This is a genomic window from Amycolatopsis sp. NPDC058986, from assembly GCF_042741125.1.
In the GTDB taxonomy this organism is placed as follows: Bacteria; Actinomycetota; Actinomycetes; order Mycobacteriales; family Pseudonocardiaceae; genus Amycolatopsis.
Genome location: NZ_JBHYJW010000030.1, coordinates 1 through 108,703, shown reverse-complemented (window position 1 = coordinate 108,703; position 108,703 = coordinate 1). Strand labels below are relative to the sequence as shown.

At 69.6% G+C, this 108,703-nt stretch carries 102 protein-coding genes and 2 tRNA genes; 64 read left to right on the top strand and 40 right to left on the bottom strand.

Going from position 1 to position 108,703, the window contains the following annotated elements; translation table 11 throughout:
• Positions 1-99 precede the first annotated feature (99 nt).
• Positions 100-492, top strand: a complete 393-nt coding sequence (locus ACFW0G_RS25570) for a hypothetical protein (protein WP_378327911.1) — start codon at positions 100-102, stop codon at positions 490-492.
• A 7-nt stretch (positions 493-499) separates the two neighbouring features.
• Here the strand turns inward: ACFW0G_RS25570 and ACFW0G_RS25565 are convergent, their stop codons facing one another.
• The gene (locus ACFW0G_RS25565; RefSeq protein WP_378327915.1) at positions 500-1,648 is read right to left on the bottom strand and encodes an MFS transporter; all 1,149 of its coding nucleotides are present in this window, start codon (positions 1,646-1,648) and stop codon (positions 500-502) included.
• A 230-nt stretch (positions 1,649-1,878) separates the two neighbouring features.
• Between ACFW0G_RS25565 and ACFW0G_RS25560 the strand changes: the two genes are divergently transcribed.
• The 3 genes from ACFW0G_RS25560 to ACFW0G_RS25550 all read left to right on the top strand — a co-directional run bounded on the left by ACFW0G_RS25560 (position 1,879) and on the right by ACFW0G_RS25550 (position 4,734).
• Positions 1,879-2,313 carry a Fur family transcriptional regulator gene (locus ACFW0G_RS25560; RefSeq protein WP_378327910.1) on the top strand — a complete coding sequence of 145 codons (435 nt, stop codon included), beginning with the start codon at positions 1,879-1,881 and terminating at the stop codon, positions 2,311-2,313.
• 11 nt (positions 2,314-2,324) lie between these two features.
• On the top strand, positions 2,325-3,767 hold the full coding sequence (locus ACFW0G_RS25555) for a catalase (RefSeq protein WP_378327909.1): 1,443 nt from the start codon (positions 2,325-2,327) through the stop codon (positions 3,765-3,767).
• 436 nt (positions 3,768-4,203) lie between these two features.
• Positions 4,204-4,734 (top strand): hypothetical protein, encoded by a 531-nt coding sequence (locus ACFW0G_RS25550; protein WP_378327908.1) that lies wholly within the window; start codon positions 4,204-4,206, stop codon positions 4,732-4,734.
• A 156-nt stretch (positions 4,735-4,890) separates the two neighbouring features.
• Here ACFW0G_RS25550 and ACFW0G_RS25545 read toward each other — a convergent pair whose 3' ends face one another.
• Positions 4,891-5,937 (bottom strand): alpha/beta hydrolase, encoded by a 1,047-nt coding sequence (locus tag ACFW0G_RS25545; RefSeq protein ID WP_378327907.1) that lies wholly within the window; start codon positions 5,935-5,937, stop codon positions 4,891-4,893.
• A gap of 140 nt (positions 5,938-6,077) precedes the next feature.
• Here ACFW0G_RS25545 and ACFW0G_RS25540 point away from each other — a divergent pair, with 140 nt between their 5' ends.
• From ACFW0G_RS25540 to ACFW0G_RS25520, 5 genes are all read left to right on the top strand, one after another.
• Positions 6,078-6,650, top strand: a complete 573-nt coding sequence (locus ACFW0G_RS25540) for an NADPH-dependent FMN reductase (protein ID WP_378327906.1) — start codon at positions 6,078-6,080, stop codon at positions 6,648-6,650.
• Positions 6,651-6,790: 140 nt separating this feature from the next.
• On the top strand, positions 6,791-7,213 hold the full coding sequence (locus tag ACFW0G_RS25535; protein ID WP_378327905.1) for an organic hydroperoxide resistance protein: 423 nt from the start codon (positions 6,791-6,793) through the stop codon (positions 7,211-7,213).
• Between the two features lie 54 nt (positions 7,214-7,267).
• Positions 7,268-7,744: a Dps family protein gene (locus tag ACFW0G_RS25530; protein WP_378327904.1), complete on the top strand. Its 477-nt coding sequence runs from the start codon at positions 7,268-7,270 to the stop codon at positions 7,742-7,744.
• Between the two features lie 62 nt (positions 7,745-7,806).
• The gene (locus ACFW0G_RS25525; protein ID WP_378327903.1) at positions 7,807-9,192 is read left to right on the top strand and encodes a glutamate decarboxylase; all 1,386 of its coding nucleotides are present in this window, start codon (positions 7,807-7,809) and stop codon (positions 9,190-9,192) included.
• Between the two features lie 37 nt (positions 9,193-9,229).
• Positions 9,230-9,856 carry a TIGR03085 family metal-binding protein gene (locus ACFW0G_RS25520; RefSeq protein WP_378327902.1) on the top strand — a complete coding sequence of 209 codons (627 nt, stop codon included), beginning with the start codon at positions 9,230-9,232 and terminating at the stop codon, positions 9,854-9,856.
• A gap of 72 nt (positions 9,857-9,928) precedes the next feature.
• Here ACFW0G_RS25520 and ACFW0G_RS25515 read toward each other — a convergent pair whose 3' ends face one another.
• Positions 9,929-11,782 carry a prolyl oligopeptidase family serine peptidase gene (locus tag ACFW0G_RS25515; protein ID WP_378327901.1) on the bottom strand — a complete coding sequence of 618 codons (1,854 nt, stop codon included), beginning with the start codon at positions 11,780-11,782 and terminating at the stop codon, positions 9,929-9,931.
• Between the two features lie 39 nt (positions 11,783-11,821).
• On the opposite strand from ACFW0G_RS25515, the gene ACFW0G_RS25510 reads away from it, so the two are divergent.
• Positions 11,822-12,592 carry a methyltransferase domain-containing protein gene (locus tag ACFW0G_RS25510; protein ID WP_378327900.1) on the top strand — a complete coding sequence of 257 codons (771 nt, stop codon included), beginning with the start codon at positions 11,822-11,824 and terminating at the stop codon, positions 12,590-12,592.
• Positions 12,593-12,939: 347 nt separating this feature from the next.
• Here ACFW0G_RS25510 and ACFW0G_RS25505 read toward each other — a convergent pair.
• The 3 genes from ACFW0G_RS25505 to ACFW0G_RS25495 form a co-directional block, all read right to left on the bottom strand.
• A tRNA-Pro gene (locus ACFW0G_RS25505) sits at positions 12,940-13,013 on the bottom strand.
• Positions 13,014-13,049: 36 nt separating this feature from the next.
• The gene (locus tag ACFW0G_RS25500; RefSeq protein ID WP_378327914.1) at positions 13,050-13,991 is read right to left on the bottom strand and encodes a metallophosphoesterase; all 942 of its coding nucleotides are present in this window, start codon (positions 13,989-13,991) and stop codon (positions 13,050-13,052) included.
• Between the two features lie 346 nt (positions 13,992-14,337).
• On the bottom strand, positions 14,338-16,512 hold the full coding sequence (locus tag ACFW0G_RS25495; protein ID WP_378327899.1) for a transglycosylase domain-containing protein: 2,175 nt from the start codon (positions 16,510-16,512) through the stop codon (positions 14,338-14,340).
• A 338-nt stretch (positions 16,513-16,850) separates the two neighbouring features.
• Between ACFW0G_RS25495 and ACFW0G_RS25490 the strand changes: the two genes are divergently transcribed.
• Positions 16,851-17,150, top strand: a complete 300-nt coding sequence (locus ACFW0G_RS25490) for a WhiB family transcriptional regulator (protein ID WP_378327898.1) — start codon at positions 16,851-16,853, stop codon at positions 17,148-17,150.
• 187 nt (positions 17,151-17,337) lie between these two features.
• Here the strand turns inward: ACFW0G_RS25490 and ACFW0G_RS25485 are convergent, their stop codons facing one another.
• The 4 genes from ACFW0G_RS25485 to ACFW0G_RS25470 form a co-directional block, all read right to left on the bottom strand.
• The gene (locus tag ACFW0G_RS25485; RefSeq protein ID WP_378327897.1) at positions 17,338-18,459 is read right to left on the bottom strand and encodes an ArsA family ATPase; all 1,122 of its coding nucleotides are present in this window, start codon (positions 18,457-18,459) and stop codon (positions 17,338-17,340) included.
• 76 nt (positions 18,460-18,535) lie between these two features.
• Positions 18,536-19,543: an ArsA-related P-loop ATPase gene (locus ACFW0G_RS25480; RefSeq protein WP_378327896.1), complete on the bottom strand. Its 1,008-nt coding sequence runs from the start codon at positions 19,541-19,543 to the stop codon at positions 18,536-18,538.
• Positions 19,544-19,564: 21 nt separating this feature from the next.
• Entirely contained in the window at positions 19,565-19,813 is a 249-nt protein-coding gene (locus ACFW0G_RS25475; protein ID WP_378327895.1) for a hypothetical protein, read from the bottom strand.
• A gap of 72 nt (positions 19,814-19,885) precedes the next feature.
• On the bottom strand, positions 19,886-20,830 hold the full coding sequence (locus ACFW0G_RS25470; protein WP_378327894.1) for an esterase/lipase family protein: 945 nt from the start codon (positions 20,828-20,830) through the stop codon (positions 19,886-19,888).
• A 140-nt stretch (positions 20,831-20,970) separates the two neighbouring features.
• On the opposite strand from ACFW0G_RS25470, the gene ACFW0G_RS25465 reads away from it, so the two are divergent.
• The 7 genes from ACFW0G_RS25465 (at position 20,971) to ACFW0G_RS25435 (ending at position 25,362) form a co-directional block, all read left to right on the top strand.
• A complete protein-coding gene (locus ACFW0G_RS25465) occupies positions 20,971-21,129 on the top strand; it encodes a hypothetical protein (RefSeq protein ID WP_378327893.1) in 159 nt (52 codons plus the stop codon).
• A 74-nt stretch (positions 21,130-21,203) separates the two neighbouring features.
• Entirely contained in the window at positions 21,204-21,659 is a 456-nt protein-coding gene (locus ACFW0G_RS25460) for a RidA family protein (protein WP_378327892.1), read from the top strand.
• Positions 21,659-22,288: a hypothetical protein gene (locus ACFW0G_RS25455; RefSeq protein WP_378327891.1), complete on the top strand. Its 630-nt coding sequence runs from the start codon at positions 21,659-21,661 to the stop codon at positions 22,286-22,288. Before ACFW0G_RS25460 ends, ACFW0G_RS25455 begins: the two co-directional genes overlap by 1 nt.
• A gap of 37 nt (positions 22,289-22,325) precedes the next feature.
• Positions 22,326-23,471 carry a hypothetical protein gene (locus ACFW0G_RS25450; protein WP_378327890.1) on the top strand — a complete coding sequence of 382 codons (1,146 nt, stop codon included), beginning with the start codon at positions 22,326-22,328 and terminating at the stop codon, positions 23,469-23,471.
• Positions 23,472-23,504: 33 nt separating this feature from the next.
• On the top strand, positions 23,505-24,326 hold the full coding sequence (locus ACFW0G_RS25445; protein ID WP_378327889.1) for an NUDIX hydrolase: 822 nt from the start codon (positions 23,505-23,507) through the stop codon (positions 24,324-24,326).
• Positions 24,323-25,096: an MBL fold metallo-hydrolase gene (locus ACFW0G_RS25440; protein ID WP_378327888.1), complete on the top strand. Its 774-nt coding sequence runs from the start codon at positions 24,323-24,325 to the stop codon at positions 25,094-25,096. Before ACFW0G_RS25445 ends, ACFW0G_RS25440 begins: the two co-directional genes overlap by 4 nt.
• The gene (locus ACFW0G_RS25435; protein WP_378327887.1) at positions 25,093-25,362 is read left to right on the top strand and encodes a glutaredoxin family protein; all 270 of its coding nucleotides are present in this window, start codon (positions 25,093-25,095) and stop codon (positions 25,360-25,362) included. Before ACFW0G_RS25440 ends, ACFW0G_RS25435 begins: the two co-directional genes overlap by 4 nt.
• 185 nt (positions 25,363-25,547) lie before the next feature.
• Here ACFW0G_RS25435 and ACFW0G_RS25430 read toward each other — a convergent pair whose 3' ends face one another.
• The 3 genes from ACFW0G_RS25430 to ACFW0G_RS25420 form a co-directional block, all read right to left on the bottom strand.
• Complete coding sequence (locus tag ACFW0G_RS25430; protein WP_378327886.1) at positions 25,548-26,822, bottom strand: MFS transporter; 1,275 nt, start codon at positions 26,820-26,822, stop codon at positions 25,548-25,550.
• A gap of 649 nt (positions 26,823-27,471) precedes the next feature.
• Positions 27,472-28,146: a Crp/Fnr family transcriptional regulator gene (locus ACFW0G_RS25425; RefSeq protein ID WP_003081747.1), complete on the bottom strand. Its 675-nt coding sequence runs from the start codon at positions 28,144-28,146 to the stop codon at positions 27,472-27,474.
• Positions 28,147-28,305: 159 nt separating this feature from the next.
• Positions 28,306-28,557, bottom strand: coding sequence for a hypothetical protein (locus tag ACFW0G_RS25420; protein ID WP_013230551.1), 252 nt, complete (start codon positions 28,555-28,557; stop codon positions 28,306-28,308).
• A 257-nt stretch (positions 28,558-28,814) separates the two neighbouring features.
• Between ACFW0G_RS25420 and nth the strand changes: the two genes are divergently transcribed.
• The 6 genes from nth (at position 28,815) to ACFW0G_RS25390 (ending at position 33,186) form a co-directional block, all read left to right on the top strand.
• Positions 28,815-29,498 carry an endonuclease III gene (gene nth / locus ACFW0G_RS25415; RefSeq protein ID WP_378327885.1) on the top strand — a complete coding sequence of 228 codons (684 nt, stop codon included), beginning with the start codon at positions 28,815-28,817 and terminating at the stop codon, positions 29,496-29,498.
• Positions 29,495-30,103 carry a TlpA family protein disulfide reductase gene (locus ACFW0G_RS25410; protein WP_378327884.1) on the top strand — a complete coding sequence of 203 codons (609 nt, stop codon included), beginning with the start codon at positions 29,495-29,497 and terminating at the stop codon, positions 30,101-30,103. The genes nth and ACFW0G_RS25410 overlap by 4 nt, the downstream gene beginning before the upstream one ends.
• On the top strand, positions 30,100-30,816 hold the full coding sequence (locus ACFW0G_RS25405) for an NUDIX hydrolase (RefSeq protein WP_378327883.1): 717 nt from the start codon (positions 30,100-30,102) through the stop codon (positions 30,814-30,816). Before ACFW0G_RS25410 ends, ACFW0G_RS25405 begins: the two co-directional genes overlap by 4 nt.
• A gap of 3 nt (positions 30,817-30,819) precedes the next feature.
• Positions 30,820-32,001, top strand: a complete 1,182-nt coding sequence (locus tag ACFW0G_RS25400) for a MarP family serine protease (RefSeq protein WP_378327882.1) — start codon at positions 30,820-30,822, stop codon at positions 31,999-32,001.
• A 43-nt stretch (positions 32,002-32,044) separates the two neighbouring features.
• Entirely contained in the window at positions 32,045-32,566 is a 522-nt protein-coding gene (locus ACFW0G_RS25395; protein WP_378327881.1) for a GNAT family N-acetyltransferase, read from the top strand.
• Positions 32,567-32,763: 197 nt separating this feature from the next.
• Positions 32,764-33,186, top strand: a complete 423-nt coding sequence (locus ACFW0G_RS25390) for an NUDIX domain-containing protein (RefSeq protein ID WP_378327880.1) — start codon at positions 32,764-32,766, stop codon at positions 33,184-33,186.
• Here ACFW0G_RS25390 and ACFW0G_RS25385 read toward each other — a convergent pair.
• The 7 genes from ACFW0G_RS25385 to ACFW0G_RS25355 all read right to left on the bottom strand — a co-directional run bounded on the left by ACFW0G_RS25385 (position 33,168) and on the right by ACFW0G_RS25355 (position 39,762).
• Entirely contained in the window at positions 33,168-34,127 is a 960-nt protein-coding gene (locus tag ACFW0G_RS25385) for an alpha/beta fold hydrolase (RefSeq protein ID WP_378327879.1), read from the bottom strand. The genes ACFW0G_RS25390 and ACFW0G_RS25385 overlap by 19 nt on opposite strands.
• A 26-nt stretch (positions 34,128-34,153) precedes the next feature.
• Positions 34,154-34,666 carry a phage holin family protein gene (locus ACFW0G_RS25380; RefSeq protein ID WP_378327878.1) on the bottom strand — a complete coding sequence of 171 codons (513 nt, stop codon included), beginning with the start codon at positions 34,664-34,666 and terminating at the stop codon, positions 34,154-34,156.
• Positions 34,667-34,718: 52 nt separating this feature from the next.
• On the bottom strand, positions 34,719-35,921 hold the full coding sequence (gene nhaA, locus ACFW0G_RS25375; protein WP_378327877.1) for a Na+/H+ antiporter NhaA: 1,203 nt from the start codon (positions 35,919-35,921) through the stop codon (positions 34,719-34,721).
• A 151-nt stretch (positions 35,922-36,072) separates the two neighbouring features.
• Positions 36,073-36,846, bottom strand: coding sequence for a class I SAM-dependent methyltransferase (locus ACFW0G_RS25370; protein WP_378327876.1), 774 nt, complete (start codon positions 36,844-36,846; stop codon positions 36,073-36,075).
• A gap of 28 nt (positions 36,847-36,874) precedes the next feature.
• Positions 36,875-37,744, bottom strand: a complete 870-nt coding sequence (locus tag ACFW0G_RS25365; RefSeq protein ID WP_378327875.1) for an LLM class F420-dependent oxidoreductase — start codon at positions 37,742-37,744, stop codon at positions 36,875-36,877.
• On the bottom strand, positions 37,741-39,090 hold the full coding sequence (locus ACFW0G_RS25360; RefSeq protein ID WP_378327874.1) for a peptide ligase PGM1-related protein: 1,350 nt from the start codon (positions 39,088-39,090) through the stop codon (positions 37,741-37,743). The genes ACFW0G_RS25365 and ACFW0G_RS25360 overlap by 4 nt, the downstream gene beginning before the upstream one ends.
• 57 nt (positions 39,091-39,147) lie before the next feature.
• Entirely contained in the window at positions 39,148-39,762 is a 615-nt protein-coding gene (locus tag ACFW0G_RS25355; RefSeq protein ID WP_378327873.1) for an LmbU family transcriptional regulator, read from the bottom strand.
• Positions 39,763-39,928: 166 nt separating this feature from the next.
• On the opposite strand from ACFW0G_RS25355, the gene ACFW0G_RS25350 reads away from it, so the two are divergent.
• Entirely contained in the window at positions 39,929-40,594 is a 666-nt protein-coding gene (locus ACFW0G_RS25350) for an isochorismatase family protein (RefSeq protein ID WP_378327872.1), read from the top strand.
• On the opposite strand, the gene ACFW0G_RS25345 is transcribed toward ACFW0G_RS25350, so the two are convergent.
• Together ACFW0G_RS25345 and ACFW0G_RS25340 are read right to left on the bottom strand one after the other, a co-directional pair.
• Positions 40,572-41,645 (bottom strand): LuxR C-terminal-related transcriptional regulator, encoded by a 1,074-nt coding sequence (locus tag ACFW0G_RS25345; protein ID WP_378327871.1) that lies wholly within the window; start codon positions 41,643-41,645, stop codon positions 40,572-40,574. The genes ACFW0G_RS25350 and ACFW0G_RS25345 overlap by 23 nt on opposite strands.
• A gap of 386 nt (positions 41,646-42,031) precedes the next feature.
• Positions 42,032-43,501 (bottom strand): SDR family NAD(P)-dependent oxidoreductase, encoded by a 1,470-nt coding sequence (locus tag ACFW0G_RS25340; RefSeq protein ID WP_378327870.1) that lies wholly within the window; start codon positions 43,499-43,501, stop codon positions 42,032-42,034.
• A 235-nt stretch (positions 43,502-43,736) separates the two neighbouring features.
• Between ACFW0G_RS25340 and ACFW0G_RS25335 the strand changes: the two genes are divergently transcribed.
• The 9 genes from ACFW0G_RS25335 (at position 43,737) to ACFW0G_RS25295 (ending at position 56,995) form a co-directional block, all read left to right on the top strand.
• A complete protein-coding gene (locus ACFW0G_RS25335) occupies positions 43,737-44,024 on the top strand; it encodes an acyl carrier protein (RefSeq protein WP_378327869.1) in 288 nt (95 codons plus the stop codon).
• A gap of 76 nt (positions 44,025-44,100) precedes the next feature.
• Positions 44,101-45,723: an HAD-IIIC family phosphatase gene (locus ACFW0G_RS25330; protein ID WP_378327868.1), complete on the top strand. Its 1,623-nt coding sequence runs from the start codon at positions 44,101-44,103 to the stop codon at positions 45,721-45,723.
• Positions 45,724-45,747: 24 nt separating this feature from the next.
• Positions 45,748-48,843 (top strand): amino acid adenylation domain-containing protein, encoded by a 3,096-nt coding sequence (locus ACFW0G_RS25325; protein ID WP_378327867.1) that lies wholly within the window; start codon positions 45,748-45,750, stop codon positions 48,841-48,843.
• Positions 48,840-49,604: a thioesterase domain-containing protein gene (locus ACFW0G_RS25320; protein WP_378327866.1), complete on the top strand. Its 765-nt coding sequence runs from the start codon at positions 48,840-48,842 to the stop codon at positions 49,602-49,604. Before ACFW0G_RS25325 ends, ACFW0G_RS25320 begins: the two co-directional genes overlap by 4 nt.
• The gene (locus tag ACFW0G_RS25315) at positions 49,588-51,498 is read left to right on the top strand and encodes an anthranilate synthase family protein (protein WP_378327865.1); all 1,911 of its coding nucleotides are present in this window, start codon (positions 49,588-49,590) and stop codon (positions 51,496-51,498) included. Before ACFW0G_RS25320 ends, ACFW0G_RS25315 begins: the two co-directional genes overlap by 17 nt.
• Positions 51,499-51,501: 3 nt before the next feature.
• Positions 51,502-52,722, top strand: a complete 1,221-nt coding sequence (locus ACFW0G_RS25310; protein ID WP_378327864.1) for a 3-deoxy-7-phosphoheptulonate synthase — start codon at positions 51,502-51,504, stop codon at positions 52,720-52,722.
• Positions 52,723-52,768: 46 nt separating this feature from the next.
• Positions 52,769-54,088, top strand: coding sequence for a peptide ligase PGM1-related protein (locus ACFW0G_RS25305; protein WP_378327863.1), 1,320 nt, complete (start codon positions 52,769-52,771; stop codon positions 54,086-54,088).
• 72 nt (positions 54,089-54,160) lie between these two features.
• A complete protein-coding gene (locus ACFW0G_RS25300) occupies positions 54,161-55,402 on the top strand; it encodes an MFS transporter (protein ID WP_378327862.1) in 1,242 nt (413 codons plus the stop codon).
• Between the two features lie 135 nt (positions 55,403-55,537).
• Positions 55,538-56,995, top strand: a complete 1,458-nt coding sequence (locus ACFW0G_RS25295) for a peptide MFS transporter (protein WP_378327861.1) — start codon at positions 55,538-55,540, stop codon at positions 56,993-56,995.
• 64 nt (positions 56,996-57,059) lie between these two features.
• On the opposite strand, the gene ACFW0G_RS25290 is transcribed toward ACFW0G_RS25295, so the two are convergent.
• From ACFW0G_RS25290 to acs, 3 genes are all read right to left on the bottom strand, one after another.
• Positions 57,060-57,791 carry a VIT family protein gene (locus ACFW0G_RS25290; RefSeq protein WP_378327860.1) on the bottom strand — a complete coding sequence of 244 codons (732 nt, stop codon included), beginning with the start codon at positions 57,789-57,791 and terminating at the stop codon, positions 57,060-57,062.
• A 229-nt stretch (positions 57,792-58,020) separates the two neighbouring features.
• Positions 58,021-58,512 (bottom strand): DUF6319 family protein, encoded by a 492-nt coding sequence (locus ACFW0G_RS25285; protein ID WP_378327859.1) that lies wholly within the window; start codon positions 58,510-58,512, stop codon positions 58,021-58,023.
• A gap of 152 nt (positions 58,513-58,664) precedes the next feature.
• Positions 58,665-60,635, bottom strand: a complete 1,971-nt coding sequence (gene acs / locus ACFW0G_RS25280; RefSeq protein WP_378327858.1) for an acetate--CoA ligase — start codon at positions 60,633-60,635, stop codon at positions 58,665-58,667.
• A gap of 227 nt (positions 60,636-60,862) precedes the next feature.
• On the opposite strand from acs, the gene ACFW0G_RS25275 reads away from it, so the two are divergent.
• Positions 60,863-61,360 carry a phosphoribosyltransferase gene (locus ACFW0G_RS25275; protein WP_378327857.1) on the top strand — a complete coding sequence of 166 codons (498 nt, stop codon included), beginning with the start codon at positions 60,863-60,865 and terminating at the stop codon, positions 61,358-61,360.
• 31 nt (positions 61,361-61,391) lie between these two features.
• Positions 61,392-62,114: an oxidoreductase gene (locus ACFW0G_RS25270; protein WP_378327856.1), complete on the top strand. Its 723-nt coding sequence runs from the start codon at positions 61,392-61,394 to the stop codon at positions 62,112-62,114.
• Positions 62,115-62,120: 6 nt separating this feature from the next.
• Here ACFW0G_RS25270 and ACFW0G_RS25265 read toward each other — a convergent pair whose 3' ends face one another.
• The gene (locus tag ACFW0G_RS25265) at positions 62,121-62,426 is read right to left on the bottom strand and encodes an ArsR/SmtB family transcription factor (RefSeq protein ID WP_378327855.1); all 306 of its coding nucleotides are present in this window, start codon (positions 62,424-62,426) and stop codon (positions 62,121-62,123) included.
• A 61-nt stretch (positions 62,427-62,487) separates the two neighbouring features.
• Here ACFW0G_RS25265 and ACFW0G_RS25260 point away from each other — a divergent pair, with 61 nt between their 5' ends.
• Positions 62,488-63,678, top strand: coding sequence for an MFS transporter (locus ACFW0G_RS25260; RefSeq protein WP_378327854.1), 1,191 nt, complete (start codon positions 62,488-62,490; stop codon positions 63,676-63,678).
• Here ACFW0G_RS25260 and ACFW0G_RS25255 read toward each other — a convergent pair.
• The 10 genes from ACFW0G_RS25255 to ACFW0G_RS25210 form a co-directional block, all read right to left on the bottom strand.
• Positions 63,665-64,132, bottom strand: a complete 468-nt coding sequence (locus ACFW0G_RS25255) for a hypothetical protein (RefSeq protein ID WP_378327853.1) — start codon at positions 64,130-64,132, stop codon at positions 63,665-63,667. The genes ACFW0G_RS25260 and ACFW0G_RS25255 overlap by 14 nt on opposite strands.
• Positions 64,132-64,650 carry an RNA polymerase sigma factor gene (locus tag ACFW0G_RS25250; protein WP_378327852.1) on the bottom strand — a complete coding sequence of 173 codons (519 nt, stop codon included), beginning with the start codon at positions 64,648-64,650 and terminating at the stop codon, positions 64,132-64,134. The genes ACFW0G_RS25255 and ACFW0G_RS25250 overlap by 1 nt, the downstream gene beginning before the upstream one ends.
• On the bottom strand, positions 64,637-64,849 hold the full coding sequence (locus ACFW0G_RS25245) for a hypothetical protein (RefSeq protein ID WP_378327851.1): 213 nt from the start codon (positions 64,847-64,849) through the stop codon (positions 64,637-64,639). Before ACFW0G_RS25245 ends, ACFW0G_RS25250 begins: the two co-directional genes overlap by 14 nt.
• A 74-nt stretch (positions 64,850-64,923) precedes the next feature.
• The gene (locus tag ACFW0G_RS25240) at positions 64,924-65,973 is read right to left on the bottom strand and encodes a HoxN/HupN/NixA family nickel/cobalt transporter (RefSeq protein WP_378327850.1); all 1,050 of its coding nucleotides are present in this window, start codon (positions 65,971-65,973) and stop codon (positions 64,924-64,926) included.
• Between the two features lie 144 nt (positions 65,974-66,117).
• Positions 66,118-67,047 carry an N-acetylmuramic acid 6-phosphate etherase gene (locus ACFW0G_RS25235; RefSeq protein ID WP_378327849.1) on the bottom strand — a complete coding sequence of 310 codons (930 nt, stop codon included), beginning with the start codon at positions 67,045-67,047 and terminating at the stop codon, positions 66,118-66,120.
• A 35-nt stretch (positions 67,048-67,082) separates the two neighbouring features.
• Positions 67,083-68,084, bottom strand: coding sequence for a MurR/RpiR family transcriptional regulator (locus ACFW0G_RS25230; protein ID WP_378327848.1), 1,002 nt, complete (start codon positions 68,082-68,084; stop codon positions 67,083-67,085).
• 210 nt (positions 68,085-68,294) lie between these two features.
• Positions 68,295-70,058 (bottom strand): serine hydrolase, encoded by a 1,764-nt coding sequence (locus ACFW0G_RS25225; protein ID WP_378327847.1) that lies wholly within the window; start codon positions 70,056-70,058, stop codon positions 68,295-68,297.
• Between the two features lie 11 nt (positions 70,059-70,069).
• Entirely contained in the window at positions 70,070-71,368 is a 1,299-nt protein-coding gene (locus ACFW0G_RS25220) for an exo-beta-N-acetylmuramidase NamZ domain-containing protein (protein WP_378327846.1), read from the bottom strand.
• On the bottom strand, positions 71,365-73,182 hold the full coding sequence (locus ACFW0G_RS25215; protein ID WP_378327845.1) for a glycoside hydrolase family 3 protein: 1,818 nt from the start codon (positions 73,180-73,182) through the stop codon (positions 71,365-71,367). Before ACFW0G_RS25215 ends, ACFW0G_RS25220 begins: the two co-directional genes overlap by 4 nt.
• A gap of 717 nt (positions 73,183-73,899) precedes the next feature.
• A complete protein-coding gene (locus ACFW0G_RS25210; RefSeq protein WP_378327844.1) occupies positions 73,900-74,733 on the bottom strand; it encodes an HAD family hydrolase in 834 nt (277 codons plus the stop codon).
• Between the two features lie 37 nt (positions 74,734-74,770).
• Between ACFW0G_RS25210 and ACFW0G_RS25205 the strand changes: the two genes are divergently transcribed.
• From ACFW0G_RS25205 to ACFW0G_RS25165, 9 genes are all read left to right on the top strand, one after another.
• Entirely contained in the window at positions 74,771-74,899 is a 129-nt protein-coding gene (locus tag ACFW0G_RS25205) for a hypothetical protein (protein WP_378327843.1), read from the top strand.
• A gap of 369 nt (positions 74,900-75,268) precedes the next feature.
• Positions 75,269-76,342, top strand: a complete 1,074-nt coding sequence (gene ssd / locus ACFW0G_RS25200) for a septum site-determining protein Ssd (RefSeq protein ID WP_378327842.1) — start codon at positions 75,269-75,271, stop codon at positions 76,340-76,342.
• Positions 76,339-77,511: a TadA family conjugal transfer-associated ATPase gene (locus ACFW0G_RS25195; RefSeq protein WP_378327841.1), complete on the top strand. Its 1,173-nt coding sequence runs from the start codon at positions 76,339-76,341 to the stop codon at positions 77,509-77,511. The genes ssd and ACFW0G_RS25195 overlap by 4 nt, the downstream gene beginning before the upstream one ends.
• A 91-nt stretch (positions 77,512-77,602) precedes the next feature.
• A complete protein-coding gene (locus ACFW0G_RS25190; RefSeq protein ID WP_378327840.1) occupies positions 77,603-78,367 on the top strand; it encodes a type II secretion system F family protein in 765 nt (254 codons plus the stop codon).
• On the top strand, positions 78,364-79,101 hold the full coding sequence (locus tag ACFW0G_RS25185) for a type II secretion system F family protein (RefSeq protein WP_378327839.1): 738 nt from the start codon (positions 78,364-78,366) through the stop codon (positions 79,099-79,101). Before ACFW0G_RS25190 ends, ACFW0G_RS25185 begins: the two co-directional genes overlap by 4 nt.
• A gap of 29 nt (positions 79,102-79,130) precedes the next feature.
• Positions 79,131-79,307, top strand: coding sequence for a DUF4244 domain-containing protein (locus ACFW0G_RS25180; RefSeq protein WP_378327838.1), 177 nt, complete (start codon positions 79,131-79,133; stop codon positions 79,305-79,307).
• Positions 79,307-79,681, top strand: a complete 375-nt coding sequence (locus ACFW0G_RS25175) for a TadE family type IV pilus minor pilin (protein WP_378327837.1) — start codon at positions 79,307-79,309, stop codon at positions 79,679-79,681. The genes ACFW0G_RS25180 and ACFW0G_RS25175 overlap by 1 nt, the downstream gene beginning before the upstream one ends.
• Positions 79,668-80,051 carry an Rv3654c family TadE-like protein gene (locus ACFW0G_RS25170; RefSeq protein WP_378327836.1) on the top strand — a complete coding sequence of 128 codons (384 nt, stop codon included), beginning with the start codon at positions 79,668-79,670 and terminating at the stop codon, positions 80,049-80,051. Before ACFW0G_RS25175 ends, ACFW0G_RS25170 begins: the two co-directional genes overlap by 14 nt.
• A gap of 406 nt (positions 80,052-80,457) precedes the next feature.
• Complete coding sequence (locus ACFW0G_RS25165) at positions 80,458-81,084, top strand: bifunctional DNA primase/polymerase (RefSeq protein WP_378327835.1); 627 nt, start codon at positions 80,458-80,460, stop codon at positions 81,082-81,084.
• A gap of 36 nt (positions 81,085-81,120) precedes the next feature.
• Here the strand turns inward: ACFW0G_RS25165 and ACFW0G_RS25160 are convergent, their stop codons facing one another.
• Positions 81,121-83,853 carry a DEAD/DEAH box helicase gene (locus tag ACFW0G_RS25160; protein ID WP_378327913.1) on the bottom strand — a complete coding sequence of 911 codons (2,733 nt, stop codon included), beginning with the start codon at positions 83,851-83,853 and terminating at the stop codon, positions 81,121-81,123.
• Positions 83,854-84,154: 301 nt separating this feature from the next.
• Between ACFW0G_RS25160 and ACFW0G_RS25155 the strand changes: the two genes are divergently transcribed.
• From ACFW0G_RS25155 to ACFW0G_RS25145, 3 genes are all read left to right on the top strand, one after another.
• Positions 84,155-86,416, top strand: a complete 2,262-nt coding sequence (locus tag ACFW0G_RS25155; protein WP_378327834.1) for a sodium-translocating pyrophosphatase — start codon at positions 84,155-84,157, stop codon at positions 86,414-86,416.
• A gap of 284 nt (positions 86,417-86,700) precedes the next feature.
• Entirely contained in the window at positions 86,701-87,180 is a 480-nt protein-coding gene (locus ACFW0G_RS25150) for a hypothetical protein (RefSeq protein ID WP_378327833.1), read from the top strand.
• A 51-nt stretch (positions 87,181-87,231) separates the two neighbouring features.
• Positions 87,232-87,858 carry a hypothetical protein gene (locus tag ACFW0G_RS25145; RefSeq protein ID WP_378327832.1) on the top strand — a complete coding sequence of 209 codons (627 nt, stop codon included), beginning with the start codon at positions 87,232-87,234 and terminating at the stop codon, positions 87,856-87,858.
• 3 nt (positions 87,859-87,861) lie between these two features.
• On the opposite strand, the gene ACFW0G_RS25140 is transcribed toward ACFW0G_RS25145, so the two are convergent.
• The gene (locus tag ACFW0G_RS25140; RefSeq protein ID WP_378327831.1) at positions 87,862-88,698 is read right to left on the bottom strand and encodes a serine protease; all 837 of its coding nucleotides are present in this window, start codon (positions 88,696-88,698) and stop codon (positions 87,862-87,864) included.
• 324 nt (positions 88,699-89,022) lie between these two features.
• On the opposite strand from ACFW0G_RS25140, the gene topA reads away from it, so the two are divergent.
• The 6 genes from topA (at position 89,023) to ACFW0G_RS25110 (ending at position 98,572) form a co-directional block, all read left to right on the top strand.
• Entirely contained in the window at positions 89,023-91,938 is a 2,916-nt protein-coding gene (topA, locus tag ACFW0G_RS25135) for a type I DNA topoisomerase (RefSeq protein WP_378327830.1), read from the top strand.
• Positions 91,939-92,633: 695 nt separating this feature from the next.
• Positions 92,634-93,425 (top strand): ESX secretion-associated protein EspG, encoded by a 792-nt coding sequence (locus ACFW0G_RS25130; RefSeq protein ID WP_378327829.1) that lies wholly within the window; start codon positions 92,634-92,636, stop codon positions 93,423-93,425.
• Entirely contained in the window at positions 93,418-94,203 is a 786-nt protein-coding gene (locus ACFW0G_RS25125; RefSeq protein WP_378327828.1) for an ESX secretion-associated protein EspG, read from the top strand. Before ACFW0G_RS25130 ends, ACFW0G_RS25125 begins: the two co-directional genes overlap by 8 nt.
• Before the next feature lie 293 nt (positions 94,204-94,496).
• Positions 94,497-95,120, top strand: coding sequence for a hypothetical protein (locus ACFW0G_RS25120; RefSeq protein WP_378327827.1), 624 nt, complete (start codon positions 94,497-94,499; stop codon positions 95,118-95,120).
• 138 nt (positions 95,121-95,258) lie between these two features.
• Positions 95,259-97,370, top strand: a complete 2,112-nt coding sequence (locus tag ACFW0G_RS25115; protein ID WP_378327826.1) for a bifunctional MFS transporter/dTMP kinase — start codon at positions 95,259-95,261, stop codon at positions 97,368-97,370.
• Positions 97,367-98,572 (top strand): DNA polymerase III subunit delta', encoded by a 1,206-nt coding sequence (locus ACFW0G_RS25110; protein ID WP_378327825.1) that lies wholly within the window; start codon positions 97,367-97,369, stop codon positions 98,570-98,572. The genes ACFW0G_RS25115 and ACFW0G_RS25110 overlap by 4 nt, the downstream gene beginning before the upstream one ends.
• An 83-nt stretch (positions 98,573-98,655) precedes the next feature.
• Here ACFW0G_RS25110 and ACFW0G_RS25105 read toward each other — a convergent pair whose 3' ends face one another.
• Positions 98,656-100,335, bottom strand: coding sequence for a hypothetical protein (locus tag ACFW0G_RS25105; protein ID WP_378327824.1), 1,680 nt, complete (start codon positions 100,333-100,335; stop codon positions 98,656-98,658).
• A 137-nt stretch (positions 100,336-100,472) separates the two neighbouring features.
• Between ACFW0G_RS25105 and ACFW0G_RS25100 the strand changes: the two genes are divergently transcribed.
• Together ACFW0G_RS25100 and ACFW0G_RS25095 are read left to right on the top strand one after the other, a co-directional pair.
• A tRNA-Thr gene (locus ACFW0G_RS25100) sits at positions 100,473-100,549 on the top strand.
• 170 nt (positions 100,550-100,719) lie between these two features.
• Positions 100,720-101,256 carry a class I SAM-dependent methyltransferase gene (locus tag ACFW0G_RS25095; RefSeq protein ID WP_378327823.1) on the top strand — a complete coding sequence of 179 codons (537 nt, stop codon included), beginning with the start codon at positions 100,720-100,722 and terminating at the stop codon, positions 101,254-101,256.
• A 19-nt stretch (positions 101,257-101,275) separates the two neighbouring features.
• On the opposite strand, the gene ACFW0G_RS25090 is transcribed toward ACFW0G_RS25095, so the two are convergent.
• Entirely contained in the window at positions 101,276-101,734 is a 459-nt protein-coding gene (locus tag ACFW0G_RS25090; RefSeq protein ID WP_378327822.1) for a GreA/GreB family elongation factor, read from the bottom strand.
• 134 nt (positions 101,735-101,868) lie between these two features.
• On the opposite strand from ACFW0G_RS25090, the gene ACFW0G_RS25085 reads away from it, so the two are divergent.
• The 7 genes from ACFW0G_RS25085 (at position 101,869) to ACFW0G_RS25055 (ending at position 108,633) form a co-directional block, all read left to right on the top strand.
• Positions 101,869-102,456, top strand: coding sequence for a TetR/AcrR family transcriptional regulator (locus ACFW0G_RS25085; protein ID WP_378327821.1), 588 nt, complete (start codon positions 101,869-101,871; stop codon positions 102,454-102,456).
• Between the two features lie 129 nt (positions 102,457-102,585).
• The gene (locus ACFW0G_RS25080) at positions 102,586-103,812 is read left to right on the top strand and encodes a M14 family metallopeptidase (protein WP_378327912.1); all 1,227 of its coding nucleotides are present in this window, start codon (positions 102,586-102,588) and stop codon (positions 103,810-103,812) included.
• A 152-nt stretch (positions 103,813-103,964) separates the two neighbouring features.
• Complete coding sequence (locus ACFW0G_RS25075) at positions 103,965-104,489, top strand: gamma carbonic anhydrase family protein (protein ID WP_378327820.1); 525 nt, start codon at positions 103,965-103,967, stop codon at positions 104,487-104,489.
• 47 nt (positions 104,490-104,536) lie between these two features.
• Positions 104,537-104,959 (top strand): 50S ribosomal protein L11, encoded by a 423-nt coding sequence (rplK, locus tag ACFW0G_RS25070; RefSeq protein WP_378327819.1) that lies wholly within the window; start codon positions 104,537-104,539, stop codon positions 104,957-104,959.
• 1 nt (position 104,960) lies between these two features.
• The gene (locus ACFW0G_RS25065; protein WP_378327818.1) at positions 104,961-105,377 is read left to right on the top strand and encodes a hypothetical protein; all 417 of its coding nucleotides are present in this window, start codon (positions 104,961-104,963) and stop codon (positions 105,375-105,377) included.
• A gap of 109 nt (positions 105,378-105,486) precedes the next feature.
• Entirely contained in the window at positions 105,487-106,755 is a 1,269-nt protein-coding gene (gene glyA / locus ACFW0G_RS25060) for a serine hydroxymethyltransferase (protein WP_378327817.1), read from the top strand.
• A gap of 216 nt (positions 106,756-106,971) precedes the next feature.
• Positions 106,972-108,633, top strand: coding sequence for an MDR family MFS transporter (locus tag ACFW0G_RS25055; RefSeq protein ID WP_378327816.1), 1,662 nt, complete (start codon positions 106,972-106,974; stop codon positions 108,631-108,633).
• Positions 108,634-108,703 lie beyond the last annotated feature (70 nt).

Genomic DNA, 108,703 nt, shown 5'->3' with positions numbered 1-108,703 from the left:
GTCTCGTGGGCTGGGATTGGTGTATAAGCGACGGGCCCACCTTCACAGCGCTCAGCGCTGTGAAGGAGGCCTTCACGGCTTTGTCGGTAGCCTGGGTGGATGAAGAGGTGGGGAATCGGTGCGGCGCTCGCCGCGGCCGCGGTACTGCTGGCCGGTTGCGACCAGGTGAACTCGGCGGCCGATCAGGTCAATTCCGCCGCCGATTCGGCGGGCCGGACCGCGGACAAGGTCAAGGCGTGCGGTGAGGCGCTCGGGCTCGCGGACCTCAACCCGGATCCGGCGAAGCTCAAGGAACGGGCGCTGGACAAGGAACGCCGCCTGCGTGAGCTGGCGGGCAATGTGCAGCAGCAGGACGTCAAGAACGCGCTGACCGGGATGGCCGACTCCTATCTCCAGGTGCAGAAGGAGCACATCGAGGACGCCGGGGTCATCGCCACGTGGACGAAACGCAACCTCGAACGCCTCGACGCGCTCCGCAAGGTCTGCGCCTGAGCGGACGTCAAGCGGACGTCGCCATCGCGGGGACGCGATCGGCGGCGCGTTTCCGGTGCCACAGCAGGCCGATCGACGCGATCATCAGCGCGCCGATGCCCGAGGCGGCGAAGCCCCAGGCGGGGCTGGAGTGGTCGATCGCGAAGCCGACGACGGGGCTGCCGATGGCGAGGCCGAGCCGGGTCGACGCGTCCTGCAGGCCCATCGCCTCGCCGCGCACGCGGGCCGGGGCCAGCCTGCCCATGGTCTCGGTGGTGGCCGCGAGCGTCGGCGCGCACAGGACGTTCGTCGGGATGAGCACGAGCGCGAGCAGCCACCACGGCTGATCGGCGAGCCCGACCGGGATCACCAGGACGGCGAGCAGGAACATGAGCGCGGCCTGCGGCAGCGACCGCTTCACCGCGCCATGGATGACGCCGCCGACCAGCGACGCCACGCACATGACCACGATCACCAGGCCGGTCCACGAGGTCTCGCCGGTGGCCCGCAACGCCGCCAGCGTGGCGACTTCGGTGCCGACGAGGCAGAACAACGCGCCCGCGGCGACGAACAGGGTGCCGACCATCTGCCCGGAAAGCCATTCGCGCAGCGGTGGCCGCGCGCCCGTCAGCTCCGGCACCTGCTCGTCCTCGTTGCGGATCGGCGGGTTGGTGATCCACAGCAGGAGCGCGGTCGCGCCGAAGAGGACACCGATGCCGCTGAGCGTCAGCGTCGCCGGCAATTTGGTGATCGCCGCGATGCCCGCAGCGGGGCCGATCATGAACGAGGCCTCGACCAGGATCGTGTCCAGTGAGTACGCCGAACGCCGTTGCGTCATCGGCACCAGCGCCGTGAGTACCTGCCTGGCCAGTGAGCCCGCGGGCACCGCGAGCAGGCCGGCCGGGAACGCGACCAGCACCAGCGCCGCGAACGAAAGGTGCGGTGCGGCGATCCAGAACGCCGTCGAGCTGACTCCGCACACCGCGACGACCGGGCGCAGCCCGAACCGGTCGATGAGCCTGCCGATCAACGGGGCGCCGAGCGCGGAGCCCAGCGTCGTCGCCGCGCCGACGAGCCCGGCGGCGCCGTACCCGCGGCCGAGCACGCTCACCACGTACATCGTCAGGGTGACGCCCATCATCGTCATCGGCAGCCGCGCGAAGAACATCAACACCATCGAGGACGGGACTCGGGGGATGGCCAGAACCTGGCGATAGGGCTTCAGCGGCACGCAATCGATGAGAACTCAAGATGGTACGACCGTGCAAATTCTTTATGCTCGTGTGGCGAGGATCATGGCCGCGGACACGCCCGGCAGGCGCGACACGCCTCGCTGACCTGCGAAATCACCCGACCTGGCGGCTTTTCTTGACTCATTCCAGAAAGCGCGGCAAGCTGGCGAGCGTCATGCCTCATCAGGAAAGCCCCGTACGGCGGCAGCTCCGATCGGCCGGTCTGCGGATCACCGCGCCGAGGGTCGCCGTGCTCGAATGGCTCGCCGGACATCCGCACGCGACGGCCGACCAGGTCGCCGCGGGGGTGCGCGACGTGCTGGGTTCGGTTTCCACGCAGGCCGTCTACGACGTGCTCGGCGCGTGTGCCGGTGCCCACCTGGTGCGGCGGATCGAACCGGCGGGACATCCGGCCCGGTTCGAAACGAGAACCGGGGACAACCACCACCACGTCGTGTGCCGCGGTTGCGGGCGCACGGAGGACGTCGACTGCGTGCACGGCTCGGCGCCCTGTCTGGAGCCCGCCGCCACGGGCGGCTTCCGGATCGACGAGGCGGAGGTCGTCTTCTGGGGACTCTGCCCGGACTGCATTCCATCCCACCCGAAGTAGGAGGTATCCCCGTGACGAAGCCGACCACCAACAACGTCGGCATCCCGGTCGCGAGCGACAACGACTCGCTGACGCTGGGCGCCAACGGCCCGATCCTGTTGCAGGACCACTACCTCATCGAGAAGAACGCGCAGTTCAACCGCGAGCGTGTGCCGGAGCGAGTGGTGCACGCCAAGGGCGGTGGCGCGTTCGGCTTTCTCGAGGTGACCGAGGACGTCAGTCAGTACACCAAGGCCGCGCTGTTCCAGCCGGGTGTCCGCACCGAGAGTCTCGTGCGTTTTTCGACGGTGGCAGGCGAGAACGGCTCGCCCGACACCTGGCGCGACCCGCGCGGTTTCGCGGTGAAGTTCTACACCACCGAGGGCAACTACGACATCGTCGGCAACAACACCCCGGTGTTCTTCATTCGCGACCCGATCAAGTTCCCGGACTTCATCCACTCGCAGAAGCGCCGCGCCGACAACCACCTGCGCGACCACAACATCCAGTGGGACTTCTGGACGTTGCGTCCCGAGTCGGCGCATCAGGTCACCTGGCTGATGGGCGACCGCGGCATCCCGTCCAGCTGGCGTGAGATGAACGGCTACTCCTCGCACACCTATCTGTGGGAGAACGCCGGCGGCGAGAAGTTCTGGGTGAAGTACCACTTCAAGACCGACCAGGGCATCGGTTACCTGTCCCAGGCCGACGCCGACCGCCTCGCGGGCGAGGACGCCGACCACCACATCCGTGACCTGTTCAAGAACATCGAGCAGGGCAACCACCCGAGCTGGACCCTGTACGTCCAGGTCATGCCCTACGCGGACGCGGCGGACTACCGGTTCAACCCGTTCGACCTGACCAAGGTGTGGCCGCACAGCGACTACCCGCTGATCAAGGTCGGCCGCTGGGTGCTCGACCGCAATCCGTCGAACTACTTCGCCGAGATCGAGCAGGCCTCCTTCGAGCCGTCGAACCTGGTTCCGGGCATCGGCCCGTCCCCGGACAAGATGTTGCAGGGCAGGCTGTTCGCCTACGCGGACGCGCACCGCTACCGCATCGGCACCAACTACACCCAGCTGCCGGTCAACGCGCCGAAGGCGCCGGTGAACAGCTACTCGCGCGACGGCGCGATGCGCTACAACAACCCGGGCGACCCGGTTTACGCGCCGAACTCCTTCGGCGGTCCGCACGCCGACGCCGCGCTGGCGTCGGAGACGGCGTCGAGCTACGGCGTCGAGGACGAGGTGATCCGTTCCGCTTACAAGCCGCACGCGGAGGACGACGACTTCGGCCAGGCGGGCACCCTGGTGCGTCAGGTGATGGACGACGCGCAGCGCGAGCGGCTGGCGAACAACATCATCGGACACGCTTCGAACGAGGTTTCCGCACCGGTTCTCGAACGCGTTTTCGAATACTGGCGCAACGTGGACAAGAACCTCGGTGACAAGGTCGCCGCGGCTTTCGGCAAGTAATACGCGAAGACAATTCCACATTGTTGCTCCCACCACGGGGTGAGCGGCCCGGCGCGCTGAAGTGTGCCGGGCCGCTGCCGTTTGGGGGCACCTACATGGTGGGCGGGGTGAGGGTGGGGGACGCCCCCATCCGGAGCAGTGGCGACACGCGGTCCGACGGAGTGATGAAGATAAACGATCACGCAATAGACCGATGTGGGTTACCCTCGCGTCCTATCGTGGCCGATGGTCACGCACAGTCAGATTCCTGATCGGTCATGATGATCATCAGGGTTAAGGGCAAGCTCACGACGTTAATCAATTGCGGGAAATTTCGCGGCTATTGGATTCGGCACGTAAGGGTTAGAAATGGGCTCTAACCGGTGATCGGGTGGTGGATCTCCGATACGGCGGGTATCGATTTACCCGTCAGGTCTCCCGAGGCCAGGAGGTACGAATGAAAGGCAAGTTCGTCCGATCCATCGCGGTGCTCGCAGCGGGCACCATGCTGGCGGTCGGTACGGCCCACATGGCCGCCGCGGCGCCCGTGGGCGGGCACGGCACATCGAGCACTCAGGCGGTGGCCGCCCGGGTTCTGCAGCTGCGTGACGACCTGACCAAGGTGGCCTACGCGGGCGATGTCAACGCCACGAAGAGCAGGCTCGACGAGCTCAATCCGGTGCTCTCCGAGCTCGCGACCGGAAAGCGCTACCAGATCCAGGCGGAGGCGCAGGACACCGCGGGCAAGGCGGAGCAGTACGGCACCGAGACCAAACGGCTGCTCAACGACCCCAAGGCGACTCCGCGTCAGCTGCCGCCGGTACCGGCGATCCCGCCCATCAAGATCCCGGATCTGCCCGGGCCGTTGAAGATCGTCAGCGACCTGCTGAACGCCCTGCTCAACCTGGTCACCGGCCTGCTCGCCAGCCTGGTGGGCGGCGGCCTCCCGGTGCCGCCGCTCCCGGTGCCGCCGGTGCCCAAGCCGTAACGGCAACCCTCGAACGGGGGCTGGAATCCGGTGTGGATATTCCTCCGCACCGGATTCCGGCATTTCCGGGTTCGGTCGTGGTGCGGGATGTGCGCGGCCGGGATTGCGACAAGGGCGTCCCTGGGTGCGTTGGGTGCACCGGGGGCGTCCCTCGGTTCACCTGCTGAGGCCGGTGCGCAGCGCGCCCGCCATTTCGGCGACCGCCTCGGTGAACCGCGAGCCGACGCCGGTGAAGTTGAGGAAGCCGTGAATGAGGTCCGGCTGCCGGCTCAACGCGACGGACACCCCGGCCTCCCGCATCTTCTGCGCGTACGTCTCGCCCTCGTCGCGCAGCGGATCGAAGCCCGCGGTCACGACGTAAGCGGGTGGCAGTCCGGAGAGATCCTTCGCGTGCAACGGCGAAAGCCGTGGATCGGTCAGGTCCGTGCCCCGGGGGACGTAATGCCCCTCGAACCAGTTCATGTGCGCGTCGGTGAGGAAGAAGCCGTCGGCGAACAGCTCCCGCGAGCGGTAGCGCTTCGTGAAGTCCGTGGCAGGGTAGATCAGCAGCTGGAACACCGGGGCGGGCCCGCCCTTCGCGACCGTCTGCTGGGCTGTGACGGCCGCGAGGTTGCCGCCCGCGCTGTCCCCGCCGACCGCGATGCGGTCCGGGTCGGCGCCGAGGTCGCTCGCCTTGGCGTGGGCGTACTCGAACGCGGCGACCGCGTCCTCGGCCGCCGCGGGGAACGGATGCTCGGGAGCCAGCCGGTATTCGATCGACAGGACGCGGACGCCGGCGTGTTTCGCGAGGTAGCGGGCGGCGTTGTCGTGCGACGCGCGGTTGCCGATCACCCAGCCGCCGCCGTGGAAGAAGACCAGCAGACCGGACGGCTCGGGCAGTCCGGCCGGTGTGTAGAGCGTGGCGGGGAGGTCCCCGTCCGGCGTCGGGATCTGGACTTCCCGCGTCGCGACGGGCTCGATCGGCCTGCCGCTCACCAGGTACCTGCCCAGTTCGAGCAGCGCGCGCGATTGCCCGACCGAGCCGTGGACCAGCTCGGCGCCGGTCAGCTTCTGCAGCCGGAGCAGCAACTGGGCGTCCAGCGCGAGCTCCTGGCCGTCTCGCCGGATGGGACGCCCGGCGAGCACGCGCCTGACCGGCCGTGGCAGCCAGTACAGCAGCTGAGCGGACGCGGCTTGGGCACGGACCAGGAGCGGGATCGCCATTGTTCCTCCTCGGACGCCGTCGAACGATCCCTGACGTTACTGCCCAGTAGGTAGCAGGTCCAGCAAGGAGCGAGATGTGACCCACGACTCCGTCCCAGATCCTGGTCCTCCAGTTAGGTAGAGGGGTTAGCCTCGTAAGAGTGACTTCAGCCAAGACGGTCAATGTGCTCGGGATCGGTGGTTCGCTGCGAGCGGGCTCGCAATCCGAACGCGCGCTGCGCATCGCGCTCGACGGCGCGGCCGAACTCGGCGTCCACACCGAGCTGCTCCCTGGCCCGGACCTTGTGCTGCCGTTCTACGACCCCGCGGCACGGGACCGGGACGAGCGGGCCGTGCACCTGATCGACGCCATCCGCCGCGCGGACGGCATCATCGTCGTCTCGCCCGGGTACCACGGTGCGCTGTCCGGGCTGGTCAAGAACGCCTTGGACTACGTCGAGGACCTGCGCGAGGACGTGCGGCCCTATCTCGACGGCCGCGCCGTCGGCCTCGCGGCGGTCGCCTACGGCTGGCAGGCCGCGGTCACCACACTGGAGCAGCTCCGCACGATCACGCACGCCCTGCGCGGCTGGACGACCCCGCTCGGCGGCTCGATCAACTCGGCGGAAACGAAGTTCGACGAGGGCGGCGGCGCCTCCGACGAGAAGTCCGTGCGCACGCTGCGCCTCATCGGCCGTCAGGTCGCGGAGTTCGCCATCACTCGCGCGGGTTGACCCACGTTTCTTCGCCCACCTTCCGGGTATTCCGTCGAGTGACGCCTGCCATGACCGGCAATGTTTCCGTACTTTCGAAACGTTGTTACTCATTGCAGGCGCTCGACGGTGAGTGCTCCGACAAGGAGGTAGGCGAAGGCATGGCTGAGGCTCTTTACACCGCTGTCGCGACGGCTCGCGGCGACGGCCGCAACGGCGAGGTCACCTCGTCCGACGGTGTCATCGACGAGTCGCTGGCGATTCCCAAGGAGATGGGCGGGCCCGGCGGTGACAAGACCAACCCCGAGCAGCTTTTCGCCGCAGGCTATTCCGCGTGCTTCCACAGTGCGCTGCAGCTGGTCGCTCGCCAGTCGAAGGTCCAGCTGTCCGATTCCACGGTGACCGCCGAAGTCAGCGTGCTCAAGAAGGACGTGGGCTTCGGGCTCGCGGTCGCGCTGAAGGCGTCGCTGCCCGGGCTGGAGCAGGGGCAGGCCGACGAGCTGGTCGCGCAGGCACACCAGGTGTGCCCGTACTCCAACGCAACGCGGGGAAACATCGAGGTCGCGCTCTCCGCGACCGTCTGATCCGGCTTTCGACTGCCAGGTCGGCCGGAACCGGCTGAAAGGAACGAGAACACCATGTCCACTTCTCCGATCAAGAGCCCGCTCGCCGAGGCCGACAAGGAGATCACCGGGAACGTCCTGCAGGCGACCCTGGTGGATCTGGTCGACTTGTCGCTGATCGCCAAGCAGGCGCACTGGAATGTCGTCGGCGCCAACTTCCGCAGCGTGCACCTCCAGCTCGACGAGCTGGTCGACACCGCGCGCACCTACGTGGACGAGGTCGCCGAGCGCGCCAACGCCATCGGCGTCTCGCCGAACGGCAAGGCACGGACGGTCGTCGAGAGCTCCGGCGCGCCCGAATACCCGGACAACTGGCAGTCCGTGGAATCGACGGTCGCCGCGATCGTCGACATCCTCGCGAAGCTGATCGAGCGGCTGCGGGCCCGTATCGACGAGACCGACAAGAGCGACCTGGTCACTCAGGACCTGCTCATCGAGATCACCCAGGCGCTGGAGAAGGCGCACTGGATGTGGCAGGCCCAGCAGGCCTGACCCCGACCCTGCCGGGTGGCGCGGGGGTGCCCTGGACGCCGGACAGCGCTACCGTGCGAATCATGGTGCTGCATCAGGGAAAACCGTCCCACCCGGCACGTCGTGGGGGAACGAATCCGCTCTTCGGCGGGGCGAATCCGGCGGAAGCCGCGCAGCTGGTCCCGCCGCGCGACAAACTCGGCGACGACCCGCTCGCGCCGGACACCGCCTATCAGCTCGTCCGCGACGAGCTGATGCTCGACGGCAACGCCCGGCTCAACCTCGCCACGTTCGTGACAACGTGGATGGAGCCGCAGGCACGGGTGCTGATGGCCGAATGCGTCGACAAGAACATGATCGACAAGGACGAGTACCCGCAGACGGCCGAGCTGGAACGCCGCTGTGTCACCATCCTCGCCGACCTGTGGCACGTGCCCGACCCGAACGACGTCATCGGCTGTTCCACGACCGGCTCGTCGGAAGCGTGCATGCTCGCCGGGATGGCGCTCAAGCGCCGGTGGTCGAAGCTGGGCCGCACCGGGCGGCCGAACCTGGTGATGGGCGCGAACGTCCAGGTGTGCTGGGAGAAGTTCTGCGAGTACTGGGAGGTCGAGCCGCGGCTGGTGCCGATGGACGGCGACCGGTACCACCTGTCCGCCGAGGAGGCGGTGGCCCGCTGCGACGAGAACACCATCGGCGTCGTCGCGATCCTCGGGTCCACTTTCGACGGTAGCTACGAGCCGGTCGCCGAGATCACCGCGGCGCTCGACGAACTCGCCGCGCGGACCGGCTGGGACATCCCCGTGCACGTCGACGGCGCCTCCGGCGCGATGATCGCGCCGTTCCTCGACCCGGACCTGGTGTGGGACTTCCGGTTGCCGCGGGTCGCTTCGATCAACACCTCCGGCCACAAGTACGGCCTCGTCTACCCCGGCGTCGGCTGGGTGGTGTGGCGGGACAAGGCGGCGTTGCCCTCGGAACTGGTGTTCAACGTGAACTACCTGGGTGGCGACATGCCGACTTTCGCGCTGAACTTCTCCCGTCCCGGCGCCGAAGTCGCCGCGCAGTACTACACCTTCGTCCGCCTGGGACGCGAAGGATTCCGTGCCGTGCAACAGGCGTCGCGTGACGTCGCGACGTACCTGGCGGAGGGCATCGAAGCGCTCGGGCATTTCGAACTGCTGACCCGCGGTGACCAGCTCCCGGTCTTCGCCTTCACCACGAAGAAGTCGGTGACCGCGTTCGACGTCTTCGACGTTTCGCGGCGGCTGCGCGAACGCGGCTGGCTCGTGCCCGCGTACACGTTCCCGGAGAACCGGACCGACCTCGCGGTGCTGCGGATCGTGGTGCGCAACGGCTTCACCCACGACCTCGCGGATCTGCTGCTGGCCGACCTGACCCGCGTCCTTCCCGAACTGGAGGCGCAGAGCGGCCCGTCGAAGAACCAGGTGTCGAGCTTTCACCACTAGCTGGCTGTCGGTGCTACCGGCGGGTAATGTCGGGTGCATGGGTGTTGCCGCGGAGGAACGTCAGGCGTTGTGCACGCTGTTCGAGCAGGTCGGGCCGGACGCGCCGACGCTGTGCGAGGGCTGGGCGGCGCGCGATCTCGCGGCGCATCTGCTCGTCCGCGAGCACCGGCCGGACGCCGCGCCCGGCATCCTGATCCCGGCGCTCGCCAAGCACACCCAGCGTGTCCAGGACTCGTACGCCGCGCGTCCGTGGAGTGAGCTGGTCCAGAAGATCCGCCAGGGCCCGGCCTGGTACTGGCCGACCTCGTTCGGTTCGCTGGACGAGGCGGCCAACACCGCCGAATTCCTGGTGCACCACGAGGACGTCCGCCGTGCCCAGCCAGACTGGGAACCGCGCGAACCGGATGCCCGGCGCGACGCGGCGGCGTGGCGCTCGGCGCGGCAGATCGCCAAGGTGAACTTGCGCAAATCGCCGGTCGGCGTCACGCTGCGCACCCCGGACGGCCAGGAGGCGGCGGTCAAGACCGGCCCGGACGTCGTGACCGTGGTCGGCGCGCCGGTGGATCTGCTGCTGTTCTGCTTCGGCCGCGACGCGGTGCGCGTGTCGTTCGAGGGCGCCGAAAACGCCGTCGGACGGCTCAAGACGCTGAGCCGCGGCTTCTAACGCTCAGTGCTCTGAAGGCCACCTTGAGGGCGTCCTAGTCTCTCAAGGTGGCCTTCAGTGCACGTGCCAACGTCAGCGAAGTCCGAGTGCGCGCAGGGCGAAGTGCACCTCGATCGACGTCTGCTTGATGGTTTCCGCGATCACCAGCGAGCCGTGCCCGGCGTCGTAGCGGTAGAACTCGTAGGGCGCGTCCCTGCCGCTGAGCCGGTCGAGGTAGTTCTCGACCTGCCGGATCGGACAGCGCGGGTCGTTGTCGCCGGCGAGCACCAGCAGCGGCGCGGCGACCGCGTCGACGTAGGTGATCGGCGAACATTCGCCGTAGAGCGCCGGAACGTCCTCGGGCGAGCCGCCGAACAGCGCCCGGTCGAACGAGCGCAGCTGCTCCATTTCGTCCTCGTAGGCCGCGATGTAGTCGGCGACCGGCACTCCGGCGATCCCCGCCGCCCATCGCGCGGGCTGGGTGCCGAGGGCGAGCAGGCTGAGGTAACCGCCCCAGGACGCCCCGTTCACGACGCACTTCGCCGGGTCGGCGAGTCCACTTTGGACAGCCCAGTCGTGCACGGCGGCGACGTCCTCCAGCTCGGTCAGCCCGGGACGGCCTTCGATCGCGTCGCGCCAGGCCGAGCCGTAGCCGGTGGAGCCCCGGTAGTTCACCTCGACCACGGCGAAACCGGCGTCGAGCCAGACCGCGCGGTATGCCGAGAATCGGTCCTCGTCGGCCGAGTGCGGGCCGCCGTGCAGGGAGAACACCGTCGGGAGCGGGCCTTCCGGGGCGTCTGCCGGCCGCGACACCAGCGCGTGGATCCGGCCGCCGACCCCCTCGACGAACGCGTCGGTGATCGGCGCCGAGCCGGGCGGGCGCTCGCCGGGAGGTTCGAGGAGTACGGCGTCGGTGCCGTCGGCCTTCCTGGCACGCACCGCCGTCGGCTCCGCGGCGCTCGACCACGAGTACTCGACCGTGCCGTCCGGACGCACGCCGGCGCCGCCGATCCGGCCGGCCGGTGTGTCCAAAGAGGACAGCTCGGTGGTTTCGAGGTCGTAGCGGTACAGCGAGCTACGGCCCTGGTGGAAGTGGACGACGAGCAGCGCCCGTGCGTCGGGGTACCAGTCCGCGACGACCTCGCCCGGCAGGCCGAGGTCGATTTCGGTCTCGGTGTCCGCGCGCACGTCCCAGACCAGCAGCTCCTCGCGCCCCCGGCGTTCGTGCAGGACCAGCAGGCGCGAGTCGCCCGCCACGGGGGAGAACTCCAGCGCGGACAGTCCCTTGCCCTCGCCGTCCCATTTCTCGGCGACGGTGGTGAACCCGTCGGTGGCGAGCACCCGCAGCGCCGGGTGCCGGGAGTCCCCGTGTTCGGAATGGGAGATGGCGATCAGTGTCTCGTCGCGGGACAGCGAGGCGATCCCGGCGTCGTCGGCGTGACTGTAGAAGCGCCGGGTCTCGCCGTCGATCCGCGCGAACAGCTCGCTGCCGTCGTCGGTCGAGACGCCGACCGCGGTGACGCGCGAGCCGATCTCCAGCCCGGCGGGGTAGCCGTCGTGGACGTCCGGCACGGCCTTCTCGGGCTTCTGCGGGGCGGCGCCGTCGGCGAACGGCTGGCGGACCCAGGACCCGAACTCGTCGCCGTCGGTGTCGTCGAACCACCAGATCCAGCGGCCGTCGGGCGAGGGGGTGGCGTGCAAGGTGCCGTTGGGCCGGTCGGTGACGCGGCGGTGGGTGTCCGTCGCGCGATCCCAGGCGTACACCTCCCAGACGCCGCTGGCGTTGGAGACGTAGACGTTGGCGTCGGGTGCGTCGCGGGCCCACTCGGGGACGGAGATGCGGGGTGCGTGGAAGCGTGCCCGCCAGCGGGTCTCGGCCGCGGCGTCGTCGAAGAGCCGGTCCGGGACCAGCGCGGACGGGTACTGCTTGGCTGACTGCGTGCTCACCCCTCGATCCTGCCACCTCGTGGCCGTACTGTGTGCGGCGTGCCAGAGGGTTACGCGCCGGGGTTCGGCGAAGACGCCATGTCCATGATGGCTGGCAGGACCGCCGGCGAACGCGCGGCCTTCGCGCTGCCGCTGTTCGCCCCGGACACCCGCGTCCTCGACCTCGGCTGCGGCCCCGGCACCATCACCGTCGACCTGGCCCCCGGCGCCCACGTCACCGGCGTCGACACCAACCTGGACCAGCTCGCCAGGGCGCGCGCGAAGGCGAGCAGGAGGCACAAGTCCACAGTGGACTTCCTGGCCGCGTCGGTCTACGCCCTACCCTTCGAAACGTCCACAATAGACGCCGCCTTCAGTCATGCCCTCTTCGAACACCTGAAAGATCCCCAAGCAGCCTTGGCGGAACTCAGAAGAGTCCTCCGCCCAGGCGCCACCCTGGCCATCTCCACCTCAGACTGGAGCAAAGCCAAACTCCGCCCACGAACCGCCAACGTAGAAGCCGCCCTCCGCGGCCACTACCTCCTACGCCGCCAAGCAGGCGGCAACCCTTTCGCGGGACGCACCATAGCCACCGAAGTAGCCACCGCAGGCTTCACCAACATCACCACAAGAACCCGCCACCGCGAAGACATGACCTACCGAGAACTGGCCGCCTACATAGAATCCAGACTGGCCGCCGCCCTCTCAAACCCCACTCCAGTCCCACACCGAGACCAACTGGCCTCCGCCGCCCGCTCCGCCCAAACCTGGCTCCACTCCAGCGATGGCTCCTTCTCCCAATCCTGGACAGAACTAACCGCCACCCGGTGACCAAACAAGGTGACCGACCAACCAACGGTGCCCACCACGGGGGCAAGGGGCGAAGCCCCAATCCACCCCCACAACGACCTCTCGCATGCTCAATCGACGATCTCACGTGATTGAACAGCGACCTCACGTGATTAAGCGGAGATCTCACGTGATCAGACGCGACACCCGTGATGGAAGGCGACACACAACGAACGGCGACAAAACAGCGGAACGCAACCACCCGCCGGGGGGTCCAGGGGGGCGAAGCCCTCCCTGGCGGGGGTCTGGGGGTTCGACCCCCAGGAGACACACGAGTAAGGCCCCGAGTTCGCGCTTTCCGCGAACACGGGGCCCTACAGACTTACTCGTCGGGGTGGCGGGATTTGAACCCACGACCTCCTCGACCCGAACGAGGCACGCTACCAAGCTGCGCCACACCCCGATTACCGCTGTACTGCTCAGTGGGTCGACAAGAAGTCTAGCGGACGCTGTTTCGGGCTTTGCGCGGGGCTTGCTTCCGGGGCTTCTGGGGCTCGGATCCGCGCGGGACCAGCGTCAACAGGCTGGCTTCCGGCGGGCAGGCGAAGCGGGCGGGTGCGTACGGTGACGTGCCGAGTCCGGCGGAGACGTGCAGCCACATGTGGGCGCCCCAGCGGGAGGCGCCGCGGGCGCGGGTGCGGTCGAGTTCACAGTTGGTGACCAGCGCGCCGTATCCGGGAATGCGGAGCTGACCACCGTGGGTGTGGCCGGCGAGGACGAGGTCGTAACCGTCGGTGGCGAAGGTGTCGAGGACGCGGGGTTCGGGTGAGTGAGTGACGCCGAGGCGGACGGCGGCGCGCCGGTCGGCGGGGCCGGAGATGTCGGTGTAGCGGTCGCGGCGGAGGTGGGGGTCGTCGACGCCTGCGGCGAAGACGGTCTGACCCGCGACGTCGACGGTGCGCCGGACGTGGGTGAGGTCGACCCAGCCGTGTTCGACGAAGGCTGCGCGGAGGTCACGCCAGGGCAGGTGGACGCCGTGGATGCGCTTCTTCTTGCCCTTGGGCATGAGATAGCGCGCGGGGTTCTTGGGTTTGGGCGCGTAGTAGTCGTTGCTGCCGAAGACGAAGACGCCCGGCCGGTCGAGCAGGGGCCCGAGGGCGCGCAGCACCGACGGCACGGCGGTGCGGTGCGAGAGGTTGTCCCCGGTGTTGACCACGAGGTCGGGGTCGAGCTCGTTCAGCGCGGCGACCCAGCGTTGTTTGCTGTGCTGCCCGGGGAGCATGTGCAGATCGGAGATGTGGAGGATGGTGAACGGCCGGGCGCCGGGTGCGAGAACGGGCAGCTCGGCGGTGCGCAGCGTCCAGTGGCGGCGTTCGATGCCGATGGCGTAACCGAGGGTCGCGGTGCCGAGCGCGAGGGTCCCCAAAGCGAGACGGCCGATGGTCGCCCCGGAAGAAGTACGTGCGTTACTGAGCGTGCTCACAATGTCCAGGATACGTGCTCATGGGTGGTTGGTGTTGGCCGGTTCCGGGAAATTCGGTGATTGATCTCCACCGGTGATTCGACTACGTCGGGTAGTCGTTTTCGTGGCGTTCGAGTTTGTCCGCCGGAACCCTTTTCGGATCTTCGCCGGTGTACTAGCGGTCCGCTGATCTTTTCGGTCTTCGGCGGAGCCGGGTTCCGCCGAATGGCCGAACCGTGGTGCGGATTACGGCAGTGAACCGGATTGGTTGTTTTTTCGTGAAGACTAAGCGGGCCCGGCCGTGGTGGCCGGGCCCGCTTCGTGCTCAGTCGTTGCCGCGCAGGTATTTCGGATCGGGTGCGGGCAGTGGCATGGCGGGCTGGTCCTTGAGGATGTTGACCATCGCGCCGAACCAGGTTCGCGCCGGGGTACCGCCACCGAACATGTTTCCCGCCTTGGGATCCCCGACCGAGACCACGTTGCCGGGGCCTCCGTCGCGTAGCCCGCCTCCGGTGCCGCCGGGGTGCTTGAAGACCATCGCCGCGCCCGCGAGCTGCGGGGTGGCGCCGACGAACGCGGCGGAGGCGCTGGTGTCGGTGGTTCCGGTCTTGCCGATCATCGGCCTGCCGTTCCAGTTCGGCGGGACGGCCTTGAACGAGGTGCCGCCGGGCTGGTCGTCCTTGCTCATCCCGACGGCGAGGGTGTTCGCGAGGCCTTCCGGAATGGCCTGTTCGCAGGCGGGTTCCTTGATGGGCTTCGGGTTCCCGTTGCGGTCGAGGACCTGGGCGATCGGCGTCGGCGGGCACCACGTCCCGCCACTCATGATCGTCGCCGCGACGTTGGCGAGTTCCAGGTTGCTGGTCGGGCTCACGCCGAGCGTGAACGAGCCTTGGCCGGGGTAGTTCGGCTTCGGGCCGAAATAGGAGAGCTGGTTCTGGTTCTCCTGGACGTTTTCGGACTTCGGGTCCACGGTGCCGCCGTTGGCCGGGGTGGAGGCCATCGTGTTCCGCATGCCGAGCCTGCTGGCCATCTCGACGACCGACTTCATGCCCGCTTTTTCTTCGAGGATCACGAAACCAGTGTTCGGCGAAGTGGCGAGCGCCTGTTGAAGCGACATCTGCGGCCCGTAGTTGCTTTCGCCGTAGTTGCTCAGGCAATACGCCCAGGTGCCGATACCGACCTTCGGACAGTTCTGGGCACCACCGGTGAAGACCTTGGACGCGTAACTCTGCGGGGTCTGGATCGTGTCGTTGATCCCGACCTTTCCTTGTTCCATCGCGGCGGCCGCGGTGAAGATCTTGTACGTCGATCCCGCGCCGGTCACGTTCGCGACGTCGTAGGGCAGGCCGTAGGTGGTCTGGCCCTGCGCCTGGTCGGTGCCGTAGTCACGGTTCGACGCCAGCGCGACGACTTCGTGGCGGTTCTTGCCCGGCCGCACCAGCGAGAGCGTGTTGGCGACGTTGTTCTGGGTCTTCTTGACCTGGGCTTCGGCGGAGTTCTTGGCCTCGTGGTTGACGTTCTTGTCCAGCGTGGACTTGATGGTGTAGCCGCCGGAGTACAGCTCGTCCTTGGACATCCCGGTCTGCTGGCGCAGGTAGTCCTCGACGTACTGGCAGAAGAACCCGTTCTCGGGCCCGGCGCCGATGCAGTTGGCGGCGGGCTTTGACGGCCCGTCGCCGCTGACGCCGAGCGGTTCGGCCTTGAAGCGGTCGGCGTCGGCCTTGGCGAGCTTCTGGTTTTCCACCATCCGGTCGAGCACGAGGTTGCGGCGCGAGGTGGCGGCGGCGGGGTGGTTCCACGGATCGTTCGCGATGGGGTTGTTCACCATGCCCGCCAGCAGCGCGGCCTGCGGCACGCTCAGCTTCTCCGGCGGGATCCCGAAGTAGGCCTGCGCGGCGGCGCCGACGCCGTAGATCTGCCGCGAGAACTCGACGATGTTCAGGTAGCCCGCGACGACCTGCTCCTTGGAGAGCTTCGTCTCCAGCTGGATCGCGATCCTGGCTTCCTTGAGCTTGCGCGCGACGGACTGCTCCTGAGCCTTCTCCTGCCCGATCTTGTCGTTCCGGTTGACCACGTTGATCAGGTAGTTCTTGACGTACTGCTGGGTCAGCGTCGAGGCGCCCTGGGTGTCCCCGCCCGCGCCGTTGCTCACCGCGGCACGCAGGGTGCCTTTCCAGTCGACGCCGTGGTGCTCGTAGAAGCGCTTGTCCTCCACCGAGATCAGCGCCCACTTCATCGCGTCGTTGATCTGGTCCGTCTTCACCGGGATCCGGTACTGGCTGTACAGCGACGCGATCGGCGCGCCCGCCGAGTCGGTGACCGTGGTGACCAGCGGTGGCGGGATGTCGGCGAGGTCGGATGAGGTCTTGTCGACTGTCTCGCTGGCCTGGTTGGACACGACGCCGGCAGCGCCGACGACCGGGAAGAGTATCCCGGCGACGAGCACCCCCGCGAGCAGACAGAGGCCGAGGAGCTTGAAAAGACCATCCGTTTTGCGCACGGGGCCAGGGTACGCGGAGCTTGTGGTGGGGCTGTGACCTCACACCCGCCAAGGTGTGATGTCGGTGACAAAACAGACCCCGTGAGGTGACATCTGGTAGCGGGAGGCAAGCTAGGGCTTGGCGGGGGGAACCGAGGGCCCCTACAGTCCGTCAACGTCTTACGAAGAATGCCGACGGATGGCCGAGCGCGAGGAACAGGTCGCTCGGCCGAACGGAGGCCCGGCGCCGGGGAGGTGCCGGAGGTCGACGTGAGCAGAGGGAGACACGCTCGTGGGGTGGAGCGAGGGGCTTCGTCCACCGCGGTGTGTCGATCACCAGGGGAGGAGCTGGGGGTCAAATGGACAGCACCAGCCAGCAGAGCTGGCGAATCAACGCGTCCTGCCGGGACGCCGATCCGGATGGCCTGTTCGTCCGGGGAGCCGAGCAGAACCGGGCCAAGGCCGTGTGCATGGGCTGCCCGGTCCGGACCGAGTGCCTCGCCGAGGCGCTCGACGGCCGCATCAACTTCGGGGTCTGGGGCGGGATGACCGAACGGGAACGGCGGGCCCTGCTGCGCCGCCGCCCGGACGTCGCCAGCTGGGCGGACCTGCTGGAGGCGGCCAAGCGCGAGGCCGAGGTCAGGGTCGGCGTGAGCTGACGGCACGGTAGCGCCGCGTTCTTCGCTCTGGACGACGCGTCCGGGACATTCGACGTCTCGTGCGCGTCGCCCAGGGCATGCTCGCGCGCGCGATCGGACGGGCATACCGCCCGGGCGTGTCGCCGACGCGTCATCGAGGACATCGGCGCCACGGTCATGGCGTTACAGCGACCGCGGAACCCGGGTTTCAGCCCGCCATCTTGGCGCCGATGTCCCGCAGGCCCTCGATGTCGTGGACGTCGCCGGCGAGCGCGGGCACCCGCACCAGCGGCACCTCGGGATGCGCCTTGGTGAAGCGTGCGAGCAGCCGGGTCTCGCGGTCGGCGAGCGCGACGCGGTCCGCGTGCAGCCGCAGCACGGCCTCCGCCAGCGGCGCGCTCGTGTTGCCCTCCTGCAGCGACTCCGCCGCGGCCAGCGCCTCCGTGCCGGACAGCGGCGCGAGCACCGGATGCGTCCGGTTCGCGACCAGCCCGGCCAACGGCATCGATTCCTCGGACAGCCGCTCCACGAAGTAGGACGCCTCGCGCAGGGCGTCCGGCTCGGGCGCGGCCACCACCAGGAACGACGTCCCGGCCGACCGCAGCAGCTCGGCCGTCTTGCGGGCCCGTTCGCGGAAACCGCCGAACATGGTGTCGAAGGCCTGCATGAACGCCGACGCGTCGGTGAGCAGCTGACCGCCGATGATCGTCGACACCGCCTTGGCGAACATCGAGAACCCGGCGTTGACCACCTTGCGCAGGCCCCACCCGCCCGCCTTCGCTGGCCCGGTGAGCAGGCGGATCATCCGCCCGTCGAGCGCGCTCGAAAGCCGCGTCGGCGCGTCAAGGAAGTCCAGCGCGGACCGGCTCGGCGGAGTGTCGACGATGATGAGGTCCCATTCGTCGGTGGCCGCGAGCTGGCCCAGTTTTTCCATCGCCATGTACTCCTGCGTGCCGGAGAACGACGTGGAAATGGTCTGGTAGAAGGGGTTCTGCAGCAGTTGCTCGGCGCGTTCCGGGCCGGCGTGCTTGCGCACCATGTCGTCGAAGGTGCGGCGCATGTCGAGCATCATCGCCCACAGCTCCCCCTTCGGCTCGAACCCCGCGACCTGCACCTGACGCGGGTGGTTGCCGAGTTCCCGCAGGCCGAGCGCCTGCGCGAGCCGTCGAGCCGGGTCGATGGTGAGCACCACGGTCTGGCGGCCGCGTTCGGCCGCGCGCAGGGCGAGCGCGGCCGCGGTGGTCGTCTTGCCGACGCCGCCCGAGCCACAGCAGACGATCACGCGGCTCTGCGGATCGTCGAGCAAGGCGTCGATGTCGATCGCGGTCATGCGATCGCCTCGCTCCGCGAGACTGTGTCGAATTCCTTTTGGCGCATGATGTCCATGATTCGCTCGCAAGCGTCGCTCATAAGCGCACCCCCTGGTCGTACAGCGCCTCGGCCAGGTCGTACAGCGCCGCGACGTCGATGCCCTCGTTGATCTCCGGCAGCTCCAGCGTCGGCAGATCTGCCTCGGCGAGCTGCTCGCGCGCGCGTTGTTCGGCGGCCACCCGTACGGCGTGCTCGACCGTCTCCTCGACCAGCGCGTCCAGCGTTTCGTCGGGCAGCTTGAGCCCGGCCGACGCGAGTCCACTGCGGACGCGGGAGGCGTCGACCCGCCCGTCGGCCGCGGCGGTGACCGAGCGCGCGGGCAGCCGCGGCGGCCGGACCCGGTTCACCAGCGCGGCGCCGGGGCGCAGGTCGGCGCCGTCGAGTTCGGCGACGGCCTCGACGGTCTCGCGGACCGGCATCTCCTCCAGCAGGGTGACCAGGTGCACCGCGGTCTCCCCGGAGTGCAGCAGCCGGACGACGCCGTCGGCCTGGCCACGGATCGGGCCGGTCTTGGCGAGATCGGTCAGTGCCTTGGTGACGTCGAGGAACTTGACGACGCGGCCGGTCGGTGGTGAGTCGACGACGACGGCGTCGTAGGTGTGGCGCCCGTCGGACTCGGTGCGGCCGACGCACTCCTTGATCTTCCCGGTGAGCAGGACGTCCCGGAGGCCCGGCGCGAGCGTCGTCGCGAACTCGATCGCGCCCATCCGGCGCAGCGTCCGTCCGGCGAAGCCCAGGTTGTAGAACATCTCGAAGTATTCGAGCAGCGCCGCTTCGACGTCGATGTGCAGCGCGCGCAGCTCGCCCCCGCCGGGGACCGCCGCGATGCGCTGCTCGGCGTACGGCAGCGGCTCGGTGTCGAAGAGCTGCGCGATGCCCTGGCGGCCTTCGACCTCGATGAGCAGGACACGCCTGCCTTCGCGGGCCAGCGCGAGACCCAGCGCGGCGGCGAGCGTGGTCTTGCCCGTCCCGCCCTTGCCGGTGACGAAGTGCAGCCGGGCGCGGGCAAGCTCGTCGGACCAGCCGGTGGTGGGAGTTGTCACCGGATCACCCTAAAACAGGCGTTAACTCGCGAGCATCATGACGCTGACCGCTGCCGCGACGACGGCGACGATCACCCAGGTCGCCACGCCGGGCAGCACCGTGAGCATCAGCACAGCCAGCACCGCGAGCACGGTCAGCGTGACGACGCCCGAGAGCGCGACCTGGCCGGAACTGTTCGTCCGGTCCCTGGCCTTCGCCATCACGGCCAGCACGAGCGGCACCCCGGCCGCGGCCAGCAACACCGCCGCGACGATCCGCCAGGTCTCCACGGCTCAACGTTAGCGGTCCGTGAAGGCCTCCTTCACAGCGCTCAACGCTGTGAAGGAGGCCTTCACGGCACGTCAGCTGCCGAAGATGGAGGCGGGGCGGCAGGGCACGGGTTCGGCGTGCGCCGGGTCGAGGGCGTTGAGGACATGGCCCGCGGCGTTGCGGTCGAAGGCCAGCCCGAGATGCTCGGAGGTGTCGAGTGCGCAGGTGTCCTGCAGGACGATGTTGCGCACGTTCGGGCCGGAGCCGAGGCCGCTCGTGTAGGGAATGACGAGCTCGTCGTAGCGCGTGACGATGTTCGTGTAGCTCACGCCGGGCTGGAAGACCCCGTTGCCGCTGTGCAGTTCCTTCAGGAAGTCCGAACCGGACAGGAACTGCGTGCACGATCCGCACGCCGGGCTGAGCACACCGCTGATGAGCTGGCTCAGCCCGATCAGCTTCCCGGCTTGGTAGAGCTGTGAGAGCCCGAGCAGCGTGGTCCCGTTCCACAGCGGGGTAAGGCTCACGTACTTGTCCACTTTGGACGCGCCGCCGAGGAACTTCACGTAGTAGGACGGCATCAGCGTGCCCTCGGAGTGGCCGAGGATGTCCACCTTGGACGCCCCGGTGGCGGCGAGCACCTTGTCGACGAACGCCGAGATCTGCCGAGCGGATTCCTCCATCGGGTTGAGGCCGCCCGGCTGGTAGATCGGCAGTCCGAGGCCGTTTTTGCCGTAGGTGAGGGAAAACACGCAGTACCCGTTGTTCTTCAGCAGCGGGCTGTAGGTGTTCCAGTTGACGGTCTGGTTGGCGCTCAGCCCGTGCAGCATCACGACCGGCCGCGGGTGTGTGGCGCTCGGCTTGCATGAGAAGTCGTTGGCGCCGGGCGGCGAACCGTCCGGGTTGCGTAGCTGGGCCGCGACGGCGTCGGCGGCGGTCCACGGCACGGGAAGCTCGCTCGACGCACTGGCGGCGGGGGCGAAGATCAGCGCGAGGGCCGCGGCCAGGATGGCGGCGGCGAGGGACTTCGTTGTCCGCATGGTCACGTCCTATCTACTCGTGAGTAGGTGTGAAGTGAACCACAAGCGGACCGGTTTCGGCGAGTCGTTACGTGATTACTCGCGGCGGTTTTCCGGACGCGCCCCCGCGGGGCTTGTCAGCTTGGCTACGCTCCCCGGCTATGAGCACGACCAAATGGGAGTACGCGACCGTCCCGCTCCTGATCCACGCGACGAAGCAGATCCTCGACCAGTGGGGCGAGGACGGCTGGGAGCTGGTCACCGTGCTGCCCAACCCGACGGGCGAGCAGCACGTCGCGTACCTCAAACGAGCCAAATAATCAGAACTGTGCAGCTCCCGCTGCTCCGTTGAGGGCGGTGGCGGGGGCATGGATGGATGAAGGGGAAACCCTCGATGACCTGGAGCGATCGGCTAGCCGAGCTCGGTATCGAACTACCAGGGGTCGCGGCGCCGCTGGCGGCCTACGTGCCCGCCGTGCGCAGCGGTTCGCACGTCTACACCTCCGGCCAGCTGCCCTTCGTCGACGGCGTCCTCGCCGCGACGGGCAAGGTCGGCGCGGAGGTCAGCCCCGAAGAGGCGAAGAAACACGCCCGCACGTCCGTGCTCAACGCGCTCGCCGCGGTGCACGCGCTCGTCGGCGTCGACGAGATCGTCCGGGTCGTCAAGGTCGTCGGCTTCGTCGCTTCCGCGGAGGGCTTCACCGGCCAGCCCGCGGTGGTCAACGGCGCGTCCGAGCTGCTGGGCGAGGTGTTCGGCGAGGCGGGTATCCACGCGCGCTCGGCCGTCGGCGTCGCGGAGCTGCCGATCGGCTCGCCGGTCGAGATCGAACTGATCGTGGAGGTGCGGTGATGGACCCCGACATCGAACAGGCCACCCACGAACTGCTGCTCCGGCTGGCCGGGCGGCTGCCCGACCAGCTGCTCTGGCGGTTCCGGGACTGGCTGGGCGAGGGCGCGATGGGCACGCTCGCCAGGACACTCCCGAGGTCTTTGCTAAAGCACAGGATTGACCTCGATCAAACCGAGTACCGCCTGCTTGTCGCGGGACTCATCCCGCACGGCGCCGACTGGCACCAGGTGAGTTCCACGCTGGGGGTAGACGACGTCACCGAGACCCGGTACACATTCACGCAGAGTGCGCCCGAATGGGTGAACTCTGTCGATTCCGTGTCCGTTTTGATGCACGCAACGTTGCGTGGTCGCCCGGACGTGGGTGAAGTGCGACAGAGCTGGCGTCACCTCGACGTGGTCGGTGAGACCGGGACCAAGCGCGTGCTGCTGGTCACGGCGTTGTCCGGCCTGCCGAGGCTGACCGGCGAGCTGCAGCGGGTGCTGCGGGTGCTGGGCGACGAAGAGCCCAGCGTCGAGGTCATCCCGCCGCGCTTCGACCTGCCCGGATACCACCGGGCAGCGCTCGCGAGTTCCGAGCTGGTGTGTCTCGGTGCCGTGGGCACCGGGAATCGTCTGGTAGCCGCATAGCGCTCGCTCCGCCAGCGAGCTGGGAGGGAGCAAGCACATGGTGGAGGTCCACGACGCCCCGCCGATGGACGGGTTTTCGGTACCGCTGCGTCTGCACAATCTGCTGCTGGCACTGGCCGGCCGGATCGACGACAGCGCGCTGACCGAAGCGCGTGAACTGATCGCCCATGCCCACATCGACGAAGCGGTCGAACTCACCACCGGCACCCTGATCGCCGGGAAGATCACGGTGAGTTCGGCCGAACAGCGCGAGCTGGCGCTCGTGCTGGAGATGAGCCGCTCGGACGCGACACTCGCGAACGACCTGCTCGTCGACGAAGCCGAACAGGTGCACAGCCACCGGTTCAGCGGGGAGAACCAGCCGGAGTTCGGGCTCGCCGAGGCGCTCGACCGGACCCTGCAGGTACTCCCGGACGTCCGCTCCGTGCACGCGGTGTGGCGCATCACCCCGGCGGGCAGTGTGCCGGGCGCGTTGCCGCAGCGTGTGGTGCTCGTGGAGCTGGGCCCCGAGGGCAACCCGCCCGCGGTGGCCTTCCGCGTCGACTCCGCGCTCCGCCGCGCGGGCCTGCGTTCGGTCGTCGAGGTCAGCGGCCCCGGTGTCGCCCGCTCGGCGTACCACCAGTCCGCGGGCGCCGCGGCCACCCCGGTCTGGGTGGCGGGCAGCACGCAGGCGCCGAGCTACCACCGGCCCGAGCCGGTCGCGCCGGCGCCGCCGCCCGCCCCGGTGCCGGCTCCCGAGCCGGTGGCGGAGACCCCGAGCAGGCACGGCATCCGCACACCGGCGCCGGAACCGGCGCCGGCCCCGGTGGTGCCGATCGTCCAGGCGCCGGCACCGCAGCCGGCGCCCGCGCCTGCCGCACCGCCCGAGCAACCGGCGCGCAAGTCGCGGTCGGAGACGCGGGCCGAGCGCACCTCGGACCTGACTTCGGCCGAGGTGGCGCAGCTGCGCCGGGCGCTGGCCGAGGATCCGGAGAAGGGCCGCGAGATCGCCGCGGGCAAGCCGAGCATGCACGAGGTCGTCGAGCTGCCCGCGCTGGATCTCGACGATCCGAGCCTGAGCGAGCGTGACCGGGCGTTGCTGCGTGAGCTGCACGCCGAACTGGCCGAGCGGGAGCGCGCCGAAGCCGCGAAGATCCGGCTCAACGGCGCGTCGCGGAGTGGCGGAGATCGCTGGAACGCTTGAGGTATCGGCGAAGTCCGGAGGTATGTTGCCGGGGTGCCTGATTCTCCTGACGAGCTGATCTTCGACATCCCGGTCGGCGCCGGGGTCGGTACCCGGGCCAACGAGGACGGTCCGCCCGTCACGCCGAAGGACGCCGCCACGGTGATCCTTCTGCGTGACGGGGGCGCCGGCCTCGAGGTCTTTCTCCAGCACCGGGTCCGGGGCATGGCCTTCGCCGGGGGCATGACCGTGTTCCCCGGCGGCGGGGTCGATCCTCGCGACGCCGACGCGTCCGTGCGCTGGGCGGGTCCCGACCCGGCCTGGTGGGGCGAGTTGTTCGGCGCCACCGAGGACGGCGCCCGCGCGCTGGTGTGTGCGGCGGTGCGAGAGACGTTCGAGGAGTGCGGCGTCCTAGTGGCTGGGATCGGCGATGTGCCGGTGACCGATGTCACGCCCTTCGCCGAAGCCCGGCAGGATCTACTGGCGCGCAGGGTTTCGCTCGCGGAGTTCCTGTCCGGTGCGGAGCTGACGCTGCGGGCCGATCTGTTCCGGCCGTGGGCGCACTGGGTCACCCCCGAGGCGGAGCCGCGTCGCTACGACACCCGGTTCTTTCTCGCGAAGCTGCCCGAGGGGCAGGAGGCGGACGGGGCGACGTCGGAGGCGACGAGTTCGGGCTGGCAGCGTCCTGCCGAAGCCCTCGAGGACGCCAGGGCGGGCAAGCGCATGTTGATGCCGCCGACCTGGGTGACGCTCAACGAGCTGACCACGTTCGACACCGCCGAGGAAGCGCTTGCGGCCGAGCGCGTCATCACCCGGATCGCCCCGACCTTGGTCCGCGAAGGCGACAAGGTCCGCGTCGTGTTGGAGGAAGTGTGAGTGCCCCCGCGTACGGCGTGCTGCGCCGGGTTTCCGAGTCGGCGTCGGTACTGCTGGAGAACAACCCCTCGTCGATGACGCTGGAGGGCACGAACAGCTGGGTGCTGCGCGCGCCGGACGCGAAGGCCGCGGTCGTCGTCGACCCCGGCTACCGGGATCTCGAGCATCTCGAACTGCTCGCGGACGTCGGGGCGGTCGAACTGGTGCTGCTCACCCACCACCATCCCGACCACGCCGAGGGCGCGCCGTGGTTCGCCGAGCGTGTCGGCGCTCCGGTGCGGGCCTTCGACCCGTCGCTGTGCCTCGGCGGAGAGTCCCTTGTGGACGGTGAGACCGTCGTGGCGGGCGGGCTGGCGATCGAGGTCGTGCACACACCGGGGCACACCGACGACTCGGTGTCGCTGCGCATGGACGGCCAGGTCCTGACCGGGGACACCGTCCTCGGCCGCGGCACGACCGTGCTGCACGACCTCGGCGACTACCTGCGCTCGCTGCGCAAACTCGTCGAGCTGCCGACGGCGACGCTGGGCCTGCCTGGGCACGGTCCCGAGCTTCCCAATCTGGCCTCGACCGCTCGTGAGTACCTTGCGCATCGGGAACAGCGGCTGGAGCAGGTGCGTTCGGCCCTGCGGGTGCTCGGTACGGACGCGACGCCGCGTCAGGTGGTCGAGGTCGTCTACGCCGACGTCGACCGCGCGCTGTGGGCGCCCGCCGAGCTGAGCGTGCAGGCGCAGCTGGACTATCTGCGTTCTACGGAGGTTGGCGAATGAGCGACGCTCGCACGAGTGACGTCGAGGTCGAGTACTACTGGCGGCCGGGGTGCCCCTTCTGCATGACGCTGGAGGGCCCGTTGCGGGCCAGTGACCTGAACATCCGCGAGTTCAACATCTGGGAGGACCCTGACGCGGCCGCCAGGGTGCGCGCGGTGGCGGACGGGAACGAGGTCGTGCCCACGGTGATCATCGGCTCGACCGCACTGGTCAACCCGAGCTTCGCCGAGATCGAAGCCGCGGTCCGCGCCGCCGAGGCCGCCTGAGGTTCGAGCTTAACGGCATACGCGCCAGGAGGGTGGCCGGGTGGAGCAAGGGACCTTTGCTCACGTTTTGCCCGTCGGCCCGCCTTCCGCACTGGCTCGCCCCCGGAGCATCGTGGCCGGGTGGGAGCGAGGGACCTTTGCTCTCGTTTCGGCGCGGGTAGGCGTGGCGAGGGCAATGCCGCAGGTCAGCGGGCGGCACCGACAAGTTCGGTGGTCGCGATCTTCGGCGAGCGTGCGCGCGGCGGGCGGACCGTGCCGCGCAGCAGCCAGAGGAGCGCGCCCATCGCGACGCCGACGCAGGCCGCCGCCACGAACGCCGCCCAGGTGCCGACGTGCTCGACCAGTGAGCCGCTGATCGACTGGCCTGCCGCGAGCCCGAGCGTCACCGAGGTGAGCACCCAGCCGAACGCCTCGGCCGCGGTGCCCTCCGGCGCGACGAGTTCGATCGTCGCGGAGTGGGTGGTCGACTGCGGGGTGATCAGGGCACCGGCCAGCAGCATCGTCACCGCAAGCCCCCACAGCGACGACGGCAGCGCCAGCAACGCGACCAGCGCGCCGAAGCCGCCGAGCAGCACCGGCAGCCGCAGGCCCAGCTTCCTCGGCCATGGCCGCAGGCTGTAGACGACACCGAAGGCGACCGAGCTCAGCGACCAGGCCGACAGCAGTACGCCGCCGATCGAGGCATGCCCCGCCTCGGTCGCAGCCGCGGGCACCGCGACCTCGACGAAGCCGATCACCGCGCCGAAGCCCAGCGCGGCCAGCGCGAGCGTGCGCATCCCCGGGCTCTCCAGCGCGCCGAGCAGCCGACCAGCCGGGTTCGCCGACGGGCCCCATGCCCGCACGACCGGGGTCAGCGCGAACGTCGTCGCGCCGATGATCATGGTGATCGTCCCGGTCACGATGCCCGTGCCCGCCCACGGCGCGGCGATCAGCAGCCCGGCGAAACCGGGGCCGAGGATGAAGAAGACCTCCATGCTGATCGCTTCGTAGGAGAACGCGGCGTTGCGGGCGCCACCGGGCGGCAGCAGCCGGGTCCACAGTGCCCGGGACGCCGAACCCACGGTCGGCTGGGTGAGGCCGGTCGCGGCGCCCAGCGCGATCAGGACCGCGGTCGGCATGTGGGCGTCGATGGCCAGGACCAGCCCGGTCGTGGCGAGCGCGAAGAGCAGTGTCGTCACCAGCAGCGGCCGGGTCGGGCCGAAACGGTCGATGAGCCTGCCCTGGCCCACCGCGCCCAGTGAGACGCCCGCCAGCAGGCTGGCCGACACGACTCCCGCCGCCGCGAACGAACCGGTCTCGCGCTGGACGTAGAGCATGGCGGAGATGCCGATCATGGCGATCGGCAGGCGCGCGAGCACGGACGCCACGGCGGCGGCGCGGGAGCCGGGCGTGGTCAGCGCGGTGCGGTAGTCGGCGAGGGAGGTGTGGTTCTCGTGGGCAGCGGACACAGACTGGGACACATGTACCAGTATGCAGTGGACTGGTACGCCAGTACCAGTTGTTTGACGGTCACCTTCGTCACTGTCAAGCTTGGAGCAGGAACTCTCGGGCGCCTCGATCAGGTCTCGATCCGGTAACGCTATGTGGATTCTCCGTGAACTCGCGCAACGAAACCGGGGAGTCAGCGTCCTTGAGAGTGAATGGCCTTGAATTCGTGGGTATGGGCCAGCGATGGTTGTACAACTCAACACAATCACCCAGCTCCCTCCGGCATATGGGTCGGGGCCTGATCCGGAGGGCGGGGAGCGCGAATCGTCGGGGGATGGTCCGCGCAAGCAAAGAGCCGGTGCGCCACGTCGGGGGTGGCGCCCGGCTCTTTGTTTTGTTCGAGCCACGCTCGTCGGGTCGCGTGGCCCCGCCAGTCTCGTGGCCTTCACCCCTGCGGGGTAGCCCTGACGTGGTGAACAGGTGACCAACATGGGCTGAACGCAGTAGCCGAAAGAGGCGCCTTCGGTGCGCGGGGGCGTCTACTCGAACAAGGTGACCACGGCTGGGGGTCCAGGGGGCGAAGCCCCCTGGCGGGGGTTTGGGGGTTCGACCCCCAAGAGACACAACGAAGAGAGCCCCGTTTGCGCTTTCCGCAAACAGGGCTCTCCCGCGAACGCAGTACTACCGGGCGCGGCGGGCGAGGCGCTCCGGGTCCAGGATCAGGACGCTCTTGCCTTCCAGTCGCAGCCAGCCGCGGTGCGCGAAGTCGGCGAGCGCCTTGTTGACGGTCTCGCGCGAGGCGCCGACGTACTGGGCGATCTCCTCCTGCGTCAGGTCGTGCGTGACCCGCAGCAGCCCCGCCTCCTGGCTGCCGAAGCGCTGCGCGAGCTGCAGCAGCGCCCGCGCCACGCGACCGGGGACGTCGGTGAAGATCAGCTCGGCGACCATGTTGTTGGTCCGGCGCAGCCGGCGCGCGACCACACGCAGCAGCTGCTCGGCGATCTCCGGCCGGGTCGAGATCCACTGGCGTAGCGCCGGGCGGTCCATCGTCACCGCGCGCACCTCGGTCACCGTCGTCGCGCTGGACGTCCGCGGGCCGGGGTCGAAAATGGACAGTTCGCCGAACATGTCCGACGGGCCGAAGATGCCGAGCAGGTTCTCGCGCCCGTCGGGCGACTTGCGGCCGATCTTCACCTTGCCGGACTGGATGATGTACAGCTTGTCGCCGGGTTCGCCCTCGTTGAAGATGACGTGGCCACGAGGGAACTCCACGGATTCCAGGGTCTGGGCCAGTGCCTCAGCGGCCGCCGGCTCCACCCCCTGGAAAATGCCCGCACGGGCCAGGGTTTCGTCCACCTCGGGTGCCTCCTCATCGAGAAACGACCCGCCTCCCGGTAGCCGGGAAACGTGTCGCCCATCACTTTCGCGTCAGTCTAGGGTGTGCTCGCGAGATCGTCTCCCGGGCGCGCCGCGCGCCGCGCGTCGGCCGGAAACGATCTCGCTCGACACTGGAGCCTAACTCCGCACGCGTCGCGCGCGTAGCCTGGCTGCCCTCCCGCCGAGCCGCCGTAGCCGAAAAAGCTCCAGCGCTCGGCCGATCCCGTGCCCGTACAGGGCCCTGACCTCGTTGGGCTGCGCCTGCTCGAGGAACTCCTCGACCTCGTTCTCCTGAACCGCGACGTGCTTGAGCCTGCTCTCCACCCGCTCCATGAACAGGGCGAAGAACATGATCACCAAGGGCACCAGGATGACGAACCAGACGGTCATGACAGACGTCCACTACGGTCGGTGACTAGGCGTGACTCGATGGCAAAGCTTGGCATTGACTCCAGATCCTCGCTCATGGCGGCCTGAACTGCGCCGAGGTGGTGTTCTGGCGTGTCGGCCGTCCACCGGGTGGGTGCTCCCATCGGCTCGTCCGACGACGCCCGTAGGCTATCGGGGTGCCTCCTGCCGCCACTAACGCACCCCGCAAGGGCCACGCCAGCGAGAGCCGGCTTGCTTTGGTGAGACGCGCGCGGCGCATGAAGCGTTGCCTCGACGACGTGTATCCGGACGCCCATTGCGAGCTGGACTTCACCACGCCGCTGGAGCTGCTGGTCGCCGTGGTGCTTTCGGCGCAGACCACCGACGTCCGGGTGAACATGGTCACTCCCGCGCTCTTCAAGCGCTACCGCACCGCGGCCGACTATGCCGGTGCCGACCGCGCCGAGCTGGAGGAGTACCTCCGCTCGACCGGCTTCTACCGGGCCAAGGCGAACTCCGTGATGGGGCTGGGCGCGGCGCTGGTGGAGCGGTTCGACGGCGAGGTGCCCGGCAAGCTAGAGGATCTCGTCACGCTGCCCGGCGTCGGCCGCAAGACCGCGAACGTCGTGCTGGGCAACGCCTTCGACGTCCCCGGCATCACGGTGGACACCCACTTCGGACGGCTCGTCCGCCGCTGGGGCTGGACGACCGAAGAGGACCCGGTCAAGGTCGAGCACGCCGTCGGCGAGCTGATCCCCCGCAAGGAGTGGACGATGCTCTCGCACCGGGTGATCTTCCACGGCCGCCGCGTGTGCCACTCCCGCAAACCGGCGTGCGGCGCGTGCCCGCTGGCCAAGGACTGCCCCTCGTACGGCACCGGGCCGACCGGGTTCGAGGAGGCCGCCAAACTCGTCAAGGGCGAGGAGCGCGAGCACATCCTGGCGCTCGCGGCGCCCCGGTGACCAAGGTCACCAAGTGGGCGCTCGTGGTGGCGGTGCTCGCCGTCGCGTTGCTGGTCGCGCTGCTGCCAAGGGGTGGCGACTCGAAGCAGACGCCTCCGTCGCCGGGGCTCGCCGACGCGCGTGCGAAGGCCGCGCTTTCGCCCTGCCCCAGCCCTTCGGCCGGCGAAGTCGAAGCCCTGCGCGGGGTCTCGGCGGAGTGTCTCGGTGACGGCGCCAAGGTCGATCTCGGGCAAGCGCTTTCCGGCGGTCCCGTGCTGGTCAACGTCTGGGCGTCGTGGTGTCAGCCGTGCCGGACGGAGCTGCCCGTGCTCCAGGACTACGCGCGTCAGCCCGGCGCGGTGAAGGTGCTCGGCGTCCAGGTGGCGAGTCCGGCGGAAGACGGACTCGGCCTGCTCGCCCAGCTCGGTGTCCACCTGCCGTCGGTCTACGACGGGCCGGGGCAGACCGGGCCGGTCCGGGAGGCGCTCAAACTGCCTTCGTCACTGCCCGCCTCCTACCTGGTGACCGCCGGTGGGCAGGTCCGGTTCATCGCGAACCCACGCGTGTTCCGGGACACTGGCGAGGTGCGTGCAGCCATCGAAGCCACAACAGCAGGGGCCCCATGATCGGCCCGCTCGTGGAGCCCGACTCGGTCCCGGAATGGCTTCGTCCCCTCGTCAAGGTGAGTGGCGAGGTCGACTCGCGGACGTTCACCCGGTTCAACCCGCCCGATGACCGCTACACCCGGTCGGCGGCCGTGCTGATCCTGTTCGGCGAGCGGGCCGAGGGGCCGGACGTCCTGTTGCTGCGCCGCGCCGACACGCTGGGCTCGCACGCCGGGCAGGTCGCCTTTCCCGGCGGCGGAGCCGAGGAAGGCGATGGCGGCCCGGTCGGGACCGCGCTGCGCGAGGCGGAGGAGGAGACCGGCGTCGTGCCGTCGGGGGTCCGTCCCATCGCGGTACTGCCCGAGTTGTACGTCCCGGTGTCGCGTTTCGCCGTGACGCCGGTGCTCGCGCATTGGGAAACCCCTTCGCCGGTCCACGCGGTCGATCCCGCGGAGACGGCATCGGTGGCCAGGGTCGCGCTGGCCGATCTCGCCGATCCGGCGAACCGGTTCATGGTGCGCAAACCGGGCGCGTCGTGGAAGGGACCCGCGTTCGAGGTCGACGGATTGTTCGTCTGGGGATTCACCGCCGGCCTGCTGTCCGTGCTGCTCGGCCTGGGCGGCTGGGAGCGGGAGTGGGATCCCGGCGATGTCCGTGACCTTGACGTAGCGTTGGCCGAATACCGGGCGCGCGTCGCCGCGGAAGACGGTCGAGGCGTGACTGGCGAGGAGTAAGCCGTGAACTGGGTCGATGTGCTGGTGCTCGTGCTGGCACTGCTGGCGGCGGTGTCCGGCGCGTTCCAGGGCGTGATCATCGCGGTGCCTTCGCTCATCGGCGTGGTGCTGGGCGCGATCGGCGGGCTCAAGCTCGCCCCGGTCATCGTCGGCCTGTTCGAGAACCCGGTGGCGAAGGTGGCGTTCGCGTTCGCCACCGTGGTCTTCCTGATCGCGCTCGGCGAGGGCATCGGGGTGTGGGTCGGCAGGAAGATCCGGCAGAAGGTCAATCCGGATCGACTGTCCGGAGTGGACAAAACGCTCGGCGCCATCGTGCAGGCCGCCGTCGTGTTCGTGGTCGCCTGGCTGATCGCGACCCCGCTGACCAGCGTGCCGATTCCCGGACTCGCCAAGGCGATCAACGGTTCCACGGTGCTCGGCGGCGTCAACGACGCCATGCCGGACGCCGCGCAGGGCCTGCCGAGCGAGCTGCGCAAGCTGCTCGACGCCTCGGGCTTCCCCGCCGCCATGGATCCGTTCCAGAAGGCCCCCGCCGCCGACACCGGCCCGCCCGACACGGCGTTGCAGGCCAGCAGGGTCGTGACGGACGTGCACGGCAGCGTCGTGAAGATCCGCGGCAACGCGCCGTCGTGCTCGCGCTCGCTGGAGGGCAGCGGGTTCGTGATCTCCCCGCAGCGCGTCATGACCAACGCGCACGTCGTCGCCGGGACCGACCAGGTCGCGATCGAGAGCACCTCGGGCGAGTTCCGGGCGCAGGTCGTGTACTTCAACCCCGAGGTCGACATCGCGGTGCTGGCGGTCCCGCGGCTGCGGGCGCCGGCACTGGAATTCGCGCCGGAGACGGCGAAGGCGGGCGACAACGCGATCATCCTCGGCTATCCGCTCGACGGTCCGTACAAGGCGACCCCGGCGCGGATCCGCGGCCGGATCAACCTGCGCGGGCCGGACATCTACGAGGCCAACACCGTGCAGCGGGACGTGTTCACCGTGCGGGCACCGGTCCGCAGCGGGAACTCCGGCGGGCCGATGATCACGCCAGGCGGTCAGGTCATCGGGGTCGTGTTCGGCGCCGCGGTGGACGACCCGGAAACCGGGTTCACGCTGACCGCCGAGCAGGTCCGGGCCGAGGTCGACGCCGCGCCCTCACAGACGGCAGGCGTGGGCACCGGCCGTTGCGCCTCCTGAATATTCGCGTGGCAGAACGTGTTTCGGTCCCTACGCTGAGCCAGTGACCGCCAGTACGGGCCTGCGACTCCGGCCGCTTCGCATCGAGGACGAGGATTCGTTCCGGGCCGCGCATCGCGCGATGCTTCCCGAAGGGTTCGAATTCGATTGGGCCTTCGACGAAGGAACGTCGTGGAGCGCGTACCTGGAGCGGCTCGGCGACGAACGGATCGGCAGGCGGCTGCCGCCGGGCATCGTCCCGGCCACGTTCCTCGTCGCCGAGGTCGGCGGCCGCGTCGTGGGGAGGACGTCGGTCCGACACGTCCTCAACGACTACCTCGAGCGGTTCGAGGGGCATATCGGCTACGGCGTGCTCGCACCGTACCGGCGCCGGGGCTACGCGACCGAAATCCTCCGGCAGAGCCTCGTCATCGCCAGGTCCGTCGGCGTGGGGCGAGTCCTCGTGACCTGCGACGAGGACAACGCCGGGTCGGCCGCGGTCATCGAGGCCAACGGCGGCAGGCTGGACAACGTCGTGCCGACGGAGCCCGGACGACCCGCCAAGCGGCGGTATTGGATCGACTGAGCGTCCCGGAGGCCTGAATCCGTCGGGGTTGTCCGGATTCTGTACCGATAACGCACCAGAACTGGGGCGGCGCGACAGGCCGCCGCGCGGGCACAATGGGGTCCCGACCCCGAAGGAGACCCGTGCCCCGTCGCAGTGATGACCCCCTACGTCGGGAGAGACCGGCCGAGGCCTGCGTGGAACAGGTGCGGAAACCCGTGTCCGCCGACGTCCTGCTCCGCGACGAGGACGGCAGGCTCCTGCTGGTCAAACCGGCGTTGAAGGCGTTCTGGGACCTCCCTGGCGGGGTGGTCGGGCCCGCGGAGTCGCCGCGTAGCGCCGCGCGGCGCAGGCTCTCCGACAAGCTGGGGCTCACCATCACGCCCGGACGCCTGCTGGTGCTGGAGTGGGTCGGCCCGCACGAGAGCTGGGCCGGTCAGCTCATGTTCGTGTTCGACGCGGGCAGCCTGGAGGCAGGACAGGCCGACACGGTGCGGCCGGTCGGCGACGGCATCGAGGACCTCGCGTTCGTCACCCTCGACGAGGCGCGGAACCTGCTGCGGTCGGACGTCATGTCGCTGCTGGAGAAGTCGCTGATCGCGCTGCTCACCGGCGGGTGCGACTACTTCGAGCTGGCCTGATTCGCCGGTGTCTTCAGGAATTCCACAAGTGCGTCGCTGGTGCGCTCCGGGGCTTCGAGCTGCGGGAAGTGCCCGACGCCCGGCCAGATCCGGGGTGCGCTGTGCGGCCCCGCCCAGCGCACCGAGGCCCGTGCGGTGTCCGGGAGGATGCACGTGTCGGCCTCGCCGTGCAGCTGCAGTACCGGAGCGGTGATCCGGGAGCCGACGGCGTCGGTGAACCGCCTGCCCTCGCCGCGGAACTGCGCGCGGAAGGCCCAGCGGTAGTACTCCAGCGCGCTGTGCGCGACGCCTGGCACGAGCATCGCCTGCCGGAACGCCCTTGCGCTGTCACGGAAATCCGCCGACTCGCGCCACGCCGGACCGGCCCACGCGCGGAACAGGTCCTCGACGGCGACGGCGTTGTCCTCGACGAGCTTGCGTTCCGGCGCCATCGGTACCTGGAAGCGGAACAGGTGCCCCAGCGCGCGGGTCTGGCTGCCGCGGCGCAGCCAGGCCATCCGGCTCACCGCGGAACGCAGCGCGAGCGGATGCGCGGCACCGATCGCCGTCACCGAGGACACCAGCCGGGGATGCAGCGCGGCCACGCTCCACGCGAGCATGCCGCCCCAGGCATGCCCGGCGAGATGGGCCTTGCGCGCGCCCAGCGCCTTGATCAGGCCGCCGACGTCGCCGGCCAGCGTCCAGGCGTCGTAACCGCGGGGCGGCTTGTCGGAATCCCCGTACCCGCGCAGATCCACCGCCACCGCGCGGAATCCGGCGTCGGCGAGCGCGACGAGCTGGTGGTGCCAGGTCCACCAGAACTCGGCGAACCCGTGCAGCAGCACCACCAGCGGACCGTCACCGAGTTCGGCGACGTGCAGCAGGATGCCGTTCGCGGAGACGTCGCGATGCGCCCACGGCCCGTCGATCCGGACGATCGAAGGATCGGGCGTCGCCTGCACCTTGTCGTCTTCGGAACGGAGTGCGCTCAGGGCCGGGGAGCGGTCGTCAGGTCGCCGTCCGCGCCTTCGGGCTCCTGACGCGGGGTGAACGCCGCCGCGGTTTCCTTGACGCTGTTGATCGTCCGCTCGGGCGCCCTGATCTTCTTCATCTTGCGATAGCCGAGGAACCCGGCGGCCACGGCGGCGAGCAGCATCAGCAGGAACACGATGCCGAACGCGGCCCACCGTTTCAGCCACTCGGAGAGCAGCTCTCCGAGGAAGAAAAAGAAGAAGAACGAGCTGTACAGCGCGACGACCAGCGCGACGAGGAAGAAGATCGCGCCCTTGAGGCCCTTCTTCGCCTCGCCTGCGATCTCCGCCTTCGCCAGCTCGACCTCGGCCCTGACCAGGGTCGAAAGGTGCTGGGTGGCGTCGCCGACGAGCTTGCCGATGGACTGTTCGCCGTCGGCCTCGTCCGCGCTGGACAGGGGGAGGTAGGGCACGGCCCCCACGCCGTCGGGGCCGGTGCGTTCGTGTTTGGGGCTGCTCACGATGGTCATCGTGCCACGTGCTCCCATCACGGGCGCGACGGACCAGCAGGAGTGTCGCCGCTCAATCCGTATTCGCGTGCACGCGGTTGCGGCGCAGGAGGAGCGCGGCGGCCGCGAGCGAGGCGATCGCGGACGCGATCAGCACCGCGGCCTTGGCCAGCTCGCTCGTCTCGCCGGGCAGGGCGAGTTCGGCGATCAGCAGGCTCACGGTGAAGCCGACACCGCCCAGCAGCGACAACGCGCCGAGGTCGCGCCAGCCCATGCCGCGGGGTTTCTCGGCGAGTCCGAACCGGACGGCGGCCATGCTCGCGCCGAGGATGCCGACGACCTTCCCGACGAGCAGCCCGCCCAGCACCGCCAGCGGCAGGGCCGTGGTGAACACCGCGCTCAGCGCGTCGGCGTTGACCGTGATCCCGGCGGCGAACAACGCGAAGACCGGGACGGCGACGGCCGCCGACCACGGCTGGAGGCGGTGTTCGAGCCGCAGCGCGGGTGCCTCCGCCTCGCCCTCGTCGGGGCGGACGCGGGTGAGCAGGCCGAGCGCGACGCCGGCGATGGTCGCGTGGATCCCGGCCGTGTGCACGGCGACCCAGGTGATCAGCGCCAGTGGGACGTACAGCCAGGCGGTGCGGACCCGCTTGTGCTGCAACCACGCGTACAACGCCAGGGCGGCGACGGCGACGGCCGCGGCGGTGAGGTTGAAGCCGGTGGTGAACAGGACGGCGATGACGACGATCGCGCCAAGGTCGTCGACCACCGCGAGCGAGAGCAGGAAGACCCGCGCGGAGCTCGGCAGGTTCGACGCGGTCAGCGCGAGCACGCCCAGCGCGAACGCGATGTCGGTGGCGACCGGGATCGCCCACGCCTTGTCCATGCCGGGGGTGCCCCAGCCGATCGTGAGCGCGACCACGGCGGGCACGACCATGCCGCCGATCGCCGCCACCACGGGAAGGACCGCCTGCTTGAACCGCGACAGCTCGCCGATGACGAGTTCGCGCTTGAGCTCGAGCCCGGCGACGAAGAAGAACAGCGCGAGCAGGCCGTCCTTGGCCCAGTCGCCGATGCTCAGGTTCAGGTGCAGGAAATCGGGACCGACCTGGAAGTCGCGGAGCGCGTGATAGCTGTCCTTGAGCGGCGAGTTCGCCCAGAGCAGGGCGATCGCGGTGGCCACGAGCAGGATGATCCCGCCGGTGGTCTCGGTGCGCAGGTAACGGGCGAACTCGCTCACGGCCTGCGCCGGACGGCGCAGTCTGGCAGCGGTCACGGACATCCTCCGGGGTCTTTCGGCAACGACTCGCACTGTTGCCGACCAGACTTCCCGGCGCACCTTGACGTTATTTTAACGCCCGGACGGGTGTGTGACAGCCCGTTCATGACCGTCACCACATGTCAGGTGCCTGCGGGAATACCCCCGTTCACGGTGCCGAAGCGGCACCGAACCGGAGAAGACGCGCGGGTTCGATGACCGGTGTGGGACTTTCCTCGGCCGCCACCGCGGCGTCGAGAGCCGCGAACCCGGCCGCTGTCTCGTCCTCCTCCAGGTACTCGAAGGTCGGGATCGCGCGGTGGCGCAGCTTGTCCGCGTACGCCGCCAGCGAAGGTGCGACCTCGCATTCGACGTGGTCCGTGCCGAGGTGGACGAGGCCCGCCGCGCCGAACACCGCGACGACCTCGTCGAACGAGGGGAACATCCGGTCCTCGATCCGGCGCGCCCTGGGGAAGTAGTGGAACCAGCGGCGATCCTCGAGCTCACCGGAGAAGCTGCTCTGGAGCAGCACGCGGCCGCCGGGACGGAGCACCCGCGCGAGTTCCGCCGTCGCCGCGGCCCGGTCGGGCACGTGGTGGAACATGAGGAACAGCAACGCGAGGTCGCAGCTGTCGTCGTCGAGCGGGATGTGCGCGGCGTCGCCGGCGAGGTAGCGCACCGCCGGGTGGCTGTTCTCGGTTTCGGCGACCGCGCGCATCTGGTCGGCGGGTTCGACGCCGTAAACGGGCCCGCCGAGCAGGTCGGCCAGCACCGGGGTGAACCGGCCGACTCCGCACCCGAGGTCGAGAACGGTGAGCGGGCGCTCCGGTTGTGCGTTGCGGGCGAAGGCCGATCGCCAGACCTCGGCCGCCGTCGCGGTCAAGGCGCGTCCTCCGGCATAGCCCTCGTGCAGGCGGTTGTCGTAGTCGACAGGGGGAAGCATGGGTCCGTCTCCGTTCCGGCCGGGTGTCCTAGTCGCCGTACTTCTCCTTGAGCGGGGTGAACCGGTCGAGTTCGGCGAGCGACTCGTCCCGTGGGGTCGTCGGGAGCTGCAGCAGCACCCGATCCACACCCGCCTCCTGTAGCTCGCCGATGACCTCGGCGTCCGGTGGCACGCCGTAGACCGTCACGGGGATGCGACCGCGTCCGGCGGCGGCAGCCCGGCCCTGGAGTTCGGCGATGCGTTCGGCCAGGACCGGTACCGATTTGGCGAGGATCGGCACCCAGCCGTCGCCGTATTCCACGACCCGGTCGAGCACACCGGGGCCGTCGCCGCCGACCAGGACGGGCGGATGCGGCCGCTGCACCGGTTTGGGCCAGGAGCGGATCGGGTCGAAATCGACGAACTCCCCGTGGAACTCCGAGGATTCCTTGCTCCAGATCTCCTTCATCGCGAGCACACGTTCGCGCACCAGCGCCATGCGTGTCGCGGGGTCGGTGCCCAGATTGCGCATCTCCTCGCGGTTCCACCCGGCGCCGACGCCCGCCAGTACCCGGCCGCCCGAAACCAGGTCGAGTGACGCGAACTGCTTGGCCAGGTTGATCGGCTCCCGTTCCACCACCAGTGCCACACCGGTGGCGAGCAGCAGCCGCCGGGTCACCGCCGCGATCGCGGTGAGCGTGACGAACGGGTCGATCGTCCGGTAGTAGATCCTCGGCAGTTCGCCGTAGGCGGGCCAGTACATCTCCCGGTTCGGGATGTACGGCGTTTCCCGCTTCACCGGGATGTGCGTGTGCTCGGCGACGAACAACGACTCGAATCCGCGTTCCTCCAGCGCGCGCCCGAGGTCGATCGGGCCGATTCCCTCGTCGGTGACGAAGGTGGACACGCCGATCTTCATACCTGCTCCTTGGTCTCGGACTCCGCTTCGGCCACCGCGCCGCCCAGGCCGCGGATCGCCGCGACGGCGTCGTTCTCCAGTAGTTCGGCGGTTTCGAGGTTTTCCGCGATGGCGCAGAATTCGCCGGTCTCGCGGCCGGTGCCGCCGTCGTGCACCGTGACGACCACACCGGACCGGCGCGTGGTGTCGAAGCCGAGTCCTTCGCCATCCAATGTGGTGAGCAGCTTTTCCAACGGGGGCAGGGTGCAGCGGCGCCGGTCCAGCATGATCCGGTCGGTTTCACCGTGGGGTTCCGCCAGCTGGCTCATGATGCAGTGGTTGTGCGTGGCGCCACCGGAACGCGCGTTGAACTCCGTGAGGAACACGTCCTCGCCGGGCGTCAGCACGCCGTCGACGCTGAGCTGCCCGCGGTATCCCATCACCCGCACCGCGTCGGCCAGCCGCTCGGCGTGGCCGAGGAACTCCGCGAAGGCGGGGGACGACGCGGCGGGGCTGGGGGTGATCAGGCCGTTGATGATGGGCGTCATCCGCATTTCGCCGTGCCCGTACGCCTCGGCTCCGTCGTCGGTCAGGTGGAAGCCCACGTAGATCGACCGTGAATCCGGGGTGTAGCGCTCCACGACGACGCGGTGTTCGTGTTCGGCGTGCCCGGCTTTCCAGTGCCGCGCGACGAATCGTGCGACGCTCTCCCGGTCGGTGCAGTGGTGCACCTGCCGGGCGCCGATCGGCCGGATCCGCTCGCCGGGGCTCGCGATCTCGTTGCCGAGTCCGCCGACGTGGAAGTCCTGTTTGACGATCACGCAGTGGCCGAGCGAAAGCGCCGCCCACACGTACTCCTCGGCTTCGGCGGCCGACGCGGGCACCACGCCCTCCGCGATCGGCACGCCGATCCCCGCGGCGAGCGCCCGGAACATCACCTTGCTGTTGAGGAGTTCCGCGCCGCCCTGGCCGGTGAATCCGGGCACCGGCAAGTCCAGTGACCGGACGAGCGCGGCCGCCGTCCGATCGAAGTAGTAGGGCCACGCCTTTTCGGCCCGCCGGTCGGCGATCGCCCGTGTGACCGTTTCGGCGAAGCCGGCCGTGTGCGCGGTGCCGGGTCCCAGCACCGTGAGGTCCGCGGGGCCGAACCCGCGGAGGCCGGTGGCGTACTCGAGGAACTGCCGGTCGATCGGGGTCGGGACGATCACGACGTCGCCGGGACGAGCCAGCCACACCGTCCGGTGCGACTGGGCCCGCAGGTATCTGTCGTACGGTGGGTCGAGCATGTTGGCGTGCCCGAGCAGCGCGCTCGCGCCGCGGGTGCCGGTGATGAGCCTGCCGAGATTGTTGATCAGCAGCGTGCCCACGCCTTTCTCCTCCCCATTGGCTTACTGTCTACAAAGGACAACCCGCTGTACCGCGGCTCAGGCGGGCACGGCGTCGTCGAGGCGGCTGATCACCCAGGCGGTGAGGCTCATCCCGGCCTCGTCCGCGGCCTGTTGCCAGCGGTCCCGGTGTTCGGCGGGGACGTCGAGGCGGATGGGGCTCGCCGCGCGCGGCTTCGCCTCGGGGAGTCCCCGCAGCTGGCGGCGCAGCGTGTTCCGGGACCACGCGCGTTCCTCCGCCATGGCCAGCCACCGGGTCTGCTGTTCACCGGGCAACCGGGCGACCTCGGCGTGGTGCTGGAAGCTCAGCGAACGCCGCCTGCGGCGGTGTTCCACTCTGCGGGCGACCCAGGCGTAGTTGCGCAACGTCTGGTAGTCCAGGGAATGCTCGGACATGCTGCGCCGGTAGCGATCCTTGTACCGGTCCTGGCCGTAGACGAGCCAGTCGCCGATCCACCACGCCGAGGCCATGCCCAGCGTCGACACGTGGGCACCCAGCCTGCACCAGGCCGGCAGCGCGATGTCCGCCCCGAAACTGAGGCCGACCGGGCTCGCCGAAATGTCGAGGCCGGGCAGTGACACCCCGGGGAATTCCTTCGGCCTGGTGACGACCCCGCCTGCGTTCAGGCTGTGCACGGACGGCTCCCGCACCATGATGTTCTCCACTCCCTTCAACGCGACGGAACCCAGCCTCGGGCAATCACGGTGCCCCGGGCAATTACTCTTGCGTGTAACCGCGCAGCTCGAATGAGTAGATGTGCCCGGCGAATCCGGGCGTTACCGTGGGGAAGGAGTTTTTGGCTGACAGGAAGGGCAAACCGTGGGATTGCCAGCCATCGCCGCGTACGCGATGCCCAGTGAGAGCGATATTCCGGAGAACACCGTCACCTGGCGGCTCGATCCGCGTCGCGCGGTACTGCTGGTGCACGACATGCAGCGCTACTTCGTCTCCGCCTTCCCCGAAGGGGCCGGGCCGAGGGACGACCTGGTGCGCAATTGTGTGGCATTACGCACCGCGTGCGCGAAACTGGGAATCCCGGTGACCTACACGGCGCAGCCCGGCGGGATGAGCGACAGCGAACGTGGTCTGCTCAAGGACTTCTGGGGCGCGGGCATGACGGTGGCGCCCGAAGAACGCAAGGTCGTCGACGAGCTGGCGCCCGGGGTGGACGACGTGGTGTTCACCAAATGGCGGTACAGCGCCTTTCATCGGACCGGGCTACTGGAGTTCCTGCGTGACGAGAATCGCGACCAGTTGATCATTTGCGGGGTGTACGCCCACGTCGGCTGCCTCATGACGGCGTGTGAAGCGTTTTCTCACGACGTCCAGCCTTTCCTGGTCGCCGACGCCGTCGCGGACTTTTCCCTCGACTACCACCGGCTCGCCCTGCGGTACGCGGCGGAGCGGTGCGCCGCGACCCCGACGACGGCGCGGCTTCTGTCCGAAGTGGACGATCACGCGGTCACGGTCCGTTCTGGTAGATGAGCCGTGCCAGATCGACGCGGGACCGGATCCGGAGTTTCCGGTAGATGCTGCGCAGGTGGTAGTTCACGGTGTGGCTGGACATGCGCGCGCTGCGCGCCACCTGGCGGTTGGTCATCCCGCCACCGACAAGACGGGCGACCCGCTGTTCGGTGTCGGTCAGCTCGGCCCAGCCTGACGTCCGCTCGTCCGGCACCGGTTCCTGGCTCGTGGCCGGTTCATCCGGTTCGTTCGGTTCGGAAGCGCTTACCCGGCTCGTGTCCGTTGACGACATTTCCGCCCTGATGGCGACGAGCACGCTGGCGGGCACGGACTCCAGGGCGCCGCGCCAGAGCAGCTGTCCCGGGAAGGCGAGCTGTCCGCCGGCCTCCACGAGCAGACCGCCCGCGATGGCCTCGTCGACGCTCAGTAGCAGGTTGCCGGGCGTCTCCTGGACCAGGCGTGCCGCGTCGACGAGCCGGAAGCGGGGGCCGAGTGCGGCACCGACCTGGACCAGTTTGCGTGTCAGTGGCGTGAGGCTTCGCACCATGTGGACAAGCGTGGTCCGGAACCGGCCGGGCAGGACGTCGGCCGACAGGTGCGCGCAGCCGTCGAAGATCTCCAGATGGTGTTCCGCGCGCAGGCCGGTGACCAGGTCGACGATCAGCCGCGGGTTGCCGCCGACGTCGCCGGCCAGCGCGATGAGCCGTTCGTCGGGGGCGGCGCCGAGGAGATCGGCCAGCAACTCCCGCACCGCCGTCCGGTCGAGCGGTCCGAGGGCCAGCCGCTCCACCTGCGTGCTGTTCCTGGTGAGCAGGCGGTTCATTTCCGGTCCGCCCATCCCGGGAATGCGGGCGAGCACGATCGCCAGCGGGCGGGTGGCGAGCACCGAGTGCAGCCAGTCCAGCTGCCGGATGGTCTCCGGGGCCGCGAGTTGCGCGTCGTCGACGAGCAACAGGAGCGGCTGCGCCTGCGGCTGCTCGTCGAACCAGGAACGGGCGGCGCAGTGGCTGTGCGCGGAACCGAAAAGGTTCATCGTACGCGGGGCGAGCCGGAATCCCATTTCGATTCCCATGATGCGGGTTTTCTGCAGAAGGCTTGACTTGCCGATGCCGGGTGATCCTTCAACGAGTATTACCTGACCGGTAACCTCGTCGATACCCGACAAAAGTCTCTTGATCTCCTGGCATTCTTTCGTGCGCCCGCGTAAGGTGACAGATCTTGACATACCCCCAAGCCCCCTAGTGCCCGTCTTGCTCAGCCGAGTACGTGCCGTTGCCCTGGCAGTGATCACGGTAAAGTTACCGAATAGCTATATTTCTCCGCCATCGTCTATGAAGTAAGGCACGGAACTTCATGCCAATGGGCTAGTTCCGCTGCACTTCCGGTCATATTTTGGGGCCGCGCGCACCAACGGTGGTTCGCCGCGTCCCGCGCGGCGGGACGCGGCGAACGCCGGGGCTACAGGGCCAGCAATTCGGGCCGCCCTGTCGCGGGCGTGGCGTCGGCGAGCCTGCGCACCAGTGCGGCGGCGACCGGTTCGGTGGCCGCCGCGCCGTCCCGCCCGGCCGGGGTGTTCATCTGCTCGGTGAGCAGCATTCCCGGCCGTGTCACGAAGAACTCCGTGGCCGGGTGCTGTGCCGCGGCCCAGTGGGTCAGGCCTTCGACGGCGTGTTTCGCGGCGACGTAGTGCGGCCAGTCCGCGGGTGGCGCGGTGATCGCGGACGAGGAGACGACGAGGCATCGGCCGCCTGCCTTGTCCACCGCGTCGAGCAGGCCCGCCATCGGTGCGCTGACCAAGGCGAACGCGTCGGCCACGAACTCCTGGACCCGGCCGAGCCCTGCCGGGTCCAGCCGGAGCGGCCGGATGGGCGGCGCGGCACTGCACACCAGGAGATCGAGCGCGTGGTCCGCGGCGTGCGCGACGTCCTGTGCCCACCGTGCCCCGGTCGCGTCGCCCGGGCAGGAAACGACTTCGCCACCCAGTTCCGCACCAAGGGCGGCCAGCTCGGCCAGGTCGCCGGGGGTGCCGCGATGGCCGACCAGCACCCGGTCGCCCTGGCTCGCCAGCGCGAGCACCAGTGCCGCGCCGAGGCCGCGGCTGCCGCCGACGACGGCGGAAACGTGCCCGCGAAGCCGGTCGGAACGCGGCAGCAGTTCGAGAATCCGCTCGGCCGAAGGCGCCGGGACCGGTCGGCGGACGAGGGTTTCCAGCGTCGTTTCGGCCACCGTGGTGCCACCGCCGTGCAGCCGGCCTTCGGTGGTCAGCAGCCCGAACCGGGGATCGAAATCGGCCACCTCCGCGGTGTAGCCCAGTTCCTGCGGCTCGGTGGCCGTCGCCGGGCGGAGACGCAGGGAGAAGCCGTTCAGCAGGCAGTCACGGCCGGGGAGTTCCATTCCCGCGAGGAAACTGCACCAGAGCAGGCAGGTCAGGGGAAACCGGCCGAGCAACCGGGCCGCGGCGGGCCAGCGCTCGCACAGGGCGTCGAGAGCGTCCCCCGGCCCGTAGGCACCGGTGACCGAGAATCCGGGAACCAATTCGCCGGTGGTCACCACGCGCGGTTCCCGCCGAGGCGTGCGCGGACGGTACCGAGTTTCCCCCGCGGAACCGCGCAGCAGGGTGATGTTCAGGCAGGGCGTCCCACCGTCGGTGACGCTGACCCGAATTCGATCGCCCACTTCCTGGGAAACCGCTGTTTCGTAGGTGATGCCCGGTTGGGTCGGCTGCCGGAATTCGACGTCGACGCCGTGAATTCCGTCCGCGTCGACCGCGCCCGCGATCTCGTCGAGCGCGGCGACCGCCGCGAGCACACCGTGGGCCACCGGTTTTCCGAACGGTGTCCGCCGGGCGTATTCCGCCGAGGTGTGCAACGGGTTGTGGTCGCCGCTGGCCTCGGCGAACAGGGTGAGATCGGCTGGGGTCAATAGCATCGAAACTCCGTCCCGAAAGGCCGCCCGACGGGGCGGGAATGTCACTTCCTATTGACAGGGAAGTCGAACGATGGCATCGCCGCTTACCTGGTGAACGCGCTTGCTGCGTCGGGGAATCGTGTCGTAGCCTCCACCTCGTTCGCAATCTTGCCGTTGCCTGACGCGCGGCCGAGCGATTTCTCACCAACGCGTCGCGGGCACGGGTCAACCAATGTCCTCAATGGAGTGTGGCCCCATGGAACAGAGCCGGGATCCCGGTGTGGTCGTGGACGCCGACAATGGTCCGGACCTCGTAGGGAAAGCTGTCGTGACGGCACTGCAGGCGGTGCTGGGTGTGTCCGAAGTGCCGTGGGAAAGCCGGTTCGGGGTGCTCGGCGGTGATTCGCTGCGCGCCGTCCGGGTCCTTTCCCGGCTGTGGCGCGAACTCGGCGTCGAAATCCCCGTGCACGCGCTGCCGCCGCACACGACCGTCGCGGAATTCACCGATGTCGTACGCGAGCACGTCGAGGCGGCGCGGGCATGAGCGACGCTTGCGGGCGAATCATGGACATCATGCGCCAAAGGGGATTGGGCGCTGTCTCGCGAAGCGAGGCGATCGCATGAGCGACGCGGTCAAGCCCGGGATCGCGGTGGCGGGCACGTTCACCCTCGAAGTGGTCACCGCCGCGATGGCGACGATCCTCGACGAGGTGGAGCCCGGCCGGTCCGTGACCGTCGCTCCCTACGGCCAGGTGCTCGAAGCCCTGCACGACCCCGCCGGCGTGCTGCTGACCAACACCGGGGTGAACGTCCTGCTGCTGCGGCCGGAGGATTTCGCCCGCGGTGACGGGCTCGGTGAGCGCGCCGACGCGATGGTCACCGAGTTCCTCGCCACCCTCGGCGGTGTTCCCGATCATTCGGTCGCCACCTGGCTCGTCGCCGTCACGCCGAGTTCGCCCGCTGTTACGGCGGACGCCGCGCTCGCCCGGTGGGTAGGGCAGACGGCCGAGCGGATCACCGCCACGGCCGAGGCGACACCGGGGATGTACCCGATCTCGCTCGACCGGGTGACGGAGCTGTACGAGGTGGCCGAGACCCACGACGAGTACGCCGACCGGATCGGGCACCTGCCCTACACCGACGAATACTGCGAAGCGGTGGCCACCTGGCTGGTCCGCCAGGCCGTGAGCAGCTGGGGGAAGCCGAAGAAGGTCATCGTGCTCGACTGCGACAACACGTTGTGGACCGGCATCTGCGGTGAGGACGGTCCGACAGGGGTGCGGATCGGCGAATCGCGCCGCTGGCTGCAGGAATTCATGCTGGCGCAGCGGTCCAGTGGAAAGCTGCTGTGCCTCTGCAGCCGGAACAACCAGGAGGACGTCGAAGAGGTCTTCACGCGCAACTCCGACATGGTGCTGTCGTGGGACGACGTCTCCGCGCACCGGATCGGCTGGAACCCGAAGGCCCAGTCGCTGGCCGAACTGGCCGACGAGCTGGACCTCGCGCTGGGCTCGTTCGTCTTCGTCGACGACGACGCCGTCGAATGCGCGTCCGTCCGCGCGCAGCTGCCCGAGGTCACGGTGGTGGAGCTTTCCCGTGCGGAGGACCGGATCCGCGGGCAGATCGAGCACACCTGGGCCTTCGACCAGTTGTCGGTCACCGAAGAGGACCGGTTGCGGGCCGACTGGTACTCGACCCGCCGCGAGCGGGTCGCGCTTCGGGACACCAGCGCCGACTACCAGGACTTCCTCGACCGGTGCGCGATCGAGGTGACCTTCACCGCGCTCACCGACGACGGCCTCGACCGCGCGGCGCAGCTCACCGCCCGGACCACCCAGTTCAACCTCGCCGGCGCCGTCTACTCGGTACCGCAGCTGCGTGCGTTGCTGGCCGGGGCGGGCCAGGGCTGGGCGGTCCGGGTGCGGGACCGTTTCGGCGACTACGGGACGGTCGGGCTGGTCGTCGCCGAGCAGCGGGGCGACGTCGTCGAACTGCCGGTCTTCCTGATGAGCTGCCGGGTGCTGAACCGGCGGGTCGAGCACGAGGTGCTCCGGTTCGTGGCCGGGCACGCGGACCGGCTGGGCGCCGAGACGCTGCTCCTCCCGTTGCGCCCGACCGCGCGCAACGCGCCCGCGCGCATGTTCGTCGAGCAGCTGACCGGGGTCCTCCCCGGCGCGAACGACGCCCCGTCGACCGTCTCCGTGCCGGTGCGCGACTGGGTGCCGCAGCTCACCCGGCGCTGAGCCCGATCCAAGGGAGAAATCGCGATGTCCAGTGAATTGAGGAGCGCGGGACCGATCGTCCTGCCGCTCACCGAAGCACAGCGAGAGCTGCTCGCTCTCGACCGCATCGTCGCGGTCCCGCACCTGTACAACATCGTCGTCGAGGCGGAGCTGGACCCGGCCCTGCCGCCGGACGAGCTCGCCGCGGCGTTCGCCGCCGTCCTCGAGGTGCAGCCCGCGCTGAGGATGGGGCTCGTCGACGGGCCGGACGGCGGCGGCCTGCTCGTCGCGCCCGGTCCGGAAACCGCCGCCGCGTTCGGCGAATGGGCCGTCCCCGCCGCGGAGTTCGACGCCTGCCGCGCCGCCGCGCTCGGCGAACTGGGCGACACGGTGTTCGCGCTCGACCGGCCGCCGCTCGTCCGCGCCTTGCACGTCCGTGCCGACGACGGCACCCGGGCCGTGCTGGTGCTGGCGGTGCACCATTCGGTGTTCGACGGCTACTCGGTCGGCATCCTGCTGAGCGAGCTGAACACCGCGCTGCGGGGCGGCCTCGATCGCGAAACCCTGCTCGCCGAGCGTGAAGCGGCGCTCGGCGAGGAACTCGGGCGGCAGCTGGCCACCGCCATGACCGAACAGGCCGACGCCGCGGCGGCCGCACTCGCCGAACGTCTCCGGCGGGCCCCGGCGACCGTGCTGTACCCGGCCCCGGCGCGTCCGGTGGAGACCGGGTTCGCCGGCGAGCGCCGGGAAATCCGGCTCACCGCCGAGGAGTCCGCCACGGTCGACCGGGTCTGCCGCGAACTGGAGATCAGTCCCTTCACCTACTTCTCCGCACTGCATTCGGCGACGCTGGCGCGGCACGCCGACGTCGAGTCCGTCGTCTTCGGGGCCACCGTGATGACCCGGCGCACACCGCGGGCCTTCGATCTGTGCGGGTACTTCGTCGCCACCGTGCCGCTGGTCGTGAATGTCCACTGGGGACAGTCGTTCGCCGATTTCGCTTGCGGGGTGGTGCTTCCGGAGGCGGAACGGGTTGTCGCCGACTCCGTCGTCCCGCTGAGCAAGGTGGCGCGGCACGTGATGCCCGATCGCACGGGCAACCGCAACCCGATCTTCACCACGCTGGTCACCATGCAGGAACCCGTGGACGGCGCGGCTGGCGCGCCGGTCCGGTCGATGCGCCAGCACGGCAACGGGACCGCGAAGTTCGATCTGCTGCTGTGGGTCCGGCCCACCCGCGAAGGCTGGGTGCTGGAGGTCGAGCACGACGTCCAGCTGCTGCCCGAACCCGTCGTGTCCGGGTACGTCGAGTCGTTGCGCTCGGCGATCGCCGGGACGGCGCACGCAGGCGTCACCCTGCGCGAGCTGTTCTCGGACGGTCCCGCCGTCCCCGCTCTCGACGGAACTCCGCGGTTCGACTGCGACTTCGCCCGGCGCGTGCTCGAAGTCGCCGACGCCGACCCGGCCGCGCTCGCCATCGAAGAGGGCCGGACCCGGGTCACCTACGGCGAACTCGCCGAGCGGGTCCGCGCGGTCACCGGCGGACTCGCCGAGCGAGGGGTGGGGCCTGGCGACATCGTCGGCGTCACGGCCGACAACCTGCCCGACAGCGTGGTCGCGGTGCTGGCCGTGCTCGCGCGCCGCGCCGTCTACCTCCCGCTCGACCTCGAACTCCCCGCCGAACGGGTGGCGGAGATGGTCGGGCGGGCGCGCTGCCGGATGGTCGTCGGGACCGGCGAGGTGCCCGGCGCGCGGGTGTTCGGCGTCGGCGAACTCCTTGGCGCCGCAACGGAACCAAGCCAGGCCGACCATCGCGAGCACGGGGTGTACGCGATGTTCACCTCGGGTTCCACCGGACGCCCCAAGGGCGTGCTCATGGCCAACGCGCCGCTGGCGAACCTCGCGGCCTGGCAGCTCGGCGCGTTGCGGATGAGCGCGGGCACCCGGTTCCTGCAGTACGCGCCGCTCGGTTTCGACGTCTCGTTCCAGGAGATCATGCCGACGCTGCTAGCCGGGGGGACGCTGGTGTCGCGGCGCCCGGTCGACCGGCAGGATCTGCCCGCGCTGGCCCGTCGCGTGGCGGTGACCGGCGTGACCCACGTCTATCTGCCCGCCGCCGCGCTCGGCGCGTTCACCAGGGCCGTACGGACGGCCGGGGACCTGCTGCCGGACGTGCGCTTCCTGTGCGTGGCGGGCGAACAGGTGGTGGCGGACGAAGGCGTGCAACGGTTCTTCGCCGAACGGCCGCACATCGCGCTGGTGAACATGTACGGGCCGACCGAAACCCACGTCACCACCGCGGCGGTCTTCGAGGCGTCCGCGCAGCCGTGGCCGGTGCACGCGCCGATCGGCCGTCCGCTGCCCGCGGTGTCGGCGCGGATCGTCGACGTGACGGGGCATCGCGCGCCCTGCGGCGTGGCCGGTGAGCTGCTGCTCGGCGGCGTCGCACCGGCGCTGGGTTACGTGAACGATCCCGAGCGCACCGCCGAACGGTTCGTCGACGGCGAGTACCGGACCGGCGACCAGGTGCTCGTCGACGCCTCGGGAACGCTCGTCTACCTGGGACGCAAGGACGGCCAGGTGAAGATCCGCGGGTACCGGGTGGAACTGGGCGAGATCGAGGCGGCTGCGAACGCGCTCGACGGCGTGCAGCGCGCCGTCGCCGCGGTCGGGCCGGAACCCGCCAGGCGTCTGCTGCTGTTCTTCGTTCCGGCCAAGGACGCGGCCGACGCCGGGGACGTGCGGGCCGCGCTGGCCCGGCGGCTGCCGGGGTACATGGTCCCCGCACAGGTCTTTCCGATCGATTCGGTACCGACCGGGTTCACCGGGAAACTCGACCGCGCCGCCCTGCTGCGCAAGGTGGGCGAGGCGGTGGCCGGTGAGCCGGTGGTGGACGACACCGGGACGCCACCCACCCCGCTCGAAGCCGAACTCCGCGCGCTGTGGGAGGACGTGCTGCGCGTGCCGGTCTCGCTCGGCGGCTCGCTCGTCGAAGCCGGGGCGCACTCGCTGAACGTCGTCACCGTGCTGAGCCAGGTGGAAGACAAGTACGGCGTTTCCGTGCCAGTGCTGGACTTCTTCCGCGAGCCGACCGTCCGTGCGCTGGCCTGCCACGTCGAGGTGGAACGGGGAAGGGCATGACGGCGGCCGGGGTTCGCGCACCCCTGATGCACAAGCTCGGCTCCGGTGCCACCGGGCGCAGGCTGGTGGCGCTCCCACCGGCGGGCGGCGGGATTCTGCCCTACCTCGGCCTGGCGGGGTCGCTGGTCCGGCACGGGGACGTCCACGCCGTGCGTGCGTCCGGACTTGTCGACGGCGAGGAACCGGACACCGACGTCCCTGCCATGGTCGCGCGTTGCCTCGACGCGGTCCTCGCGCTGCCGACGCCACCCGACGCACTCATCGGCTGGTCTCTCGGTGGCGTGCTGGCGTGGGAGGTCGCCGCGCGGCTGGCGGAACGGAGCGGGCACACCGCCGCGGTCGTCCTGCTCGACAGCTTCGTGACGTTGCCGCCCGGATCCGACCTCGACGCCTTCGCCGCGGCGATCGCGGACACCTTGCCGCCGACGGCGTCGGACGAGGAACGGGCGCGGTTCCGCCGAACCGCGGCGGCACACGTCCACGCCGCGGCGAAGCACGAGGTGACCGTCCGCCACGAGGGACCCGCGCTGCTGCTCGCCTGCGCCGACGGTCCGGTGGCCCGGCAGCACGCCGACTGGGCGCGGTTGTCCGCGCGGCTGGCCGGTCAGGTGATCGAGGGCGGCCATTTCGAGGTCCTCGGACCGGCCCGGTTGCCCGCGGCCGCCGGGTACGTCGACGAGTTCCTGCGTCAAGTGTTCGCGAGCGCCGGAAAGCCGACTGGGGAAAGCCGACTGGGGGAAAGCCATGGACAACCTGAGTGATGGCAAGCCGTTCGCGCTGTTGCACCGCCCGTCGGTCACCGGGGCGGGGACGCTCGAACTGTTCCGCGGTCCGGTGACCGAGGTGGCGGATCTCGCCGCGTTGCCGGAGGCCGGTGCGGCCACCGGGCCGTCGGTCCTCGCCGTGGTCCCGTTCCGGCAGGTCGCCGAACGCGGCTACGCGTGCCACGACGACGGCGCGCCGCTGCTGGCGATGCGCATCGAGGAACGCACGTCGCTGTCGGTCGAGGACTTCGTAGCGACCACGCCGGATCAGGACGTGCGGTTCGACGCGGCCGGGTTCGACCTCGACGACGACACCTACGCCGAAATCGTCCGTAACGTGCTGGCCGAGGAGATCGGTACCGGTGCCGGGGCCAACTTCGTGATCAAGCGGTCGTACTCGGCGCGCGTGCGCGACTTCTCGGTGGCGACGGAACTGGCGCTCTTCCGGCGTCTTCTGCTCGGCGAGGACGGGGCGCACTGGACGTTCCTGATCCACACCGGACAGCGGACGTTCGTCGGAGCCAGCCCCGAACGGCATGTGAGCCTCGACGGCGGCGTCGCCACCATGAACCCGATCAGCGGCACGCTCCGGCATTCCGGGGCCGGGGCGACGCTCGGCGGCGTGCTCGACTTCCTCGCCGACCGCAAGGAGGTCGAGGAGCTCTACATGGTCGTCGACGAGGAACTGAAGATGATGGCGGGACTCTGCCCCGACGGTGTCGAGGTGGACGGCCCGTACCTGCGGCAGATGCGGCATCTGACGCACACGGAGTACTTCGTCCGCGGCCGCACCCGGCAACCACCGCGGGAGATCCTGCGGCAGACCCTTTTGGCGCCCACGGTCACCGGAAGTCCTGTCGAGAGCGCGTGTTCGGTGCTACGCAGGCACGAGCGCGCCGGGCGCGGCTACTACAGCGGAGTGGCGGCACTGCTCGGCCGCGACGTCGCCGGTGAGTCCACAGTGGACTCGACGATTCTGATCCGCACCGCGGAGCTGTCCCCGGCCGGTGAGCTGAGCCTCGGTGTCGGCGCGACACTGGTCCGGCACTCCGATCCGGTGAGCGAGGTCGCCGAGACACACGCGAAGGCGGCGGGTTTCCTGGCGGCACTGCGTGGGGAGAAACGGGCGGCGGCAGGCGGTCCGCCGCCCGGCCTGACCGAACATCCCGAAGTGCGCGGGCGGCTGACCGCCCGCAACGACGGGCTGGCGCGGTTCTGGCTGCGCCGGAGCAGGGCGCAGGACTGGCTCGCGCCGGAACTGGCCGGGCTCCGCGCGCTGGTGGTGGACAACGAGGACACGTTCACCGCGATGCTGGCCTGTCAGCTGCGCGCGCTCGGGCTGGGTGTCACCGTCGCGCACTGGCGGGACGTCCCCGCCCACCACGGATTCGACGTCGTGGTGCCCGGGCCGGGACCGGGCGACCCGGACGACGTGCGCGAGCCGAAGATCGCCCGGCTGCACACATTGATCGGAGAACTGCTCACCACGCGCAAGCCGTTCGTGGCGGTTTGCCTTTCGCACCAGGTGCTGAGCAGGTTGCTCGGCCTCGAGATCCGCCGCAGGCCGGAACCGAACCAGGGTGTCCGGCACCGGGTCGACCTGTTCGGGGAACCGGTCGACGCGGGGTTCTACAACACGTTCGCCGCACACGCGGACACCTCGCGCCTGCTCACCGCGCGCTGCGCGGAGCCGGTGCAGGTCTGCCGGGACGAGCTCACCGGCGAGGTGCACGCGTTGAGCGGCCCGGGATTCACCTCGGTGCAGTTCCACCCGGAATCACTGCTCACCGAGCACGGTCCCACGTTGCTCCGCAATCTCGTCACCACCGTTCTGTGGCCGGGCGTGCGCATCGCCGACCGGATCAACCGAGTCTCCAGCGCGAAGGAATGAGTGATGTCTGTCGTACCCACCAGTCTCCTCGGCGTCCGGCCCTCGGCTCCAGCCCCCGACGCCGAGCTCATGGCTCTGCGAGCCCGTCCCGCCGAGCAGCAGCCCACCTGGCCCGACCACGCCGCGCTCGCCGCGGTGACCGGCGAACTGCGTGCCGCGCCCGATCTGGTCACCGGTGCGGAGATCGGGGAACTGCGCGGCCTGCTCGCGGGTGTCGCCGAGGGCAGGCTGCGCGTGCTGCAGGCGGGCGACTGCGCCGAGGACCCGGAGCACGCCACCACCGAGCACGTGGCACGCAGGGCCGGGATGCTGGTCTCGCTCGGTGACGTCATGAGCGAACGTTCGCGCCGTCCCGTCGTGCTGGCGGGCCGGATGGGCGGCCAGTTCGCGAAACCGCGCTCGCAGCCCACCGAAGTCCGGGACGGGTGCGAACTCCCGGCCTTCCGCGGTCACCTGGTGAACGGGCCCGCGTTCGACGCGCGGACGCGGGTGCCCGACCCCCGCCGCATGCTGACCGGTTACCGCGCGGCGGCCGACGTCGTCGAGGCGCTCCGCCGGGCGCGTCCGGCGGGTGGCGCGCTGAACCTGCCACGGGTCTGGACCAGTCACGAGGCGCTCGTCCTCGACTACGAACTTCCGTTGCTGCGCAAGCACGACGACGATCTGATCCTGACCTCGACGCACTGGCCGTGGGTCGGCGAGCGCACCCGGCGGCTCGACGGCGCCCACGTCCAGTTGCTGTCCCGGATCGCGAATCCGGTGGCGTGCAAGGTCGGGCCCGCCATGACCGCGAGCGAGCTGGTCGCGCTGTGCGAGCGGCTCGACCCGCGCCGCGAGCCGGGCAGGCTCACCCTGATCACCCGGCTGGGAGCGAGTCTGGTCAGCACGCGGCTGCCCGAGCTGGTCGCCGCCGTCCGGCGGGCAGGGCATCCGGTCATCTGGCTGTGCGATCCCATGCACGGCAACACTTTCCGCGGCGCCGGGGGACGGAAGAGCCGGCTGGTCGGATCGCTGATCCGCGAGGTGCTCGGGTTCCACGCGGCGGTCCGCGGGGAGCAGGGCGTGGCGGGCGGCCTGCACCTGGAGGCGACCCCGGAAGACGTCGTCGAATGCGTGCTCGACGAGACGGAACTGGCCGAACTGCCCGCGGGCACCGAACCGCTGTGCGACCCGCGGCTCAACGCCGACCAGGCACGGCTGGTGGCGACCGCCTGGCCGGGCTGAGGCAGTGCCGCGGCCGCGACCCCTATCGACAAGGAGTGAAACCGTCATGTCCACCGTATTCGTCGCCAACAACCGCACCGAGCAGATGGTCGGTGATCTCGGCGCGATGACCGCCGAGCAACGGCGGTTCGCCGGCTACACGGCGCAGCGCATGCTCTGGTACGTCGGCGAAGGAGACATCCTCGTCGTCCCCCACGCGCCCAGCGAGTCGTTCAGCCGGTACCTCACCGAGCTGATGGACGTCGATCTCGGCACCGTGCACATCCTCGCTCCGCCACCCGGGCGGTACGGGGTCGACGTCCTTTCCTCGGACCGGATCGAAAACGCCGAATTCCAGCGTGAACTGAGCGTGCACGTCGAGAAGACCGGTGCGGCCCGGGTGTTCCCGATCATTTTCGACGAGGTGATGACCCGGCTCACCCGCAATTTGGGGCTGGAGCGGTGTACGCCCGGATTCGGTTTCGTCGGGCAGGGCGGCAGCGATCTGCTGAACAGCAAGTCGGCGTTCCGGGCACTGGCAGGGGGAACCGGCTGCCCGATCGCCGAGGGCCGCGTGGTGCGCGACCGTGCGGCGGCCGAGGCGTACCTGTGGGAGCTGCTTTCGGACGGACGCTGCGCCATCGTCAAACAGGACCAGCACGTCGGCGGATTCGGCAACGAGATCATCAGCCCGCGGGAGGGGGTCGATCCGATCGGTGCGCCGCAGGTGCTGGTCATCACCGACCGGCCCGCCCTGCACGAACTGGTGACCCGGCGCTGGCCGTGGTACTCCGGCGAGGACCGCCGCCGGGTCGTGATCGAACACTACGTTCCGGACTGCACGCCGGTGTACGTCGAAATGAGCATCACCGACGAAGGCGTCGCGTTGTTCGGGCACGGCGAAATGCTGACCAAGCCGATTTTCAACGGTCTCGTGATTCCCGCGCAATCCGCTTCCCATCCGGCGTGGCCGAGCTTTCTCGGCGCTGCCGAGAATCTGTGCCAGGCCATTCACGGAATGGGTTACCGAGGCCTGATCAGCATCGACGGAATCGTGTCCCCCGGCGGGGAGATCCTGCTCAACGAGGTGAACGGCAGGGTCGGCGGTTCGACTCACGTCACCCGGCTGACCCAGCACCTGGTGGGGCCGCGCTTCCTCGCCGAACGCGTGGTGATGCAACGGCATTTCTGGCCGGTTCCGTCGTTCGACCGCGCGCTGGCGGCGTTGCGGGCGAACGATCTCGCCTTCGACCGCGACCGGCGCACCGGTGTCGTCATCACCTCCGACGACGTGACCGGGGGAACGGTCGAATACTGCCTGATCGGCGAGGACTTCGAGCACGCGACCGAAATCGAGCACCGGATCGACGAGCTCACGTTTGGTTGACAGTCGACTACTGGAAGCTATCGTCGCTGGGGGACTCTTCAGCGGAGACGCACAAGGGAGGAGCGGACAGCAATGGGCTACCGGGGGCTCGCGAAGAAGTCGATCCTGGCCTGGGCACTCGTCGCGATCGTGGCACGGTTGCCCATCGCGATGGCGCCGCTCGGGCTGGTCTTCCTCGTCCGAGATCGCGCGGGCGGCTATTCACTCGGTGCGACACTCGCCGCCGCGTACGTGGTCGGTGAGGTCGTCGGCGCGCTGTTCATCGGAACGCGCCCGTTCAGCCGTCGCCGCGGCGCGATCTCGGCAGGGCTGGGCGTGGGGGCGGTGGCCTTCGGGCTGCTCGCGCTGGTGCCCTCGGCCCCCGATCCGCTGCTGGTCGTGCTGGCCGGGCTCGCCGGTGCGGCACCGGCGGCGAGCCCTGGCGGCATGCGGACGATGCTGACGCGCCTGGTCGACGAGTCGGTCGTGGCGAGCGCGCTGAGCGCCGAATCCACGTTGACCCAGGCGATCTGGGCGGTCGCGCCGGGGCTGGCGGTGTCGCTGGCGCTGTGGACCGGCGCGAGTTCCCCGATGGCGGTGGCCGCGGTGTGCATGGCGGTCGCCGCGCTGACCCTGCTGCTGCTCCGCGGCGACGGCCGGGCCGCCGAGACGGCGGCCAAGCCGTCGGCACGGGTTTCCGGACATGGCAGGGAACTGCTTGCCGCCTGGCCGATCTACCTGACCAGTGCGGCGTCCATGGCGTTGCTGTCGGCCGCGGAACTCATCCTCACGCCGTTGCTGGAGTTCCGGCACTTCCAGACCGGCTGGGCGGGCGTGCTGCTGACGGTCTTCTCGGTGTCCAGTGCTGCCGGCGCGTTCGTCTACGGCCTCCGGAAGTGGCCGGGCAGCGTGCGTGCGCAGAGCCTGGTGCTGCTGGTCGCCATGTCCGGCTGCGTGGCGCTGATCGCCGTCGCGCCGGGCCTGGCCGGGATCGCCGTCGTGCTGGTCATCGGTGGTCTCTGTCAGGCTGCGGTCGCCGTGACCCGCAACCTGACGCTGCGCGAAAGCCTGCCCGAGCCGGCGCACACCGCCGGGTATTCGGTCATGTACGCGGTCCAAGGCATCGGGTACACCCTCACCGCGACGCTGACCGCGCTGGTGCTGGCGTCGTTCACCCCGGTCACCGCGGTGGTCGGCGCGGCGGTGCTGACCCTGCTGCTGACCGTGGCCAGCGCACTCGCCGAACTGCGGACGCGCCGCGGCACCGGGAGTGAGCGGGAAGCCGAGCTGGCGGCGGCGCGGGCCGGGACGTGCGAAGACGGCGAAACGGCCTGATCCGGTCGCCCGTTGGCAGGCACTTGGGGTTGCCGCCCGGTTTCCTGCGGTAACCTCCCGAGGTAGGTGGAGACGTCACCGAACAGCCTTCTACCATGCCATTTGACAACGATGTCTAGCACAAGGACATGAGTGGTGAGTACCTCTACCGAGGTCCAGCAGGACACCAGGTTCTTCGGGCACCCACGAGGGCTCGCGAACCTGTTCGGCGTGGAGATGTGGGAGCGCTTCTCCTTCTACGGCATGCAGGGGATCCTCGCGATCTACCTGTACTACGAGGCCGCGCGAGGTGGTCTCGGCGTCGCGCAGGAAACCGCGCTGGGCATCGTGGGTGCCTACGGCGGTCTCGTCTACCTGTCGGCGGTGGTCGGCGCGTGGGTGGCCGACCGGCTGTTCGGTTCCGAACGGACGTTGTTCTACAGCGCGATCCTGGTCATGATCGGGCACATCAGCCTGGCGCTGTTGCCGGGCTTCGCTGGGATCGGCGTCGGCCTGGTCTGTGTCGCCGTCGGGAGTGGCGGGCTGAAGTCCAACGCGACGGCGATCGTCGGGACGCTCTACAGCGCCGACGACGAGCGCCGTGACGGCGGGTTCACCCTCTTCTACATGGGCATCAACATCGGTGCCTTCGTCGGGCCGCTGCTGACCGGGCTCGCCCAGAAGGAGGTCGGGTTCCACCTCGGCTTCGGCCTGGCGGCGATCGGGATGGCGCTGGGCCTGATCCAGTACACGATCGGTCGCAAGAACCTCGGCGAAAAGGCCAGGGAGATCCCCAATCCGCTGCCCGCCTCGCAGCGTGTCCTCGTCGCCGGCGCGGTGCTCGTGGTGGCCGCGCTGATCGTCGTGCTGGTGCTCACCGGCGTGATCCGGGCCGACAACCTCGCGAACATCGTGGTGTGGCTGGTCGGCGTCATCTCGGTGATCTACTTCGTCGTGATCCTGACCAGCAAGAAGATCACCGCGGACGAACGCAGCCGGGTGTACTCGTTCATCCCGATGTTCATCGCCAGCGCCGCGTTCTTCTCGCTGTACCAGCAGCAGTTCACCGTCGTGCAGGCCTACACCGACCAGCGGCTCGACCGGGACCTGTTCGGCTGGCAGATGCCGGTGGCCTGGGTCAACTCCATCGTCGCGGTGTTCGTCATCGTCTTCGCCCCGGTCTTCGCCGCGATCTGGACCAAGCTCGGTCCGCGTCAGCCGTCTTCGCCGATGAAGTTCGTGTTCGGCACGGTGCTGATGGGCGTGGCGTTCCTGCTGTTCCTGCCGATGGTCGGGACGGGGGCGAACGGCAGCCCGCTGCTCGCGCTGGTCGGCATTCTCTTCGTGTTCACCGCCGCCGAGCTGTTCCTTTCCCCGGTGGGGCTTTCGCTGTCCACGAAGCTGGCGCCGACGGCGTTCCGCACGCAGATGGTCGCGCTGAACTTCCTGTCCATCTCGTTCGGCACGGCGATGTCCGGCAAGCTCGCGGAGTACTACGACACCAAGAACGAAACGCCGTACTTCGGTGTCATCGGCGGGGTCGCGATCGCCATCGGTGTGCTGCTGTTCCTCGGCGCCCCCTTCATCCGCAAGCTGATGAAGGGCGTTCACTGAACGCTCGACACGCTGGACGGCGGGCATCCTTCGGGGGTGCCCGCCGTTTTCGTCCGGACGGGGATCAGCCGACGGTGGTGCCGAAGAGCACGCCGACGAAGTAGGTCACCAGCATCGTGAGCGCGCCGACGCCGACGTTGCGCGCGATCGCCCGGCCCACCCTGGCGTCGCCGAGCCGCGCGCTGATCCAGCCGGTGAGGGTGAGGCCGACGAGCACCGCGACGGCGCAGGCCCCGACCCGCAGGGAGACGCCGGCCCACGCGATGGCCAGCAGCGGCAGCAGCGCGCCGACGGTGAACGCGGCCAGCGAGGCCCACGCCGCCTGCCACGGGCTCGTCAGGTTGTCCGGGTCGATGCCGAGCTCGGCCTCCGCGTGCGCCTGCAGCGCGTCCTTTTCGGACAGTTCGCGGGCGACCTTCGCGGCGAGCTCCGGGGAGAGGCCCTTCCGCTCGTAGATCTGCGCGAGTTCGGCTTCCTCGGCCTCCGGCATGGTTTTCAGCTCTTGTTTCTCGAGCTGCAACATCGCCTTCTCGGTATCGCGCTGCGTGCTCACCGAGACGTATTCCCCGCCGGCCATCGAAAAGGCGCCCGCGACCAGCCCGGCAATTCCGGCGGTGAGGATCGCTATCCGGTCCGTTGTCGCGCCCGCGACGCCGACCACGATGCCCGCCACGGACACGATCCCGTCATTGGCGCCGAGAACCCCGGCGCGCAGCCAGTTCAGCTTGCCGCCGATGTCGTCGTGGTGCGGCTCGTCCGAGTGCGAGGACGTCTCGTCGTGGATCGTGTCGGTCACCAGTTCAGTGAAACACGAAAATCGGGCAGTGGCTAATCGTGTTCACATTTCCGTGATTAGGTGAAGAAAGGCAATCCTTACGCAGGATCGCCTTACCTTTTCGGTTCGCTCGACCGCATGAGTAAAACGCCCGGCGTCGCGGGATGCGACGCCGGGCGGGTGATACCTTGCCGGAACGGGGGCCGGACAACGCGGACCCCGCCTCGGCGGCCGGATGGTTCTCGGGTGTTCAGCTGTCCAGTTCGGCCAGCGCCTGCTTGGCGCGCTCCAGCTCGGCCTCGAGCTGGGCGACCTTGGCGGCCTGCGCCTCGCGGGCGGCGTTGATGACCTCGTCGATCGGGCCGGACAGGTCCTGGTGCAGCTCCTTGGCCGCGCGGGACACGGCGGCGGCGGGGATCTCGAGGCCCTTGGCCACCCACTTGCTGCCGTTCTTCAGCTCGGCCTGCCATTCACCGTCGGCGGTGCCGGTGACGGTGAGGGTCAGCTCGACCGTACGGGTCTTCTTGGCCGTGGTCTGCGCCTTCGGGCGGCCGCGCTTCGGCTTCGGCTCCTCGGCGGGCTTCTCGTCCGTCTCGGTCTTTTCGGCCGCTTCCGCCGCGGGGGCGCCGGCCTCGGTGGTGTCGTTCTCGGTCTTCGAGGTGTCGGCGGGCTGTGACGCCGGAGCCGCCGCAGCGTCGGCCGTCGCCGGTTCCTCTTCGTGCGTCAGGACATCCACGGTCATCGTTGGTGTCGTCTCCTTGCCCGGAACGGGGGTGGGTACAGCGGCACATCTTAGAACAGGCGTTCGACGTCCGCGATTCGGGGTGGTCGAACGCCGTGAAGGCCTCCTTCACAGCGCTCGAGGCTGTGAAGGAGGCCTTCACGGGACGTCGGTCAGTCCTCGGACTTGCCGGACTGCAGACCGGCGGAGATGAGGTCCATCACCGAGGAGTCGGCCAGCGTCGTGACGTCGCCGACCTGCCGGTTCTCCGCGACGTCGCGCAGCAGGCGGCGCATGATCTTGCCCGAACGCGTCTTCGGCAGCTCCGGGACGACCATGATCTGCCGCGGCTTCGCGATCGGCCCGATCTCCTTCGCGACGTGGTTGCGCAGCTCCTGGACAGCGGCGTCGCCGCCGTCGCTCGCGCTGCCGCGCAGGATCACGAACGCCACGATGCCCTGCCCGGTGGTCGGGTCGGTCGCGCCGACGACGGCGGCCTCGGCGACCGTCGGGTGCGAGACGAGCGCCGACTCGACCTCGGTGGTCGAGATCCGGTGCCCGGACACGTTCATGACGTCGTCGACGCGGCCCAGCAGCCAGATGTCGCCGTCGGCGTCGTACTTCGCGCCGTCACCGGCGAAGTAGAAGCCCTGCTCGGCGAAGCGCGACCAGTACGTCTCCTTGTAGCGCTCGTTGTCGCCCCAGATCCCGCGCAGCATGCCCGGCCACGGCTTGTCGAGCACCAGGTACCCGCCACCGCCGTGCGGGACCTCGACGCCCTGGTCGTCGACGACCTTCGCCGAGATGCCCGGCAGCGCGCGCTGCGCCGAACCCGGCTTCGCCGCGGTGACACCCGGCAGCGGCGAGATCATGATCGCCCCGGTTTCGGTCTGCCACCAGGTGTCCACGACGGGCGTGCGGCCGGCGCCGATGGTCTCCCGGTACCAGATCCACGCCTCCGGGTTGATCGGCTCGCCGACGCTGCCGAGCACGCGCAGCGAGGAGAGGTCGTACTTCTCCGGGATCTCCGCGCCCCACTTCATGAACGTGCGGATCAGCGTCGGGGCGGTGTAGTAGAGGGAGACCTTGTACTTCTGGACGATCTCCCAGTGCCGCCCCTCGTGCGGGGTGTTCGGCGTGCCCTCGTAGACGACCTGGGTGGCGCGGTTGGCCAGCGGCCCGTACACGATGTAGGTGTGCCCGGTGACCCAGCCGATGTCGGCGGTGCACCAGTAGACGTCCTCGCCCGCCTTGTGGTCGAAGACGTTGTGGTGGGTGTAGGCGGCCTGCGTCAGGTAGCCGCCCGAGGTGTGCAGGATGCCCTTCGGCCGTCCGGTGGTGCCCGAGGTGTAGAGGATGAACAGCGGGTGCTCGGCGTCGAACGCCTCGGGGGTGTGCTCGGCGGACTGGCCGTCGACCAGGTCGTGCCACCAGACGTCGCGGCCCTCGGCCATCGGTACGTCGTCACCGGTGCGCCGGATGACGATGACCTTCTCGACCGACTCCGCGCCGTCGAGCGCTTCGTCCACGTTGGTCTTCATCGCCACGGCCTTGCCGCGGCGGTACTGCCCGTCCGAGGTGATGACGACCTTCGCCGCCGCGTCGTCCACGCGTGACCGCAGCGCCGTCGGCGAGAAGCCGCCGAACACGACGCTGTGCAGCGCGCCGATCCGCGCGCAGGCGAGCATCGCGAAGATCGCCTCGGGGATCATCGGCAGCTGGATGGCGACCCGGTCGTTCGCGCCGACGCCGAGGGAGGTCAGGGCGTTGGCGGCCTTCGAGACCTCGTCCTTCAGCTGGGCGTACGTGATGTCCCGGGTGTCGCCCGGCTCGCCGACCCAGTGGATCGCGACCTGGTCGCCGTACCCGTCGGCGACGTGCCGGTCGGCGCAGTTGTAGGCGACGTTGAGCTTCCCGCCGACGAACCACTTCGCGAACGGGGCGTCGCTCCAGTCGAGGACCTGGGTCCACTTCGTGTCCCAATGCAGCCGTTCCGCCTGCTTCGCCCAGAACTGCTCGCGATCGGCGTCGCCATCGGCGTACAGCTCGGCTTTCGCGTTGGCCTGCGCGGAGAAATCCTCGCTGGGCGGGAAAGTACGGCTTTCGGTGAGCAGGTTGTCCAGTGCTGGGGACTGCTCGGTCATGGTGCAAGGCCTCCTGTTGTGCGAACCCGCGGCTCACGGCACGCTAGCGACGTTAGTGCGTGATGTAAAAGGATGCGTCCAGTTGCCCCACTGCTGGGGCAACACGGCCGGACCAGTGATCGTTCAGGTCCGGTAAGTGGCCATGAGAAATTATTCACTTCGAATCGTATCGAAAGACCACTTCGCCGTTGCTTATGCTCTCGTGAACGATTCGGGAGGGCAGGGCGATGGCCGAAGAGCGGGAAGAGCTCACCTGGGAGTTGTTCGGTTCGGCCAGCAGGGAGCTGGCGCAGACGATCGCGGACGACGGGTTCGAGCCGGATCTGATCCTGTCCATCGCACGCGGTGGGCTGTTCGTGGCCGGTGCGCTCGGGTACGCGCTGGACGTGAAGAACCTGCACGTCATGAACGTCGAGTTCTACACGGGCGTCGACCAACGTCTCGACCTCCCCGTCATGCTGCCGCCGGTGCCGAACGTCGTGGACCTGACGCAGAAGAAGGTCCTGGTCGCCGACGACGTGGCCGACACCGGCGCGACGCTGAAGCTCGTCCGCGACTTCTGCGCGGACCACGTCGCCGAGGTGCGTTGCGCGGTCGTCTACGAGAAGCCGCGGTCCGAGGTCAAATGCGAGTACGTCTGGCGGCACACCGACCGCTGGATCAACTTCCCGTGGTCGGTGCAGGCGCCGGTCGTGCGGCGAGTCGGGCAGGTGCTGGACGCATGAGCGAAGCTTGCGAGCGAATCATGGACATCGCATGAGTGATCCGTTGCGGCCGTTGCTCGACCTCGAAGGGGTCGCGGAAGCGGCGAAGTCCGCGCAGGACGCGGTGTTCGCGGTGCACCGGCTGCCCGCGAACCTGCGTGGTGGCGCCGAAACCGCCGCCGAGGCGTCCGTGCGCGCGGCCAGGGCGTCGGCGGGGATCGACGGCGCGAACCCCGAACTGCCCGCAGACGGCGCGGTCGCGGATCCGGCGCTGGCCGGGGCGCTGCGGGTCGCCGAGGCGCTGGAGCCGATCCTGCCCACCTGGCGCCGCGCGCCGCTACAGGCGCTGGCGCGGCTGCACGTCCTCGCCGCGGCCGATCTGGTGACCGACCCCGACGCGCTCGGCCGTCCCCGCACCGGCGGGCCCCGGCTGGAGCTGCTCGCCCAGCTCGTCACCGGGTCGACGTCGGTGCCGGGGCCGGTCCTGACCGCCGTCGTGCACGGGGAACTGCTGGCGCTACGGCCCTTCGGCACCGCGGACGGTGTCGTGGCGCGGGCGGCCGCGCGGCTGTCGATGATCGCGACCGGGCTCGACCCGAAGGCGCTGACCGTGCCCGAGGTGGCGTACTTCCGGCGGGTGCCGAAGTACCTGGAACTGGCCGAAGGATTCGCGGGCGGGACGCCCGAGGGCGTTCGCGCGTGGCTGTTGTTCTCGTGCGAGGCGTTCGAAGCGGGCGCGCGCGAGGCCAAGAGCATCTCGGCGGCCGCGGGCTGATTTCCCTTACGCCAGAACGGCGTCCAGAAGGCCGGGGAAGCGGGAATGGACGTCGTCGCGGCGTAGCTCGACCCACCGGGTGCGGCCGTTGACGAACGTCGTGGTCAACCCGGCTTCGCGCAGGATCCGCCAGTGGTGCGACAGCGTCGGCGCGGTGATGTCGACGTCGTACTCGTCGACACTGCACGGGCGAGGTTCGTCGTCCTTAGCGAGCGTGCGGACCAGTGCGAGACGCACGGGGTCGGCCAAAGCCTGAAGCACCGTCACGATCTCGATGGCGTCGGCGGCAGGCTGCGGCAGCGTGCGGGTCACGCGTTCTCCCGGATCGATAGATGGTTTGACAACAATCGAATAGTAACTCCATCATGACCTCATGACGATTCGACAGTCATCAAAGGATCGTCTCGGACTGGGGTCCCTCATCGCGCTCGCCGTGGGGACGTTCACGCTCGGGACGGACGCGATGGTCCTCAATGGACTGCTCCCGACGATCGCCACCGATCTGCACGTCTCCGAATCCGGCGCGGGCCAGCTCACCACGGTCTTCGCGCTGACGTATGCGATCTCCTCGCCGCTGATCGCCGCGTTCACCGGCGGCTGGGACCGCCGGATCCTGCTGGCGGGCGGGCTCGGGCTGTTCACCGTCGGCATGGCGGGGCAGGCGCTGGGGACGACGTTCGCGGTCGTCGCCGTCGCCCGCGCGCTCGCCGCGATCGGCGCCGCGGCGTTCCAGGCGAACGCCTACGCACTGGCCGGCGCGCTGTCCTCGGACGAACGGCGCGGCAGGGCATTGGCGACCGTCGCGGCGGGGATGAGCGTGTCGACGGTGCTCGGCGTCCCGATCGGTGTCCTCGCCGGGCACTGGATCGGCTGGCGCGCGGTGATGTGGGCGATCGCGGCGATCGGCGTCGCCGTGGCGGCGTATCTGCCGTTCCTGCCCGCCGTCCGGATCCCGGCGGCGAACCTGCGGACCCGGCTCGCGGTGGTGGCCCGGCCGCCGGTGGCGCGGGTGCTGCTGGTGACGGTCGTCGGCATGCTCGCCGGCGTCACCGTGTTCGTGTACCTCCCGGTGCTGGTGGAACCCGTCGCGACCGGTGTGACGCTGTCGTGGGTGCTCGTTGCTGCCGGAGCCGGACAGGTCATCGGAACGACCATCGCCGGGCGCTGGACCGACCGTTTCGGCTCCCGGCGGGTACTGGTGTGGGCGCTGGCCGGGACCGCGGTGGTGCTGGCGGCGATGGATGTCGCCGTGCTCGCGCTGCCCGCGTTGTTCGTCGCGGTGCTGGCGAGCGGGACCTTCGGCGGGATGCTCATGGTTCCGCAGCAGCACCGGCTGTTCTCGATCGCACCGGACGCGTCCACCGTGGCACTCGGGCTGAACGGTTCGGCGATCTACGTCGGCATCGCGCTCGGCTCGGCGCTGGGCGGGACGGTGCTGGCCGGTGCCGGGGCCGGCTGGCTCGGGCCGGTGGGCGCGGCGGCGGCCGTGGCCGCGCTGGTACTGGCCACGGCCCGCCGGCGTGCGGCACCGGTTGCGATACCCGAGCCCGTCAGCCCACGGTGATCTCGGGCTGGTCGTTCGTCCGCTCGAACAGCCTTCGTACCTTTGCTTCAGCGCCGGCAAGCCGGTGATGAATGGCGGGGAGGCGGTACTCGGGGTAAGCCGCCCTGGCCTTGCGCAGGTGCTCGCCCGCTCGGCGCAACAACTTCAGCGCCTTGTCGAGGGTGATGTCCCGACATCTCAAACCCACCCGGAGCAACAGCAGGTCGGCGCGGGCGGAAACCAGTCGTGAGGCGGCCAACCGCGTTGTGGTGGCGCGGATGGCATCGATCTCGGTGCGCACGTCCCCGAGTTCTTCGATAATCCAGTCAGGGGGCTGGCTGTCGCCGCCAGGCTCATGGACGACGGCCGACAGCCACTCCTCGGTCCGGACCGTTCGCGCCAAGGTCGAGTCCAGCCGGTAGATCGCGGTTTCGAACAGGTAATCCAGCTCGGCGTCGAGAGGACTGTCCGTCATCAGTTCGCCTCCTCGTGTCGAAGCCTGAGCGTTTCCTTGAGCGTGGCGCGCGCCCGGGCCGCCGACGCGCGGACCGCGGCCGGGGTGGTCGACAGTCCGGTGGCGATCTCCTGATGGGAGAAACCATCAATGCGCCAGGCGAGCACCATGCGCTGCTGAAAGGGCAACAAGGTCAGCAACTCCCAGAGAAGCCCGGCGGCCTCCGCCTGTACCGCGAAGTCGTCCGGTGCCACCAGCATCGGCCTGTCGGGCACGGTGCCGGTCACGATTTCCCGATGTCGCAAGGGGAAATGGCGCTGGTACTTTCGGGTGGCCACCGACCATACCCAGCACTCCGGCCTGGCTACGGCGTCCCACGACTCGTAGAGATCGAGCAGGACTTCCTGCGCGACGTCCTCCGCGTCGGCGGGAGACGCACCGAGCCGGATGACGAACCCCACCAGCCGCTCGGTGTGGGCGCGGCAGAAATCGCTGAACTCGCGGTACCCGTGTCTGTTCGATCCGTCATCGGTGCTCACGGCTCTCCCGCGGGTGCTCCACGAGCGTCCGGCCGTCCGGCTCCACGCCGGTCAACCGGCCGCCTTCCGGTAGACCATCGGATATTCGCGCCCACAGGGCGTACCGCCGTTCGCGGCGTCGTTCCCGCCGCGACTCGACGAGTACCTTCGTGCCGAGCAGAGCCAATGCGATCAGCACCCCGGCGATCCACCACGCCATATCGTCTCCTCACCAGAACCGTTGACGGTCGCCGGTAAGTGCCGTGATGACGCGGGATCGTGACTAACCGCAGGTCAGTCGGCTACGGGGGCGAGCCGCGCCGACCACTTCTCCTCGATGCGCCCGAAACGCCAGACCGCGAGCGCGACCAGCCATGTCACGACGAACAGGCCGACGACGGCGAACCCGACGTAGTTCAGGTCGAGCCCGGCGATCGCGGCGAGCGGTCCGGAGGTGATGCCGAGCTTCTCGGTGAGGATCGAGACCAGCTCGATGGTGCCGATGATCAGCGCGACGGCGACCGACAACGCGGTCACCGTGATGTTGTAGTAGATCTTGCGGACCGGTTTCGCGAGCGCCCAGCCGTAGGCGTAGTTCATGAAGAACCCGTCGAGCGCGTCGAACAGGCTCATGCCGGCGGCGAACAGCACCGGCAGGACCAGGATCGCGTACCAGGGCAGGGAAAACGTCGCCGCGCCCGCCGCGAGCACGAGCAGCGCGACCTCGGTCGCGGTGTCGAAACCGAGTCCGAAAAGGACACCGACGGGGTAGATGTGCCACGGTTTGCGCACGGCCTTCGTCGCGCCCTTGAGCAGCCGGTTCATGATGCCGCGGTTGTCGAGCTGCCGTTCGAGCGCGGCTTCGTCGAGCTCGCCGCCGCGCAGTTTCCGGAACACCTTCACGATCCCGGCCAGCACCACGAGGTTCATGATCGCGATGAGGTACAGGAACACCCCGGACACCGATGTCCCGATCAAACCGGTGGCCTGGTGCAACGTCGACGAGTCGTCCTCGACCTGACCGGCGAGCGCGCGTACGCCGAGCGAAAGCAACAGGCACAACGCGAAGACGATCGTCGAATGCCCCAGGGAAAACCAGAAACCGACCGAAAGCGGACGTTTGCCGTCGGCCATCAGTTTCCGCGTCGTGTTGTCGATGGCCGCGATGTGGTCGGCGTCGAACGCGTGCCGCATGCCGAGGGTGAACGCGGTGACGCCGAGGCCGATCCCGAACACCCCGGAGGCGCCGAGATCGTAGTGCCGCGGAGCGACGAACAGCACCAGCACGCCCCACCCGAAGAGGTTGAGCAGCAGGACGAAACCGGCCATTCCGGCTACGGACATCCTTTCGCGGCGCGAAAGTCCGCGCCGCGAAAGGGAAGTCTCGTTACCTCCGGTGGTCGGTACCGCGGTCATCGCCACCTCGCCTCTCGTCACGCAATATCTGAGAGGTTAGGCAGATGAAAAGGTGAACCGCAATACGCCGAGCTAGCTCGCCCGCACCCGCAACCGGTCCAGTGCCTTACGGACGTGCCCGCCGGACGCCTCCAGCGCCTCGGCCGAGGCGTGGACGTCCTGGCCGGACAGCAAGTGCACGAGTGCGGTCTTCAGGTCCCCGCCCGACTCGGTCAGCGCGTCCGAACAGTCCGCCATGGTCATGCCGGTGGCTTCCTGCAGGATCCGGATCGTCCGGCCGCGCAGCTTCGCGTTGGTCGCCCGCACGCTCACCATCAGGTTCGAGTACGTCCGCCCGAGTTTGATCATCGTCGCGGTGGAGAAGGCGGTCAGGATGATCTTCTGCGCCGTCCCCGCCTTCATCCGCGTCGAACCGGCGATGACCTCCGGGCCGGTGTCGACGGCGATGAGCACGTCCACGCCGGCCGGGGTCGCGGCGGCGGGATTCCCCGACACGAGCGCGGTGTGCGCGCCCTTGTGGCTCGACGCCTCCAACGCGCCGAGCACGTACGGCGTCCGGCCCGACGCCGTCAGGCCGAGCACGAAGTCGCCGGGCTCGACCGCCTCGGCCAACTCGGCCGCGCCGGTCTCCTTGTCGTCCTCGGCGTTTTCGACGGCGTGCCGCAGCGCCCGCGGCCCGCCGGCGTGGTGCGCGATGAACCAGTCCTCCGGCACGTTGAACGTCGGCACCAGCTCGGCCGCGTCGAGCGTGGCCAGCCTGCCGGACGTACCCGCACCGACGTAGTGCACGCGGTGCCCGGAACGCAGCGCTTCCACGGCGTAGTCCACCGCGCGGGCCAGTCGCGGCAGAACCGCCGCGACCGCGTCGGGCACCCGGCGGTCCTCGGCGTTGATCGCGCCGAGGATCGCCATGGTGGGCATCAGGTCGATGTCGGTGGTACGGGGATTGCGCTTTTCCGTTGGCGAATCGACGTGCACCACCTGACGTGGGACGGTCATCATGCGCCTCACTACTCTTTTTTCAGAGCGCTGTGCGCTCATTTGCCGGTTTCCCGCGGGCGGCGCCGTCCGTCGGGGCGTACCCCGAGCCGGTGCGAGCCAACCGCGTCCCTGGTCGCGTCCAACGCGCTGACCGAGGCTTCCATGTGCCGCTGCGCGACACCGATGAACAGGCAGTCGATGACGGTGAGCTGGGCGATCCTGCTCGCCGTGGCACCGGAGCGGAACGTGGTCTCGCGCGCGGCCGTGGTGAGCACGTGATCGGCGACCTCGGTGATCGGGGACCGCGGGAAGTTGGTCACCGCGACCGTGATCGCGCCGTGCTCACGGGCCACCCGCAGCGCCTCGACCGTGTCGGTGGTCGCGCCGGTGTGCGAGATACCCACCGCGACGTCACCGGGCGACAGCACGGCGGCGGAGGTGAGCATGATGTGCGTGTCGGACCAGGCGAAGCTGACCCGGCCGATGCGGTGCAGTTTCTGCTGCAGGTCCGCGGCGACGAACGCGCTCGCGCCCACGCCGTAGACGTCGACGCGGTTCGCCCCGGCCACCAGATCGATGACCTGCTGCAGCGTGGCCACCTCGAGCTGGTCCGCGGTCTCCTCCACGGCCCGCGCGTCGGCGAAGCTGACCTTGCCGATCACCGCGGCGAGGTCGTCGTTCGGGCCGATCTCCCCACCGAGGTTACGAGTCGTGCGGGCCTCGGTGCGCGCGGTGTCCGCGGCCAGCGCGATCCTTAACTGAGGGTAACCTCCGACGCCGACCGCTTTGCAGAACCGGGTGACGGTGGTTTCACTGGTGCTCGCCGCGAGCGCGACCTCGGTGATGCTGCGTCGCGCGACGGCGGCGGGGTCGTCGAGCACGACCTTCGCGACGCGTTGCTCGGCTCTGGCGAGCCCAGGGAGCAGCGACCGGATCCGCACCAGCGGGCTGGCGTCCGCGTCGCGCGCGGTCACCTGAACCGGGGCGACGTCGGACGGTGCTGCCACGATTACGGATTCGGCATCGCCGACCGTAGGAAATTTACTAACCGTTGGCATTTGCGACAAGGCTACCCACACCCTTCGGCAGGATCGCAACCCCACCCGCTTCTGCGGATGCAATTACGATTAATCGTTGACCAGAAAGTCGCTAACCAGGTCGACCTTGTTAACGAGCTCCAGCTAACGACTTGGCAACTTAGTGTCGCGGTGCAAGCGGCAAATTCCCGGTAAACGGGCCAGGTTGCTCGGCGCTCGGCGACCGGCCGGTCACCGAGCGCTCAACTGCCACCCCGAAGCGGAGAACGCGGCCGGATTCCGCTCACCGTCAAGAAGTACGCGGCCTCGTTCAGTGACTTTCACACCATCGACGGAAACACCGCGTCCCGTGTAATTCGCGTCCGTCGTGTAACGCCAGCGGACGGTCAGCCGGGGACTCCGGGGCAGATCCGCGCTCACTCGCCACCACGCACGGTGACCGTGTCCGGACAGTGCCGGAACGTCACCGTCCGGTGCGCCCCGGCCGTCCGCACACACTGGGACCGGCTGCCACGTCACGCCGTCCGTGCTGGCTTCCAGCGCGAGCGGATCGGCAGGGCCCTCGGTGTCGACGAACGCGTCGAATGTCACCCGCACGGGCCCACCACGGGTGTCCAGGGCAGGGCTGGTCAGCGTGGCTGTACTGGAGTTTCCGACGTCGCTGTACCAGGCGTCGCGGCCCGCGGCCGGACGGACGGCCATCGCCTTCGCCAACGACGTCGCCCAGACCTGGCGCGCCGGATTGATCGTGCCCCAGTTGCGCGTCGGGTGGACGCGGTTGGTCAGCAGCAGCGCGAACGAGCGGGATTCCGGGTCGATCACGAGCGTCGTCCCGGTGTAGCCGGTGTGACCCGCTGTGATCGGTGACGACAATGCGCCCATGTACCAGGGCTGGTCGAGTTCGAAACCCAACCCGTGCGCGTCGTCAGGGAATTGCCGGTTGTAGTTCGTCAGCATCGCCTTGACGGTGTCCTGGCGCAGGATCCGGTGCCCCCGGTAGCTGCCGCCGTTGAGGATTGCCTGGCACAGCACGGCCATGTCACCGGCGGTCGAGAACACTCCGGCGTGCCCGGAGACGCCACCGAGTGACCACGCGTTCTCGTCGTGGACCTGGCCGCGGACGAGGCCGCGGGGCGGCGTCGACTCGTACTCGGTCGCCGCGATCCGGCCCAGTTTCGACGCGGGCGGGTTGTACCCGGTGTCGCTCATGCCGAGCGGCTCGGTGATCCGGTCCCGCACCACCTGGTCGAGGCTCGCCCCGGTCAGCTTCTCGACGAGGAAACCGAGCGTCATCAGATTGATGTCGGAGTAGAGGTAGGCGGTGCCCGGCGGGTTCTTCAGCTTGCTGTCCAGCACGGCCTTGCGGCGAGACGGGATGTCCGGGTACCCCGACCACAGCGGTGGCTGGGGGTCGGCGTCGAACCCCGAGGTGTGCGTGAGCAACTGCTGGACGGTGACCGTTTCCTTGCCGTTGACGGCGAATTCGGGCAGGTACCGCGCCACCGGGGTGTCCAGCTCGACCTTCCCCTGCTCGACGAGCTGCAGCACGGCGATCGACGTGAACAGCTTCGAGATCGACGCCATGTCGAAGATCGTGTCGTTCCGCATCGGGACCTGCTGGTCGGGCGGCAGCTCCGTGCCTTTCGCGTCGGCGTAGCGCAGCGCGCCGCCGACGGCGTACTTGTCCACGACGACGCCGTCGTGCGCGAGAAGTCCCACCGCTCCGGAGAAGTGCGGATGGCCGGACGTGTCCGGCTTCGTCCAGTTCGCCACGAACTGCTCGGCCGCCTTGATCGGCGCCGGGTCGAGGCCGACGTCGGCTGGGGCGCCTGCCCGCAGGGTCGTCCACGGGGGCGCGAATCCGTGCTGGGGACGGTCGAACCGGCCGGTGGCCGCTCCCTCGTGTCCGGTGATGGCGTTCGCTCCCGCTGTACTCGACGTTGTTGCCATGACCAGCACACAAGCGGCCACGATCACGAACTTCCTAGCACGCATCTCGGTCCCCCTCAGCGGTAGAGCAGGTGACGCCGTCGCTTGCGGTCGAACTCGGCCAGCTCGGCTCGCCAGGACGCGGTGATCTCGTCGACGCCGGCGCCGGCGTCGACCTTGGTCCGTAGACGGTCCGAACCGGACAGCAGGTCGATGTAGTGATCGGGCCGCCAGCCGAACTTGTCCGGATGCAGCGCCCTTGCCGTGACGAACATGGCCACCGCCGTGCGGATCGCGTCGAACTCGCGCGAGTCGGTGACGGTCAGCTGCACTCCGCCGCAGGTCTGGTTGACGAACTTCCCGAATGTCGGGACGAAGTACGTCTCCCGGAAGCGGACACCGGGCAGCCCCAGCGAAGCCAGCTTCTCCCGCCAGCGCCAGTCGAGCCCCGGCGCGCCGAGGATTTCGAACGGCCTTGTCGTGCCGCGGCCTTCGGAGAACACGGTGCCCTCGAACATCCCGGTGCCGGGGTAGACGAGCGCGGTGTCCGGGGTCGGCATGTTGGGGCTCGGCGGCACCCAGTCCAGGCCGGTCCGCGCGAACACCGCGTCGCGCCGCCAGCCGCGGACCTCGACGACCTCGAGTTCGCCCGGTTTCACGCCTTCGCTGGGCAGGAACTCCGCGGCGAAGAACCGGGCGAGTTCACCGACGGTCATCCCGTGCTGCTGAGCGATCGGCTTCCGGCCGACGCCGGAGGCGAACTTCGGGTCGAGAACCGGACCGGAAACCTTGCCCCCCAACGGATTCGGCCGATCCAGTACGAGGAGCGCGGCGCCAACGCGGGCGGCGGCGACCTGCGCGGTGTAGAGCGACCAGATGTAGGTGTAGAAGCGCGCGCCGACGTCCGCGATGTCGAACACCACGGTGTCCACGCCCGCCTTGGTGAACATCCCAGCGAGCTTCGCGGCGTCGACGCCGTACGCGTCGTACACCGGTATTCCCGTGCGCGGATCGGTGTAGTCGCCCTCGGAACCGCCGGCCTGAGCGCTGCCACGGAACCCGTGCTCGGGCCCGAACGCGGCCACCGGCCGGATCCCGGCGGCGACCATCGAGTCGACGATGTGCTCGCCGCCCGCCAGCACCCCGGTCGGATTGGACAGCACCCCGACCCGTCGTCCGGCCAGCCGCCGCCAGCCCTGCGCGGCCAGTACCTCCGCGCCGGTGCGAAGCAAGGGACCTTTGCTCTCGCTTTCGGCCTCGGACGGGAGCGAGGGACCTTTGCTCCCGTTTTCCGCCGCGCTCGCCGACGACGTCGCCGCCAGCGCGGGAACGGCGAGCGCGCCGGTGGCGAGGAACTGACGCCGGTTCAGGTTCACCAGGTCAGTCCGTGCCCGAAGGGGTACTTCACGGTGTGCACGTCGGCACCCGCCGGGATGTCGACGGGCAGCTTCCCGCCCGGCTTCGTCTCGCCGAGGACGACCTTCGTCAACGCCTCCAGCGAGGGAGTGATGTAGCCGTACGTCGCCAGCCACGTCGGGATCGGGTTCGCGTACCCGGCGTCGTACGGGATCTGCGAAGCCACCGCGACGACCGGTTTGCCGGTAGCCGCCAGTGCCTGCAACAGGTTGCCCTGCAAGGGGAATCCGCCGAGGTTGTTGGTGAGCACGACGACCACGTCGACGTTCTTCGCCGCCGCGGCCGCCTGCGCGATCTGGTCCGCGGTCGGGGTCTGGCCGGTGGGCAGCGCGGTGGCCTTGGTGCCGTGCGCGGCGAACCTCGTCGCGAGGGTCTTCCCGGTGCTCTCGCCCCAGCCGGTGATCAACGCCGTCGACGGCTTCTGCTTGAGCGGCAGCACTCCCGCGTCGTTGGCGATCGCGGTGATCGACCGGTCGGCGATGTCCTGCGCGGTCGCCAGGTGCTCCGGCGTGCCGACCCGCGAGGTGACCTTCGCCGGGTTCACGAACGGCGAGAACATGATGCCGCGCTTGAACTTCAGCTTCAGGACCCGCAGGACGCTCTCGTCGACGCGCTGCTCGGTGAGTTCTCCGGAGCGGACCGCGGTCAGGACCGAGTTGATCGCGAGGTCGAGGTTCGCGGGCATGAGCAGCTGGTCGACGCCGGCCTTCAACGCCAGCACCGGGATCTCGGCGTCGCTGTGCCGTTCGCGGACCCCGTCCATCATCAGCGAGTCGGTGATGACGACGCCCTGGTAGCCGAGCTCGTCACGCAGTTTGCCGGTGAGGATCGGCTTCGACAGCGTCGCGGGTTCGCCGGACGGGTCCAGGCTCGGGAACTGGATGTGCGCGCTCATGATCGAATCGATGCCGGCCTTGATCGCGGCCTTGAACGGCGGTACGTCGGTCTCCCGCCACTGCTGTTCGGTGCGGTCGATCCGGGGCAGGCTGTGGTGGCTGTCCGTGGCGGCGTCGCCGTGGCCGGGGAAGTGCTTCGCGGTCGAGGAGACCGTCTCCGTGGGCCAGCCGGAATCCTGAAAACCCTTCACTTCGGCGGCGACGAACTGGCTCGCCAGGTCGGGCCGCCCGGAGAAGGAGCGCACGCCGATGACCGGGTTCGCCGGGTTCGAGTTGACGTCGGCGTCCGGGGCGTAGTCCTGGTTGATGCCGACCGCCCGCAGTTCGTGGCCGAGGATCGTCGCGGCGGCGGTGGCCTTGTCCGTGCTGCGCCCGGCGGAGATGGCCATCGCGTTCGGGAATTCCGTCGCGGGGGACCCCATCCGGGTGACCGTGCCGCCCTCTTGGTCGGTCCCGATCTGGAGTGGGATGTGGGCGCCACTGCTCAACGCCGCCCATTGCACGCCGTTGGACAGCTTCGCGACCTGGACGGGGTCGTCGAAGTTGTCGTGCGAGTCGTTGTTGAAGTAGATGACGCCGCCGAGGTGGTACCGCTGCACGACCTGCGCGGGGGTGTCGACGCCGAAGTCGGTGCGGTTCTGCGGGTTGACCTCGTCGGCGGACTTCCCGTTCACCCACGTGACGAACAACTGCCCGACCTTCTCCGCGAGGCTCATCCCGCGCAGCGTCTGCCGGGCTGCCGCCGTCGCCTGCGCGTCGGCGCTCACCTGCGGTGCCGCTGTCGCCGTGCCCGCGACGCCGAAGGCAAGGACGCCCGCGAGGGGCAGGGCGAGTGCATGCAGCCTCCGGAAACGGTTGTGCACGGTGCGGGTCTTCACTACGAGCCTCCCAGTGTTCGGGCACGCCGGGCGGAAAAATTCACCCAGGTGCGCCAGTAATCGGGAAGCTACCCACCGAGCCGGAGGTTGTCCATCAGCCATGCGCACGAACGGAAGCCTCGATGCCATAACGGCCCCGAACGGTCCACTCGCACCACCAACACCCCAAGACAACGCGAGAGCAGACCACCCCCAGACCGAAGATCCTGACCCCAGGAAGGTGACCGTGCTGGGTCGGCAACCGACCGCACCGTGGGGGTGTGGGGGCTCGGCCCCCACGCGTAAACAGCCTCGGCCCCCACATATGAAAAGGGACCGTGGGAGTAGGTCGAAGACCTACGAACACGGTCCCTCTCGCGCGGGCTACTCGGGCGACCAAGCGTGCAACTCTGGTCGTACCTACATGGACTCGGCGTGTGGCGTCCCACTACGCAGTCCCTAGACGACGAGCCTCCCGCGGCGCGCTGCGCGTGGGTACCCGGAGTCCGCGCACGGAGATTTGCCGGGGTGGAACAGGCTTCTCTTCTACCTGCTCCCTGGCCGACCAAACGTCCGCACCTACTTTCTACGCCGTGCGAGCGGTCACTTCAAGTGCGCGTATGGGTGCACCGGTACAGAGGCTCGATCTGGTGACATCGGCACGCTCGGCGACGGACAATTCCGGGCTGGGCTGGGAAAAGCCGGAGCCCGGGCCGCCGTGTGGGTGTTACCGGGCGGTCACTTGGACCGTCGGCGACGACTGAGCCCGTACCAGGTCGCTCCGGCCGCCACGGCGCCGACGCCGAACCCCAGCGCCACCAGCCCGGCGGACCGGGACGGAATCCGGCTTCGCAGCGACATCGGCCGTTCGAAGGTGAGCACCGGCCAGTCCCGCTCGGCCGCCTCGCGGCGCAAGAGCTTGTCGGGATTGACCGCGTGGGGATGACCCACGACTTCGAGCAGCGGGATGTCCGTGCTCGAGTCGGTGTAGGCGAAGCACTCGGCGAGGTTGTACCCGTACGTCGTCGCGAGCTGCTTCGCGGCGACGGCCTTGTTCTCGCCGTAGCAGTAGAAGTCGACTTCGCCGGAGTAGCAGCCGTCGACGATCTGCATCCGGGTGGCGACGCTTCGGGTCGCACCGAGCATCTCGGCGACCGGCGCGACGACCTCCTCGCCGGTCGCCGAAAGCACGATGACGTCGTGGCCGTCCGCGCGGTGCTTGGCGATCAGCTCCGTCGCCTCGACGTAGACGAGCGGGTCGACGACGTCGTGCAGTGTTTCGCGGACGATCGCCGACACCTGGGCGACGTCCCAGCCCGCGCAGAGCGCCGAGACCTCCGCGCGCATGCGCTCGGTCTTGTCCTCGTCGGCGCCGGCCAGTGAGAACACGAGCTGCGCGTAGGCGCTTCGCAACGCGGCGCGACGATTGATCAATCCCTCTCTGAGTAATGGTTTGCTGAACGCCAACGCACTCGACGAGGCGATGATCGTCTTGTCCAGATCGAAGAACGCGGCGACGGCGTTTTCCGTTGGGGTGGCAGGCGTCGGCGCACTGCTGCTGGGTTCGGGCACCTTGCCAGGATAGGAGAGTCCCGCCGGCAGGCCCGCGTTGATCGACAACATCGACGGTGTGTTGCCGGAAAATTCACGCCTGCGCGGCGCTTTCGGGGCGGTGCGCCGTTATCGAATTGTGGGTGCGGCTGAATGCGCCATCCGGCTGATGGCGGAGTTACAGTGAGAAAGCCCGGTGCGGAACCGGGCCGGTTCAGTCCGACCCCCCGGGGCTGAACCCCGCGGCCCCTGCCCCTCCCCCCTGGCAGGGGCCGCCCTTTTTTATTGCCTGCCAACGGAAGTTTCGACGAAGCGGGTCTCGCGCGCAGTCCGCCATTCGCCGTTGCGCACGGGCGGTGCGCATCCTGCCACAGAACGCCGACGAAACGTGGTGCCGAAGCCCGTTGCGGGCCAGGTTGTCCACAACACCCCGGTTGTCCACAGGAGAGGGTCGTCGGTGTTGTGCGCCGCCCGTGTCCGGGGCGACGGTGGAACTCCGGCCCGGTCACCCGGCCGGACGGCTCGACATCCAGCTCGATTTCAGGGGGAGAAACGCATGACCGAGGTACGCCCGCTCGTCGTCGCCACGGACGAGACCGTGCTCGAAGAAATACTGCGCGTCGCCGCGGTCGCCGGTTGCGAACCGGAATGCGCGCCGGATCTGGCGGCCGCCCGTGCGCGCTGGGCCCGTGCGCCACTCGTCGTTCTCGACCAGGCCGCCGTCCGGGCGGGGCCGGATCTTCCCCGCCGCGGGGGTGTCGTCCTGATCTGCAAGGGCGCGCCGGAGGGCGACGCGTGGCGGCATGCCTACAACTCCGGGGCCGATCGGATCATCGCGCTGCCCGACGAGGAATCGGCGCTCGCCGAGGCGTTCGCCGATGTCCTCGATGGACCCGCCGAGCGGGCCGGGCGGCTGATCGGTGTCATCGGCGGCAGCGGCGGCGCGGGCGCTTCGGTACTCGCCGGGGCGATCGCACTGGCGGCGGACGAGGATCCGGGCGGGGCGTTGCTCATCGACTGCGATCCGCTCGGCGGTGGTGTGGATCTGCTGCTCGGCTTGGAGAAGACGGAAGGCAGACGCTGGCCGGAGGTCCAGCTGACCGGGCGGGTGTCGTTGCCGGCACTGCTCGGTGACCTGCCCCAGCACCGGCACGACGGGGGTGGTCTCCCGGTGCTCTCGTGCGGGCGGGACGGGCCGGGGCCGTCGGCGGAGGCTCTCGCCGCGGTCCTCGCCGCCGGAAGACGCGCCGGTCGCACCGTGGTCTGTGACCTCCCCCGCGGCTTCGGTGAGGAAGAGGCCGTGGTGGTGGCCGACGCCGATCTCGTGGTGCTGGCCGTTCCGGTGGAAGCCCGTGCTTGCATGGCGGCGAAGCAGGTCATGCGCAGGCTCACCGCGTACACCGACCGGATCGGGATCGTCGCATGTGGACGGTCTCCGGTCGGCTTCACCCCGCAGGAGACGGCGGCGTTGCTGGGGCCGCCCCTGCTGGCGTTCATGCCACCCGAGCGCGGCCTCGCGGTTGCCGTGGAGAACGGCGAATTCCGGCTGAAGAACCGGGGGCCGCTGGCCAAGACAGCAGAGGCCGTGCTGGCGGCGGCGCGGTGCGAGGGTGGGGTGGCGCCACGATGAGCACCGAGTTCGTCGACCGCGTACGCCATCGGCTCGCGGGCGGTCACCGGGTGGCCGATCCGGTGGCGGTGGCGCAAGCGGTGCGGGCCGAGGCGGGTGGTGCGCTGGGGCATGACGCTGTGCTCGACGCGGTCCGGCTCGCCCGTGACGAGTTCGTCGGCGCCGGTCCGCTCGCTCCGCTGCTGGAGGATCCCGCGACGACCGACGTCCTCGTGACGGCGCCGGACGAGGTGTGGGCCGACGGCCCCACCGGGCTGGTTCGCACCGAGATCCGGTTCGCCGACGAGGAAGCGGTGCGCAGGCTCGCCCAGCGTCTCGCGCTCACGGCGGGCCGCAGGCTCGACGATGCACAGCCCTATGTGGACGGCTGGCTGCCGGGCACGGGGCCGCACGGGCGGGTCCGGATGCACGCGATCCTGCCGCCTGTCGCGGTCAACGGGACGTGTCTGTCACTGCGGGTGCTCCGGCCCGCCACTCATGATCTGGAGGCGTTGCGGGCACTGGGCGTCTTCGACGCGGCGGGTGCCGAGTTGCTGCGCCGGGTCGTTTCGCGACGGCTGGCGTTTCTCGTCACCGGCGGCACCGGGGCGGGTAAGACGACGCTGCTGGCCGCCTTGCTCGGCGCGGTGCCGCCCGGCGAGCGCATCGTGTGTGTCGAGGACGCGGGTGAGCTGCAGCCGGCGCATCCGCAGTTCGTCAGCCTCATCGCCCGTCCGCCCAATGTGGAGGGTGCGGGCGAGGTGAGCCTGCCCGAGCTGGTCCGCCAGGCCCTGCGCATGCGGCCCGACCGGCTGATCGTCGGTGAGGTCCGTGGTGCGGAGGTGTGTTCACTGCTCAACGCACTGAACACCGGGCACGACGGTGGCGCCTGCACGTTGCACGCCAATTCCCCGGCGGAGGTCCCGGCCCGCGTCGAGGCGCTGGCCGCGCTCGGCGGGCTCGGTCGTGAAGCCGTGCACAGCCAGCTGGTCGCGGCGATCCGGGTGGTCCTGCACATGCGGCGGGGCACCGGCGGCAGGCGCAGGCTGGCCGAGGTGGGTGTGCTGCGTGACGACCGCGGTCGCGCGAGGGTCCTGCCGGTGTGGCGGGCGGGGCGGTGGACCACCGATCGCCGCCTGCTCACTGATCTCGGTGCGCCTTCCGAGCTGGGCGGGGCGATCGCGTGCTGAGCCTCTTGATTCTCCAGTTTTCGTTGGCAGTCAAAGAAATCATGCTCGCGTTTCTGCCGAGGCCACGCCTTGCCGGCAGGGCGGTGCGACGATGACCACGGCATGGGGCCTGATCTTCGCGGGAGCGGGGTCGCTGTGCTGGCCGTCGGCTTCTTCGCGGCCGCGGATCGCACGTCGCCGAACCCGGAGCCGGCGCGTTCGCCTGCCCCGGGTGTGGCACCGCTGGAAGTGGCTGCTGCTCGCGGTCGTCGTCGCTCCGGTGGCAGGGCCAGGAGGTGTGGTCGCCGCCGGGTTGCTCACGCTGGCTTTCCGGCAGGAATGGCGTGACCGACGCCGGAGCACCGCTGCCGTGGTTTCCGGCGAGCGCATGGCGACGGTCATGCGGACGATGGTCGCGGAACTCCGTGCGGGCGCGCATCCGGTGTCGGCCGCGGAAGCGACCGCCGAGGTCGTGCCCGAACTCGCCGGGGAACTTCGCGCACTGGCTTCCTCTGCCAGGCTCGACGGCGAGCTGCGCTCGGCTTCGCTGCCCGAACTGGCCGATGTCTGGGCGCTGGCACGGAAATACGGCCTGCCGATGGCGGTTGTGCTCGACGCGGCACGCCGGGACGTCGAGGCGGGACTTTCGTTCGCGCGGCGGTTGCGCGCCAAGATGGCGGGGCCGAGGGCCAGCGCGGCGGTGCTCACCGGGCTCCCCGCGGTGTGCGTGGTGCTCGGCCAGTCGATGGGTGCGGACCCCCTGCATGTGCTGACCGCGACGGTGCCGGGCCAGCTTCTCCTGATCGCCGGCTGCGCGTTGATCTGGGCGGGCACCTCGTGGTGCCGTGCCCTGCTCGGCAAGGCGGGATTCCGATGAGCCCGCCCGTGACCGGGGCGGGGCTGATCCTTCTCGCCGGGGCGCTCGCGCTCTGGCCCGGTCACGCGTACGGACTCCAGTCGGCGGGAGTGGCCACGGCGAGGCCGGGCGGACAGCCGCGTCACCGCATCAGACTGATCCTCCATGCGGTGGCGGCTATGGCGGCCGGAGCCTCGGTGACGGCCTTGCTCGGCGGCGCCGCCGGGTTCGGGATCGGCGTCGCGGTCGCGGCGGGGAGCTGGTGGCTCCTGCGCAGGGAACCGCGGCGGGCCGGACGGGAAGACGGCGTGGCCGAGCGGCTTCGAGCCGCGGCGACGCTCGATCTGCTCGCGGCCGGTCTGCGGACCGGGCTGCCGGTACCGGTCGTGCTGGAGGCCGTGTCCGGGAGAGCGCCGCCGGGATCAGCGGACGCGTTGCGGTCCACGGCCGGCCTCCTCGCGCTGGGGGCCGAGCCCGCCGAAGCCTGGGCGGCCGTGCGGACGGCGCCTGGTTTGGGCGAGCTCGCCGCCGCCGCGATCCGGACGGCGCGTGCCGGGACGGCCCTCGCTTCGGCAGCCGCCGAGCTGGCCCAACGGCTCCGCGACGGCCTTGGCGCCGAGGCGGAGGAGCGGGCCGAGCGCGCGGGTGTCGTACTGGCGCTTCCGGTCGGCCTCTGTTTCCTGCCCGCGTTCTTCTGCCTCGGTGTGGTGCCGGTCGTGCTCGGCCTCGCCGCCAGGCTCGGCGGCGCGCTCTAACCATCCACAATGGACAGAAAGGTATCCTGATGCGTTACTTCTCCCGGTTCCGCCGTTCCGACACCGGAACCACCACGGCCGAGTACGCCATCGGCACGGTCGCGGCGGCGGCGTTCGCCGCTGTTCTCTACGGTCTGCTGACCGGGCAATCGGTGTTCGCGCTTTTGGGCGGCCTCGTCCAGCGGGCACTGACCGTGGCCTTCTGATGGACGTCGGCATCCGGCGTGCGGGCGATCGCGGTTACGTCACCGTGGAGTCGGCGATCGGTCTCGGCGGGCTGACCATCGTGCTCGCCTGCCTCCTCGCCGGGATCGGCACGGTGTCCGGTCAGCTGCGCTGCACCGACGCCGCGAGGGAAGCGGCCAGACTCCTCGCCAGAGGCCAGCCCGCCGAGGCCGAGTCCGCCGTCCACACCATCGCGCCCAGCGGCGCGCGGCTCGATGTCCGGCGGGCGGGCGACGGCATCACCGTCGAGGTCGGTGCCGAGGCACTGGGCGGTCTGCTGCCGGGTGTCCACCTCAGCGCGACGGCCTACGCGATGGCCGAGCCGGGGACGGAGGCCGGGCATGCGGGTCGTTGACCGGCACGGAAGAACCGACAGCGCCGATGCCGGGGTGGCGACCGTATGGACCGCGGCGGCGGTCGCCGCCCTGGTCAGCGTGGCGGCGCTGGTCTTTCTCCTCGGCGCGGCGACGACGTCCCGGCACCGGCTCGAAGCGGCCGCCGATCTGGGTGCCCTCGCCGCGGCCTCGTACGCGGCAGAGGGGCCCGCTCGCGCGTGCGAGCGCGCGCGTCGGGTGGCGGAGCACATGGCCGCCGCTGTGGTGAGCTGCCGGTGGGAGCGGCGCGACGCCCTGGTCGAGGTCCATTCGTCGGCGGCGGGGCATCCGGCCTGGTTTCCCTCGCCCTCCGCGCGGGCGAGGGCCGGACCGGTCGACCGTCCGCCATGACCGGCCACCGGTCACCGCTGAGCCGCCGGGCTGATCCGCCGGCCTGGACGGCGAGTGGAGGCCAGGCACGGGCAGCGGTCGCTGACTGTCGACGAGCGGTCAAAAGGCGCGGTTGGGTGGGCCGAACGGTCGCACCACGGCAACCACGCGGTCGTCCGGCGGGTGCCGGGGGCCGGGGATCCGGCTGCGACGAGCGGCCAGAGACCGGTCGTCGTCGGCCGATGATCGGCTTCGGGGATTCGGCTCGGCGGTTGAACTACCGGGCGTTCATCGCCCGGTAACCACCGGTTGTCGCGCGGGGGCTCCCCGCAAAGTGCAACTTGCCGTTTAGTGAGATGTGCGCCACCACGGCACCGGCCAACGGCCCCGGGTAGCGCGAGAACCGGAACTTGAAGGCAGGAAAGCAATGTTGGACGCGAATTGGCCGGACAGCTGGCGGGGCGCCTTCCGCATCGAACTGCGGGCGGAGGCGATCGGTCTCGCCTGGCGTGGCTGGCCGGTGTTGCCCGGGACGAGCCCGGCCCCGATCACCGGAGAGGGGGACGACCTCACCTGGCGCCGCCCGGTGCCCGTGCACGACAACTGGCGTGAACGGATCGGCACGCACGCCCACGAGGTCGCCACCTGGTTCTCCGACCGGACCCACAGCCTGCTGGTGGCCACCGGCACCGTCCTCGACGCGATCGAGGTGGACGACGAGCTGGGCAAGCGGGCCGCACGTCTGCTGCGTGCGCTCGGGCACCCCGCGCCGATCGTCGCGATGCCGAACGGCCGCTGGCTGTTCCTCACCACCGTGGCGGACCACGTCCCGGGCCAGCTCGCCACACGCGCCACGATCCAGTGGCACGGTGCCGGTAGCTGGATCCCGCTGCCCCCGTCGCCCTTCCAGCACGGTGTCGTGCACTGGCGGGTCAAGCCGGAGGTGTGCGGCTGGCAGCTGCCGGACGCCGCCGAGGTGCACGACGTACTGGTTCGCGCCCTGCGTGGCGAGGCCACGCCGAGTGCGCAGCTGGTCGAGTCCTCCGCCGCCTGACGGTCCCATCCCGGCAGACGGCAGCATCACGCAGTATCAGGTACCACCGTGGCCGCATTGGTCCCCGTGTTGACGTAAAGCCCCGAGCACGGCATCCAATACGGCCACTGCCCCCGCCTTGTCCAGCGGCTCGTTGCCGTTCCCGCACTTCGGCGACTGGACGCAGGACGGGCACCCCGTCGGGCACTCGCAGGAGACGATCGCCTCCCGCGTTGCGGCCAGCCACGGGACAATTGCGGCAAAACCGCGGTCGGCGAATCCCGCACCCCCGGGATGACCATCGTGCACGAACACCGTCGCCTCCCCGGTGTCTCCGTGCCACGCGGTAGAAACCCCGCCGATGTCCCAGCGGTCGCACGTAGCGAACAGCGGTAGCAGGCCGATCGCCGCGTGCTCGGCGGCATGCAGGGCACCGGGGACGCGCGCCGGAACCAATCCGGCGCCCCCCGGTGTTCTGCGCGAGTGGGCGAGCCCTGTTCGTGCCTGGCGGCACTCACCCGGCTCGCTCCGAGTGTCTTGTGGGGGTACTCGCTCGTGGGGGAGGTCTGCTCGCGGAGAGCGCTCGCTGGCCTCGCTCATCGTGTCTTGTGGGGGTGCAACCCCCACACCCCGCCCGGGGGCACGCCCCCGGACCCCCACCGTGGTTGCGTCTGTCAGATCGGTTGCCTGTTGGACGTGCTCGGCCTTGGTGTCTGTTGTTGTTGCGTTGTCAGGAGTTTCGGTCCCCGCCCGAGAGTCCTCGGTCCCCACCGGCGCGACAGTTTCGGGCTCCGGCCCCGAGACTCCGGTCCCCGCCTGAGAATCCTTGGTCCCCACCGGGTTCTCGGTAGGGCCGAGGAGGTCGGTGGAGATGGTGTACCAGACGGCGCGGGTTTGCAGGCGTTGCTCCGGCAGGTCGAGTGGCGTGTGGTCCAGCACTTCGCCGGAGGGGCGGCGTCGCAGGTAGCCCACCACCTGAGACGTCACGGCCACCTCGCCGAGGCAGACGCTTACCCCGCCGTGCACACAACGTTCCTGCGTGTTCAGTACCGAGATGTCGACCACCTCGCGCGGCGACGTGTTCCAATCCGGATCCTCGGCGTGCACCAGCGCCAGGCCCGTCTCCAGATCCAGTTCGTCCACCACGTACGACGAACCCTGATGCAGGTAGACCGCGCCCGGATGCACCGCGAAACACGCCGAACCCGGATCGACCGTGCCGAGCATCCGTCCCGAATCCGCCTCGACCACCGCGACCTGGTCACCACCCGAACCGCGAATGCCGACATCCGCGTGCGGGCGGTCCCGCGAGATCCAGTACCAGCCACTCGAACGGCGGCGCAGCAACCGGTCCGCCGTCAGCTCGGCCAGCACCTCGCGCGCGGCGTCACCGCCGAAGGCAGCCAGTTCCGGTTCGGTGAGCGGCAGTTCGGCGACCGCGCAGGCGAGCTGCGGCGCCAGCACGTACGGATTCGACGGGTCGAGCACCGCGGTCTCCACCGGCCGGTCGAGCAGCGCCGCCGGATGATGCACCAGGTACGTGTCCAGCGGATCGTCCCGCGCCACGAACAGCACGAGCGCCGCGTCGCCCGTGCGACCCGCCCGGCCTGCCTGCTGCCAGAACGACGCCAGCGTCCCCGGATATCCGGCGAGCACCACAGCGTCCAGTCCGGCGATGTCCACACCGAGTTCGAGCGCGTTCGTGGTCGCGACCCCCAGCAACCGCCCGGACAGCAACGACGCTTCCAGCTCCCGGCGCTCCTCCGGCAGGTACCCGGATCGGTAGGCGGCGACGGTGCCGACGAGCGCGGGGTCCACTTCGGACAGCAGCCGCCGCGCGCCCAGCGCGGTCAGTTCGGCGCCACGCCGGGAGCGGACGAACGCCAGCGATCGGGCGCCCTCGACCACCAGCTCGGTCAGGATCCGCGACGCCTCCGCCCCGGCCGAGCGACGTACCGGCGCCCCGTTTTCTCCCGACAGTTCCGGCAGCAACGGAGGCTCCCACAACGCCACCGTGCGCGCCCCGCGCGGCGACGCGTCCTCGGTGACCGCCGCGCAGTCGACCCCCGTCAGCCGAGTGGCGAATTCGGCGGGCGCGGCCGTCGTCGCCGAGGCGAGCACGAACACCGGCGAGGCGCCGTAGTGCGCGGCGACCCGCCGCAACCGGCGCAGCAGCAGCGCCACATGCGAACCGAACACCCCCCGGTAGCTGTGGCATTCGTCGACGACGACGTAGCGCAGGCGCCGGAAGAACTGCGCCCAGCGGCCGTGCGCCGAAAGGATTCCGCGGTGCAGCATGTCCGGGTTCGTGAACACCCAGTTCGCGTGCGCGCGTACCCAGTCGCGCTCGGCCATCGGGGTGTCCCCGTCGAACGCGGCGGCGCGCACTCCCTCGATGTCCAAAGAGGACACCGAACGCAACTGGTCGGCGCCGAGTGCCTTCGTCGGCGCCAGATACAGCGCGGTGCTCCGGCCGCCCTCGGAGATCTCCGTGAGCACCGGCAGCTGGTAGGCCAGCGACTTCCCCGAAGCCGTCCCCGTCGAGATCACCACATGCCGTCGCGAGAACGCGTGCTCGGCCGCCTCCGCCTGATGCGTCCACGGCCGCTCGACGCCGCACGCCCGCAACGCGTCGACCACCGGCGCCGCGGCCCAGCCCGGCCACGGTGCGTGCCCGGCGGGCCTGGCGGGCAGCTCGGCCACATGAGTGATCGGGTTCTCGCTGGCCGGGATGCCCGCCGTCACCCGCTCCAGTAACCGCCGCCCGCGTGCGCCCGCCCTGCCGTCCACCACGGCATCGAGCTTGGCACAGGGGTACGACAACCTGGCCGGGCACGGGCTTTGCGCTGCGCTGATCGATCCAGTGAGCAGTCTCACAAGGTCACGGATCGTATTGTGATCGGGACGCCTTGCCAGGCACTTTCTCACTACCAATACACTCCCGCAATCCACACTCTCTGTGGCGAGCGTCATGTGAGACGTGCGTCCCCGCACGGCTAGCGTGTCGATCGGTACAGATCCATGCCAGCGCCGGCACGCCGTGGATCGGCGGGTTCGTCGTTGGCGAACGGCGACGTCTCCAGGAGGACGAATGTCCCGGCAGTTCCTCGCGGAGGGCGGTCTGACGCTCTCCGGAGGTGGCTACACCATCGTCGGTGTGGTCGCCGCGGTCGCCCTTGCCGCACTGGTCATCGGCTACGTGCTGCTCAAGGAGGTGCTGGCCGCGGGCCAGGGCACCACCAAGATGCAGGACATCGCGAAGGCAGTGCAGGAAGGCGCGGCTGCCTATCTCAAACGGCAGCGCAACACCCTCGCGATCTTCGGCGTGATCGTGTTCCTGCTGTTGTTCGCGCTTCCCGCCGATGACTGGAACGAGCGGATCGGCCGGTCGATCTTCTTCCTCGTCGGCGCGGCGTTCTCGTTCAGCATCGGCTATCTCGGCATGTGGCTGGCCACGCAGGCGAACCTGCGCGTGGCGGCCGCGGCGAGGGAAGAGGGCGGCCGCGAGATCGCGATGCGGGTCGCGTTCCGCACCGGCGGCGTGGTCGGCATGATCACCGTCGGCCTCGGCCTCTTCGGTGCGGCCCTCGTCGTGCTCGTCTACACCGGCCAAGCGCCGAAGGTGCTGGAGGGCTTCGGTTTCGGTGCCGCGCTGATCGCGATGTTCATGCGTGTCGGCGGCGGTATCTTCACCAAGGCCGCCGACGTCGGCGCGGACCTGGTCGGCAAGGTGGAGCAGGGCATCCCGGAGGACGACCCGCGTAACGCGGCCACCATCGCCGACAACGTCGGTGACAACGTGGGCGACTGCGCCGGGATGGCGGCGGACCTGTTCGAGTCGTACGCGGTCATGCTGGTGGCGGCGTTGATCCTGGGCAGCACGGCGTTCGGCGTGCACGGCCTGATCTTCCCGCTCATCGTGCCCGCCATCGGCGTGATCACCGCGGTGATCGGCGTCTACATCACCAAGGCGCGCGCGGGCGAAGGCGGCCTCGTCACGATCAACCGCTCGTTCTACATCTCCGCGGCGATTTCCGCGGTGCTCTCGACAGTCGCGGCATTCGTCTACCTGCCGAGCTCGTTCTCCGAACTCACCGGCGGGAAGGTCGGCGAACCCGGCAACCCCGCGGTCATCGCGACCGTCGCGGTGATCATCGGCATCGTGCTCGCCGCGATCATCCTGCGGCTCACCGGGTACTACACCGGCACCGAGCACAAGCCGGTCAAGGACGTCGGCAAGACGTCGGAAACCGGTGCGGCCACGGTGATCCTGTCCGGTATCTCGGTCGGTTTCGAGTCCGCTGTGTACACCGCGCTGGTGATCGGCGCGGCCGTGTTCGGGGCCTACCTGCTCGGTGGCGGCGTCGCGCTGTTCGCCGTGGCGCTGGCCGGTACCGGTCTGCTCACCACGGTCGGCGTCATCGTCGCGATGGACACCTTCGGCCCGGTCTCGGACAACGCGCAGGGCATCGCGGAGATGTCCGGTGACGTCGACGAAAAGGCCGCGCAGATCCTCACCGAGCTGGACGCGGTCGGCAACACCACCAAGGCCATCACCAAGGGCATCGCGATCGCCACGGCCGTGCTCGCGGCGACGGCGCTGTTCGGGTCCTACTCCGACGCGATCACCAAGGCGATCGGGGACGGCAAGGAGTTCATCGCCAACGTCGTCGGCCCGGCCACCCTGGTGGGTGTCATCGTCGGCGCGGCGGTCGTGTTCCTGTTCTCGGGTCTCGCGGTGAACGCGGTTTCGCGGGCGGCAGGCGCTGTTGTGTACGAGGTGCGCCGCCAGTTCCGTGACATCCCGGGGATCATGGAGGGCACCACGCGGCCCGAGTACGGCAAGGTGGTCGACATCGTCACCCGCGACTCGCTGCGTGAGCTGGCGACTCCGGGGCTGCTGGCGGTGTTCGCTCCGATCGCGGTCGGGTTCGGTCTCGGCACCGGCGCGCTCGCGGGTTACCTCGCGGGCGCGATCGCGACCGGCACGCTGATGGCGATCTTCCTCGCCAACTCCGGTGGTGCGTGGGACAACGCGAAGAAGCTCGTCGAGGACGGCAACCACGGTGGCAAGGGCTCGTCGGCGCACGAGGCGACGATCATCGGCGACACCGTCGGCGACCCGTTCAAGGACACCGCGGGCCCGGCGATCAACCCGCTGATCAAGGTGATGAACCTGGTCTCGGTGCTGGTCGCCCCCGCCGTCGTGCAGTTCTCGATCGGCGAGCACGCCAGCCCGGCGGTGCGGATCATCATCTCGCTCGTCGCGGTCGCGGTGATCATCGCGGCCATCGTGGTGTCCAAGCGACGGGGCACCGTCATCGCCGACACCCCGGCGGAAGCGAAAGTCTGATCCTTTTCCCGGACGCGGCCCGGTGTGCGAACTTCGCATGCCGGGCCGCGTCGCTCTGTAACCGATCACGCTCCGTGTGTGATCTCATCCCGGAAATCGCCCGGCGACTTGCGAAGCATGCTCGTGTCGGTACGGTCGGGGCTGCTGGACGTCGACGGGCAGGAGGTGTACGAGTGCGGCCGCGGTTGACCGTTCTTGCCGCGCTAGCAACAGGAATCGGGATCGGCCTCGCCGGATGCGGACAGCAGCCGGTGATCACTTCGCAGGCACGGGAGGAAAATCCCGTGAGTGCCGCGGAGCAGGCCGATCCGGCGGCCAGATGGGCGGACGGTTACTGCGGTGCGGTCACACACCTGGTGCGCACGCTGGCCGCGTTGCCCACCGTCGATCCCAGCACTCCCCAGCAGGCTTCGAAAACGTCGAGTGCGTTGCTGGGTTCCGTGGTCGGCGGGCTCGACCAGACCATCGACGGCCTCCAGCGTCTCGACGCGCCCCCGGCGCCCGCCGCGGACAAGGCAAGGCGGGACATGGTCGAGCGGTTCGGCGACATCCGGCAGCGCGCGCAGAACGTGCGGCAGCGCATCGACGACGCGCACGCCGAGCCCGCCGTGACCCGTGACGCCCTCGGTGACGCGCGGGCGACGCTCGACCAGATCGCCGGGCTCAACGTGCTCAAGGGTCTTCAGGACGTGCCGGACATGGACGCCGCGAGCAAGCGGACGCCCGGCTGTCAGCAGCTGACGGTGCCTGCCGCCCCCAAATAACCCTCCCCGCTGGACCTCGCCCGATTCGAACTTGTGTTCTAGTATACCCGGGTGGATCGGACGATCTCGTTCTTCTCCGCCGAGGCGAGCGGGCCGGGGCTGGCCGATCTGGCCGGACTGCTGTGCTGCCACGGCCAGATCACCGGGTTCGGCCGCACTGCCGCGCGCCTGTCGGTGGTCGTGGACGAGCCGTGGCGGGCTCGCGCGCTGGCGGGCGAATGCCGCAGGCGCGGTGCCGACGCGCAGGTCGGCACCGCGGACTGCGGCCAGCCCCAGGTGCGCACGTCGTTCCGGGTGGACCTGCTGCCGCTGGCGTCCCGCTGGCTGCGGGACGGCCGCACCGGTCCGGCGGAGGACGATTCGGGCAAGGCGGTGCCCGACGGGTTCCGGCTGAGTGGCGCGATGTTGCGCATGTGGGCGCTGGCGAGCGGCAGGCAGGGTGGCAGCGCCTATCTGCTCGCGCTCGACCCGCTGGCGCCCGGCACACACGCCAGGCTGGCCGCCGCGCTGGCACCGCTCGGCGTGCCCGCCCGGCTGCTCGGTCCCAAGGCGGACGTTCCCGCCGTACGGGTGACCGGACGCCGCAGATTGGAGAGCCTGCTGGAACTCATCGGCGAGCCGCCGATCGGGGCCGAGGCGGCCTGGCCGGAGGCGGCTCCGGCCAGGCGGGCGGGTTGAGTCTCAGGCGGCGATGTCGGTGGCGAGTGGCTTCGGCAGCGAACAGCCCGGCTTGGCCAGGTCGATCTCGTTGGCCGCGGTCAGGCAGGCGGGAATGCCGTAGGTCTCCTGGCCGTAGGGGGTGTCCTGGTGCACCGTGACGTTCCCGGATTCGTCTACCTCGCACGGGTTGTTCAGCGTGCAGCGCTGGCCGTCCTCGTTCCTGGTGTTGTTGACGCCGATGACCTTGCCGGTCGAGGTTTCGACGATCGGGGAGCCCGAGGTCCCGCCGATGGTCTGGCAGTCCGGCGTATAGCGGATCGAGTCCTTCCACACCCAGCCGTTCTCGCGCAGCTCGTGGACGAAGCCGTTGACCGTGCAGGAGTAGATCTGCTTCCAGTAGCCGGACACCACGTCCATGCGCACGCCGTCGGCCGGGTGTGCGTTGGAGAGTTCGAGCGCGGTTATTCCGTACTGCTGTTTGATCTGGGCGTAGGTCGTGCTCACCTGGTACAACGAGACGTCGGTGTCGGTCATGGTCCCGTACACGATCTTCTTCGCGCGCAGGGTCCCGACCGAGCGCCGCCCGTCCGCGGAAAGCAGGCTGAAGCTGCGTGACGAGGCCCTGTTGACGATGACCTGGCCGGGCTGCGGCATGCCGCTTTCGAGGCAGTGCCCGTTGGACATCACGATCGCGGGAGCGGTGTCCGGCGTGCCGGCGGGCTTGACCACGGAGCCCGAACAGTTGGACAGCGCGACGGTGCCCGCGAACGTGGTTGTCGCGGCCAGCGCCGGGGTGGTCCCCAGCACGGCGGTCGCCGTGGCCGCGACGGCTAGTGCGCCGAGGAGTCGTCGGATCATGGTGGGGTCCTTTCAGCTCGACGAGCTAGTAAGTCAAGCGACGACGCGTGACGCCCACCACCGTCGAACGGAGGGTATCCGGCCAGTTACTCTCGCACCCTGCACTGCGCGTGTCCGACATCACGTGCTAGGTGTGGAAAAGAAACATCGTCGAGGTCAATGGCGATGTGGTGGAGACTCCCGAAGCGGCGTGTTGTGCCACCTCGGCGCCGTTCGGGTGGTACGAGCGTGCACACTGACAGGTCGGAGACACGGGCGTGGCCCCGGCGTCGAGGGGCGGGCCGCCGCCGCGGCGGCCGGAGATGAGCGGAGAGCAGGCGAAGCGTGGCAGGAGCACGGACCAAGAAGAACGGCACCGGGACGGACGCCTCCGGGCGCCGGCGGCTGGTGATCGTCGAGTCGCCCACGAAGGCCCGCAAGATCGCCCCCTACCTGGGCGGGAACTACGTCGTCGAGTCCTCGGTCGGGCACATCCGCGACCTGCCGCGTGGTGCCGCCGACGTGCCGGCCCAGTACAAAGGAGAGGCGTGGGCGCGGCTGGGCGTCGACGTCGACAACGGCTTCAAGCCGCTCTACGTCGTCACCCCGGACAAGAAGTCCAAGGTCACCGAGCTGAAGGGCCTGTTGAAGGACGTCGACGAGCTCTACCTCGCCACCGACCCCGACCGCGAGGGCGAGGCGATCGCCTGGCATCTGCTGGAGACGCTCAAGCCCAAGGTGCCGGTCCGCCGGATGGTCTTCCACGAGGTCACCGAGCAGGCCATCCGCGCCGCCGCCGACAGCACCCGCGAGCTGGACGCCGACCTCGTCGACGCGCAGGAGACCCGGCGCATCCTCGACCGGCTCTACGGCTACGAGGTCTCGCCGGTGCTGTGGAAGAAGGTCATGCCGAAGCTGTCGGCGGGCCGGGTCCAGTCGGTGGCGACGCGGATCATCGTCGAGCGGGAGCGCGAGCGGATGCGCTTCACCTCGGCGTCGTACTGGGACATCTCGGCGACGATGGACGCGGGCGCCGACGCGACACCGCGGGCGTTCCCGGCGCGGCTCATCTCGATCGACGGCGCGAAGCTGGCCACCGGCCGCGACTTCGGTTCCGACGGGCAGCTCAAGTCGTCCTCGGCCGACGTGCGGATCCTCGCCGAGGCCGACGCGGTCCGGCTCGCGCAGGCGCTGAACCAGCGCGACTTCAAGGTCGCGAGTGTCGAAGAGAAGCCGTACACGCGGAAGCCGTACGCGCCGTTCATGACCTCGACGCTGCAGCAGGAGGCGGGCCGCAAGCTGCGGTTCTCCTCCGAGCGCACGATGCGGATCGCGCAGAAGCTGTACGAGAACGGGTACATCACCTATATGCGTACCGACTCGACGACGCTGTCGGAGTCGGCGCTCTCGGCCGCGCGTAGCCAGGCGACGCAGCTGTACGGCAAGGAGTACGTCTCGCCGTCGCCGCGGCAGTACACCCGCAAGGTCAAGAACGCGCAGGAAGCCCACGAGGCGATCCGGCCATCGGGTGAGGTGTTCCGGACGCCGGGGCAGGTCGCGAAGGAGCTGGACACCGACGAGTACCGGCTCTACGAGATGATCTGGCAGCGCACGATCGCCTCGCAGATGGCCGACGCCAAGGGCACCACGATGTCCGTGCGGATCGTCGGTACCGCCACCAGCGGCGAGGAGTGCACCTTCGCCGCGTCGGGCCGCACGATCACCTTCGCGGGCTTCCTCAAGGCGTACGTCGAGGCGGTCGACACCGAGACCGGCGGCGAGGCCGACGACAAGCAGAGCAGGCTGCCGCAGCTGGTCAAGGACCAGGCGCTGACCGCGACCGAGCTGTCCCCGGACGGGCACACCACTTCGCCGCCGGCGCGGTACTCGGAGCCGAGCCTGGTCAGCAAGCTCGAAGAGCTGGGCATCGGCCGTCCGTCGACCTACGCGTCGATCATCAAGACCATCCAGGACCGCGGCTACGTGTGGAAGAAGGGCTCCGCGCTGGTGCCCTCCTGGGTCGCGTTCGCCGTGATCGGCCTGATGGAGCGGCATTTCGAGCGGCTGGTCGACTACGGCTTCACGGCTGGCATGGAGGACGAGCTCGACCGCATCGCCGCCGGTGACGAGCACCGGACGGAGTGGCTGGGCAAGTTCTACTTCGGCGGCGACATGGGCGTCGACGGTTCGGTCGGCAGGCTCGGCGGGCTGAAGAAGCTCGTCGGCTCCAGCGTCGAGGACATCGACGCCCGCGAGATCAACTCGATCCCGCTGTTCAGCGACTCCGACGGTCACACCGTCGTCGTCCGCGTCGGCCGCTACGGCCCGTACCTGGAGCGCGAGGTCGACGGGACGTCGCAGCGGGCGAACCTGCCCGAGGACCTGCCGCCGGACGAGCTGACGCAGGCGATCGCGGAGAAGCTGTTCGCGACTCCGCAGGAGGGTCGCGTGCTGGGCACGGATCCGGTGTCGGGGCACGAGATCGTCGCGAAGGAAGGCCGCTTCGGGCCGTACGTCACGGAGATCCTGCCGGAGCCGGAGCCGCTGCCCGAGGGTGCGACGGCCGCGCAGAAGAAGGCCGCCAAGGCGAAGCAGCCGAAGCCGCGTACGGGCTCGTTGTTCAAGTCGATGTCCATCGAGACGATGACGCTGGACGACGCGCTCAAGCTGCTCTCGCTGCCGCGAGTGGTCGGCAAGGACCCCGAGTCGGGCGACGAGATCACCGCGCAGAACGGGCGTTACGGCCCGTACCTCAAGAAGGGCACGGATTCGCGCTCACTGTCCACTGAGGACCAGCTGTTCTCGATCACGCTCGAAGAGGCGCTGAAGATCTACTCGGAGCCGAAGCAGCGTGGCCGCTCGGCGACGGCGAAGCCGCCGCTCAAGGAACTGGGCGAGGACCCGGTGTCGGGTAAGCCGATGGTCGTCAAGGACGGCCGGTTCGGTCCGTACGTGACCGACGGCGAGTACAACGCGACGCTGCGGAAGACCGACAGTATCGAGGAACTGACCGCCGAGCGCGCTGCCGAGTTGCTGGCGGAGAAGCGCGCGAAGGGCCCGGCTCCGAAGCGCAAGGCTCCCGCCCGCAAGTCGACGTCGTCCACGTCGAAGTCCGGTACGGCGAAGTCCGGTACGGCGAAGTCGGGGACAGCGAAGTCGGGGACAGCGAAGTCGGGGACAGCGAAGTCGGGGACAGCGAAGTCGACCGGGACGAAGACGACCGCCGCGAAGAAGCGCACCACGACGGCGAAGTCGAAGTAGCCGCCCGCGCAGTCGTCGTCCAGGTCCGTGAAGGCCTCCTTCACAGCGTTGAGCGCTGTGAAGGAGGCCTTCACGGCTTTTCGGGGCTTGGTGGTCGCGCTGGGAGCCGGGGGCACGAGCGCTAGCAAAGGTCCCTCGCTCCCCGCTCCACCCGCCGGGCCGGAACCGAGGGACGCCCTGGGTGCGTTCACCGCACCGAGGGACGCCCCCGTTGCACCCAACGCGCCCAGGGACGCCCTTGTCGCACCCCGGGCCAGTGTGTTGAAGGGCGCCTTCGGTGCACTGGCGGTGCTGAAGGACGCCTTCGTTGCGCTCAACGCACTGAAGGCGCCCTTCAGCACGTCTGGCGGCAGCCACGGCCCCGGAACCCGTAGCGACAGTGCCTGGCTGGACACCGGCGCCGCGTCGGCGGGATCGGGTGCCCCGAGCGTTAGCAAAGGTCCCTTGCTCCGCCGTTAGCGCCGTGTGGCACCGAAGGCTGTCCCCGCGGCGCCCGAAACCCACCCCACGGACAGCGATCGGCCTGTCCCCGTCAAGCGCTGCGAAGCGGCCGAACGGCGTAGATACCCAGGGTGCGAAGCGACTCCGCAGCGTCACCGCGAAGGGGGTGAGAACCCCTTCGCAGCGTCATCGGAACCGCTCACCGAATACCGTCATCCACTCGAACCTTTGTTCGAGAAATTGTCGGTGCCAGGGTGTTCAATGCATGGGTGAGCAACTCAGCACTCGCCGTCTTCGACGTCATCGACGAAGTCATCGCCCCGCTCCGCGCCGAGGTGCCGGAGCGGCCTTCGGTGATGGAGTTCTACGACCCGCAGTTCGAGGTGCCACCCGTCCTCGCCGACACCGAACCGCCGCCCGGCCTCAGCCTGGCCGACGAGGTCGAGCAGTACACCCGGTTCGTCGCGGGCATGTCCGCCATCGGGCTCGCGCCCGACGGCGAGGTCACGCCTGAGGCCGTCGGGCTCTATCGGGCGCTGCGCGGCGGGTTCATCCGGGGTGTCGTCACCGGCGTGTTCCCCACCCGGCGGGAGCCGTGGGAGGTCCGCTTCTTCGGCGACGAGGACTACACCACGGTGGTGAACAAACTCGGGCACCGAGCGCGGTTGCGCTCGGGTTTCCTCAGCTCGCTGCCCGGCTGGGTGTTCGACGACCTGCCGGACCGGCCGCCGGGGCCCGGTGCGTCCGTGCGCATCCACACCGACGAGGGCGGGCTCATCCCTGCGGAATGCGCTCCGGAGCTGGCCGTCATCCGCGAGTGCGTTGCCCGGCCGCGGCTGGGTACCGTGCTGGTCGACCTCGCGGTGCGGGACGCCATTCTCGCCAAATATCCGCACGGCGCGTTCGGGCTGGTGGACAACGACCTCGGCCGGTACCAGTTCAGCGCGGCCGTCGGCCGGTCCGGCCGCTGGACGATCACCTGGGGGCCCGCCACCCGCAGCACCGCCGAGCAGTGGATCGTCAAGGCGGTGCAGAGCCATGCCTAACCGGACGGCGGTGCTGGAGCTGCTCGAGCTGGCGGCCGCACCGGTGCTGGAAGCCATGCCGGAACGCGATCCGGTCGATCGGCTGTACAACCCCGAGGTGACCGACGAGGAGATCCGCGTCCACGGCACGGTGTCCGACGATCCGGCCGATCTGGTCGCCGAGGTCGAGCGGCACGCGGCGTGGGCGGCCGCGCTCGAGGGCACGCCCTTCGGTGACGACGGCGAGCTGACCGAGGTCGGGTACGAGGTGGTGTCGCTGATCCTGCGCGGCTCCGTGCGCGCCGCCGTGAGCGGGGTGTTCGAGGACGGGCCGGAGACCGCGGACATCCGCTGCTACGCCGACGGTGAGCACGCGCTGGTGATGGCCTCCCTGCCCGACCGCACGGCCATCCACCTCGACGACTACGCCCGCCTGCCGGAGCTGGTCGTCGGATCGTTGCCGGACGCGCCGGAGGGGGAGTTCCGGCAGATCTGGCTCTCGGTCGACGAACACGGCCTGATCCACGGTCAGCACGAGGAGGTCGGGGCGTTGCGCGAGCTGCTGGCCCGGCCACGCAGCGGCACCGCGGTGCTCGACGTGTTCGCCTTCGGCGGGCTCTGCGCCGAGTTCCCCGAGCACGGGTTCGTCCTGCTCGACACGGACGTAGGCAGGCACGTCCTGTGCGCCATCCACCGTGGTGGCGGGCAGCGGCAGCTGGTGCTCGCGCCGTTCAGCAGGGACATGCTCATCGGGTGGTTCCGCGAGGTCGTCGACGCCGGGCCGGTGGAGCCGTCGTGACAGGCTCGTAGCCGCGTTGTGACCGGAATCACTACGATGTGTCACGAAGAGAGGTCGACCTTAGTTCCGGATGGCTGGACACTGCCTGTGAACGCGACAGACAGTGTGCAAGGCGTGACGGATATCTGGCCCATTGGGCGGATGCGCGCGACGCCCACGTCGCTACCCTGAAAGGCGAGGACATTCGACAGTGGAGTCGTCGCGAAACGGAGTCTCGGTGCGCTCACGGTTAGTGACTGTTCATGCGGAACGTGGGCACTTCCGCCGCGACACACACAGTGAGGTGGTCCCCCATGAGCAATAGCGGTGAGGTGCCCTTCTTCACCCCTCCGGAGCCCCCGGCGCGCGACGGCACGTTGTCCGGCGGGCAGGGCGATACGTTCGCCGATCCCCTTTCCGGGCTCGTGACCGCCGCGGACGTACCCCCGGCGGGCACTGGCAACGGGGCGGGGAACGGCGTGCCGAGGGTCGTGGTGCCGGGCCCGGTGCAGCACGATCCCGAAGTGGTGCGCCAGATGGTGGACGCAGCGCTCCGCGAGGACACGCAGCAGGGCGGCGCACCCCACGCGCCCGAAGCGATCCCCCCGGCGGGCACCGGCGGAACGGTCGGCGAGCAGGTGGCGCCACCACTCGGCGTGCTGCCCCGGCAGCGCACCTGGCCCGCCCGGCCGCCCCAGCTGCTGCGGCGAGCGAAACCGGCCCCGGCCCCGGACGTCGAAGACGAGCTCGACGAGGAGATCGAGGCAGCCACGCCGAAGAAGCGCGGGCTCCCGTCGATCAGCATGCCCAGCTTCGGGCGGCCCTCCTCCAGCACCGCGGGCGTCATGCTGGCGGTCGCGTTGTTGATCGTGTTCGGGATCGTGGCCATCCAGATGGTGTCGAGCCTGGTCAGCAGCGTGACGGGGCTGTTCCACTAACGCGTCCGCCGCCCGCTCGGACCGGCCCGCCGCCGCGCCCCACCTGTTACCAGGGTTACGCTGGCGGCACGGTCGGGGGACCCTGCCGGGTCGCCCGACGCCGTCGGGACGAGTGGGGTGGGCAGCATCAGCGAGGGCATGCGATCAGTACCCGGGGCAGGCCCGGGTGGATCGTCGGCTGCCGATGCGTCGACGATCCACCGGGTCCGGCGGGTACTGGCGATCAAACCGTTCCGCCGCCTCTGGGGCGTCACGTACCTGTGCAGCGTCGCCGACTGGCTGAACCTCCTCGCGCTGACCGGCCTGGCCACGAAGCTGCTCGACAACTACACCGCGCAGAACTTCGCGTTCGTCGCGGTCGTCCTCACCGCCTTGCTGCCGGGGCTGCTGTTCGCCCCGGTCGGCGGCCTGCTCGCCGACCGGTTCGACCGGCGCAAGGTGATGGTGCTGTGCGATCTGGGACGCTGCGGCTTCCTGCTGTCCATCGCGTTCGTCGGCGCGCCGTGGTGGCTGTTCGTCGGCAACTTCCTCGTCGGCTGCTGCTCGATGATGTGGATCCCGTCGAAGGACGCGGCGGTGCCGAACCTGCTGCGCCGCCCGGACCAGGTCGAGACCGCCAACCAGCTCGGCATGGTGATGACCTACGGCCTCGCGGTGATCACCGCGGCCGGTGCCAACGCCGTGCTCACCGGCATCAACACGACGTTCCACTTCTTCCCCGGCGGCAGTGCCGACCTCAACATCGCGAAGATGGTCGTCGTCATCAACGGCCTGCTGTACCTGACCAGCGCGATCCTGATCGCCACCCGGATTCCCGAGCTGTCGCTGCGCAACGTGCACGAGGCGCCGAAGGCGACGGTCAAGAAGGCGGACGAGGAGAAGCTCGGCATCGGCGCGATGCTGCGCGACGGCGTCAAGTTCGTCCGCAGCACGCCGCTCGTCCGCGGTCTGCTGATGGGCGCCTTCGGCGCGTTCGCGGCCGGTGGCGCGGTGATCGGCTCGGCGAAGCCGTACTCGTCGAGCCTGCTCGCCGGCGACGCCGCGTTCAACATGCTGGTGCTCTCGGTCTTCCTCGGGCTGGCGACGGGGATGGCGGTGGCGCCGAAGCTGGCCAGGCGGCTGGCGCACGACCGGCTGTTCGGCATTTCGATCGTGGCGGCCGGGCTGGCGCTGGCGGTGGTCGCGATGTCCCCGCATCTGGCCGTGTCGCTGGTCGCGGTGGCCGTGGTCGGCCTCGCGGCCGGAGCCGCGTTCCTCACCGGCGTGACGATCATCGGCTCCCGCGTCGAGGACGCCATCCGCGGCCGGATCAACGCGATCTACCAGTCGATGCTGAAGATCGTGGTGTTCGGGGCGACGATCACCGCACCACTGCTGATCGGCCTCGTCCAGCCCCGCCGGATCGACGTGTGGGGCAGTTCGCTCACCATCGACGGCACCCGGCCGGTCCTGCTCGGCGGGGCCGTGCTCGCGGTGCTGGCCGGTGTTTTCGCCTACCGGCAGATGGACGACCGCCGCACCGAACCGATCCTGAGCGACCTGCGCAACGCGCTGCGCCGCAACCCGCGCCGCGTCAACGGCTACCTCGTCGCGGTCGAGGGCACCACGGCGATCAACACCGCGCGCCAGGCCTCCGGCCTCGCCGACTGGCTGAGCACGGGCACCCGGCCCGTCGTGCTCGCCGCCGATCCCGCGCTCGACAACCAGCGTCTGGAAAAGCTGCTCTCCAGCGCGTCACTGACCGGTGCCCGCGCGCAGGCGCTCGCCGCCGCGGCGGTGCGGGCCGACATCGTCGAGCGGCACGTCCGGCCCGCGCTCGACGCCGGTTCGGTTGTCGTGATGGAGCGGTTCGTCGATTCGCCGCTCGCCCACCTTTCCGCCGTCGCGGGTCTCGACAGCGGCGAGCTGGAAGGGCTCGCGGACTGGGCGACCGGACGGCTCCGGCCGGACCTCACGGTCCTGCTCGACGCCGCACCCGGCGAGGAGCCGCGTGATCGCTCCGAGGCGATGAACGACCAGTGGCGGGTCCAGCACCTGCTCACCGAGATGGCCGCCGCGGATCCGGATCGCTATGTCGTGGTCGAGGCTGACGGCACCGATGAAGAGGTCGCGGAGCGGGTCCGCGAGGCTGTCCGCGCGGTGTTCGTCGGCCGGTTGTCCGGGCTCGCTCCGGTGGACGAGGCCGTTTCCCCTGCCGGGACGCCCGAGTCACCGGCTGAACCTGTTGATGCTCCGGCGGAGGCGAAGTGACAGAGCAGGTACGGATCGGCGTCTGGCGGCAGCTCGTCGGCCAGGAGCCGGCCGCGGAGACGCTCGCGTCGGCGGCCACGGCCGCGGCGAAGATCGTCGCGGGCGAACCCGTCGCCCCGGCGGCGATGACGCACGCGTGGCTGCTCACCGGCCCGCCCGGCTCCGGCCGCTCGACGGCGGCGCGGACGTTCGCCGCGGCGTTGCAGTGCAGCACCGGGACCGGCTGCGGTGAATGCCCCGGCTGCCGCACCACGATGGCGGGCACGCACGGCGACGTCCGGCTGGTCGTGCCGGAAGGACTGTCGATCTCGGTCGCCGAGATGCGCGCCCTCGTTCAGGCCGCCGCCCGCCGCCCGACGACGGGCAACTGGCGCGTCGTGATCATCGAGGACGCCGACAGGCTCACCGAAGGCGCCTCGAACGCGTTGCTCAAGGCGGTCGAAGAGCCGCCGGAGCGCACGGTTTTCCTGCTCTGCGCGCCCTCGGACCACCCCGAGGACGTGTCGGTGACGATCCGATCGCGCTGCCGTCTGGTGGCGCTGCGTACGCCACCCGCAGCCGCGATCGCGCAGGTGCTGATCGACCGCGACGGCGTCGAGCCGGATCGTGCGCAGTGGGCGGCATCGGTGTGCGGCGGACACGTCGGCCGCGCGCGGCGGCTCGCCACCGACGAGGCCGCCCGGCAGCGCCGCGCCACCGTGCTGCGGATTCCGCTGGGGCTGCGCCGCCCGTCGGACGTGTTCACCAGCGCCGATCAGCTCATCAGCGCAGCCGAAGCCGACGCGGGCGAGGCGAGCAAGGCACGTGACGAGAACGAGCGTGCCGAACTGCGGACGGCGATGGGCGGCGACGGCACGGGGAAGGGCGTCGCCGGTGCGAAGCGGGCCGCCGAGGCCGCGGTCAAGCAGTTGGAAAAGAAGCAGAAATCGCGGGCGACCCGTACTCAGCGGGACACGCTGGATCTGGCGCTCGTCGACCTCGCCGCGTTCTACCGCGACGTCCTGGTGACGACGACCGGGTCCGGCGCGACGCTCAACCACCCGGACCACGCCGAGCAGATCGCGACGGCGGCGGCGTCCTGGGGGCCCGAGTCGGCGCTACGACGGCTCGAAGCCGTTCTGGAATGCCGTGACGCCATCGGGCTCAACGTGAAGCCGCGGATCGCCGTCGAGGCCATGGTCACCACGTTGCGCCAAGGCTGAGCCACCGCGACACCCCGGACAAAGGACGGCCCTTCATCCCGGGCGGGATGAAGGGCCGTCCTTTGTGGATGGACGTCGGGCGCCTACTCCCGAGGGCGCGGCGACGGCTTGAACGGCTCCGGTGCCTCCGGTTCCTTCGCCGGGGTCAGCGTGAGCGCGGCCGGGCGACGGCGCCGGCTCGGCATCGCGGCCACCATGACCACGCCGAGCAGCAGCATCGCGGTTCCGGTCCAGAACATCGGCACAGTGTCGTACGCGCCGGTGTAGGCCAGGTTCTTCACCGGTCCCTTGGGCGCTTCGCCGCCACCGGGCGGAGGCGCCGGGGTCGTCGTCCCGCACACCACGCCACCGGTCGGCGCGTAGGACCGTGCGATCTGCTCACCCAGCGAGACCTGGGCCAGCGAGGACGGCAGGTTCTTCGCCGCGTCGCCGGGCAGCAGGTCCTTGAACTTGCTGGTGGGCAACAGCTGCAGGTCGAACATCCGGGCCGAGGCGCCGAGCTGGTAGCCGGAGAACGGGTCGTTCAGCTGCGCGCCCTTCTGGTCGAGCCCGGCGATGGACAGCCGCAGCACGCCGAGGTCGAGCACGGTGCCCGCGGTGTTGCCGACCTGCTGGAGGCCCTTGGTCATCGTCGAGACGAGCCCGCCGACGACGGGGATGTCGTTGACCTTGCCGAACTGGTCGCTCAGCCCCGACAGCGGCAGCCCGATCGGGATGTCCTTGGTCGGGTGCGCCGCGTCGAGCGTGTAGAGCACCTTTCCGCCCGCCTCGATGGTCAGCACCGGCGCGGTGTACTCCACTTTGGACGTTTTCTCGTCGCCGGTGGAGGTCACCTTCAGCGTCGGCTGGCTGGCCACCTTGATGCTCAGCGCGAGCGGGGTGCCCTTGAGGATCTCGATGTCGGCGCCCTGCAGTGTGGAGATCGACTGGACGGCCTTGTTCTTCGAGCCGGGGATGTCGACCAGCTTGACCTGCGAGCGGGAGGACAGCGTGTTCGGCAGGCTCAGCAGTGACCCGGTGCCGTTCGCGGCGGTCTGCCCGCCGCCCTGCAGGAGACCGCCGAGGCTCTGCAGCCCCTTGGTCAGGTCGAAGCCCTGGGCGAGGGTCTTCGGGTCGACGTTGAGCTTGTCCAGCCCGAGGCTCGGCATCGACGGGATGACGTTGAGCAGCGACAGGCTCGCCACCGACGTGCTGGCGTCGGAGATCGTGTCGACGCACGGCCCGAGCGTCGGGCTCCAGCGCGCGTGCGCGCTGCCGTTGAGCAGGCCGACGTTGAGCAGCGGGTTGGGCGGGCCGTTGAGGCCGCCGCTGATCGGCTGCGGGTTGTCCGGCAACGCCGTCTGCACGACGCTGCCCGGCGTCTGCGGGGCGTTGCCGCCCACCGACAGCCCGAACGGCGAGGCCTGCGCGATCGCCTTCTCGTAGCTCAGGTACGCCTCGGAGTTCGCCGACGCGCTCGAAAGGCCCATGCCCGCTTCGAGCGCCGACTGCTTCGGCAACTGCTTGTCGTAGCCGGGGATGATCGAACTGGTCGGTACCGCGTTCGGCAGCAGCCGCAGCACGCCGAGCGCCGAGCCCGCGTCGCCGACAGCATGGCCGAGTGGCTGGGGCCCCATCGGTGCGGTCGCGGGCGGCTGTCCCGGGTTCGCCGGTTCGGGGATCGGCGTGGTGGGGATCGTCTGGGCCGTCGCCGGAGCCGCGGTCAGCAGGAGCAGCGCCGCGGCGGCCGGCAGGGCCACCGAGCGGGGCAGTCTTCGCCGCATGTGCCAGGTCCTCCAGGAGGTAGGTCGATCGGGGAGTGAGATCGACGTCATAGGACCCTAACGACGACGCCCCGGGGAAGTGACGCGCGAGGGCTCCGCTACACTGGCTTTCGGCTCCGGGCGACAGTCCGGTGCTTGCCGCCTTAGCTCAGTCGGCCAGAGCGATTCACTCGTAATGAATAGGTCGCGGGTTCGATTCCCGCAGGCGGCTCCACTCTGACCAGGGACTTTCCGGATTCCGGAGGGTCCCTGCTCTGTTTCCGGGGAACTCGCTCAACTGTGAATTTCACTCGAACCGGTGCGGCCGCCGGAATCACGCGAACGGGCGACGGTGACGGCGGCTGAACGGCTCGACGGCGGCTGCGGTTCGGCTACTTTGTCGACATGTCTGCCGAAGCGCGTCGACGGTTCGCGGTGCCGGATCGGGTCCGGTGGGCGGTCGCGCTGCTCGATCCGGCGCCGGACGCCCGGCTGCTCGAAATCGGCTGCGGCCCCGGCGCGGCCGCCGAGCTGGTGTGCGCCAGGCTGGACGGCGGCAAGCTGACGGCGATCGACCGGTCGGCGACGGCGGCAGCCCGGACGACGGCGCGCAACCGTCAGCACATCGAAGCCGGACGGCTGGAAGTGCGGCACGGCGAACTCCCGCGGCTCGATCTGCCGTCCGGTGGTTACGACGCGGCGTTCGCCATCGACGTGAACCTCTTCTGGGTCCGGGACCCGGCGCCCGAACTCGCGGTGCTGCGGCACGTCCTGGCGCCCGGCGGAACGCTGTACATCGGCTACGGCGCGTCGGGGCCCACGACCGGCCACAAGGTGGTCGAGCCGATCACGCGAGCGCTCGGCGTCAACGGGTTCACCGAGCCGGAGATGAAACAGGGCGACGCCGGGTTCGCGCTCGTCACGCGCCCGGCGTCGCCCTGAAATGTCCACAAAGGACGGATCAGTCCCGCGGCGGGGTCAGCTTCACCACCGTCACGGTGATCTCCCCGCGCGGGGTGCGATAGGTGACCTTGTCGCCCTCCTTGGCGCCGACGAGCGCGAGCCCGAGCGGGCTGTCGGAGGTGACCGCGTCCGGGTCGTCGCCCGGCACGGTGACGACCTGGAGGGTCTCCTCGTCGCCGTCGTCGAACCGCAGGGACACCTTGGTGCCGTCGGGCACCAGCGAGCTGTCGGCCGCGCCGTGCTCCATCTTCGCGCTCAGGTCGGCGATCTGGCGGTCGAGCCGGGCAGCGGCCTCCGCGCGGTCGATCACGTCCGCCTGGTCCGCCGCGTCACCGGTGCGTTCGAGCTCACCCGGCTGCGGCGACAGCGCGGCTCGTTGCGCACGCAAGCTGTCCAGTTCCTTCTCCAGCTGGCGGCGGGTCGCCGCACTCAGCCCCTTGTCCCCTGAGATCACCATGCCGGGAATTGTCCGCTGTCTGGACCGGGGTGGCCAATCCGGTTTTTCGAGAGCCCGGTCACCCTCCGGGGCCGACTGGGACGTCTGCCCTAGACTTTGGGCCTGGCGTCCCGGAATTAGTAACGAGGATCACCGTGAGTGTCGTCCCCGGTCGCAGCGAACAGCTGTCGCCCAACCAGCTCCACAAGCAGCAGCAGATCGTCGAGGCGGCCCGCGTCGTCCTCGCGCGTGACGGTCTCGCAGGGTGCACGGTCCGCGCCATCGCCGAGGCCGGTCCGCTCACGAAGAGCGCCATCCACTATTACTTCGCCGATATCGACGTCCTTATCGACCGGGCGATGGCCGCGCACATCAACACCTTCGCCGCGGGACTGCGTGCGGTGGCCGAGCGGCACACCGATCCGCGCGAACGGCTGTTCAAGGTCACCGAGGCCTACCTCGACGAATTCGCCGACCGGCCCAACGCGGCCTTCCTGTGGTTCGAGTACTGGATCGCGGCCGGGCGCGCCCAGCACCCGCAGGCGATCGACGCGATGCTGACCTCGATCACCGAGCTGCTCGCCGAACTGCTGTCCCCGCTGGACGTCGACGATCCGCGGGCCCGTGCGCGCGCTCTGCTGTCCTACCTGCTCGGCGCCGTCGTCCAGCAGCGCGTACGGCCGCGGTCCTACGCCACGCTGCGCGGCGACATCGAGGCACTCTGTTTCGCGAACTACGGCTAGAAACGCGCATTAGATCCGTACCGCTACGGATTGTTCTCCCGCCTCCGCGCCCGCCAAGGTCGATCGAAGCCGAAGGCTGCCGAGAGAGCAGGAGGCGTGATGCTTGCGAACAAGCGCAAGAGACGGTGCGTGGCGGCGGCGTTGTCCGCCCTGGTGGTGCTGGCCAGTGGGTTCGCCGCGAGTCAGGCGGCGGCGGAACCCGCGCGGCAGCCCGACGGGCCGCAGATCTACGAGGTCCTCGGCACCGGAACCCCGCAGCTGCGCACCGAGGTCGCGCGCACGGGGGTCGACGTGCTCGGGACGTCCGGTGCCACGACGACGATCATCGCCAACCCCGGTGAAGCAGCTCAGTTGCGGGCGCTCGGGTTCACCCTCGAACCGCGCGGGCTGGTCGACCGGTCGCCGGGCACGAGCGCCGCGCCCGCGGAGTTCCCGCCCGGATACACCGGCTACCACACCTACGCCGAGGTGACGACCGAGCTGCAGAAGGCACAGGCGAACTACCCGGCGATCGCGAAGCTGTCGAGCGCGGGCACCTCGTACGAGGGCCGCACCCTCAACGTGCTCAAGATCAGCAAGAACGTCGAGGCCGACGAGAACGAGCCCGAGGTCCTGTTCACCTGCAACCAGCACGCCCGCGAACACCTGACGACCGAGATGTGCCTGCGCATCGTGCAGCGGTTCACCACCGGATACGCCACCGATCCCGCGATCAAGAAGATGGTCGACAGCACGGCGATCTTCGTGATCCCGAACATCAACCCGGACGGCTCGGAGTACGACATCTCCGGTGGCCGGTTCCACTCGTGGCGCAAGAACCGCCAGGGCCCCGGCACCGACACCAACCGCAACTGGGGCTACAAGTGGGGCTGCTGCGGCGGTTCGTCCGGCTCGCCGAGCAGTGAGACCTACCGTGGCACGGCGGCGTTTTCCGCGCCGGAGACCAAGGCCGTCTCGAACTGGGTGAACGCGCGCAAGGTCAACGGCGTCCAGCGGATCAAGACGCACATCGACTTCCACACCTACTCCGAGCTGGTGCTCTGGCCGTGGGGCTACACCTACGACGCCACCGGGCCGGGGATGACCCAGGCCGAAGCGACGAAGTTCCAGAACCTCGGCAGGCAGATGGCCGCGACGAACAGTTACACCCCGGAGCAGTCCAGCCAGCTGTACATCACCGACGGTTCGATGAACGACTGGATGTGGGCGACGAACAAGATCTGGAGCTACACCTTCGAGATGTACCCGCGGGGCGGCAGCCCGGGCTTCTACCCGCCCGACTCGGCGATCGTGCCGCAGACCACCCGCAACGACAAGGCGGTCGACATCATCATCAACGCGGCGATCACCGGCTGATCGCAGCGGTCCGTGAAGGCCTCCTCCGCAGCTCCATCCATGCCCCCGCCGCCGCCCTCAACGGACGCGCTGCGCGCGGCAGGATTGGATCCAACGCTGTGAAGGAGGCCTTCACGGCGCGTCCGGGGCGAGCGCGAGGTTAGGGTGCGGGCATGCCTTTGTTCTCCTTCGAGGGGCTCAGCCCGCAGATCCATCCGGACGCGTGGATCGCCCCCACCGCGACGCTGATCGGCGACGTCGTCATCGAAAAGGACGTCTCGATCTGGTACGGCGCGGTCATCCGCGCGGACTTCGGGAAGATCGTCATCCGTGCGGGGTCGAACATTCAGGACAACTCGGTCCTGCACGTCAACGACGGCGTGTGCGAGGTCGGGAAGAACGTCACCGTCGGGCACCAGTGCCTCGTCCACGACTGCACGATCGGCGAACAGGCCCTGATCGGCAACGGCTCGACCGTGCTGGACAAGGCGCAGATCGGCGAGCGGGCACTGGTCGCGGCGGGCGCCACCGTCACGCCGGGCACCGTCGTGCCCGCCGAGCACATCGCCATGGGCAGCCCGGCGAAGAAGTTCGTGCCGCTCACCGACAGCGCCAGGCTGTGGGTCGACCACAACGCGGAGGTCTACCGCGAGCTCGCGCGTCGGCACGCGGCCGGGATCAAGCCGATCGAAGGCTGAGTTTTCGGGTTTGACTCTCCGGTAAGTGGAGATTTTAGCGTCGCCGTATGGCACCGAAGAAGCAAACCCACCAGGTCACACTGCACCTCGACGCGGGCAACGCCCCGGTCGTCGACCTCGGCAAGATGCTGGGGCAGACCGGGGTCAACCTCGTCGAGGTCAAGAAGGCCTACGACGCGGCGACCGCGGCCCAGCGTGGCGACGTCGTCCCGGTCGTCGTGTCGGTGTTCGAGGACCGTTCCTTCGAGCTGCGGCTCAAGACGCCGCCGACGTCGTTCCTGATCCGGAAAGCCTTGGGTGACAAGGGTTCCGCGCGCCCGGGGCACGAGACGGCCGGGAAGCTGACCCGCGATCAGCTGCGCGAGATCGCCGAGCGCAAGCTGCCCGACCTCAACACCGCCGACCTCGACGCGGCCATGCGGACCGTCGCCGGGACGGCCCGCTCGATGGGCGTCGCGATCGTGGAGTGACGTGCGCAAGCACAGCGTCGCGCCGCCCTTCCGGGCGCTGGATCCCGAGCTGGACGTCACGGAAAGACTGCTGGCACAGGGGAATCCAGCGCTGCGCGCCGTCGTCGAGCTGCTCCCGGACGAGCACGCGGCGGCGCGTGCTCTTAACGACCTTCTCGACGAAACCGGTGCGCGGCCGCGGCTCGTCGACACGGGGAACGGCTGGCGCATCGTGTATGTGACGTCGCGGGCGGAAGCCGGCGAGCCGGCCGTGGGCGCGGCCGGTCTCGCCGAGCTCGTGACAGTCGGGGGCTGGCGACGGGTCAAACGCTGCGTAGCCTGCGGACGGCCGTTCTGCGATCGGACGTCCGGGTGTACTCGAAAGTGGTGTACGCCGCTTCGTTGTCACTCCGAGCCCCGCACCATCGCGGTGGACTAGGCTGGCTACGCAGCAGCGACTGGCGCCACCGAGGTGGAGCACCACCGGGAAGCGACGACGAGGCCGGCACCGCGCGCCTGGGTCCGGCCGTCACGGCAGGAGAAGGCCCTTGACGCATCAGCCAGCCCTTTCCGCGCTCGCCGCCGCGGACCCGCAGATCGCCGGGCTCGTGGAGGACGAGGCGAAGCGTCAGCACGACAAGATCCGGCTCATCGCGTCGGAGAACTACGTGTCGCAGGCCGTCCTCGAGGCGACCGGCACCGTGCTCACCAACAAGTACTCCGAGGGGTACGCGGGCAAGCGGTACTACGAAGGTCAGCAGCTCATCGACCAGGTCGAGACGCTGGCCATCGAGCGTGCGAAGGCCGTGTTCGGGGCCGGCCACGCGAACGTCCAGCCGTACTCCGGCTCCCCGGCGAACCTCGCGGCCTACCTCGCCTTCGCCAAGCCTGGCGACACCGTGCTCGGCATGGCGCTGCCGGACGGCGGGCACCTGACCCATGGCTGGGGCGTATCGGCGACCGGCAAGTGGTTCACCCCGGTGCGGTACGGCGTGGCCAAGGAGACCGGCCGGGTCGACCTCGACCAGGTTCGCGACCTGGCCCGCGAGCACCGGCCGAAGCTGATCTTCGCCGGTGGCACGGCGATCCCGCGCACGATCGACTTCCCGGCGTTCGCGGAGATCGCCCGCGAGGTCGACGCGGTGCTCGTCGCCGACATCGCGCACATCGCCGGGCTCGTCGCGGGCGGCGCGCACCCGTCGCCGGTCGGGCACGCGCAGGTCATCACCACGACCACGCACAAGACGCTGCGCGGCCCGCGTGGCGCGATGATCCTCTCCGACGCCGAGCACGCGAAGGCCGTCGACAAGGCGGTGTTCCCCGGTCTGCAGGGCGGTCCGCACAACCACACCACCGCCGCGATCGCGGTCGCACTCGGTGAGGCCCAGCAGCCTTCGTTCAGCGAGTACGCGCACACGATCGTCGCGAACGCCAAGGCGCTGGCGGCGGCGTTGCTCGAGAAGGGCTACGACCTGGTCTCCGGCGGCACGGACAACCACCTGCTGCTGATCGACCTGACGAACAAGGCCGTGCCCGGCAAGCCCGCCGCGCAGGCGCTGGACCGCGCGGGCATCGAGCTGAACTACAACACGGTGCCGTTCGACCCGCGCAAGCCGTTCGACCCGTCGGGCATCCGGCTCGGCACGTCGGCGATCACCACGCGCGGGCTCAGGCCGGAGCACCAGGTCCAGGTCGCCGACTGGATCGACCGCACGGTGACCGCGGCCGCCGCGCAGGAGGAGTCCTCTTTGGACACCATCGCCGCCGAGATCAGGGAGTTCCTGGCGCCCTTCCCGATCCCCGGCTACTCCGCCTGACCGACCCGGCGCAAGGTCTCTGAAGGCCACCTTGAGGGAACGCAAGTCCCTCAAGGTGGCCTTCAGCGGCTTCAGGGGAGGATCTCGACGCCGTCGCATCACGGAGCGACGAGCGTCACAGGAAATTTGATTGCTGAATACAAGCTTTCGGGGAACACTTGTCTTCGGCAAGTAGTTGAGGGGTACAAGCAACTACCGAAGACTGAGGGAGATCCCATGAGCACGACATCCACGGCGGAAGGAGAGACCGCTACGCAAGGCAAGCTCTCCCACCGGCAGATCCTGACGGTGCTGTCCGGGCTGATGCTCGGCATGTTCCTGGCGGCGCTGGACCAGACGATCGTGTCGTCGGCGATGAAGACGATCGCCGACGAGCTGCACGGCCAGAGCCTCCAGGCCTGGGCTACCACCGCGTACCTGATCACGGCGACGCTTTCGACGCCGCTGTACGGCAAGCTTTCCGACCTCTACGGCCGGAAACCCATGTATCTCACAGCGATTTCGCTGTTCCTCGCCGGCTCACTGGCCAGCGGGATGGCGGGCTCGATGTACGAGCTGGCCGCGTTCCGTGCGTTCCAGGGGCTCGGTGCCGGTGGCCTGATGTCGCTGGCACTGGCGATCATCACCGACATCACGTCGCCGCGGGAGCGCAGTCGCTACCAGGGTTACTTCATGGCGGTCTTCGGCGTTTCGAGCGTCGCGGGTCCGGTCGTCGGCGGGTTCTTCGCCGGTCTCGACTCCTTCGCGGGGATCACCGGCTGGCGCTGGGTGTTCCTGGTGAACGTGCCGATCGCGCTGGCCGCGCTGGTCGTGGTCAGCAAGGTGCTGAACGTGCCGCACACCCGCGTCGAGCAGCGGATCGACTACTGGGGCGCGGTGACGATGATCGTCGGCATGGTGCCGCTGCTGCTCGTGGCCGAGCAGGGCCGCGAGTGGGGCTGGGGCTCCCCGGCGTCGATCGCGATGTACGTCGTCGGCGCGCTGGGCGTGGCCGCGTTCGTCTGGCAGGAACGCCGGATGGGCGACGCCGCGTTGCTGCCGCTGCGGTTGTTCTCGCGGCCGGTGTTCCGGGTCGCCACGCTGGTCACGGTGATCCAGGGCGTCGGGATGTTCGGCGCGATGATGTCGCTCCCGCTGTACCTGCAGATCGTGAAGGGCGCGACGCCGACACAGGCGGGCCTGCAGATGCTGCCGCTGACGCTCGGGATCATGGTCGCGAGCATGGTGAGCGGTTCGGTGATCGGGCGGACCGGGCGGTACAAGGCGTTCGCGGTGGCCGGGCTCGGCGTGATGGCGGCGTCGGTGTTCGCGCTGGCGACGATCGGGGTGGACACGCCGATGGCGGTGGTCATGGCCGTCGCGTTCGCGATCGGGCTGGGACTGGGCGCCTCGATGCAGACGCTGCAGCTCGCCGCGACCAACGACGTGCCGCCGTCCGACATCGGCGTCGCGACCTCGTCGGCGACGTTCTTCCGGCAGATCGGCGGCACGGCGGGCACCGCGGTGTTCATGTCGATCCTGTTCGCCACGGTCGGCGACCGGATCGCGGCGGCGGTGCGCTCGGCGATGGCCTCGCCCGCCTACGCGGCGGCGCTGGCGCGGCACCCGGAGTTCGCGCAGCGGATGTCCGGTGGCGGGGTGGACATCAACGACACGTCATTCCTGTCCACTTTGGACCCGGTGCTGGCGCGGCCGATCCTCGACGGGTTCGCGAGCTCGATGAGCACGGTGTTCGTCGTCGGCGGGATCGTGCTGACGGTCGGCTTCGCGCTGGTGTGGCTGCTCAAGGAGAAGCCGCTCTCGGACAAGTCGGCGATGGAGCAGCGTGCCGACGCCGAGGCGGAAGCCGCGACCCCCGCACTGGCGATGGCGCACTGATCCGCTGACACGCTGAAAATGCCGTCAAGGCCACCTTATGGGCGTCCGACGCCCATAAGGCGGCCTTGAC

Excerpts from the sequence above, each read along its gene's own strand:
- ACFW0G_RS25165 (WP_378327835.1), top strand. The coding sequence starts at position 80,458 with ATGTTGGACGCGAATTGGCCGGACAGCTGGCGGGGCGCCTTCCGCATC.
- ACFW0G_RS25185 (WP_378327839.1), top strand. The coding sequence starts at position 78,364 with ATGAGCCCGCCCGTGACCGGGGCGGGGCTGATCCTTCTCGCCGGGGCG.
- ACFW0G_RS25240 (WP_378327850.1), bottom strand. The coding sequence starts at position 65,973 with ATGTCCGTAGCCGGAATGGCCGGTTTCGTCCTGCTGCTCAACCTCTTC.
- ACFW0G_RS25435 (WP_378327887.1), top strand. The coding sequence starts at position 25,093 with ATGAGCGACGCTCGCACGAGTGACGTCGAGGTCGAGTACTACTGGCGG.
- ACFW0G_RS25345 (WP_378327871.1), bottom strand. The coding sequence starts at position 41,645 with ATGGGAATCGAAATGGGATTCCGGCTCGCCCCGCGTACGATGAACCTT.
- ACFW0G_RS25230 (WP_378327848.1), bottom strand. The coding sequence starts at position 68,084 with ATGCCAACGGTTAGTAAATTTCCTACGGTCGGCGATGCCGAATCCGTA.
- ACFW0G_RS25315 (WP_378327865.1), top strand. The coding sequence starts at position 49,588 with ATGGACAACCTGAGTGATGGCAAGCCGTTCGCGCTGTTGCACCGCCCG.
- ACFW0G_RS25175 (WP_378327837.1), top strand. The coding sequence starts at position 79,307 with ATGGACGTCGGCATCCGGCGTGCGGGCGATCGCGGTTACGTCACCGTG.
- ACFW0G_RS25465 (WP_378327893.1), top strand. The coding sequence starts at position 20,971 with ATGAGCACGACCAAATGGGAGTACGCGACCGTCCCGCTCCTGATCCAC.
- ACFW0G_RS25140 (WP_378327831.1), bottom strand. The coding sequence starts at position 88,698 with ATGATCCGACGACTCCTCGGCGCACTAGCCGTCGCGGCCACGGCGACC.
- rplK (WP_378327819.1), top strand. The coding sequence starts at position 104,537 with ATGGCACCGAAGAAGCAAACCCACCAGGTCACACTGCACCTCGACGCG.
- ACFW0G_RS25560 (WP_378327910.1), top strand. The coding sequence starts at position 1,879 with ATGCCTCATCAGGAAAGCCCCGTACGGCGGCAGCTCCGATCGGCCGGT.
- ACFW0G_RS25310 (WP_378327864.1), top strand. The coding sequence starts at position 51,502 with ATGTCTGTCGTACCCACCAGTCTCCTCGGCGTCCGGCCCTCGGCTCCA.
- ACFW0G_RS25120 (WP_378327827.1), top strand. The coding sequence starts at position 94,497 with ATGAGCAATAGCGGTGAGGTGCCCTTCTTCACCCCTCCGGAGCCCCCG.
- ACFW0G_RS25195 (WP_378327841.1), top strand. The coding sequence starts at position 76,339 with ATGAGCACCGAGTTCGTCGACCGCGTACGCCATCGGCTCGCGGGCGGT.
- ACFW0G_RS25235 (WP_378327849.1), bottom strand. The coding sequence starts at position 67,047 with ATGATGACCGTCCCACGTCAGGTGGTGCACGTCGATTCGCCAACGGAA.
- ACFW0G_RS25325 (WP_378327867.1), top strand. The coding sequence starts at position 45,748 with ATGTCCAGTGAATTGAGGAGCGCGGGACCGATCGTCCTGCCGCTCACC.
- ACFW0G_RS25355 (WP_378327873.1), bottom strand. The coding sequence starts at position 39,762 with ATGGTGCGGGAGCCGTCCGTGCACAGCCTGAACGCAGGCGGGGTCGTC.
- ACFW0G_RS25190 (WP_378327840.1), top strand. The coding sequence starts at position 77,603 with ATGACCACGGCATGGGGCCTGATCTTCGCGGGAGCGGGGTCGCTGTGC.
- ACFW0G_RS25550 (WP_378327908.1), top strand. The coding sequence starts at position 4,204 with ATGAAAGGCAAGTTCGTCCGATCCATCGCGGTGCTCGCAGCGGGCACC.
- ACFW0G_RS25300 (WP_378327862.1), top strand. The coding sequence starts at position 54,161 with ATGGGCTACCGGGGGCTCGCGAAGAAGTCGATCCTGGCCTGGGCACTC.
- ACFW0G_RS25365 (WP_378327875.1), bottom strand. The coding sequence starts at position 37,744 with ATGAAGATCGGCGTGTCCACCTTCGTCACCGACGAGGGAATCGGCCCG.
- nth (WP_378327885.1), top strand. The coding sequence starts at position 28,815 with ATGAAGCGTTGCCTCGACGACGTGTATCCGGACGCCCATTGCGAGCTG.
- ACFW0G_RS25460 (WP_378327892.1), top strand. The coding sequence starts at position 21,204 with ATGACCTGGAGCGATCGGCTAGCCGAGCTCGGTATCGAACTACCAGGG.
- ACFW0G_RS25255 (WP_378327853.1), bottom strand. The coding sequence starts at position 64,132 with ATGACGGACAGTCCTCTCGACGCCGAGCTGGATTACCTGTTCGAAACC.
- ACFW0G_RS25565 (WP_378327915.1), bottom strand. The coding sequence starts at position 1,648 with ATGGTGTTGATGTTCTTCGCGCGGCTGCCGATGACGATGATGGGCGTC.
- ACFW0G_RS25340 (WP_378327870.1), bottom strand. The coding sequence starts at position 43,501 with ATGCTATTGACCCCAGCCGATCTCACCCTGTTCGCCGAGGCCAGCGGC.
- ACFW0G_RS25075 (WP_378327820.1), top strand. The coding sequence starts at position 103,965 with ATGCCTTTGTTCTCCTTCGAGGGGCTCAGCCCGCAGATCCATCCGGAC.
- ACFW0G_RS25420 (WP_013230551.1), bottom strand. The coding sequence starts at position 28,557 with ATGACCGTCTGGTTCGTCATCCTGGTGCCCTTGGTGATCATGTTCTTC.
- ACFW0G_RS25260 (WP_378327854.1), top strand. The coding sequence starts at position 62,488 with ATGACGATTCGACAGTCATCAAAGGATCGTCTCGGACTGGGGTCCCTC.
- ACFW0G_RS25530 (WP_378327904.1), top strand. The coding sequence starts at position 7,268 with ATGTCCACTTCTCCGATCAAGAGCCCGCTCGCCGAGGCCGACAAGGAG.
- ACFW0G_RS25330 (WP_378327868.1), top strand. The coding sequence starts at position 44,101 with ATGAGCGACGCGGTCAAGCCCGGGATCGCGGTGGCGGGCACGTTCACC.
- ACFW0G_RS25225 (WP_378327847.1), bottom strand. The coding sequence starts at position 70,058 with ATGCGTGCTAGGAAGTTCGTGATCGTGGCCGCTTGTGTGCTGGTCATG.
- ACFW0G_RS25285 (WP_378327859.1), bottom strand. The coding sequence starts at position 58,512 with ATGACCGTGGATGTCCTGACGCACGAAGAGGAACCGGCGACGGCCGAC.
- ACFW0G_RS25155 (WP_378327834.1), top strand. The coding sequence starts at position 84,155 with ATGTCCCGGCAGTTCCTCGCGGAGGGCGGTCTGACGCTCTCCGGAGGT.
- ACFW0G_RS25320 (WP_378327866.1), top strand. The coding sequence starts at position 48,840 with ATGACGGCGGCCGGGGTTCGCGCACCCCTGATGCACAAGCTCGGCTCC.
- ACFW0G_RS25170 (WP_378327836.1), top strand. The coding sequence starts at position 79,668 with ATGCGGGTCGTTGACCGGCACGGAAGAACCGACAGCGCCGATGCCGGG.
- ACFW0G_RS25380 (WP_378327878.1), bottom strand. The coding sequence starts at position 34,666 with ATGACCATCGTGAGCAGCCCCAAACACGAACGCACCGGCCCCGACGGC.
- ACFW0G_RS25490 (WP_378327898.1), top strand. The coding sequence starts at position 16,851 with ATGGACAGCACCAGCCAGCAGAGCTGGCGAATCAACGCGTCCTGCCGG.
- acs (WP_378327858.1), bottom strand. The coding sequence starts at position 60,635 with ATGACCGAGCAGTCCCCAGCACTGGACAACCTGCTCACCGAAAGCCGT.
- ACFW0G_RS25450 (WP_378327890.1), top strand. The coding sequence starts at position 22,326 with ATGGTGGAGGTCCACGACGCCCCGCCGATGGACGGGTTTTCGGTACCG.
- ACFW0G_RS25470 (WP_378327894.1), bottom strand. The coding sequence starts at position 20,830 with ATGCGGACAACGAAGTCCCTCGCCGCCGCCATCCTGGCCGCGGCCCTC.
- ACFW0G_RS25485 (WP_378327897.1), bottom strand. The coding sequence starts at position 18,459 with ATGACCGCGATCGACATCGACGCCTTGCTCGACGATCCGCAGAGCCGC.
- ACFW0G_RS25180 (WP_378327838.1), top strand. The coding sequence starts at position 79,131 with ATGCGTTACTTCTCCCGGTTCCGCCGTTCCGACACCGGAACCACCACG.
- ACFW0G_RS25105 (WP_378327824.1), bottom strand. The coding sequence starts at position 100,335 with ATGCGGCGAAGACTGCCCCGCTCGGTGGCCCTGCCGGCCGCCGCGGCG.
- ACFW0G_RS25570 (WP_378327911.1), top strand. The coding sequence starts at position 100 with ATGAAGAGGTGGGGAATCGGTGCGGCGCTCGCCGCGGCCGCGGTACTG.
- ACFW0G_RS25370 (WP_378327876.1), bottom strand. The coding sequence starts at position 36,846 with ATGCTTCCCCCTGTCGACTACGACAACCGCCTGCACGAGGGCTATGCC.
- ACFW0G_RS25095 (WP_378327823.1), top strand. The coding sequence starts at position 100,720 with ATGTCTGCCGAAGCGCGTCGACGGTTCGCGGTGCCGGATCGGGTCCGG.
- ACFW0G_RS25275 (WP_378327857.1), top strand. The coding sequence starts at position 60,863 with ATGGCCGAAGAGCGGGAAGAGCTCACCTGGGAGTTGTTCGGTTCGGCC.
- ACFW0G_RS25055 (WP_378327816.1), top strand. The coding sequence starts at position 106,972 with ATGAGCACGACATCCACGGCGGAAGGAGAGACCGCTACGCAAGGCAAG.
- ACFW0G_RS25545 (WP_378327907.1), bottom strand. The coding sequence starts at position 5,937 with ATGGCGATCCCGCTCCTGGTCCGTGCCCAAGCCGCGTCCGCTCAGCTG.
- ACFW0G_RS25270 (WP_378327856.1), top strand. The coding sequence starts at position 61,392 with ATGAGTGATCCGTTGCGGCCGTTGCTCGACCTCGAAGGGGTCGCGGAA.
- ACFW0G_RS25520 (WP_378327902.1), top strand. The coding sequence starts at position 9,230 with ATGGGTGTTGCCGCGGAGGAACGTCAGGCGTTGTGCACGCTGTTCGAG.
- ssd (WP_378327842.1), top strand. The coding sequence starts at position 75,269 with ATGACCGAGGTACGCCCGCTCGTCGTCGCCACGGACGAGACCGTGCTC.
- ACFW0G_RS25455 (WP_378327891.1), top strand. The coding sequence starts at position 21,659 with ATGGACCCCGACATCGAACAGGCCACCCACGAACTGCTGCTCCGGCTG.
- ACFW0G_RS25535 (WP_378327905.1), top strand. The coding sequence starts at position 6,791 with ATGGCTGAGGCTCTTTACACCGCTGTCGCGACGGCTCGCGGCGACGGC.
- ACFW0G_RS25115 (WP_378327826.1), top strand. The coding sequence starts at position 95,259 with ATGCGATCAGTACCCGGGGCAGGCCCGGGTGGATCGTCGGCTGCCGAT.
- ACFW0G_RS25125 (WP_378327828.1), top strand. The coding sequence starts at position 93,418 with ATGCCTAACCGGACGGCGGTGCTGGAGCTGCTCGAGCTGGCGGCCGCA.
- ACFW0G_RS25335 (WP_378327869.1), top strand. The coding sequence starts at position 43,737 with ATGGAACAGAGCCGGGATCCCGGTGTGGTCGTGGACGCCGACAATGGT.
- ACFW0G_RS25525 (WP_378327903.1), top strand. The coding sequence starts at position 7,807 with ATGGTGCTGCATCAGGGAAAACCGTCCCACCCGGCACGTCGTGGGGGA.
- ACFW0G_RS25305 (WP_378327863.1), top strand. The coding sequence starts at position 52,769 with ATGTCCACCGTATTCGTCGCCAACAACCGCACCGAGCAGATGGTCGGT.
- ACFW0G_RS25405 (WP_378327883.1), top strand. The coding sequence starts at position 30,100 with ATGATCGGCCCGCTCGTGGAGCCCGACTCGGTCCCGGAATGGCTTCGT.
- ACFW0G_RS25245 (WP_378327851.1), bottom strand. The coding sequence starts at position 64,849 with ATGGCGTGGTGGATCGCCGGGGTGCTGATCGCATTGGCTCTGCTCGGC.
- ACFW0G_RS25090 (WP_378327822.1), bottom strand. The coding sequence starts at position 101,734 with ATGGTGATCTCAGGGGACAAGGGGCTGAGTGCGGCGACCCGCCGCCAG.